Origin of the sequence: uncultured Methanospirillum sp., assembly GCF_963668415.2 — an archaeon.
Taxonomy (GTDB): Archaea; Halobacteriota; Methanomicrobia; order Methanomicrobiales; family Methanospirillaceae; genus Methanospirillum.
This window is the reverse complement of sequence record NZ_CAXXDL010000001.1, coordinates 3,112,729-3,228,071: the sequence shown is the minus strand read 5'-3', so window position 1 is coordinate 3,228,071 and position 115,343 is coordinate 3,112,729. Positions and strand designations below refer to the sequence as shown.

Annotated in this window: 95 protein-coding genes, 2 tRNA genes and 5 pseudogenes (1 of these 102 running past the window's edge); 47 read left to right on the top strand and 55 right to left on the bottom strand. The window is 44.5% G+C overall.

The genetic code is table 11. The annotated features are described in order from the left end of the window. Positions 1-338: the 5' end (the start) of a Cache 3/Cache 2 fusion domain-containing protein gene (locus ACHZA2_RS15215; protein WP_319580408.1), read on the bottom strand. It extends 2,050 nt beyond the left edge of the window; only the first 338 of its 2,388 coding nucleotides appear in the window; the start codon lies at positions 336-338; its stop codon lies beyond the left edge, outside the window. 75 nt (positions 339-413) lie between these two features. Next, positions 414-1,460, bottom strand: coding sequence for a chemotaxis protein CheW (locus ACHZA2_RS15210; RefSeq protein WP_319580407.1), 1,047 nt, complete (start codon positions 1,458-1,460; stop codon positions 414-416). Between the two features lie 131 nt (positions 1,461-1,591). Between ACHZA2_RS15210 and ilvA the strand changes: the two genes are divergently transcribed. Further along, positions 1,592-2,797 carry a threonine ammonia-lyase gene (gene ilvA, locus ACHZA2_RS15205; protein WP_319580406.1) on the top strand — a complete coding sequence of 402 codons (1,206 nt, stop codon included), beginning with the start codon at positions 1,592-1,594 and terminating at the stop codon, positions 2,795-2,797. A 20-nt stretch (positions 2,798-2,817) separates the two neighbouring features. On the opposite strand, the gene ACHZA2_RS15200 is transcribed toward ilvA, so the two are convergent. Next, on the bottom strand, positions 2,818-5,721 hold the full coding sequence (locus ACHZA2_RS15200) for a PAS domain S-box protein (RefSeq protein ID WP_319580405.1): 2,904 nt from the start codon (positions 5,719-5,721) through the stop codon (positions 2,818-2,820). A 115-nt stretch (positions 5,722-5,836) separates the two neighbouring features. Next, positions 5,837-6,511: an MTAP family purine nucleoside phosphorylase gene (locus ACHZA2_RS15195; RefSeq protein WP_319580404.1), complete on the bottom strand. Its 675-nt coding sequence runs from the start codon at positions 6,509-6,511 to the stop codon at positions 5,837-5,839. Positions 6,512-6,667: 156 nt separating this feature from the next. On the opposite strand from ACHZA2_RS15195, the gene ACHZA2_RS15190 reads away from it, so the two are divergent. Then, positions 6,668-6,739 (top strand) — tRNA-Ala (locus ACHZA2_RS15190). Positions 6,740-6,776: 37 nt separating this feature from the next. On the opposite strand, the gene ACHZA2_RS15185 is transcribed toward ACHZA2_RS15190, so the two are convergent. The 4 genes from ACHZA2_RS15185 to pyrH all read right to left on the bottom strand — a co-directional run bounded on the left by ACHZA2_RS15185 (position 6,777) and on the right by pyrH (position 8,992). Then, positions 6,777-7,292: a GNAT family N-acetyltransferase gene (locus tag ACHZA2_RS15185; RefSeq protein WP_319538038.1), complete on the bottom strand. Its 516-nt coding sequence runs from the start codon at positions 7,290-7,292 to the stop codon at positions 6,777-6,779. Between the two features lie 220 nt (positions 7,293-7,512). After that, positions 7,513-8,157 carry an endonuclease III gene (gene nth / locus ACHZA2_RS15180; protein WP_319538039.1) on the bottom strand — a complete coding sequence of 215 codons (645 nt, stop codon included), beginning with the start codon at positions 8,155-8,157 and terminating at the stop codon, positions 7,513-7,515. Between the two features lie 10 nt (positions 8,158-8,167). Further along, a tRNA-Pro gene (locus ACHZA2_RS15175) sits at positions 8,168-8,242 on the bottom strand. A 42-nt stretch (positions 8,243-8,284) separates the two neighbouring features. Then, complete coding sequence (gene pyrH, locus ACHZA2_RS15170) at positions 8,285-8,992, bottom strand: UMP kinase (protein WP_319538040.1); 708 nt, start codon at positions 8,990-8,992, stop codon at positions 8,285-8,287. 122 nt (positions 8,993-9,114) lie between these two features. Between pyrH and amrS the strand changes: the two genes are divergently transcribed. Together amrS and ACHZA2_RS15160 are read left to right on the top strand one after the other, a co-directional pair. Then, positions 9,115-10,146 (top strand): AmmeMemoRadiSam system radical SAM enzyme, encoded by a 1,032-nt coding sequence (gene amrS, locus ACHZA2_RS15165; RefSeq protein WP_319580403.1) that lies wholly within the window; start codon positions 9,115-9,117, stop codon positions 10,144-10,146. Then, positions 10,143-10,673, top strand: coding sequence for a Mut7-C RNAse domain-containing protein (locus tag ACHZA2_RS15160; RefSeq protein WP_319580402.1), 531 nt, complete (start codon positions 10,143-10,145; stop codon positions 10,671-10,673). The genes amrS and ACHZA2_RS15160 overlap by 4 nt, the downstream gene beginning before the upstream one ends. Here the strand turns inward: ACHZA2_RS15160 and ACHZA2_RS15155 are convergent. Further along, positions 10,631-11,098 (bottom strand): winged helix-turn-helix domain-containing protein, encoded by a 468-nt coding sequence (locus tag ACHZA2_RS15155; protein WP_319580401.1) that lies wholly within the window; start codon positions 11,096-11,098, stop codon positions 10,631-10,633. The genes ACHZA2_RS15160 and ACHZA2_RS15155 overlap by 43 nt on opposite strands. 136 nt (positions 11,099-11,234) lie before the next feature. On the opposite strand from ACHZA2_RS15155, the gene groES reads away from it, so the two are divergent. Then, a complete protein-coding gene (groES, locus tag ACHZA2_RS15150; protein ID WP_319580400.1) occupies positions 11,235-11,507 on the top strand; it encodes a co-chaperone GroES in 273 nt (90 codons plus the stop codon). Between the two features lie 12 nt (positions 11,508-11,519). Then, positions 11,520-13,130 carry a chaperonin GroEL gene (gene groL, locus ACHZA2_RS15145; RefSeq protein ID WP_319580399.1) on the top strand — a complete coding sequence of 537 codons (1,611 nt, stop codon included), beginning with the start codon at positions 11,520-11,522 and terminating at the stop codon, positions 13,128-13,130. 7 nt (positions 13,131-13,137) lie between these two features. Here groL and ACHZA2_RS15140 read toward each other — a convergent pair whose 3' ends face one another. The 3 genes from ACHZA2_RS15140 to ACHZA2_RS15130 form a co-directional block, all read right to left on the bottom strand. Then, entirely contained in the window at positions 13,138-13,356 is a 219-nt protein-coding gene (locus tag ACHZA2_RS15140; RefSeq protein ID WP_319580398.1) for a hypothetical protein, read from the bottom strand. A gap of 45 nt (positions 13,357-13,401) precedes the next feature. Next, positions 13,402-15,213, bottom strand: a complete 1,812-nt coding sequence (locus ACHZA2_RS15135) for a S8 family serine peptidase (protein ID WP_319580397.1) — start codon at positions 15,211-15,213, stop codon at positions 13,402-13,404. 67 nt (positions 15,214-15,280) lie between these two features. Next, positions 15,281-18,052 carry a S8 family serine peptidase gene (locus tag ACHZA2_RS15130; RefSeq protein WP_319580396.1) on the bottom strand — a complete coding sequence of 924 codons (2,772 nt, stop codon included), beginning with the start codon at positions 18,050-18,052 and terminating at the stop codon, positions 15,281-15,283. Between the two features lie 109 nt (positions 18,053-18,161). Between ACHZA2_RS15130 and ACHZA2_RS15125 the strand changes: the two genes are divergently transcribed. Then, positions 18,162-19,490 carry an AIR synthase-related protein gene (locus ACHZA2_RS15125; RefSeq protein WP_319580395.1) on the top strand — a complete coding sequence of 443 codons (1,329 nt, stop codon included), beginning with the start codon at positions 18,162-18,164 and terminating at the stop codon, positions 19,488-19,490. A gap of 20 nt (positions 19,491-19,510) precedes the next feature. Here the strand turns inward: ACHZA2_RS15125 and ACHZA2_RS15120 are convergent, their stop codons facing one another. Beyond that, positions 19,511-21,073 carry a tetratricopeptide repeat protein gene (locus ACHZA2_RS15120; protein ID WP_319580394.1) on the bottom strand — a complete coding sequence of 521 codons (1,563 nt, stop codon included), beginning with the start codon at positions 21,071-21,073 and terminating at the stop codon, positions 19,511-19,513. 139 nt (positions 21,074-21,212) lie between these two features. Between ACHZA2_RS15120 and ACHZA2_RS15115 the strand changes: the two genes are divergently transcribed. Further along, positions 21,213-22,706: a helicase HerA-like domain-containing protein gene (locus ACHZA2_RS15115; RefSeq protein ID WP_319580393.1), complete on the top strand. Its 1,494-nt coding sequence runs from the start codon at positions 21,213-21,215 to the stop codon at positions 22,704-22,706. A gap of 31 nt (positions 22,707-22,737) precedes the next feature. On the opposite strand, the gene ACHZA2_RS15110 is transcribed toward ACHZA2_RS15115, so the two are convergent. Further along, positions 22,738-22,875, bottom strand: coding sequence for a hypothetical protein (locus tag ACHZA2_RS15110; RefSeq protein ID WP_319580392.1), 138 nt, complete (start codon positions 22,873-22,875; stop codon positions 22,738-22,740). A gap of 180 nt (positions 22,876-23,055) precedes the next feature. Between ACHZA2_RS15110 and ACHZA2_RS15105 the strand changes: the two genes are divergently transcribed. Further along, a complete protein-coding gene (locus ACHZA2_RS15105; protein ID WP_319580391.1) occupies positions 23,056-23,874 on the top strand; it encodes a hypothetical protein in 819 nt (272 codons plus the stop codon). 68 nt (positions 23,875-23,942) lie between these two features. Here the strand turns inward: ACHZA2_RS15105 and ACHZA2_RS15100 are convergent, their stop codons facing one another. After that, positions 23,943-25,268, bottom strand: coding sequence for a tetratricopeptide repeat protein (locus tag ACHZA2_RS15100; protein ID WP_319580390.1), 1,326 nt, complete (start codon positions 25,266-25,268; stop codon positions 23,943-23,945). A gap of 388 nt (positions 25,269-25,656) precedes the next feature. Between ACHZA2_RS15100 and uvrA the strand changes: the two genes are divergently transcribed. The 3 genes from uvrA to uvrB all read left to right on the top strand — a co-directional run bounded on the left by uvrA (position 25,657) and on the right by uvrB (position 32,054). Beyond that, positions 25,657-28,509 carry an excinuclease ABC subunit UvrA gene (gene uvrA / locus ACHZA2_RS15095; protein ID WP_319580971.1) on the top strand — a complete coding sequence of 951 codons (2,853 nt, stop codon included), beginning with the start codon at positions 25,657-25,659 and terminating at the stop codon, positions 28,507-28,509. Positions 28,510-28,572: 63 nt separating this feature from the next. Then, the gene (uvrC, locus tag ACHZA2_RS15090) at positions 28,573-30,129 is read left to right on the top strand and encodes an excinuclease ABC subunit UvrC (RefSeq protein ID WP_319580389.1); all 1,557 of its coding nucleotides are present in this window, start codon (positions 28,573-28,575) and stop codon (positions 30,127-30,129) included. Next, positions 30,126-32,054: an excinuclease ABC subunit UvrB gene (gene uvrB / locus ACHZA2_RS15085; RefSeq protein ID WP_319580388.1), complete on the top strand. Its 1,929-nt coding sequence runs from the start codon at positions 30,126-30,128 to the stop codon at positions 32,052-32,054. The genes uvrC and uvrB overlap by 4 nt, the downstream gene beginning before the upstream one ends. Before the next feature lie 59 nt (positions 32,055-32,113). Here uvrB and ACHZA2_RS15080 read toward each other — a convergent pair whose 3' ends face one another. Beyond that, positions 32,114-35,752, bottom strand: a complete 3,639-nt coding sequence (locus tag ACHZA2_RS15080) for a PKD domain-containing protein (protein ID WP_319580387.1) — start codon at positions 35,750-35,752, stop codon at positions 32,114-32,116. Between the two features lie 252 nt (positions 35,753-36,004). Further along, a complete protein-coding gene (locus ACHZA2_RS15075; RefSeq protein ID WP_394698601.1) occupies positions 36,005-38,845 on the bottom strand; it encodes a PKD domain-containing protein in 2,841 nt (946 codons plus the stop codon). A gap of 507 nt (positions 38,846-39,352) precedes the next feature. Here ACHZA2_RS15075 and ACHZA2_RS15070 point away from each other — a divergent pair. Next, complete coding sequence (locus tag ACHZA2_RS15070) at positions 39,353-39,826, top strand: peptidylprolyl isomerase (protein ID WP_319538059.1); 474 nt, start codon at positions 39,353-39,355, stop codon at positions 39,824-39,826. A gap of 20 nt (positions 39,827-39,846) precedes the next feature. Here ACHZA2_RS15070 and ACHZA2_RS15065 read toward each other — a convergent pair whose 3' ends face one another. Continuing rightward, positions 39,847-40,539: a peptidylprolyl isomerase gene (locus ACHZA2_RS15065; protein WP_319580385.1), complete on the bottom strand. Its 693-nt coding sequence runs from the start codon at positions 40,537-40,539 to the stop codon at positions 39,847-39,849. 49 nt (positions 40,540-40,588) lie between these two features. Between ACHZA2_RS15065 and cyaB the strand changes: the two genes are divergently transcribed. After that, the gene (gene cyaB / locus ACHZA2_RS15060; RefSeq protein ID WP_319580384.1) at positions 40,589-41,116 is read left to right on the top strand and encodes a class IV adenylate cyclase; all 528 of its coding nucleotides are present in this window, start codon (positions 40,589-40,591) and stop codon (positions 41,114-41,116) included. Here cyaB and ACHZA2_RS15055 read toward each other — a convergent pair. The 5 genes from ACHZA2_RS15055 to ACHZA2_RS15035 all read right to left on the bottom strand — a co-directional run bounded on the left by ACHZA2_RS15055 (position 41,106) and on the right by ACHZA2_RS15035 (position 44,979). Next, a complete protein-coding gene (locus ACHZA2_RS15055; protein WP_319538062.1) occupies positions 41,106-41,747 on the bottom strand; it encodes a metallophosphoesterase in 642 nt (213 codons plus the stop codon). The two genes, cyaB and ACHZA2_RS15055, sit on opposite strands and share 11 nt — an antisense overlap. Before the next feature lie 5 nt (positions 41,748-41,752). Next, complete coding sequence (locus ACHZA2_RS15050) at positions 41,753-42,871, bottom strand: TIGR04013 family B12-binding domain/radical SAM domain-containing protein (RefSeq protein WP_319580383.1); 1,119 nt, start codon at positions 42,869-42,871, stop codon at positions 41,753-41,755. Positions 42,872-42,962: 91 nt separating this feature from the next. Continuing rightward, positions 42,963-43,406 carry a hypothetical protein gene (locus tag ACHZA2_RS15045; protein ID WP_319580382.1) on the bottom strand — a complete coding sequence of 148 codons (444 nt, stop codon included), beginning with the start codon at positions 43,404-43,406 and terminating at the stop codon, positions 42,963-42,965. A gap of 44 nt (positions 43,407-43,450) precedes the next feature. Continuing rightward, on the bottom strand, positions 43,451-44,149 hold the full coding sequence (locus ACHZA2_RS15040) for a KaiC domain-containing protein (RefSeq protein ID WP_319580381.1): 699 nt from the start codon (positions 44,147-44,149) through the stop codon (positions 43,451-43,453). After that, positions 44,146-44,979 carry an RAD55 family ATPase gene (locus ACHZA2_RS15035; RefSeq protein WP_319580380.1) on the bottom strand — a complete coding sequence of 278 codons (834 nt, stop codon included), beginning with the start codon at positions 44,977-44,979 and terminating at the stop codon, positions 44,146-44,148. The genes ACHZA2_RS15040 and ACHZA2_RS15035 overlap by 4 nt, the downstream gene beginning before the upstream one ends. A gap of 165 nt (positions 44,980-45,144) precedes the next feature. Here ACHZA2_RS15035 and ACHZA2_RS15030 point away from each other — a divergent pair, with 165 nt between their 5' ends. Together ACHZA2_RS15030 and ACHZA2_RS15025 are read left to right on the top strand one after the other, a co-directional pair. Continuing rightward, entirely contained in the window at positions 45,145-47,073 is a 1,929-nt protein-coding gene (locus ACHZA2_RS15030) for a type II/IV secretion system ATPase subunit (RefSeq protein ID WP_319580379.1), read from the top strand. After that, positions 47,070-48,995: a type II secretion system F family protein gene (locus tag ACHZA2_RS15025; protein WP_319580378.1), complete on the top strand. Its 1,926-nt coding sequence runs from the start codon at positions 47,070-47,072 to the stop codon at positions 48,993-48,995. The genes ACHZA2_RS15030 and ACHZA2_RS15025 overlap by 4 nt, the downstream gene beginning before the upstream one ends. A gap of 59 nt (positions 48,996-49,054) precedes the next feature. On the opposite strand, the gene ACHZA2_RS15020 is transcribed toward ACHZA2_RS15025, so the two are convergent. Together ACHZA2_RS15020 and ACHZA2_RS15015 are read right to left on the bottom strand one after the other, a co-directional pair. Continuing rightward, a complete protein-coding gene (locus tag ACHZA2_RS15020) occupies positions 49,055-51,268 on the bottom strand; it encodes a hypothetical protein (RefSeq protein WP_319580377.1) in 2,214 nt (737 codons plus the stop codon). 106 nt (positions 51,269-51,374) lie between these two features. After that, complete coding sequence (locus ACHZA2_RS15015) at positions 51,375-52,946, bottom strand: methyl-accepting chemotaxis protein (RefSeq protein WP_319580376.1); 1,572 nt, start codon at positions 52,944-52,946, stop codon at positions 51,375-51,377. Between the two features lie 273 nt (positions 52,947-53,219). Between ACHZA2_RS15015 and ahaH the strand changes: the two genes are divergently transcribed. The 13 genes from ahaH to ACHZA2_RS14950 all read left to right on the top strand — a co-directional run bounded on the left by ahaH (position 53,220) and on the right by ACHZA2_RS14950 (position 63,852). Next, the gene (gene ahaH, locus ACHZA2_RS15010) at positions 53,220-53,549 is read left to right on the top strand and encodes an ATP synthase archaeal subunit H (RefSeq protein WP_319538071.1); all 330 of its coding nucleotides are present in this window, start codon (positions 53,220-53,222) and stop codon (positions 53,547-53,549) included. Continuing rightward, entirely contained in the window at positions 53,536-55,518 is a 1,983-nt protein-coding gene (locus tag ACHZA2_RS15005) for a V-type ATP synthase subunit I (RefSeq protein WP_319580375.1), read from the top strand. Before ahaH ends, ACHZA2_RS15005 begins: the two co-directional genes overlap by 14 nt. Positions 55,519-55,536: 18 nt before the next feature. Next, a complete protein-coding gene (locus ACHZA2_RS15000; protein ID WP_319538073.1) occupies positions 55,537-55,794 on the top strand; it encodes an ATPase in 258 nt (85 codons plus the stop codon). Between the two features lie 13 nt (positions 55,795-55,807). Continuing rightward, positions 55,808-56,383, top strand: coding sequence for a V-type ATP synthase subunit E family protein (locus ACHZA2_RS14995; protein ID WP_319580374.1), 576 nt, complete (start codon positions 55,808-55,810; stop codon positions 56,381-56,383). 17 nt (positions 56,384-56,400) lie between these two features. Beyond that, positions 56,401-57,456, top strand: a complete 1,056-nt coding sequence (locus ACHZA2_RS14990) for a V-type ATP synthase subunit C (protein WP_319580373.1) — start codon at positions 56,401-56,403, stop codon at positions 57,454-57,456. A 1-nt stretch (position 57,457) separates the two neighbouring features. Then, positions 57,458-57,760: a V-type ATP synthase subunit F gene (locus ACHZA2_RS14985; protein WP_319580372.1), complete on the top strand. Its 303-nt coding sequence runs from the start codon at positions 57,458-57,460 to the stop codon at positions 57,758-57,760. Then, a complete protein-coding gene (locus tag ACHZA2_RS14980; protein ID WP_319538077.1) occupies positions 57,751-59,499 on the top strand; it encodes an ATP synthase subunit A in 1,749 nt (582 codons plus the stop codon). Before ACHZA2_RS14985 ends, ACHZA2_RS14980 begins: the two co-directional genes overlap by 10 nt. Next, positions 59,499-60,881, top strand: a complete 1,383-nt coding sequence (locus tag ACHZA2_RS14975) for a V-type ATP synthase subunit B (RefSeq protein WP_319580371.1) — start codon at positions 59,499-59,501, stop codon at positions 60,879-60,881. Before ACHZA2_RS14980 ends, ACHZA2_RS14975 begins: the two co-directional genes overlap by 1 nt. A 6-nt stretch (positions 60,882-60,887) precedes the next feature. Beyond that, positions 60,888-61,511 carry a V-type ATP synthase subunit D gene (locus ACHZA2_RS14970; protein ID WP_319580370.1) on the top strand — a complete coding sequence of 208 codons (624 nt, stop codon included), beginning with the start codon at positions 60,888-60,890 and terminating at the stop codon, positions 61,509-61,511. Between the two features lie 891 nt (positions 61,512-62,402). Further along, positions 62,403-62,753, top strand: coding sequence for a DUF6444 domain-containing protein (locus ACHZA2_RS14965; protein WP_319580369.1), 351 nt, complete (start codon positions 62,403-62,405; stop codon positions 62,751-62,753). Next, on the top strand, positions 62,663-63,067 hold the full coding sequence (locus ACHZA2_RS14960) for an IS66 family transposase zinc-finger binding domain-containing protein (protein WP_394698646.1): 405 nt from the start codon (positions 62,663-62,665) through the stop codon (positions 63,065-63,067). The genes ACHZA2_RS14965 and ACHZA2_RS14960 overlap by 91 nt, the downstream gene beginning before the upstream one ends. 72 nt (positions 63,068-63,139) lie before the next feature. Next, positions 63,140-63,367, top strand: a complete 228-nt coding sequence (locus ACHZA2_RS14955) for a transposase (RefSeq protein WP_394698645.1) — start codon at positions 63,140-63,142, stop codon at positions 63,365-63,367. Between the two features lie 35 nt (positions 63,368-63,402). Continuing rightward, the gene (locus ACHZA2_RS14950) at positions 63,403-63,852 is read left to right on the top strand and encodes a transposase (protein ID WP_319580970.1); all 450 of its coding nucleotides are present in this window, start codon (positions 63,403-63,405) and stop codon (positions 63,850-63,852) included. A gap of 714 nt (positions 63,853-64,566) precedes the next feature. Here the strand turns inward: ACHZA2_RS14950 and yidD are convergent. The 6 genes from yidD to ACHZA2_RS14920 all read right to left on the bottom strand — a co-directional run bounded on the left by yidD (position 64,567) and on the right by ACHZA2_RS14920 (position 72,970). Beyond that, positions 64,567-64,806, bottom strand: coding sequence for a membrane protein insertion efficiency factor YidD (yidD, locus tag ACHZA2_RS14945; protein WP_394698600.1), 240 nt, complete (start codon positions 64,804-64,806; stop codon positions 64,567-64,569). Continuing rightward, on the bottom strand, positions 64,796-66,235 hold the full coding sequence (locus tag ACHZA2_RS14940; RefSeq protein WP_319580368.1) for a hypothetical protein: 1,440 nt from the start codon (positions 66,233-66,235) through the stop codon (positions 64,796-64,798). The genes yidD and ACHZA2_RS14940 overlap by 11 nt, the downstream gene beginning before the upstream one ends. A gap of 70 nt (positions 66,236-66,305) precedes the next feature. After that, positions 66,306-67,634 carry a protein kinase gene (locus ACHZA2_RS14935; protein ID WP_319580367.1) on the bottom strand — a complete coding sequence of 443 codons (1,329 nt, stop codon included), beginning with the start codon at positions 67,632-67,634 and terminating at the stop codon, positions 66,306-66,308. Between the two features lie 250 nt (positions 67,635-67,884). Then, positions 67,885-68,973 (bottom strand): tetratricopeptide repeat protein, encoded by a 1,089-nt coding sequence (locus tag ACHZA2_RS14930; RefSeq protein WP_319580366.1) that lies wholly within the window; start codon positions 68,971-68,973, stop codon positions 67,885-67,887. Between the two features lie 148 nt (positions 68,974-69,121). Next, positions 69,122-71,269 (bottom strand): PKD domain-containing protein, encoded by a 2,148-nt coding sequence (locus tag ACHZA2_RS14925; RefSeq protein ID WP_319580365.1) that lies wholly within the window; start codon positions 71,267-71,269, stop codon positions 69,122-69,124. Between the two features lie 603 nt (positions 71,270-71,872). After that, complete coding sequence (locus tag ACHZA2_RS14920) at positions 71,873-72,970, bottom strand: transposase (RefSeq protein WP_319578208.1); 1,098 nt, start codon at positions 72,968-72,970, stop codon at positions 71,873-71,875. Between the two features lie 336 nt (positions 72,971-73,306). On the opposite strand from ACHZA2_RS14920, the gene ACHZA2_RS14915 reads away from it, so the two are divergent. Further along, the gene (locus tag ACHZA2_RS14915) at positions 73,307-74,704 is read left to right on the top strand and encodes a 6-bladed beta-propeller (RefSeq protein WP_319580364.1); all 1,398 of its coding nucleotides are present in this window, start codon (positions 73,307-73,309) and stop codon (positions 74,702-74,704) included. 636 nt (positions 74,705-75,340) lie between these two features. Here ACHZA2_RS14915 and ACHZA2_RS14910 read toward each other — a convergent pair. From ACHZA2_RS14910 to ACHZA2_RS14900, 3 genes and pseudogenes are all read right to left on the bottom strand, one after another. Then, positions 75,341-76,409, bottom strand: a pseudogene (locus tag ACHZA2_RS14910) (IS630 family transposase). Between the two features lie 600 nt (positions 76,410-77,009). Beyond that, positions 77,010-77,891: a PP2C family serine/threonine-protein phosphatase gene (locus ACHZA2_RS14905; protein WP_319580363.1), complete on the bottom strand. Its 882-nt coding sequence runs from the start codon at positions 77,889-77,891 to the stop codon at positions 77,010-77,012. A gap of 11 nt (positions 77,892-77,902) precedes the next feature. Continuing rightward, entirely contained in the window at positions 77,903-78,727 is an 825-nt protein-coding gene (locus tag ACHZA2_RS14900; RefSeq protein WP_394698599.1) for a hypothetical protein, read from the bottom strand. A 541-nt stretch (positions 78,728-79,268) separates the two neighbouring features. On the opposite strand from ACHZA2_RS14900, the gene ACHZA2_RS14895 reads away from it, so the two are divergent. Then, positions 79,269-80,672: an IS1634 family transposase gene (locus ACHZA2_RS14895; protein WP_319580361.1), complete on the top strand. Its 1,404-nt coding sequence runs from the start codon at positions 79,269-79,271 to the stop codon at positions 80,670-80,672. 243 nt (positions 80,673-80,915) lie between these two features. Here ACHZA2_RS14895 and ACHZA2_RS14890 read toward each other — a convergent pair whose 3' ends face one another. Then, positions 80,916-81,635 (bottom strand): signal peptidase I, encoded by a 720-nt coding sequence (locus ACHZA2_RS14890; protein ID WP_319580360.1) that lies wholly within the window; start codon positions 81,633-81,635, stop codon positions 80,916-80,918. A gap of 418 nt (positions 81,636-82,053) precedes the next feature. Between ACHZA2_RS14890 and ACHZA2_RS14885 the strand changes: the two genes are divergently transcribed. Further along, positions 82,054-82,305, top strand: coding sequence for a hypothetical protein (locus tag ACHZA2_RS14885; protein ID WP_319580359.1), 252 nt, complete (start codon positions 82,054-82,056; stop codon positions 82,303-82,305). A gap of 347 nt (positions 82,306-82,652) precedes the next feature. Here ACHZA2_RS14885 and ACHZA2_RS14880 read toward each other — a convergent pair whose 3' ends face one another. Further along, on the bottom strand, positions 82,653-83,117 hold the full coding sequence (locus ACHZA2_RS14880; protein WP_319580358.1) for a hypothetical protein: 465 nt from the start codon (positions 83,115-83,117) through the stop codon (positions 82,653-82,655). A gap of 630 nt (positions 83,118-83,747) precedes the next feature. Between ACHZA2_RS14880 and ACHZA2_RS14875 the strand changes: the two genes are divergently transcribed. The 3 genes from ACHZA2_RS14875 to ACHZA2_RS14865 are packed head-to-tail and all read left to right on the top strand — an operon-like array spanning position 83,748 to position 84,422. Further along, positions 83,748-83,876 carry a hypothetical protein gene (locus ACHZA2_RS14875; RefSeq protein WP_319580357.1) on the top strand — a complete coding sequence of 43 codons (129 nt, stop codon included), beginning with the start codon at positions 83,748-83,750 and terminating at the stop codon, positions 83,874-83,876. Continuing rightward, on the top strand, positions 83,854-84,042 hold the full coding sequence (locus tag ACHZA2_RS14870; protein ID WP_319580356.1) for a nucleotidyltransferase domain-containing protein: 189 nt from the start codon (positions 83,854-83,856) through the stop codon (positions 84,040-84,042). Before ACHZA2_RS14875 ends, ACHZA2_RS14870 begins: the two co-directional genes overlap by 23 nt. Continuing rightward, positions 84,039-84,422, top strand: a complete 384-nt coding sequence (locus tag ACHZA2_RS14865; protein WP_319580355.1) for a nucleotidyltransferase domain-containing protein — start codon at positions 84,039-84,041, stop codon at positions 84,420-84,422. The genes ACHZA2_RS14870 and ACHZA2_RS14865 overlap by 4 nt, the downstream gene beginning before the upstream one ends. 413 nt (positions 84,423-84,835) lie before the next feature. Here ACHZA2_RS14865 and ACHZA2_RS14860 read toward each other — a convergent pair whose 3' ends face one another. Together ACHZA2_RS14860 and ACHZA2_RS14855 are read right to left on the bottom strand one after the other, a co-directional pair. Further along, positions 84,836-84,976 (bottom strand): hypothetical protein, encoded by a 141-nt coding sequence (locus tag ACHZA2_RS14860; RefSeq protein ID WP_319580354.1) that lies wholly within the window; start codon positions 84,974-84,976, stop codon positions 84,836-84,838. 31 nt (positions 84,977-85,007) lie between these two features. Next, positions 85,008-85,706, bottom strand: a pseudogene (locus ACHZA2_RS14855) (nitroreductase family protein). A gap of 589 nt (positions 85,707-86,295) precedes the next feature. On the opposite strand from ACHZA2_RS14855, the gene ACHZA2_RS14850 reads away from it, so the two are divergent. From ACHZA2_RS14850 to ACHZA2_RS14835, 4 genes are all read left to right on the top strand, one after another. Continuing rightward, positions 86,296-86,532 (top strand): hypothetical protein, encoded by a 237-nt coding sequence (locus tag ACHZA2_RS14850; RefSeq protein WP_319580353.1) that lies wholly within the window; start codon positions 86,296-86,298, stop codon positions 86,530-86,532. Next, positions 86,533-87,618 (top strand): hypothetical protein, encoded by a 1,086-nt coding sequence (locus ACHZA2_RS14845; RefSeq protein ID WP_319580352.1) that lies wholly within the window; start codon positions 86,533-86,535, stop codon positions 87,616-87,618. 175 nt (positions 87,619-87,793) lie between these two features. Further along, positions 87,794-88,717 (top strand): hypothetical protein, encoded by a 924-nt coding sequence (locus ACHZA2_RS14840; protein ID WP_319580351.1) that lies wholly within the window; start codon positions 87,794-87,796, stop codon positions 88,715-88,717. 401 nt (positions 88,718-89,118) lie between these two features. Further along, a complete protein-coding gene (locus tag ACHZA2_RS14835) occupies positions 89,119-89,421 on the top strand; it encodes a nucleotidyltransferase family protein (protein ID WP_319580350.1) in 303 nt (100 codons plus the stop codon). 55 nt (positions 89,422-89,476) lie between these two features. On the opposite strand, the pseudogene ACHZA2_RS14830 reads toward ACHZA2_RS14835, so the two are convergent. Further along, positions 89,477-90,160: pseudogene (locus ACHZA2_RS14830) on the bottom strand (transposase). Continuing rightward, positions 90,096-90,620, bottom strand: a complete 525-nt coding sequence (locus ACHZA2_RS14825) for a helix-turn-helix domain-containing protein (protein ID WP_319580349.1) — start codon at positions 90,618-90,620, stop codon at positions 90,096-90,098. Before ACHZA2_RS14825 ends, ACHZA2_RS14830 begins: the two are co-directional and overlap by 65 nt. Positions 90,621-91,378: 758 nt before the next feature. Between ACHZA2_RS14825 and ACHZA2_RS14820 the strand changes: the two are divergent. Next, positions 91,379-93,476 (top strand): annotated as a pseudogene (locus ACHZA2_RS14820) (restriction endonuclease). A 220-nt stretch (positions 93,477-93,696) separates the two neighbouring features. Here ACHZA2_RS14820 and ACHZA2_RS14815 read toward each other — a convergent pair. The 6 genes from ACHZA2_RS14815 to ACHZA2_RS14790 all read right to left on the bottom strand — a co-directional run bounded on the left by ACHZA2_RS14815 (position 93,697) and on the right by ACHZA2_RS14790 (position 98,695). Then, positions 93,697-95,028, bottom strand: coding sequence for an ATP-binding protein (locus ACHZA2_RS14815; protein WP_319580346.1), 1,332 nt, complete (start codon positions 95,026-95,028; stop codon positions 93,697-93,699). Between the two features lie 59 nt (positions 95,029-95,087). Continuing rightward, positions 95,088-95,420, bottom strand: coding sequence for a hypothetical protein (locus ACHZA2_RS14810; protein ID WP_319580345.1), 333 nt, complete (start codon positions 95,418-95,420; stop codon positions 95,088-95,090). Between the two features lie 6 nt (positions 95,421-95,426). Further along, positions 95,427-96,650 (bottom strand): DUF4297 family anti-phage-associated protein, encoded by a 1,224-nt coding sequence (locus tag ACHZA2_RS14805; RefSeq protein ID WP_319580344.1) that lies wholly within the window; start codon positions 96,648-96,650, stop codon positions 95,427-95,429. 227 nt (positions 96,651-96,877) lie between these two features. Next, the gene (locus ACHZA2_RS14800) at positions 96,878-97,750 is read right to left on the bottom strand and encodes an AAA family ATPase (RefSeq protein ID WP_319580343.1); all 873 of its coding nucleotides are present in this window, start codon (positions 97,748-97,750) and stop codon (positions 96,878-96,880) included. Then, positions 97,737-98,231: a 4Fe-4S dicluster domain-containing protein gene (locus ACHZA2_RS14795; RefSeq protein ID WP_319580342.1), complete on the bottom strand. Its 495-nt coding sequence runs from the start codon at positions 98,229-98,231 to the stop codon at positions 97,737-97,739. The genes ACHZA2_RS14800 and ACHZA2_RS14795 overlap by 14 nt, the downstream gene beginning before the upstream one ends. Positions 98,232-98,356: 125 nt before the next feature. Then, positions 98,357-98,695, bottom strand: coding sequence for a hypothetical protein (locus ACHZA2_RS14790; RefSeq protein WP_319580341.1), 339 nt, complete (start codon positions 98,693-98,695; stop codon positions 98,357-98,359). Between the two features lie 31 nt (positions 98,696-98,726). Here ACHZA2_RS14790 and ACHZA2_RS14785 point away from each other — a divergent pair, with 31 nt between their 5' ends. From ACHZA2_RS14785 to ACHZA2_RS14775, 3 genes are all read left to right on the top strand, one after another. After that, positions 98,727-98,858, top strand: coding sequence for a hypothetical protein (locus tag ACHZA2_RS14785; protein ID WP_319580340.1), 132 nt, complete (start codon positions 98,727-98,729; stop codon positions 98,856-98,858). A 1,549-nt stretch (positions 98,859-100,407) separates the two neighbouring features. Beyond that, a complete protein-coding gene (locus tag ACHZA2_RS14780) occupies positions 100,408-100,833 on the top strand; it encodes a hypothetical protein (RefSeq protein ID WP_319580339.1) in 426 nt (141 codons plus the stop codon). A gap of 243 nt (positions 100,834-101,076) precedes the next feature. Further along, positions 101,077-101,277 carry a hypothetical protein gene (locus ACHZA2_RS14775; protein ID WP_319580338.1) on the top strand — a complete coding sequence of 67 codons (201 nt, stop codon included), beginning with the start codon at positions 101,077-101,079 and terminating at the stop codon, positions 101,275-101,277. A gap of 188 nt (positions 101,278-101,465) precedes the next feature. On the opposite strand, the gene scmC is transcribed toward ACHZA2_RS14775, so the two are convergent. The 8 genes from scmC to ACHZA2_RS14735 form a co-directional block, all read right to left on the bottom strand. Beyond that, the gene (gene scmC, locus ACHZA2_RS14770; protein WP_319580337.1) at positions 101,466-102,317 is read right to left on the bottom strand and encodes a SynChlorMet cassette protein ScmC; all 852 of its coding nucleotides are present in this window, start codon (positions 102,315-102,317) and stop codon (positions 101,466-101,468) included. 25 nt (positions 102,318-102,342) lie between these two features. After that, on the bottom strand, positions 102,343-103,446 hold the full coding sequence (gene scmF / locus ACHZA2_RS14765; RefSeq protein ID WP_319538084.1) for a SynChlorMet cassette radical SAM/SPASM protein ScmF: 1,104 nt from the start codon (positions 103,444-103,446) through the stop codon (positions 102,343-102,345). Positions 103,447-103,560: 114 nt separating this feature from the next. Continuing rightward, positions 103,561-104,670 carry a SynChlorMet cassette radical SAM/SPASM protein ScmE gene (scmE, locus tag ACHZA2_RS14760; RefSeq protein WP_319580336.1) on the bottom strand — a complete coding sequence of 370 codons (1,110 nt, stop codon included), beginning with the start codon at positions 104,668-104,670 and terminating at the stop codon, positions 103,561-103,563. A 9-nt stretch (positions 104,671-104,679) separates the two neighbouring features. Beyond that, positions 104,680-104,958, bottom strand: coding sequence for a PqqD family peptide modification chaperone (locus ACHZA2_RS14755; RefSeq protein ID WP_319538087.1), 279 nt, complete (start codon positions 104,956-104,958; stop codon positions 104,680-104,682). Beyond that, positions 104,951-105,166: a hypothetical protein gene (locus ACHZA2_RS14750; protein WP_319580335.1), complete on the bottom strand. Its 216-nt coding sequence runs from the start codon at positions 105,164-105,166 to the stop codon at positions 104,951-104,953. Before ACHZA2_RS14750 ends, ACHZA2_RS14755 begins: the two co-directional genes overlap by 8 nt. A gap of 519 nt (positions 105,167-105,685) precedes the next feature. Then, complete coding sequence (locus ACHZA2_RS14745; RefSeq protein WP_319538089.1) at positions 105,686-105,967, bottom strand: PqqD family peptide modification chaperone; 282 nt, start codon at positions 105,965-105,967, stop codon at positions 105,686-105,688. Between the two features lie 753 nt (positions 105,968-106,720). Then, positions 106,721-106,999, bottom strand: a complete 279-nt coding sequence (locus ACHZA2_RS14740) for a PqqD family peptide modification chaperone (RefSeq protein ID WP_319538090.1) — start codon at positions 106,997-106,999, stop codon at positions 106,721-106,723. A 1,002-nt stretch (positions 107,000-108,001) separates the two neighbouring features. Further along, on the bottom strand, positions 108,002-108,439 hold the full coding sequence (locus ACHZA2_RS14735; RefSeq protein WP_319538091.1) for a hypothetical protein: 438 nt from the start codon (positions 108,437-108,439) through the stop codon (positions 108,002-108,004). A 2,942-nt stretch (positions 108,440-111,381) separates the two neighbouring features. On the opposite strand from ACHZA2_RS14735, the gene ACHZA2_RS14730 reads away from it, so the two are divergent. Both ACHZA2_RS14730 and tnpC read left to right on the top strand, forming a co-directional pair. After that, positions 111,382-111,801, top strand: a complete 420-nt coding sequence (locus tag ACHZA2_RS14730; protein WP_319538092.1) for a hypothetical protein — start codon at positions 111,382-111,384, stop codon at positions 111,799-111,801. A 373-nt stretch (positions 111,802-112,174) separates the two neighbouring features. Continuing rightward, positions 112,175-113,668, top strand: coding sequence for an IS66 family transposase (tnpC, locus tag ACHZA2_RS14725; RefSeq protein ID WP_319578112.1), 1,494 nt, complete (start codon positions 112,175-112,177; stop codon positions 113,666-113,668). On the opposite strand, the gene ACHZA2_RS14720 is transcribed toward tnpC, so the two are convergent. Continuing rightward, complete coding sequence (locus ACHZA2_RS14720) at positions 113,645-113,788, bottom strand: DUF4277 domain-containing protein (protein WP_394698644.1); 144 nt, start codon at positions 113,786-113,788, stop codon at positions 113,645-113,647. The genes tnpC and ACHZA2_RS14720 overlap by 24 nt on opposite strands. A 454-nt stretch (positions 113,789-114,242) precedes the next feature. Between ACHZA2_RS14720 and ACHZA2_RS14715 the strand changes: the two genes are divergently transcribed. Further along, complete coding sequence (locus ACHZA2_RS14715) at positions 114,243-114,668, top strand: hypothetical protein (protein WP_319538093.1); 426 nt, start codon at positions 114,243-114,245, stop codon at positions 114,666-114,668. Between the two features lie 358 nt (positions 114,669-115,026). Further along, positions 115,027-115,272: pseudogene (locus tag ACHZA2_RS14710) on the top strand (DUF6444 domain-containing protein); the annotation flags it as partial. Positions 115,273-115,343 lie beyond the last annotated feature (71 nt).

Genomic DNA, 115,343 nt, shown 5'->3' with positions numbered 1-115,343 from the left:
ATCTCAAAGTTATTATTGATCACGTACCGGTTTCCGGTCCGATCCGAGAGAGTCATATTTCCATCGACAATGGAGGGAGTACCTTTTGAATAGAAGTTCTGCTTCAGAACATTCAGGTCACTGTTCACCTTGACTCGGGTCAGTTTGTAGACATCGTTTGTCCACCCTTTCATGTCCTGAACCTGTGTCTCAAGCAGGGTCTCGATCTGTTCATTGATAACGCTGCTTGAACTGGAATATGCCACAACACCAAGTAATAACGTTGGAATTATGGCAAGAAAGAGGCAGATAACAAGAATCTTAGTACCTACTTTCAAATCTCTGAAAAACTGAATCATCACAGGACTCCTTATTCTCCACTTCTGATACACAGACTAACTGGCAACCGGAATATTCGCTCACCACTCATTATTTCACCATGCACGCTGCCCGGCCGTCACCGGATGTTCTGACTCCCCGCTCTGATCGACGATCATCTTTGGATCTGATAGAATTGCGGCTGCATTGATCACCATCAGACCAGAACTGACCACACCGAAGATATAATTAGGCTCACCAGGTGCATATTCAGGGCCTGCCTTCTGGATCTCCTCAACAGGAAGAAGACTGATACCCGTGATCTGATCTGCAAGAATGCCAAACGTGATCTGACCATCTGTCAGGACAATAACCTGATTCAGATCTGTCAGACCCTTTTCAGGGATAGAGAGAAGAACCCTGAGATCCACCAGAGGAATGATCTCTCCCCGAACCGGGCAGACACCGACGATGTGATCAGGTGCTGTCGGAACCGGGGTTATCTCGCGGGTGAGAACAACCTCCCTCACAAACCGCATCTCTGCAGCGTAATCGCGATAAACAAGTCTGAATTTTATAACCTCGATAGATGAGGTTTCAGGCGGTCCTTCCTCCGGCCTGGCAAGAACAGTTGCCCGCTCTGAAAGCTGCTGCCTGATCTTTTCAGAATCTCCGAAATCACAAGGCTCATCTCTTGTTGCTATCTGGTGATTCACCATCTCCGGATGTTCTGAAAGGAACGAGAGGATGGCATTCTCTCCGGTCCTGCATGACTCAAGAAAAAAGGGGAGATCATGAATGAGTATGGCATCTTTTGAGATCGATACTCCTTGGTCTGAATAGACTGGTGATTCAGCCAGGATCTCATCACCTGCACTCTCCTGAACCACATATGTTTCATCAACCCAGAGAGCGACTCTGAATGTTCCCGTTTTGGCAATAATCAGGCTGTCATTCAGGCGGGGAGAACGTTCAGGCAGGCCAAAGAGGGTCCGAAGTGAATAAACAGGAATCCTGATGCCATGAAGGTTCAGAGTGCCTGCCACCAGCGACGAACCAGAAGGCGGCGGATCAAGCTCTGCCATCCGTACCAGGTACATACTCTCATCAAGGGGGAGGGCACCCTGCACCCCCTCAACCACAAAATGAAGTATTTGAGCCATGGTTCAGATGAATCAATCCATCTTTGTGGTTATGCAATATAAAAACCGTTGAATGATAGACCCGATCAGGTGATCAAATAGGGGACAGAGATCGCCGTCAGACTCATTACTGGAAAAGAAGATCCTGATATATGCTGACCCTTGCTGCCATCAGGGATGCACAAGTGAGGATCAAACCCCATATCCTGAGAACCCCGCTCATCAGTAGTCCGACCTTTTCTGAGATGACCAACACACAGGTCAGCCTGAAGCTTGAGACTCTCCAGATTGCAGGATCGTTTAAGATCAGGGGGGCCCTGAATGCTATTCTCTGTGCCATAGAGAAGAATCCGGATCTCAAAGGAGTGATAGCAGCTTCAGCAGGAAATCACGCCCAGGGTGTCGCTGTAGCAGCAAAGATAGCCGGAGTTAAGGCAACTATCTTTATGCCCGGATGGGCCTCACTAACCAAACAGGAAGCCACCAGGGGGTACGGTGCAGAAGTTGTCATAACCGGATCAACCATAGATGAATGTGCCGTTGAGGGAATCAGGAGAGCAGGAAACGACCACCTGTTTGTGCACCCATTCAACGATTCAGATGTCATTGCAGGGCAGGGAACAATAGGTCTTGAGATCATCGAGGACCTCCCGGATGTGGATGTGATCATTGTACCGGTAGGAGGAGGTGGACTTATATCAGGTATTGCCTGTGCGGTCAAAACACTCAGACCTTCCTGCATTATCATCGGTGTTCAGGCTGTACACTGTCCCTCGGCATCGCAAGCTCTTCGTGAAGGAGGGCCGGCCTGTGTCTCATCAAAGTGGACTCTTGCTGACGGAATCAGGGTGAACAGAACTGGGGACTTGGCATACCCGGTGATCCGGGACCTTGTCGATTCTCTGATCGAGGTAGATGAAGACCAGATCGCAACTGCAGTACTCGCACTTATGGAACGAAAACGGGTGATCGCTGAGGGAGCAGGTGCTGCTCCGCTGGCAGCACTAATCAGTGGAAAATGCCAGATCAGAAAAGGAAGTAGAGTGGCAGTGATAATAAGCGGTGGAAACATCGATACCCATCAGTTTGGGAGAACCATCAGTCATGGTCTCACACTTGACGGGAGAATATTCAGATTTTTTGTCGAATTGCAGGATCATCCGGGTTCCCTTGTTGATCTTCTTGCAGTTATTGGAAAAGAAGGAGGCAACATCCTACAGATCCATCACACAACAACAGACCCGCAGACTCCCGCCGATTACGCCAGAGTTGAGATAGAACTGGAAACCCGTGGTTCAATTCATCTCAGGATTATTCGTGCTGCCCTGGAAGAGAGAGGATACCGGCTGTTCACCTGAAGATCATACAAGGTGCCCTGTCAGATGTACCTGAACGTATTGGCAGGAAGCTGGACCTCAAACCGTGCCCCAGACCCCGGAGTGCCTGTTTCAGTGATCGAAAGTCCGGTGATCGCCAGGATCTCACGGGAGAGGAAGAGACCGAACCCGGTGTTTTTACCATATCCATGCTCAAATATCTTCTTTTTCTCATTTGCGGGGATACCTATACCGTTGTCTTCGTAGACCAGAACAACCCCGCCGTCCTTCTGAACAACGGAGAAGAAGATTCTGTCTACACGCTCCCCGTGCATCAGCGAGTTTGAGATAAGATTTGAAAAGACCTTTTCAAGCAGAGGGTCAGCAAATATTTCAAACCTATCAAGGCTCTCATCCCATCCGACATACTCGCACTTGCGAAGTTCTTTCGCTGTCCTGATCTTTTCGCCGACATTCTGCCACTGCGGGGCCTTCACCCCGACATCCTGGTACTCTTTGGTGAAGACGATCTGACTCCTTATAGCCTGGGTCGCTTCAGCCTGTTTCTCGATAAAAGGAACCAGGTTCTGATCAGCATTCTTCTTTCTGAGAAGATCCAGATATGCAAGCAGGATGGTGATCTGATTCAGCACATCATGCCTGGTAATACTTGAGAGCAGGTTCAGTTTCTTGTTGCTCTGCACCAGGGCATCCTGTGCTATCTTCCGATCAGTAACATCATTACCAAGGAATAACAGTGCAGGCCCTTCCTTCCAGGTAATGCCAACCATACCGATCTCAAGCCACCTGACCTCACCCGAATTGTCATACACACGGATCACATTCCCTGCATGTATTGCCCCACTCGCGGCCGCCTCTGCGATGAGATTCTGAATGACTCCGGTATCATCAGCATGAACCCAGGATGCCAGGTCATGCCCGGCCAGCTCTTCCCGATTCCGCTTAAAGACAGAAGATGCCTTTGGATTTGAGAAGATGATGGTACCGCTACGCAGAACCAGAACGATCTCGTTTGCATTGTTTACAAGGAGACGATACTGCTCTTCACGCTCTTTGAGTGCCTCTTCAGCCTCTTTACGAAGCGTGATATCGCGGGCAATGGTCATTACGAGGCTCTGATCCTGGATCTTTATCGGATAGGTTACGACCTCGGCATAGACCGTGGATCCATCTTTGCGATGAATCTTCATCTCCTCAGGCCCAGTTGCCTTTCCAAGAGCGTTGCGTGCAAACAGAACGGCAGTCTTGGTGATATGCATCGAGGCGATCAGCCCCATCGTGAAGATATTGCGCCCGTGAAGATCATCTTTGGTAAAACCGGTCAGTTCAGTCACGGCACGGTTAGAGTCAACAAAGGTTCCCTTAATATCAGTGAGGAAGTACGCTTCAGGTGCATGGTCAAAGAGGATCTTCAGGCGCTCTTCTGAGTTACGAATCTCCTGTTCTGCAGCTTTTCGTTCACTGATATCAGTGAGTACAACGGTGATCGCCCTGACCTCTCCATCATCATCATCCCTGACAGGGCTGAACCTCCTGATGTAATCACGACCAAACCAGTGGATCTCGTCCATGAACATCTTTCTGGATGATGAAACACGTTTGACTGCTTCATCAAACCGTTTGTCCTCTCCCGGTGGAAGCATGACCCGCATCCGCTGCTCCAGGTACTTGTCAGCAAGATCACCCAGTTTCTTGCGGTGATATGTATTCATGAAGATGTAACATGAATCGAGATCCACCATGTAGATCGAGTCACCGGTAGACTCGACCACGCTCCGGTAGTTCGCCTGTGTGACCTGCAGGGCAGAGAGGGTGGAACGCTGCTGTGTCACATCGCGGAAACTCCACACCCTCCCGATGATGGTCCCCCCGATGCGCTGGGGAAGGGTAAGCCTCTCAAAGATCCTGCCATCACGAAACTCAAGAACATCGAATGCATCCTTGTCAGGGTTATTCCGGAGCCAGTTTACCCGTTCGATGAACGAATTCCGGTCTTCAAGCTGGTCCTCAAGGTAGGCAAGGATCACCTCCTCATCCTTCTCCTCGATTACGGTCTCAGGGATGTACCACATGTCGAGGAACTTCTGGTTGTAATTGATGACCTTGCCTGCCCGGTCAACCACAAAAATTCCATCAGATGTGGATTCGAGGGTGGCAGTGGTGAGGGATGCACTTCTGGATACCTCGTCCTCAAGCCTGACCCGGTCGGTGATATCTGTAGAGACAACGGTTACTGCAAGTACCTGTGAAGAGGACTGATACTTGATAGGGATGAACTTGCGGTAGTAGTATCGCCCCTCTTTCTCATACTCCTCGAGATAAAAATTACTGTGGGTCAGGACCTGGCTCATCGAGTTGATAAACCGTTTATTCTCCTCTTCTGAGTGGAGATCACGGTACATTTTGGACTCATATTCTTCTCCGAAGATGCCAAGTCGTTTTAAATGAGGTGTATTAATATAGAGATACCGGTAATGCCGGTCTATCATGTATATTGAGTCTTCAGTCGCCTCGACTATGGTATGAAAGTTGGTTTCAGCGTACTGATGTGCCTCTTCGGCCTGTTTCCACTTCACAACCTGTTTGATAAAGGTATTTAACTGAGCCTTCTCAAGATCAGGATCGCCATTTTTCTGAAAGTAGTAATCTATGCCAGCCTTGAGTGCCTCTTTTGCAATAGCCGGACCCTGGTCACCAGTAAATATAGATATCGGGCTTGACTGGATCTGCTTTTTCAGCCGGGTGATAAAGTCAATTCCGTTCTGTGGCCCGAGATCAAAATCAGATATCAGAACATCGATGTGAGTCGTCTGGAGTTTCTTAAAACTCTCCTTGATATCAGTCACTGAGAAGATATCCACCTTAGCGCCATTTTCCGAGAATAAACGTGTTATACTCGAAAATTGTTGTGGATCTCCAATTGTAAGGATCGACGTTAATGCCAATCTCTCTTCCTCCTTCGTGACTGACGGCTAATCATAGGGTCTGTTTCAGAGCGGATAAAACCTATCTTATTCACAATCCGGAATTATTTTCATCATACCACTGCCGGGCATATATTCAGGCACACCGGGAGATAATAGCCTGTAGCATCGAGCCGGTTCGCTCTTTGTATAACCTGGCATTCGCAACGATCTGATCGTAGGTGACCTCTTTACTTGCTATACCGTTTGCATAGTTGTCAACAGTACAGATTGCAGCCAGGGGAATGTCAAGTTCCCGTGCTATTGTTGCTTCTGATGCAACAGTCATACCAACGAGGTCCGCGATCCCAGCCATCCATCTTATCTCAGCCGCGGTCTCTATCCGTGGGCCATCGGTCTGAATATAGGTACCACCAATACGGGCATCGGGCACTGCTTCAGCAAGACGGCTGATCAGATCACGCGAAAACTCAGGACTGACATGTCCTATGGAGTGGTTGAAGATGGTTGAAGATGCGGAGAGGGAGATGTAATCATCAGGAATAACCAGACTACCTGGTGGGATAGAGGACTGGAGTGATCCGGTTGAACCTATGGCAACAATCCGGTCCACTCCAAGAACGGCAAGGGCTGACATATGAGCGCGATACGCGATCTGATGAGGAGCACGCCTGTTCTGGTGTCTGAGGAGAAGCGCAATGCCAGTTCCCAGAAGAACCTCTGACGATCCATACGGAGTATGGACTATTTTTCTATTCAAATCCCCGAATGAGAACTCAAGAAGCGATGTTCCACCAATAATTCCCAGCATGTTTCCCCGTGCAGACTCTGTCAGGAGTTGTAGCTACATTATTTATTGGTGTTCATTACTCATATCAGATGATGCAGACGGGTTCTGAATCTGTGCAACCACCCAATTTAGAGAAATGACAGAATATATATGGAAGTTCATACAACCTAGTAAGGCGGGCCGGTAGATCAGTGGTAGATCGCTACCTTGGCATGGTAGAGGCCGCGGGTTCAATTCCCGCTCGGTCCATACTCGCATCTCTTTTGTTTGTTCAGATTAAAAAAAGTTAAAGGTTCAGCCAATAGGCTATCGAACCTTCTTCAGAACCATTCCCTGTCAGAACGAACCCGCTCTTTTCAAGAACGCGGATTGATCCGATAAGAGAAGGGAATGTACAGGCTTTGATGCCGGCAATATCAGGATTTTTTCGGACCTGACTAATCATCACATGTACAGCTTCTGTTGCATACCCCTGCCTCTGAAATTCTTCAAGGACAGAGTATCCGAGCTCGGGAATACTATCCGGGCCAAGCACAAACCCACCACTCCCGATAAGAACCCGGTCATCCGATATAATCCCGGTTCTTACCCAGTAGTACGCATATAACCTGCTCCCTCCTTCAGCTGTCAGCAGTTCAATAAACTCTTTCAGAGTCTCCGGAGGAAGCAGAGCAGGGGGCCACGAGTCAGGCACCCGGGCACGCAGATGGGAACTGAATTCATTGCGGGAGTGTAGATCGGCATAACAGAGTTCAGCAGTGACGGGAATGAGTTCAAGTCGTTTTGTAGTGAGTGTGATCATCTTCTTCAGTATGTGTTCATATTTTTTAGCGGTACAAAGCATCCGCTCACAGAAGATGAAACAGGGACCTGGAAATTATAATGATAATCTGAAACTGCCAGCTCACCTGATATTCATGTCTGCACACACAGATGCGGATGAATATGAGATTGCCATGGCATCACCACACATAGGTAGAGCAGCAATCAGGAAATACATGCCGTAACAAGATGCAAATTTATTAATGAGATGATGATGCAAACCTGCAGAGCGAAGAGAGAACACACAGGCTGCAGGCTGGTTTCCTGGCCTGACATATCTTTCTGCCGTGGAGAATAAACAAGCCGTTGATATCACCCCAGACCTCTCTTGGGAACAACTTCAGAAGATCCTGCTCAATCTGGTTGGGATCTTGGTGATCAGAGAGGCCAAGCCTTCCAGATAGTCGTCCCACATGAGTATCCACGGCAATCCCGTCTGCCCTGCCAAACCCGTGATGAATCACGATGTTTGCAGTCTTTCGACCAACACCAGGGAGCGTTATCAGCTTATTGATCTCATCAGGAACCTTTCCGCCAAATGAACTCATCAGAGTCCGGGCTGCAGCGATGATGTTGCGGGATTTCGCCCGGTAAAACCCGGTTGGGTGAATGATGGATTCCACATCCTCCTGATGGGCAACAGAAAGTGAAGCAGGATCAGGATATCGTGTAAAGAGTTCTTTTGTTACCAGATTTACAGTCCGATCCGTAGTCTGGGCTGAAAGAATAGTCGCGATGAGGATCTGATAGGGATTTTCAAAATGAAGAAATTCATCACGTGATGAATCAAGATCATACTCATTGGACAGGAGGCGGAAGATCGTGCAATGCACAGAAGAATCCATAAAACAGAAATGGGGTAACGCAGATTTGAACTGCGGTCAAAGCGTCCCAAACGCTCTAGGATGGACCAGGCTACCCTATTACCCCGTGCGCTACTAATGTTAGCACACCACTCATTTAAGCGTTTGGTTATGTGAGCGGAAGCGGGCTCACTCCCTCTCTGCTTACAACAGTTCCCCTGCAGATACCAGCCTCAACAGCATTGAGAAGCGCTACAGGGTCTCTCCCGTCAAGCACGATCAACGGGATACCGCACCGTTCAACCATCTTTACTGCAACGACATCCATGACGGTATTCATTCCAGCCACTGCCTGCTGATGAACCACAATCTCAAGAAGTCTTGCAGGGGTGATCATCTCATACCGTTCCGCCGAAGAATCACTTCTCGGATCTGCAGAGTAGATCCCATCTACCGATGTCAGATTAAAAAACACAGAGGCCCGGGAGCGTTCTGCCAGGACCGCAGCAACTGCATCGGTGGTCTGACCAGGAGTAACACCACCCATGACAACGATCTTTCCTGACTCAGCCGCGGCAAGCGCTTCGGTATGATTCTCAACCACCTTTGGCCAGGCAGAATCTTTCAGTGCCTGAACCAGGAGGGTGGCATTTAGCCGGGTAACGAGAATTCCAAGTTCATCGGCAGATGCATCATCGACACCAAGTGATCGTGCAACAGTAATATAGCGTCGAGCCTCACCGCCGCCGCCCACCACAACAAAAAGACGATGAATTGATGCAATTTTCTCAAGAACAGGGATATAAGGTTTAATATTAGGTGAGTCGAGCCCAGGCATGAGGATCGAACCACCCAGAGACAGAACAATGGTGGACATTCAACCCGATATATTTCATGAAAAGGGGGATATAGGTTGCCGTCAGAACTGATGGCTGGCACACAGGTACTAGGCCATCACCACAATATCAGTTCCACGCCAGAACAGGGGAGAAGTAGCAGATGAGTGGATCATATTTCCAGGAGAAGGAAGCACTTCAATATACAACCGGACCAGATGATTCAGTGAGATGCTCACTCTGCAATCACCGATGTCATATTCCTGATCAGAAGACAGGACGGTGCGGAGTCAGGAGAAACCACAAAGGCAGACTTATCGCAGGCACATATGCCCGTGTCTCGGCAGAGGCAATCGATCCCATCGAAAAGAAACCCCTGAATCACTTTCTACCAGGAACACTCTCATACTCCCTTGGGAGCATCGGTTGTAACTTCTCCTGCACACACTGCCAGAACTGGCATATTTCACAGCCGGACCATATCGACAGACCGCTTCAGATGATTCTTCCTGAAGAAGCAGTCAGAAGAGCACAGACTCATGGCTGTGCATCAATTTCATGGACATATAATGAACCTACCTTGTGGTATGAGTATACAAGGGATATGGGAGTCCTCGCTCACCGCGAAGGCATGAAGACGATCTACGTGACCAACGGGTACATGACCGATGAAGCACTGAGTGAACTGGCCCCGGAACTTGATGCATGGAGGGTGGATTTCAAAGCTTTTTCTGATGAGTTCTACCGATCGGTGTGCAAGGCACGTCTGCAGCCGGTACTTGATACAACAATGCGGGCAAAAGAACTCGGGCTCCATATCGAGACTGTAACCCTGGTAATACCGGGCCTGAATGACAGCATGGAGGAGATGGATGACCTGATTGACTGGGTTATCACAAATCTCGGACCTGACACACCGATGCATTTTACCAGGTTCCACCCAGATTTCCGCATGACTGAAAGGCCGGCTACACCGATAAGAACCCTGGAAAAGATCTACGAACTTGCTAAGGAAAAAGGGCTCAGGTATCCTTACCTTGGAAACGTGGGAGGGCACAGGTATGAGCATACCTACTGCCCGGAATGTGGAGAGATCGTGATCAACCGGGCAGGATATTCTGTACATACTGAGAACCTAAATGGAACCCATTGCGCCCACTGTGGTGAACCAATCGCAGTGAGCATAAAGAGATGACAGAAGGGCCTTCAGAACCGAGGTTTATCTGTGACCGGATGGTTGGATCGCTCTGCAGATTTCCGCGTCTTCTAGGGTATGACACCCTGAACGCAAATGATCTTCCTCCAGGAAACCTGAAAGAAGACACAATTCTGCTCAAGACTGCCAGTTCAGAGAATAGAATTCTGCTCACCAGGGATGCAGATCTTGCACACCGAGATCAGGACCTTGTTCTTTACCTTACAGGAGAACGACTTGAAGATCAGATCAGAGATCTGATCATGGAAGGATTGATCGTACCCGATCTCAGGCTTACCCGCTGCTCGGTATGCAATACCTTCCTTATCCCGGCATCAGAAGCAACCCCCGGCGTGTGCATGAAAGAAGTTCAGGAGATCATACCATGCTCTCCACTTGAAGCTGATAAGATAACCTGGTGTCCGTATTGCAAAAAGGCGTACTGGGAGGGGTCACATACCAGGAAAATGAGAGAACAGATCCATCAGATCTCCTTTTTGAGGGAGGATGGAAGGACCAGTGCATGAGACTCTGCTACACTCCGGACTGATCCAGGCAGCCCCATCATGGTGTCTATCTCTGACGCCACTTTTTCAAGTTCGTCAAATATCCGGTCAGCATCCTTACGCAGTTCCTGAACTGAGTCACGCATACTTCTCCCACGAAGGTGAATGAGCCTACGGTTCCGGTAGATCACCCCTGAACGTGAGAGGTTGCGGATGTGGTGGTTAACCCTCCCGGTTGTGATTCCTAGAAGATCTGCAAGCTGTTCTGAGGCTATTCCTTCCCTTCTTGACGACTCCTCAAGAAGACTCAGCACAATCCGTATTGATAAATCTTCAACATCACGACCTGATGAAAGACCAAGGGTGTCACAGAGCCAATAGGCCTCCTGCTTCAGATCTTTTAGATCCGGTTTTGGCAGGTATTGAAGAACTAAGCGCTGATGCATAAAATGTACTCTCGATCATTCTTTTTTCGATCGATATGATATCAACTTTATTGAGATGATATCAGGAGTGAAACTAAAATATATATAGAAGTAATAATCAACATCTAAATGTAGTATTCATTTGAAGGAGATCAGTATGTCGATTACACCTATCGGACCACGGGTTTTAATCAAGCCCTCTAAACAGGAAGAAAAAACCAAGGGTGGCATCTATATCCCTGAATCAGCAAAGGAAAAGAAGAAACAGGGAGACGTCATTGCAGTCGGTACCTTCGAGGACGGAAAAGACCTCCCACTCAAAGCCGGAGACAAGGTCATCTACGGTGGATACAGCCAGGAAGAGGTTGAGTTTGAGAAGGAAGACTACATAATAGTCGAGTTCAAGAATATCGTCGCTAAGTTTGACTGAGGAGAATAAACTATGGCAACCAAACAGATTATGTTCAGCGAGAACGCCCGTCACGCACTGCTTGAGGGCGTTAACAAGGTCGCAAATACCGTAAAGATCACACTCGGTCCGAAAGGGCGCAACGTTGTTCTTGACAAACCGGCCGGCCCGGTTGTCACCAATGATGGTGTCACCATCGCCAAGGAGATCGAGCTGAAAGACAAGTTCGAGAACATGGGTGCCAAGTTGATCAAGGAGGTCGCCTCCAAGACTCAGGACACCACCGGAGACGGAACTACTACTGCAACCGTTCTTGCCCAGGCAATGATCGCCGAGGGCATCAAGAACATCACAGCAGGTGCAAACCCAATCGAGATCAAGAAGGGTATTGACCGGGCTGTTGAGACCGTTGTAGCAGACCTCAAGAGCAAGACGATCGAGGTCAAGGACAAAGACACAATCAAGCGTATCGCTGTCATCTCTGCAAACAACGACGAGGAGATCGGTGGGCTGATCTCTGACGCGATGGAGAAGGTCGGATACAACGGCGTCATCACCGTCGAGAACTCCAAGACCCTTGACACCAACCTCGAACACGTTGAAGGTATGCAGTTCGACCGCGGGTACATCTCCCCTTACATGGTCACCGATCAGGAACGCCGTGTTGTCGAGTTCGACGAACCACTGATCCTTCTGACTGACAAGAAGATCAGCAGCGTGAAGATGCTCGTCCCTGTTCTTGAGATGGTCGCATCCACCGGAAAGCCACTGCTGATCATCGCAGATGACATTGACGGAGAGGCACAGACCGCACTTATCCTGAACATCATCCGTGGAGCCATCAAGGTCTGTGGAGTCAAGGCACCAGAGTTCGGAGATGTCAGAAAGGACATGCTCGAAGACCTCGCCATCCTCACCGGTGCAACTGTCATCACTGAGACCAGAAACCTGAACCTTGAGGATGTTACCATGGACATGCTCGGACAGGCACGGGCAATCAAGGTTGACCAGGACAAGACAACCGTTGTCGGTGGAAAAGGCAAGAAGAGCGACATCGAGGCACGGAAGAAACTGATCGAGTCCCAGCTCAACGTTGCAGAGAAGAAGTACGACAAAACCACCCTTCAGAACAGGCTCGCCAAGCTCGGAGGCGGTGTTGCTGTCATCAAGGCAGGAGCAGCAACCGAGACTGAGGTCAAAGAGAAAAAGATGCGTATCGATGATGCACTGAATGCAACCAAGGCAGCAGTCGAGGAAGGATACGTTCCTGGCGGTGGTGTCACACTCTTCCGTGCAGCAAAGTCACTCGACACGCTGAAGATCGAAGACGAGCAGATGATTGGTGTAAACATCGTCAGACGTTCACTTGAAGAGCCGCTCCGCCAGATCGCCAGCAACGCAGGCCGCGAAGGTGCAGAGGTTATCTCGACGATCAAGGCAAACAAGAGCGAGTCATTCGGATACAACGCCAAGAAGGATACCTATGAAGACCTTCTCGCAGCAGGTGTCCTCGACCCGACCAAGGTTGTCAGATCAGGTCTCCAGAACGCTGCCTCAATTGCAGGAATGCTCCTGACAACAGAAGCAGTTGTTGCCGAGTTTGATGATGAGAAGGACAAGATGTCCAACGCAATCATCATCTAATCTTTTTTTACGAGATTCTTTTCTTCTGCCGATCTTTCACTGAGTTCATATACATAACCAGAAAGACCAGTGAGAAACTGAAGCAGAGCACAGCCCCGATAATCAGTTTCCATCTCATATCAGCAGCAGTATCGCCACTCAGTGCAGTCCCGATAAAGATGAGCCCGATCACCAGAGATCCTGCAATCTCAGAGCCATACAAAAATCGTTCCCCGAGGGCAACCATTGCTTTTCTGTTCTCCTGCTTCTGCTAATAGCTTTTCTGTTTTCATCAGGGATGATAGACAGCACCTGCATTCATATACACCCAGTAGGCCGAGAAGGGTGAGAGCATCCGCGAGTCTGAGTGAGACCCGTTTGCTCCTGGGATGATAGCAGGATCGTAGTTCTGCATGGTGCTGTTATACTGGAGGAGTGAAACCCAGTTCTTTGAGAGTGATACAAGGGCATCCTTTGCACTCATGGGCGTCAGGTTTGGTGATCCCACCAGATTCCAGCCAGTACTCATATTGAGTACACGGGTCCCGTTCCGATTGTCCAGAACCAGCGGCAGTGATGTCTGCCGATCTGAATAGAGCAGGAACCCTTCAAGAGGAGTGAAGTTGGTCTGCTTTTCTACAGCAACCCAGTCCTGGCTGACTGCATTGAACTTCCAGATGGTATGTCCCTCAGTGTTGATGCCCTGAAAGAGATCGCCACCAGTCTTTCCTGACGCAGGATACGAAGGTACTGATACAAAGTTCCAGCCAGGGTTTAGGTTGATCTCAATACCACCCTTTCCCAACGAGCCACTGCGTTTGATCTGCTCTGATCCCGATGACTGGTTTATTGGTTCTGTGTTTCGGCCTTTCGTATGTTGCTTCTCTGCTTCGGCTGTTGCAGCCCCTGCATTCAGAAGGCCGTACCCATAATAGATATCGCGTCCTGTCCTTCCAAGATCGTGTGAGGTTGATTCAAGGATTGATCTGATCTCTTCATTGCTCAGATCAGGATTGACATCCGTGATCAAGGCAGTGGTACCTGCAACAAGTGCGGCTGCCGGGCTTGTTCCGGTTGCAGTCTTTGTCGTGTTACCAGGCCACGCAGAGATCACACCCTCTCCAGGAGCTACGAGATCGACAAAGATGCCATAATTTGAGAAGTAGGAGAGGCCATCGGTCTTTGCGGTAGAACCTACAGAGATCACATCAGAATAATCTGAGGGGTAATGACCCTCGTTAGATGCTTCATTTCCGGCAGGGGCAATGAGGATACAGCCTTTGCGGATTGCATACGAGATCGCTGCTTCTTCGGCAGGTGACTGACCCGATCCTCCATATCCCATCAGGATGATCCTGGCTCCATTGTCTGCAGCATGCTGAATTGCCACAGCAGAGCGTGAGGCAAAGATACCGGATGTATTTGTTCCGACCCGTTCAGGAATGAGAGAGATTTTTTTTTCGACAGATAAATTCTGCCCGGCCCCTGTGATGGCGCAGACAATACCTGCAAGAAATGTGCCATGCCCGTCGGTATCCTGCATCGCTGAACTGTTATCTACCCAGTCAAATCCTTGTGAACTGATGAACGGTTTCAGCCCTGAATGGGAGACGTCAACGCCGGTATCAAGAACAGCAACCGTAACAGCGGATGATGAACCAGGCTTTACCATACTCCATGCCCGAGGCATATCAGTCCGGTTGAACGCCCACTGGTCAGAGATGTTGACATCTGATGTAGGGGTGCCTGAGAAGGAATCAGGGATGCGGACAGGGTCCTGTTCAACACTGCTCACTCCTGAAATTTTGAGAAGCTCATTCTGGTAGAAAGAAGAGTTGTTGACTGGAATCTGAACAACGAGGAAATTCAGTTGTGGTGCACGAAGGACTACGGTGCAGTTTTCTACAACTGCAGAATTGTTTAGTGATGAGAGATTTATCGGGGATTCCATACCGGATGCAGTATAGAGGATGACCCGCTCGGTCTCCTCCAGTATAGCCTGATCACCAAAAGCCGGAGAGATCAGCCAGCAGATTAGTATTGATATTATCAGAACGATACGGCTTGCGCTATATCGCCTGTAGTATGTTTCATAAGACCCCACTATGAACTACCCAGGTACTCTGATCTCGGCATGGAGACAGATAAGTTCTCCCGTTCAGACCCAGGCATCAGGGAATGATAATACCAGGACAGTTCATATAAATCCAGAAACCTTCTGTGGGATAGAGAAGCCGGGCATCAGAATAGGCACCAGTTCCGCCGTTTACAATCACCTGGCGGAACTGCTGTTCCCTTGAATCATAAACCAGGACATATGACCAGGATGATCCAAGAGGAGCGAGAAGATCTGATGCCGTGAGGGTATTTCTTCCCGGGATACCCAGCGGGTTCCATCCTACAGAAAGGTGACGTGCAGTCATGTTTCTACGGTCATCATCATAGGTAAGGGAGATGTCGGTCCTGTTCGCCGCATGAACCCAGATCACGTCCATCTGGTGAAGGAGATCTCTGGTCCCCACCGGATCCCAGTGCCGGGTATCAGGGGAGTACCGCCAGATGGTATGGCTTGTTGTATTTACACTCGAAAAAATAATCCCGGTATTGTTCCCTTCTTTGAGCGGAAAGGGGATTGAGATCATGTTCCACCCCGCGTACAACGCAAGAGTTTCAGGCTGCTCCATCTCTCTCGGCTTTGACAGGCGGGAGTCATTTACAATAGGGCAGGGGTCTGAAGACCGGTTTACTGTCTGCCCGGCAGGAATAAGGAGGCGGGCATCAGGCACTCCAAACCCGGTGTCCGGGTGCCACCCTGTGGCAGAAGACGGAGTGGCATTAAGGAGTCTGCGTTTCACCTCATCTGCCTTCAGTTCAGTATTTGCCTCCCAGAGCAGGGCACTCATACCTGCAATATGAGGGGCAGAAGCACTTGTCCCGGAGAATGATCCGAGAATTCCCTTTCCCGTGCTCACAAGGATGTTGTCAGGCGCAGAGAGTTCAGGCTTCTGTCTGAGTTCAGGTGCAGGGTACTTTATCGTGATCGGACCACGAGAGGAGTACGGTTCAACTGTAGTTTTATTCAGATCTGGAATCACTGCTCCCACCGATATCGCTTCAGGAACAGCCTGCTGACCGAACATCGAGTCTTCAGGGACGCAGGGATCCATCAAGACCTGGCTTCCCCCAAGAGGCAGAACATACAGTTCGATCGTCCGGTTCTCTCCTCCTGCCTGGACAACCCTGACATAGAAATCTTTTGAGGAGTCGTTCTCGTTTACAAACCGGCAATACTCCATCGGGTCATCATCCCCGTCCTGAATCTTTACACTTCTCCCAATCTCCCTCGTTTCATCGTTGTAGAGGAAGAGATCATAATTGTTTGATGATTCAGAGAACCGGTCATCCCACTGAAGAATTACATGGCCTGCCGAATGTGGTGGAGCAGTAAACTTCAGATCCTTCGAGCCGTTTGCACCCTCGAAATCATGCCAGAGATATCCCTGGTTCATGTATCCGCTGAATGGTGCCTGGTAGTGCTCCCGGGCAAAGTTACCGGCAGACGTGATATACAATATGTCATACGAGAGAATCCGGTCTCTGATATTGCGGGCGATGTACCCGTCTTCAAAGAACGGCTCAACATAGGTGATGTCATCACAGATGATCCTGCACCCGTCACTGATCAGACGATCCATGGCCTGCACAAACTCGATCTGACTTGAACCACGATCAGAGAAGAAGAGTTCTGCATCAGGGGCGATATCATGCACAACCTGGAGCATCGCACTCCCCTCGTCACCCCCAATCTTGTTACTGAGTACATGTATGTTTGAGGGCAGCTCTCCGGCGGCAACCACTGCATCAAGACTGGTTACGCCATCTGAAATGATACCAACCTTCACTCCCTTACCTGAAAGATTCGTTGTGTTCCTAATTTCACAGGTATGAAGAATGTCATCCCCTTCGGTAGTGACATATGACGTAAAGGCAGGGAGTTGTGACATGACGGAGAGGACTGCAGGTTCTCGTGCAAGCCGTGAGAGATTCTGGATACTCAGCCAGCCTGAAACCCTGCCATACCGGCTGTCGGTCCCTGCATTGCTGAAGAAGGACTGGATTGGTTCAACAGATGATCCTAAACTCATACTGGTTGTGATCATCACCTCGCTCTGATTCCCTTTTGAACCCCTTAGTTCTCCGGTTGCCCGCATCAGGTCTGCCGCATTGCCCGACGACTGACCGGGAGAGAGATAGTGATCATCGAGGAGTTGAACCAGATCGGTTGAGAGTTTTCCTTTCCATGCGGTCTCTGATGCAAACGTTCTCATGCCGATATCTGTAGGGTCTGTCGGATCCGACGTCTCCGCTGATAGTACTGATGAATTCTCGGGCGTCTGGTTCAGATGGTTATCAGCACCAGATGTACGTGACAGGTTCGTTGGTAGTATCATTCCTGAACTGACAGGCGAAAGGACGGTATGTATTTCCCTGACTTCAGGGAGGGACGAGAGATTGGAGATCCGATCGGTTCGTACCCATCCGGTCATCAGGCCGAAACCGGGATCTGCTCTCGACTCATTCAGGTACCGGGTGACGTTGATGAGAGAACTGTCCTGAACCAGAGTGAGGGTAACATGAACTTCTGATCGGTTCTGTGAATCAAACCTGATCTGGCCAAGGAGTTCCATCTCCCGGGTCAGGGCTGCAGTGGTACTGCTTGAGGGAGAGGCAGATGGATCGACCAACTGGAGTAGATCACTCGATAGTTTATCTCTCCAGGAGTGAGTGGCAGGCAGATCAGATGCATGAGAACTATCTGAAAAGAAGTCTGCAGATCCTCCAGCGGTATAATTATCGTCAGCAAAAACCTGAACCGGAAAAAGGTATACCAGAAGTACGAGAGAGAAGATCAGCAGAGATCCACAAGTATGAGATTGCATCATCTGTTCGGCCCCACCAGGAGACAGGTTCTGCAAAGAACCTGTACTATAGAGATAGTCAGGAAAGGATATCAAGAAGACTTATTTATCAGCAGTGTGCGAATCTGGATGCATGGATGTTGAAGGCTATGTCCGGCGAAATATGAAATCCGGCCGGGCAGAGGCTGAAATAATCAGGGATCTCTCATCACGAATCCGTGAGATCAAATCTGTATCCCAGGAATATGCAGAGCAATTTGCGCATGCTGTCATCACCGAAGTAAAGAATACTAGCGGTCTTACCAGTGAGCTTCTCAGCTGCACTGAAGCAGGTGTGGCGATGGGAGAATTCGGTGTTGGTTCACGAGGGACCGGAGATTTTTATGCACACCGCAAGATCGCTGAGATCATCGGAAAGACCGGGGCAAATGTCGGAGTCGATGAGATGGATGATGCCGGCGTTGTCGAGGCAGGTGGGAGATATATAATCAGCACCGTGGACGGGATGCACTCACGTCTCAGTGATTTCCCGTTCCTTGCCGGATTTCACGTGACCAGGGCAACACTTCGCGACTGTTATGTGATGGGTGCAAAGCCGGTGATGCTTTTTTCAGATATTCATGTCGCTGACGACGGTGATGTCTCTAAAATATTTGACTACACTGCCGGAATCACAACCGTTGGAGAGGTGATGCAGGTCCCGCTTGTGTCAGGATCGACCCTGCGAATAGGCGGGGACATGGTCATCGGAGAGCGTCTCACCGGTTGTGTCGGGTGCGTCGGGGTTGCTGATCATATCACCGCCCGCAGAGAGGCAAGACCTGGAGACATCCTGCTGATGACTGAAGGGGCAGGAGGAGGAACCATCGCAACCACCGCCCTGTATTACGGATTTCCTGACATCGTGGACAGGACCATCAACCTCCAGTTCCTCAAAGGTGCCGATTCCCTGCTGAAAAGCGATGTGCTTCACCAGATTCACGCGATGACCGATGTGACCAACGGGGGACTCAGAGGAGATATCTTCGAGATGGCAGAGACAGCAGGATGTCGGTTCATCGTCGAGGAAGAACAGGTCCTGGGACTGGTTGATCCGGTTGTCAGAACGATGCTCGAAGAACTGGAGATCGATCCCCTTGGTGTATCGCTCGACGCAATGCTGGTGGTCGCTCCTGAAGAGACTATTCGCGAGGTTAAGGGTGTATTAGAAGGGGCAGGTGTCAGGGCTGCAGAGATCGGTCGGGTTGAGAAGGGTAATGCAGAACCGGTTCTTATCAGAGATGGTAAGGAGACAGAGTTCAGACCACGGTTCAGAGAGGCAGCATACACTCCCCTTAAAAAACTGGTAGACAAGGAGAGCCGTGACTTTGAAGAGATGCGTGCAGGAGTTGACCGGGCAGCTACAGCAGCAATGTCAAAGAAGAACCGGATGATCGAGAGGATCGGAAGACTCCACAAATAAACGAAACAACTTGTCCGGCATTAGTCATGGACAAGTCTGCTCTTGATCTTTCCGGTTACACTTGGATCAAGACGCCGTGCCTTACTCATGGTCTGGAATGCCTCTTGTTTCATCCCTAACTCATCCATCACATGGGCTTTCCAGACAAGGGCTTTTACAAAGTCCGGCTTGATCGCCAGTGCCTGATCAAAACTTGTGAGTGCCTCCCTGAGCCTTACAAGGACCGTATAGATCTGCCCGAGATGATACCAGGCATCTGCACTGTCAGCATGAACGGAAATCGCCTGCTGAAACGATCGTATTGCTTCAGAGTTCTGGTGCAGTGATTTCAGAGCTCTCCCCCGGTTCAGGATGGCTCGGTATTCATGTGGATTGCGGGAGATTACCCGATCATAACACTGGACAGCCTCTTCCAACTTACCTACCCGGTGGAGAAGTACGCCCTTGTTATACCATGCCCTCAGGTCGTCAGGGTTCTCTTCGGTTACATGTGCATAAAACTGGAGCAGATCCCCGTACCGTTTCAGTTTTCGCAGAGCCTGAACACGGTATGAGGTGACCTGTTCATCATGGGGGTTCAGGAGCAGGGATCGATCAAACCGTTTCAAGGCATCCTGATATTTATCGAGTCCCATATAGGCAAGACCCATCAGGGTCCAACCGGTACTCTGCAGTGGCTCTGATGTTGTCATCTCGTGTGCAGAATCGAGACCCTCCTCATACAGGCCCTGTTTGATATATCCCATGCTTCGCACATAGAGAGCGATGTGATTATGAGGAGAGAGCGATAAAAGCCGTCTTGCAGATGTGACTGCCTCTGAGTACCGGCCTTCACTGAGGAGGGCACGGGACTTCATCTCCCATGCAGGAACATGATGTTCATGTTGCTCCAGAAGTTGATCTAGCAGTGATATGGCATCAGCATACCTCTGTGTCCTGATCCTGCAGTATGCCATGAGGAGCAGGGCACGGACATTTCGCGGATTATCAGTGACAAGGATCTCGAGATCATCAAATGCATCATTGTACTGCTGCAGGTACACCTTGCAAAGACCGGAGAGAAACCTCGAGCGGGCATGTGCAGGATTCTTCTGAAGTACTTCAGAAAGTTGTATGAGGGAGTCTGCATAGTTACCAGTCCGGTACCTAAGGTATGCCAGATAGTAATGTGCTGTGTTGCTGGTTTTTTCGTAGGTTGCTGCACGCTGGAGGCTGCGATCTGATTCATCCCCCTGGTTCAGATACAACTCAACAATTCCTTTGTATAACCAGGCTGTGCCATCATCAGCATTCAGGTTGAGACTCATCGTGATGAATGGCGATGCCTTATCCCACTCATGCTCAAGGATGAGTTGTCTCGCAGTTGTAAGATAGGGATTTACATCGGGTACCGGCTTTGCTTCGCCTTCAGAAGGTTCAAGAAAGCCGGCAAGCTCCTCAGGTATTGTACTGGAGATAAAGCGGGTGTCAGTCTCTTCAAGTTCACCGGGTATCTCATGATCAACTGATATTGGTTCAAACAGACGCTGCTCTTCTTCTTTTACTACCTCTATCGGTTCATCCTGAGGAGGAAGCACACCCATATACTGGTATCTAACGACTTCAGGAGACAATAATTATTCGATTGAAAAGGATGCCATAAGCGATCAGGAGGAAAAACAATGACGGAGCAGTCCCTGGCGGCTATAACCTTTATGCAGTTATCATGCTGATACCTCTTCCATGGCAGATCCACTTCTGATTGCAAAGGGAGGGACTGATGTCACAATCCTCCCTGAGATGATCAACCGGCACGGTCTGATAGCAGGGGCAACCGGTACAGGCAAGACCGTGACCCTCCGTGTGATCGTTGAGAGTCTCAGCAGGATCGGTGTGCCGGTCTTTCTTGCCGATATTAAGGGAGACCTGTCCGGCATCGCAATGGAGGGAGGGGGAAATCCAAAGATCGATGAACGGATCAAAAAACTTGGTCTCACCGGCTTTTCATATGCAGGATACCCGGTGATTTTCAGGGACCTGTTCGGCGAGAACGGTCATCCGGTCAGAACCACCATTTCAGAACTGGGTCCGCTGCTGCTCGGCCGCATCCTTGATCTGAATGAGACCCAGGCCGGTGTTCTCTCTATCATCTTCCGGGTTGCTGATGACAACGGGCTCCTCCTTCTTGATCTCAAGGATCTCAGGGCAATGGTAACATATGTATCAGACCATGCTGCCGAGATCAAGGGAACATACGGCAATGTCAGTACCAGTTCGACAGGGGCTATTCAGCGTGCTCTTCTTGCACTCGAGGATCAGGGTGCAGACCAGTTCTTTGGCGAGCCGGCACTTGAGATTGATGATCTGATCAGAACTGCGGATGGGAAAGGGGTGATCAATCTCTTTGCTGCGGAAAAACTGATGCAGTCCCCGAAACTGTACTCTACGTTTTTACTCTGGCTTCTCTCTGAACTCTATGAGCAGCTGCCTGAGGAAGGTGATCTTGAAAAACCGAAGTTTGTCTTCTTCTTTGACGAGGCACATCTGCTCTTCAAGGATGCACCAAAAGCCCTCGAAGAGAAGATCGTTCAGATTGTCAGACTCATCAGATCCAAAGGGGTCGGGATCTATTTCATCACCCAGAGTCCGTCAGATATCCCTGAAGATGTGCTCGGACAACTGGGAAACAAGGTCCAGCATGCACTCAGGGCAACAACCCCGAATGAAGAGAAGGCAGTCAGAACAGCTGCCAGGTCGTTCAGGCAGAACCCGGCATTTGAGACAGAGAAAGCGATATCAGAACTGGGAATAGGGGAGGCACTTGTATCCATCCTCGATAAACAGGGCTCACCAACGCCTGTAGAACGGGCTTTCATTGTACCTCCGACAAGCCGTTTATCACCTCTTTCACCTGAAGAGAGGAAGAAGATCATGGCTGCTTCTCCAGATGCCGGGAAGTACGATACTCCGGTTGACCGGGAATCTGCGTATGAAAAACTGGCTGCACGAACAGAGGCTGTATGCGGGGGGCCGGCTGTGACACAGCGCAAGAACTCTTCAGAAAAATCCAAGAAAGAACCTGTACGAAAAACAACACCACGAAGCAGGAAAGAAGATCAGCCTGCTGAAATCGTAGGGGACATCGCTGTTTCTGTTGCGAGGAGCATAGGTACCCAGGTGGGCAGGGAACTTGTCAGGGGGCTTCTCGGATCGCTTGGTGGGACAAAAAGAAGATGAGAGGATGGGGCACGGCTCCTCATTATTCTGGTTATACACGGAGTCCTGACTTGTAGTCATAACTCTTCTGGAAGATCTTTATTTTTCGGACTATGTATGAGGTATCAATCCAGGTATTCTCAACCGCTGTCTTGTTACGGTTCTCCCGGGAACTATCACGTGCTTCCATGATACTGCCATGTATCGAGGTCCTGACAACCTCTTATTCATAGCCATCGGTAAAATTCCCATCATGAGAAGAACAAGAATTTACCTAATCTCTCGTCAGAACCACGACCCTGGGATCAGATCTGACATAAGACACAACGGTTATCTGCAATAATTGGTGAGTTTATGCAGAGGTGTACAGATGCAGAAGATCCTGTTTCAAATTATCATTTTCACGCTCCTTCTTGTAGTACCGGTTTCAGCAGGGACACTGGTCTCGCTTACCGGTTCCTTCTCCGAAGCATGGAATAACGGAAATATTCCATCCCCTGCTCCGGGAGTTATGGTCATTCCTGGCGGACCGGGAATCCTTACCATTACAACAATCCAGGAACCGTTTTATAAAGCAGGGCTGGAAGACGGGCCGACACAGGTACGATACCAGAACTCACAGACTCCCGGACTGGGTCCTGACATCGGTATGTACCTTGGTGATACTTTTTACCAGAAAGGTGCTGATATCGGTTCGGTCAAACGCGTATCCGAGGAAATCCCGCTCAACAGGGTCACCCGCTACTTCACCTGCCTGGATGGCGGAAAAAGTGTGAGTGTCCAGGTACTTCCGGCAATAGAGGCAAACACAAACCATCAGTTGGCTAATAAAGTCAGTTACTCTGCTGCATGGGAACCGCTACAAGATGGCCGGGCAACCGAACCCGGTTGTGACATATCTGGCGCATGGAAGACAAACAAGGGGAATGTCACCCTGGTAGAGACAGGGTATTCTCTTCGTGATGTCAGCATAGATGGATCTTATACCGGAAAACAGAAGGGATCATTCCAGGGAATTATGTCCGGACCAATCCTCACCGGAACCTGGTCTGAACCTGAAACAACAGGACGATCAAATTCAGGCAGGTTCACATTCTTCTTCAGAAATGACTGTTGTGCATTCACCGGAACCTGGGGAACTGGAGAGAGTGATACCAACGGTGGTGAGTGGTCAGGAGTGAGATACTGATTTTGTGTTTGAAACTCTGACACAGAAGAAATAGATTCAACCCAGGACTTTTTTTCCAGAAAAAGGGGTTATGAGATTACTCCACCTTTGTATGCAGATGAAAGGGCTTTCCTGACCTGGACTGACGGACCGTTATCAGGTTTAATATCGAGGGTAAAGGTGTCTCCTGCACGTGGGCGTGAGTCTTCAGGAATACTCAACGTGATCAGTTGCTGTTCACCAGGGTTGATCGTTCCTGATGCAGGCAGAACCTTGGTGAGCTTTACCGGTGTTCCATCATTAACAGAGAACATGTAGGTGATCCGGTTCATGTCCTGAGGTGATCCGGTAGCCTGTTCACGAAGAGTAAGCGAGAACTCCTGGAGTTCTCCTGAGTAAAACCCGTTTATTGATCCTTCAACAGCAAGATTGGAGGTAGCCTCACCAGACTGAGAGGCGACGGCCGAAGAAGATCCTGAATATCCGGGTGAAGGATTTGCAATAATCCCGCCACGGTAATTATCTGGAAGAGATGTTGTATAGGTTGCAGGCTGCCCTGTGGGTGGCCGGATCTCAAGGGTGAACTTCTCCCCACCACGCGGCTGCTGTTCGGCTGGAATCTGCAACGTGACCTCCTGTTCATCCCCTGGCTTGATGGTACCTGATGCCGGGTTTGCCGGAAGTACAGTCACCGGATCCATGGTACCGGCTGCCCAGAGATAACTGACACGTGGCAGGTACTGGGGCTGACTGCCATCAGTCAGAACAATCGTGAAGGTCAGTTCTGAAAGCCCTTTGGTATATTTTCCATTCAGATCACCGCTGATAACAAGGGTTGGCTGAAGACCACCGGCCGAATTGGAAGGATCAGGTTCATTCCCTGACACAGTCTCATTTGAGATACCGGCCTGTGTTTCATTTTCTGATGGAACTGATGTCTCATCAGGAACAACTGTGGGAACCGGGGTGATCGGATGGGAAGGGGATGGGCTGTGACTGCCGAAGAACGAGGGGATGATGAGCAGATAGACCGCAAGAGCTGCCACAAAGATGAGTACAACAGCCGGGATGAGGAACTTCTGATATGGGATCGTAAGGGCGCTCAGCCCTTCTGGTTGGTGATCCATCTTTCGGTCCTCTTCAGGCGGACTAATCTTTTTGAATGCTTTTGTAACGATCTGATCGCGGTTCTGTTCGTATGAGAGATTACCGGGATCATATTTGAGGGCATTCTCATAGCAGGTAAGGGCCTCTTCCAACTGGCCAAGCTTTGAATACGTAACACCCAGAGCATTCCATGCCTTGTGATTCTGTTCGTTTGTTGCAACAGCTTTCTGCAGTATCTCTATGGCTTCCTGATATCGCCCATCACGAAAGGCTTTCATCCCTTCATGAAATGAATCATCTAATCCCATTATCCCATCCTGAAACGGAGTGATGTACATATTATCCGGAGATGGTTATTAGGTTCCTGTTCATGCATGACTAGCCTGACAAACAGGATTATCCCATCAATACCTAGTAAGTTCAGGCCATCCGGATAAAACGCAGAATCGGATAAAAACACCAGATTCAGGCGATTTAAAATTGCTCAAAAAGTATAATCGTGCCATGCGGCTCATAGTAGGCAGATGATTTCGGAGAGCCATACTACCATCCCCGGAAAAAAATCGGGTAATTCACCAAAACTATCAGGAAACTTCAGAATTATTCCTGCCCAGACTGTAAGGAGGGAGATTAATTCATCCATCTGATGGCGGAGTTGTTTTAAAAAACACTCCGGGACAAACAGGCGGACGACTTCTGATAAAAGGAGCACGAGAGCATAATCTTAAAAATATTACCATTGCAATCCCGCGTGATGAACTGGTTGTCATCACAGGTCTCTCTGGATCAGGAAAATCCACCCTCGCCTTTGATACGATCTATGCTGAAGGTCAGCGCAGATATGTAGAATCTCTCTCATCGTATGCAAGGCAGTTCCTCGGGCTGATGAACAAGCCAGATGTGGACAGTATCGAAGGGCTTTCACCTGCTATCTCAATCGAGCAGAAATCTACCAGCAAAAACCCACGCTCAACCGTTGGTACAGTCACCGAGATTTACGATTACCTTCGTCTGCTTTTCGCCCGTATTGGTATTGCCTACTGCCCAGAACATAACCTCCCCATCATCGCCCAGTCACCGGAGAAGATCGCTGAGAAGATAGAAGAGGATCTCTCCGGGATGATCACCATCCTTGCCCCGTTAGTCAGGAAGAAGAAGGGAACCTACCAGCAACTCTTCAAAGATCTCAACAAAGAGGGATTTGCCAGGGTCAGGGTCAACGGTGAGATCTACCGGACCGAGGACGAGATCGTCCTTGAACGGTACAAGATGCACACCATCGATCTCGTTGTTGACCGGATGGACCTTTCAGACCACTCACGCATTGTCGAGGCTGTGGAGCAGGCGACCGCGAGGTCAGACGGTCTCGTGATCGCGTTCGGAGAAGACGGAGTAGATCACCTCTACTCGGCAAAGATGGCATGTCCGGTCTGTGGCTTGACCTTTGAGGAACTTCAGCCACGAATGTTCTCGTTCAACAGCCCCTTCGGTGCCTGCCCAGAATGCAAAGGGCTCGGGATCAGGATGGACTTCGACTCAGGTCTTATTATTCCTGACAAAGAAAAGTCCATCGCAGACGGGGCCATCGCCACGTACCGGAATTTTCTCGACGGGTACCGTTCACAGCTTGTCGGAGCAGTGGCCGAGCACTTTGGGTTTACTATTCACACACCGATCAAGGATCTGACACCGAAACAGTATGAAGTTCTGATGTTCGGCTCACCCGAACAGATCAACTTCCACATGAGTTACAAGCAGGGGCAGGGAACCTGGTCACACAAAGGAACATGGGAAGGACTGCTCCCTCAGGCAGAACGGCTCTACCAGCAGACCGAATCTGAGTACCGCAAACGCGAACTCGAAAAGTTCATGCGGATCAGTGAGTGCCCGGTATGTCACGGGAAACGGCTGAAGGAGACGGTGCTTGCCGTCCGGATAGCCGGACACTCGATCGTGGATGTGACCGATCTATCGATTACGTCATGTATCAGGTTCTTTGAAACGATCCAGCTTACCGACAAGGAACGTGAGATCGCACAGCAGGTGCTCAAAGAGATCCAGTCACGTCTTCTCTTTCTACAGCGTGTCGGGCTCGGGTATCTTACACTCTCAAGGACTGCAGGAAGCCTTTCGGGAGGAGAGGCACAGCGGATCAGGCTCGCAACACAGATCGGTGCAAATCTCATGGGTGTGCTCTATGTGCTTGATGAGCCGTCGATCGGACTGCACCAGCGTGACAACAACCGGCTGATCGAGACACTCCGCCAGCTCCGTGACCTCGGCAACACGCTCATCGTGGTTGAGCATGACGAGGACACGATCAGGGCTGCAGACTGGGTGATAGACATGGGACCCGGTGCAGGTACCCATGGTGGGGCAGTCGTGGCAGAGGGAACACCTGATGAGATCGAGAAACATCCCGATTCACTCACCGGGGCATACCTGTCAGGGCGGATGATGATAGAGGTTCCGCAGAACCGCAGAACCAGCAAGAGATTTATCACCATAACCGGATGTCGGGCAAACAATCTGAAAGGAGTATCTGCCAGAATTCCGATGGGCACCCTTACTCTCGTGACCGGAGTTTCAGGATCTGGAAAATCTACCCTCATCTATGATACGCTGTATCCTGCCCTTCAGAAGGCGGTATACAACTCACGGGTCGATGTCGGGGCTCACGATGAACTCATCTTTGACGAAGAGGTCGACAAGGTGATCGTCATCGATCAGTCACCTATCGGCAGAACTCCGAGGTCTAATCCTGCAACCTACACCAAGGTCTTTGATGAGATCAGAACCCTGTATGCAGAGACCAAAGAGGCGAAAGTCCGGGGATATAAATCAGGACGTTTCTCGTTCAATGTGAAAGGAGGACGCTGTGAGGCCTGCCAGGGTGACGGGCTGATCAAGATCGAGATGAACTTCCTGCCTGACGTGTACATCGAGTGTGAGGAATGCAAGGGTACCAGGTACAACAGGGAGACTCTCGAGGTTAAATACAAGGGAAAATCCATCGCTGATGCCCTCGCCATGAGTGTCGAAGAGGCCATGGAGATCTTTGGGAATATCCCGAAGATAAGAAACAAACTGCAGACACTGCTCGATGTCGGTCTCGGGTACATCAAGCTCGGCCAGAGTGCAACTACACTCTCCGGCGGTGAAGCACAGCGGATCAAACTGACCCGTGAACTCTCAAAGCGGGCCACCGGTAAAACCGTGTACCTGCTTGATGAACCGACGACCGGGCTTCATTTCCATGATGTACGAAAACTGATTACTGTGCTTGACGGGCTTGTTGAAAAAGGAAACACGGTCCTCGTTATCGAGCACAATCTGGATGTCATCAAATCGGCTGACTACATCATTGATCTCGGTCCTGAGGGAGGGGATGCCGGAGGAGAGATCATCGCAACCGGCACACCTGAAGAGATAGCCCAGGCTACAAAGAGTCATACCGGAATGTTTCTAAAAAAGCTCCTGCCCACCCAGGAGACAACATTAAAACCAAAACCAGTGAAAAAGCGAACCCAGACAAAAAAGAACAAATAACACAACACTCTTTTTCATCTGGATCAGGAAAAATACGACGAGAATATCTGCAGCGGATAAACCATGATCGATCTCAAAATTCTCCCCCATGATCCGGGTTGCTACCTCTTCAAGGATGCAGAAGGGACGATCATCTACATCGGCAAAGCAAAAAACCTGAAGAAACGCGTATCGAGTTACTTCCAGAAGACCGATCACGGAGCCAAGACCAATCGAATGGTCAGTGAGGCTGCAGATCTTGACTTCATCATAACTGCTTCAGAGGTAGAAGCACTCATCCTTGAAAATACGCTGATCAAGCGGCATCAGCCAAAGTTCAACATAGATCTCAAGGATGCCAAAAGTTACGCATTCATCAGGATCAGCGATGATCCCTTTCCCAGAATAGGCATAGCCAGGTACAGGGGAGGAAAAAAGGGTGGATCTCTGTATGGTCCGTTCGTCTCTGCTGCTGAACGTGACCAGGTCCTCGCATTCATCAAACAGACCTTTCACCTGAGAACATGCAGAAAGATGACAAAACGGGCATGCCTTCGCTCACATCTCGAAACCTGCTCTGCCCCATGTCAGGGGAAGGTATCAGAGCCGGAGTACCAGTACCAGGTAAAGAGTGCTGATCTCCTGCTAAAAGGAAAGAACCAGGATCTCATCGCCAGTCTCAAAGAGGAGATGGCAGGGCATGCAGAGCGGGAGGAGTTCGAACAGGCACTTGCAATCAGGGATCAGATCGCTGCCATCGAACGCCTTTCTGAGCGGCAGTATGTTCAGCGGCAGAAGCAGGCAAATGAACACATCATCAACTACCAGATCGTATCAGGGACAGTATACCTGATCCTCTTCACTATCGAAAGGGGGACCCTCACCAGCAAGGAAGAGTTTGTCTTTCCAGAGACTGAGGAGTTTCTTGAGGAATTTATCATCCAGTATTATGCAAATGTGCGGCCACCGAACGAACTGATCCTGCCAGTGATCCCTGATACTGCAATCGAAGAGTATCTGTCAAACATCAGAGAGACCAAAGTGACCCTTACAGTTCCTATACAAGGGGCAAAAAAACACCTTCTGGATCTTGTGATGAAGAACATTGAAGCCTCGTTCTTTGCCGGAAAGATGAGAGTTATCGAACTTGGAGAAGCCCTGAACCTGGCAGGTCCTCCTGAAGTAATCGAGTGCTTTGATATCTCCCACCTTTCAGGTACAGGCACCGTTGGATCCATGGTGAGTTTCAGGGATGGAAGACCTGACAAAAAGAACTACCGGAGGTTCAGGATCAAGACTGTGGAGGGGATCGATGACTTCTCCTCGATAGCCGAGGTTGTGAAACGTAGGTATAGCAGGCTGAAAAAAGAGGAACTGCCACTTCCGGATCTTATCATCATCGACGGTGGCCAGGGGCAACTCCATGCCGCAGAGGCCGAACTGGAAACTCTTCATCTTTCCATACCGCTCATCTCCATCGCCAAGAGAGAAGAGGAGATCTATACCACCAAACGAGCCCTACCGATTCCTCTTTCAAAGAAGAGCCCTGCATCTCTTCTTGTCCAGGAGATCAGGGATGAGGCACACAGGTTTGCGATCACGTACCAGCGTCAGATCAGACGGAAGAAGGCACTATCATGACAGACTTTCAGATCGTATCAGAGTACCAGCCACGGGGGTCACAACCTGAAGCAATCCGGGAACTGGTGGAAGGATACAATAAGGGATTCCCGGCACAGACCCTTCTCGGGGTCACCGGATCAGGGAAGACCTTCACGATGGCAAATGTGATCGCTGAACTGAACATGCCAACGCTGGTGCTGGCCCACAACAAGACGCTTGCAGCCCAACTCTACCATGAGTTCAGGGAGTTCTTTCCGCATAACAGAGTTGAGTACTTTGTCTCGTACTACGATTACTACCAGCCTGAATCCTACATCGCAAAGAAAGACCAGTATATCGAGAAGGACGCACAGATAAACCCGAAGATTGAGATGATGCGGCTCTCGGCTACTGCGTCCCTGCTTGGTAGAAGTGATGTGATCGTCGTCTCTTCAGTCTCATGTATCTATGGTCTCGGTCGCCCTGACACCTACAAGAGCATGGGATTTGATCTCGGAGTAGGTCAGAAGTTCGAACGCAAAGATATCATCTCGCGACTCGTCGACAATCTCTACGAACGAAATGATATCGAACTGATACCAGGCAGGTTCAGAGTAAAAGGGGAGACCATCGATCTTGTCCCGAGTTATTATAACAACATCATCAGGATCGAACTCTTCGGCGATGAGGTAGATCGGATCACCGAGATCAACCGGACAACCGGAGACCCGGTTGAGAAACTCAGGCATATCTACGTGTACCCGGCAAGGCACTACATCATTCCAGAAGAACAGAAAGAGGCGGCCATACAGTCTATCGAGGTCGAACTCCAGGAACGGCTGCCTCATCTCGGGATGCTTGAGGCGCACCGGCTTGAGCAGAGGACAAAGTATGACCTCGAGATGATCAGGGAGACCGGCTCATGCAAAGGGATCGAGAACTACTCACGCCACTTTGACGGCAGGAGTGTCGGAGAGAAACCATACTGTCTGCTCGATTACTTCCCGAAAGATTTTCTCTTCTTCATCGATGAGAGTCACCAGACAGTCCCCCAGGTCAGGGCGATGTTCAACGGTGACCGATCGCGAAAGATCCCACTTGTGGATTACGGGTTCAGACTGCCATCTGCATTTGATAACCGCCCGCTCCGGTTTCATGAATTCGAACGATACCTGAAGCACGTGATCTTTGTCTCTGCTACCCCGGCAGAGTACGAAAAAGAACTCTCGCAGCAGGTTGTCGAGCAGATCATCAGACCTACCGGCCTTATCGATCCGGTGGTTGAAGTCAGGCCGATCAAAGGGCAGATGGAAGATGTTAGATCAGAGATCCAGAAGACGATCGAAAAAGGAGATCGGGTCCTCCTCACCACACTAACCAAAAGGCTAGCTGAAGAGCTCACCGAGTACCTTGAAGCACGGGGCGTGAAGACACGGTACCTTCACTCAGACATTGACACCCTTGAGCGGACCGAGATCATCAGAGAACTCAGACTCGGAATCTTTGACGTACTTGTTGGGATCAACCTTCTCCGTGAGGGTCTTGATATCCCGGAGGTCGGATTCATCGGTATCCTCGATGCTGACAAGGAAGGATTCCTTCGTGATGCCAGGAGTCTGATCCAGATCATCGGGCGTGCAGCCCGCAACGCAGAGGCACATGTTGTACTGTATGCAGACACCATCACCGGCTCAATGCAGACTGCCATGGATGAGACAGAGAGAAGACGCAGTCTGCAGATGGGATACAACAAGGAACACAACATAACACCCCAGACTATCAAAAAACCGGTGAGGGAGCAGGAGATCGAACTTCCGGCTGGAAAGCCGGTACAAAAGTCATCAATTCCGGCGATGATCATAGACCTGGAGGCACAGATGAAGACAGCAGCCCAACTCCTCAATTTTGAGGAGGCCATCATGCTCAGGGACAAGATCGGAGCACTGAAGAAAGAACTGGAATAATTAGATCATAAGACGCGATCAGAACATCTGACCACTTTTTTTAAAAAAACAAAAAAAGGTTAGAGAACGGAGATGTATCCGTCCTTTACCCTCTCTGAAGTTCCTTCATCGCTGAAGACCTTCAGAGTTACCGTGTAGTTGCCAGGTGTGGAGTATACGTGCAGCGGATTCTGATCGTATGACGCTGTGCTGTCACCAAAGTTCCAGAACCACTCAGTCGGGAAGCCCTGTGATTTGTCCTCAAACTGGACACTGAGCGGTGACTTACCAGAGAGTGGGTGTGCCATGAAGTCAGCAACCGGCTGCTGCATGACGGTGATCGTCTCATATGCATAGTCCTTTGCAGTGAACGGTTTGTCAACCTGGTGAGTTACCTGGTAGACACCCGGTGCAGTGTAGGTATGCGTGATGTTCTTTGAGAGTGAACCGGCACTGCTGTCACCAAAGACCCAGCCCCATGAGACATCCTCTGTGTTCAGTGAACAGTCAGTGAACTCGACGGTTAATCCAGGAGGCACAGTTCCTCCCAGTGGTTTTGCCATCATGCATGCAATCGGATCGGTGGTCACCGTGATGTAATCCTTCTTCTCAACTGTAACACCAGTCGGCGCAGCTGCATTGAAGGCCGTGAGTTTGACGGTGTAGTTACCGGTCTTGGCATAGAGGTGAACCGGCTCGCGTACATTGGTCACTTCACCATCACCAAAGTCCCAGAGCCAGTCAGTCGGGTTGTTTATGGTGAGATCTTTGAATGTGACCGGGTACTTTGGTGGAACTCTGACACGATCTGCCTCAAAGTCAGGCACTGGAGGGAGCACGAAGACCGGCTCGATAGTGTGATCTGAACTGATGTTCAGGAAGGTGTATGGATTGATCGGGCCTACAGAGGTGTTGTCCACGATCAGATCGTAGAGTGCATTCCCTGTGTCAGGAGTCATGGTGAAGATCTGGCTTGACCCGCAGTTTACCTGGACGATTCCATTTGTTCCTGCCGGTGAGATGTTACCACCATTGGACTGGTTGACCAGGATGTTGTATGTCTTGATCTGGAATACTGCCTGGATTGTGTGATCAGCATTCACATTCGGGAATGTGTACACATAGGGGCTGACCTGCGGACCGCTGCTTACTCCGTCAACGATGACATCGCCGATGGTGTAGCATGGGTTTGCTGCGATGGTGAAACTGATAGAGTCACCAATGGTTACATTCTGTGGAGTTGATGGTGAGATGGTTCCACCAGTTCCTGCTGATGGTGTTATAGTGTAGGCATACTTGCTGAAACTTGTGTTAATCGAGTGATTTTTTGTCACATTCGGGAAGCAATACGTCATCGGACTGGTATTGTTACCCTGACTAACGCCATCAACCTCCACATTGGAGATGAAGTAGTTACTGAATGCGGTGATGTTAAAGCACTGGGTGTTCCCGAAGGTAACATTAACCGTGCCATTGGGCTCGATTTGACCGCCCTGACCAGCAACCGCCGTGATGGTCAGGACGTCAGGCTGAAAATGTGCAATAATCTCGTGGTTCTCAGTAACATTGACGGTATAGGAACTGATCGGGCCCTTGGAAACTCCGTTGTCAGTGATATCTGCAAGCTGGTATCCAGAGAAGGCTGTCGAGTTGAAGGTCATTATCTGCCCATACGTTGCTGTCGAGTCACCGGCAGGAACGATCATCCCGGCATTTGTAGGGATAGCAGAGGATGTTACATTGAACCACTGCTTCTCAAAGACAGCATGCCAGGTGAGGTTGGTGTGAAGGTTGCAGATCTGGAAGTTGGTCTTGAAGCCTTCGGACTCCATGTATGAATCACCTGATTCAAACTCGGGTCTGAGGTACGAGAGGTAGTATCCAGGATCAGGAACACCGGTGGTATTCTTCGTACATCCGTCATAATCCACCTGATAGGGATCAGATGGATCAATCTTTCCTCCTGCTGAATAATTTGCAAAGACAGTGACTTTTGTCGGTCGGAAGGTGCAGTACAACGTATGGTTGTATGTCATCTTCGAACCCTGAATCACATAGGACGGTGCATATGGAACCGGCTCACCATCCAGATACAACTGCTTGACCTGGTAGTCTGTCTCTGGTGAGAAGTTATAGGCTGCACTGTCATCTCCGTAGTCATAGAAGGTTATTCCTGCGTTGTTGACTGAACCGCCTTTTCCGACAGTTGCATTAACAGCCACCTGCTTTTTGAGGGAATTCAGATAGAGCGTTGCATTGCCAAGTGTCTTCTCATGTGGATATGTGACGTTTTCGAGATTATAGGTGATATTGAATACAGGTTTTCCTTCGCTCGTCCGGTCCACAGTCAGGTTGTGTGCAAGATATGCCGGATGTTCTCCGCTCAGGGTAAACTCTTTAGTCTCTCCTGCAATAACCGGGATCAAACCTGATGGCTGGATCGATGAGTGTTCGTCTGACGCTGCCTGTATGAAGTATGTGGCACGATCAAGGCTGATGATCTGACCCCATTTTGAGGGACGACCAACAAACAGGCTCGTGTCAACCGTGACAGTCTTTGGCAGGTTTAAAGGCATCCGGTCAAAGGTCACATTGACAATCTTCTGGGAAGGCAGACTGATCCAGCACGGAGTCCGGTTCTCCTGCACTTCGCCATCATAGGTGACACTGGCTCCCTTGGGGATACCCAGTTCAGGATGATCATCATCATCGACACTGGTCTCGAAGTAGACCTGAACATAGTTGGTGAATGGCGTTAATTCAACTTCGACCGTGCTCGGGACACTGGCAGTCACGTTGAAGAATTTGTAGCCCCAGTGGTAGCGATCCTTGAAGAAGACTGTGAAGTATTCTCCGGAGTAGAGTTGCTGTGTTGTCGTCGTGTTGCCAATAATTCCTGCTGTGTACTTCAGATACTCAGGAGTAACATCCTCGGTTGAGACAACACCCTGAACTTTTGCTGCAACGTCTTCGTGGGTGCCATTGAAGTTACTCAGAGCAGCATCCATCTTTGATACAAGTGCACTCTGCTGATCAGCATTCATCATGCTGATCTGATAGATAAAGACATCAGCATTTGTCGGTTCACTCTTGAAGGTCACCGGTGCAGTCTCCGGGATCGGATCGAGATTAATCCGAAGTTCAGTCACGTTACCCGCAGTTACCTCAGTGGTCCCGTTCTTTGGATAATATCCGGACCGGGTGATATTATAGATATAAGTCCCAGGAGGCAGTGACTCCACTGACGCAGGAGTCTTACTGTAGATCAGACTGGTGACATTTGGAATCTCACGATGAAGGGTCAGATCCGAATCCGACGGATTGGTGTCAAGATGGATTGCACCATAGACCGGGTTATTCGGGGTAAGTGTCACCGTGCTGAAGTTAAGGTACGTTCCCGGGGTGACAGTGAATGACTCATTCCACCACGTGATAAATCCATACTTCTTTAGAAATAGCCGGTATGTTCCGGGATTCACAAAGAACTCCCGTGGAGTGAGACCCTCCGTATCCGATACAGTCAGATTGTCAGGCGATACCGACACATTGGTGAGGTAGATCTCTGCTCCCTCTGGAACAGAGTTGACAAAGACTACCCCTTTCTGTTGTGGCTCCGCCATACTTCCGGATATCAGGAATGCCAGTATAAGCAGTCCTGCGATGACCGGATATGCAGTTTTGTATGCCATTACTTCACACTTCCCCTGTAAATCATTCATGAATGAAGGAAATCCCCGTGACGCATACCATTATAGGATGCAACTCGCAAGAGGAGTTAATCAGGGTTATATTTCTCATCACATATATAGGTATTGAAATATGCCAAAAAATAAAGGGATTCAAGATATCAAACGAGTATGAGTATCCGTCTGTAAAACAGACACTCAAATAAGGCTAGTAATAAAAGTAAGAAATAAAGTGCTTCAAATCGAAAAATATTGATGGATATTCAGATATTGATTTCTCTGATATCACACCACAACCACATATGCAACACGAGTCTTCTCGTTTACTCCCATATCGTTCTTCACCGAGAGAATGACAGTGTACTCACCTGGATTTACGTAGGTATGTGACGGTGCAACCGGAGTTGTGTTGAACGAGTTGGAACGGTCACCAAAGTCCCAGTACCACTCAGTCACATTTGACTGGTTCGGAGTGTAGTCCTCGAACTGGACGGTGAACGGATGAGTACCGCTGTATCGCTTCCCTGCAGCCCCGAAGTTCACATCTTTTGGTTTTGATTTGTTCTCAATCTGAAGTGTCTTTACTGCTGATCCTGACTGTCCATCCCAGTTCGTGCCAGTCATATTCACCGTATATGATCCTGTTGAAGTATATGTGTGAGTGATTGACGATGTATCGGTAGTCGTTGAGTTACCGTCACCAAAGTTCCAGATCCAGTGAATGGGCTGACCTTTTGATGTGTCAATGAAGGTGATAGGCTGATTAATTACTCCCCATTCCCCGGATGGATCAGTCACAAAGTCAGCATACACCGGACCCTTAATACGGACTGTATTTGATGCAGTTCCATTCCCATACGGGTTGGTAACTGTCAGGTTTACCACATATGTCCCGGCATTCTGATAATAATTTACCACAGGTGTACCAGTTGAGGTATTTCCATCTCCAAACTGCCAGTACCAGCCATTGATCGATTCTCCTTTTGATGTATCAACAAACGTCACTCTCTCAAACCGGTTGGCAACCTCCGGAGTTACGGTGAAACTTGCTTCAGGGGCCTTCTGGACACTAACGTTGATCCTGGCCCGCGAGACATTCCACGCACCATAGTACGGGTTGCTCACATTCAGGGTGACGTTGTGCCAGCCTTCGGAAGTGAACTGATGGTACGGGCTCTTGTTTGTGTCATTGGGTAGAGAATCATCAAAATTCCAGTCCCAGTTGGTGATATCAGACTGTGGAGCGGAGAGGTCACTGAACTTGACAACCATTGATGCATTGACCGGTACTACAGATGTGCCGTTCGGCGTAAAGTTTGCAAACACCGGGCTGCCGACCTCGATGGTTTTGTTTGCGACCCGGGTCATTCCACTAGAAGTGTTTGTGACAGTCAGAGAAACATTGTAAGTACCTTTCTGGTTGAAGGTGTGAATCTCTGATGCCCCGGATCCCGAAGTCTGGTCAGCAAAGTTCCAGGTCCGGGTGTTAACTGATGACTGTGGGGTTGACGTGTCGGTAAAGTTCACTGTGAATGGATAGTATCCCCGGGTCTGGTTAGCGGTAAAGTTAGCCTGGAGACAGTAATCAAGAGTAATATAAAATTCCTTGTCATTCACATTCTCATGCTGGGCATTCATAGCTGTCATTTGCACGAGATAGGTACCTTCTGATGCATACTGGTGAGTAACTGTTCGTCCTTCCCCATCAGGTGCCACACGATTACCGTTTAAGTCATAGAATTTCCAAAGCCAGACAAATGGAGTATCTGTAGAATTATCAGAGAATGTGACATTAAGAGGGAAGGTACCACATTTTGGCGAATAGGTCATATTAGCATTCAAGTGTTCATATACCGTGACCTGTTTTACAGAAGTGTTTGAAACACCACATACTGGATTGGACACAGTAAGGCTGACATTGTAAGTGCCATTCCTAAAGTACTGATAACTTACACCGGTCTTGTGCTCCTTGATACCTGGTTCAAGTTCCCATGTATAAATTGTGTCAAGATCGGTCCCTGTTGAATTATCGCTGAAATTAAAAACAGCAGCATCCCCACGGTTTATTGTCCGAGTCCAAGGATCGGCAGTGAAGTTTGCATATAATCCAGTAATATTTACAAATTGACTAGACTGATTCCAGATCCCAAAGGTGTTATTCCAAGCCCACATTGTGAGATTATATCTACCGGGCTGATAATATGTGTGATTCGTCCAATTTGTCGTTAAATTAACATCTTGTGTTCCATCATCATAAGTCCAAGTGAATTTATCTCTGTTACTGCCAGTTGAGTTATCCCTGAAGGTAACATTGGCAGGGAATGCTGCACATCTATATTGAACTGGTGTAAAATTGGAAGTAATATTGTCGTAAACTAAAAGAACCTTACTTGATAAGTTAGAACCATATTCAGTACTCGTATTCTGTTCTATTGTATAAATTCCAGGATTATTGAATATGTGAGTGAAATTGTCTGAAGAATTTAATTCAAATCCACTACTGTTTGAGATATTCCATCTTGAAATCAGGCCAGATCCAGAATAGGTATCAAAAGTCCAAGACCCAAAATTCAGGTTCGCTTTAACTGGAGCAGGACCCTGGGTTATTACATTACCGGTAAAATTGTCCGTTATCGTGAAATTAGATACCGGTGGGGGGTATACTGTTACGGCAAGAGTTGTATAATTATCAGAGAATATTGAAGGAGTGCTATTTTTTGCGGTTACACTGACAGGATACGTTTTTGTTGTTGTCGGTGAGGAATAAGGGAACCTATGAGGGATTGTAACAGGATAGCCGACACCGTTTGTAACATTCCCATCACCAAAATTCCAGTCCAATGTGTTTGGTAAAGAACTATTATCCGACAGATTATATTTGAATGCAGCCTGCCAATTTACCGTAGGTCCGGTCTGGTTAATCGAACCATTAATGGGGAATAAAGCATTTATGACAACATATTTAGAATTGACACACGGGACATAAGTGTAATTTGTTGCATTATAATATAACCGATATACTTCAGGTGTATCAAAAGTAAATGTAGTATAATTATCTGTTGTTGAGAATTGATCAACATATTTATTAGACCCTTTATACAATAACCAAGTATAATTGTCAGACATCAGATAACCAGACTGAAGAGGTAACACATCGCGGATAGTATACCCTTTTGTAATAGGTGACCAATTAGTAAAATTAAAAGTCAAGTTATCAGAAATTGAAACATTTACCTTACAGTCACTGAAAGCCTCAATACCGACATCTCCTGCAGCAGCTCCAATCAAAACAAAAGATGTAATGGCCACCAATAAACATACAACTAACCCATTAAGGTTTTTCTTTCCCATTTTTTACTCCCCACATCAGTTCAACCCTGATCATGCCCGTTTTTCTCCCTCATATCCCACACCTGACACTTCAGGACAGAGGTTTCACACAGGTACAATCAGAACGCGATATATAGAAGATCATATTCTTCACATAATATAAATATTATTATATCTTTATCACCCGCCGGATTTGCAGAAAACAACATGAGGAGAACATCGGCTCCAGGCTGGTGAAACGCAGATCATTTTCATGCCATCAGGATCAGAGAACCTATCACCACCAAGGGTTAACCAGTATGTATGGCAGAACCTACCAGGGTCCAGTTTTCAACAAACAAGGGCGATATCCTGATAGAACTTTTTGAAAACCGCCCAATAACAACGGGCAATTTTGTAAAACTGGTCTCAGAAGGATTCTATGATGGAATCATCTTCCACCGGGTCATCGACAAGTTCATGGTCCAGGGAGGATGTCCGAAGGGAACCGGAACCGGCGGCCCGGGATACACGATACGCGATGAGTTCACTGCAGACAACCGGAATGACAGGGGAACGATCTCTATGGCAAATGCAGGACCAAACACCGGAGGAAGTCAGTTCTTCATCAACCTGGTGAACAACAACTACCTTGACAAGAATCATCCGGTATTCGGTAAAGTTGTCAGCGGGATGGACATAGTCGATGCAATCTCCAAAGTCAAGACAGACAGAAACGACCGGCCAAAGGAAGACATCGTCATCCAGAAGGCAACGGTAGTCTCGAAAAAAGAGTAATATCGTATCAGGAAAAAGGATTATTCCTTCTTCTCTTCAGTCTTCTTTTCAGGTTTCGGATACTTCTCGATGTACTGAATCTCTTCTACACCGCTTACCAGATCAAAGACAGAGACGGTGATATAGGGCTTGCTGCTAACAAAGCGCCTGCTGTATGAGTAAACACCGGCAGGAAGATCAATCTTTGCAACACCACTCTCAAGAGTGACACTGGTGTCAAGCCCTGAGAAGATACTTATCAGACCCTTGATCTGCTCGGCCGGATCCTCAACAAATCCTTCGATCTTGAATGAATAGCTCAGGGTCTGACCGGCGAGCGGATGATTAAAATCAACCAGCACACGGTTTCCGATCATCTTGACAACAGTCCCTTCACCAGTGTTCGGGATATTGACCCGCATGCCGACAGCAGGCTTCTCCTTGAAGACCTTCTTCTCGTACGAGCGCATCAGTTCCTGCTCCCGCTCCCCGAAAGCCTTCTCCGGTGGGATCTCAATGGTGCCTTCATCCCCTGGCTCTTTCCCTATGACAGCCTCATCAAGACCCAGAAGGATCTGCTGTTTGCCTGTGCATACGATCACCGGCTCGTACTTCTTGTTCTCATCAAAGGTGCCGGATTCACGTGCTTCTGCCTCGCTGGTTGTATCAAAGACCATCCCGAAACTGCGTCCGGTATAGCTGATTTTTATAAAGTCTCCTTCTTTGACAGGCATTCTTGGTTCCTTTATTAAATGGGGAGCCATATAGATAAAAGGTAGGATAATGCTGGAGATCGAGATTAAGGTCCGGGTTCCGGACATCAAAGCGGTCAGAGAAAAGGTAATCGCGTCCGGTGGAGTCCTCACCGAGACCCTTACCGAACATGACTCATACTATAATGCTCCTCACCGGGACTTCGGTGTGACTGATGAAGCATTGCGCCTCAGGGAGACAGGGGTAAAAACAACAGTCACATACAAAGGACCAAAGGACACGATCCTTGGATCAAAAGTCAGGGAAGAGATAAACCTAGACATCGCAGACCCGAAGAGTTTTGATACAATAATCACCCGCCTCAGTTTCGTAATGGTTGCAGTCGTCCGCAAGCGGCGGGAGTATTACAAGTACCAGGACTTCACCATCTCCCTCGATCAGGTGGAGGGGCTTGGAGATTTTGTTGAGATAGAACTTATCAGCGACAATAATGCAGAAAAAGCAGCCGCACGCGTCGACGAGACAGCCAGAAAAATGGGAGTGACCGGAGAGAGGATAACCCTCTCTTATCTAGAACTCCTCCTCTCTACACGTTGAGAAGTTTTATCTCGATATCTTTTGCGTCTTCGCCAAAGTGGATCATGGCACAATTACCCATGGCAGCCGGGCCTGGGTTTACTGCCTTGATACCGTCTGCTTCATAGATGCCCCGCTGCTCATGCACATGAGCACAGCAGATCAGATCAAATTTATCTACATACTTCTTCACGGTTGCAGACCCGACATGATTACCCCCGATCTCATCAAGGATGCCCTGTGGTGGTGCATGAGAGATGAGAACATTATGGGTAGCCTTCTCCATCTTACTAACTGAATTTTTGAGCAGATCGTCTATCTGCTTATCAGTAAGCTCAAAAGGAGTCCCAAAAGGAGTGGGATTAGAGCCGCCGATACCAACAAGGGATATCATACCGAGGTTCATTGTCGAACCATGAAGGTTCACGCTGCTGGAACGCTCAAGGGCATCTAAAACCTCTTTGGGATCGCAGTTCCCCGGGACCGAGAAACTCGGGACATCGATACGTGAAAAACAGGTATCAACATCCTTGGCAGTTCCCATATTGGTGATATCCCCTGCGATGAATACGACATCAGGAGCGAGTTCCATGAAGGACTCGATCATCCCGTATTCACCGTGCAGATCTGCAAGCAGGAGCGCTTTCAACATGAGTACTAATATGGAACCCGTCTAAAAAATCTTAACTCAGGGTCGTTCCACGAACCGGTAACTTTTCCGGCAAGGGCAAGCGATCCCAGGACCGCCTCTGCTTCAGGAATGACAGGGGTGGACTGTGTTCCTGCAAGTGGTGTCCCGGGAAGCGGAATAAACCGGTGTGCGTGAACAAACCCTGATTTACACACTTCACGGACAAGTCGGACGGTCTCTTCCTGCTCTTCTTCGGTCTCATCAGGAAACCCAAGGATAACATCCACCACCGGTACAAGTCCTCCCGCACGTATATGATCGAGTGCAGATAGCGCATCAGCGCAGGAATGACCACGATGGAGCCGGGAGAGGACAGCATCGCTCCCTGACTGCACACCGATGTGGAGTTTTCTGTTATCACAGAAGGTCCGGATCAGTTCCACTGACTCCCCGGTGATCCACTCAGGTCTTATCTCACTGGGAAATGTACCAAAGTAAAGTTCGCGTTCTCTATCTGCCGTAAGGCAGGACATAAGACGTTCCACCTTCTCAAGTCGTGGATGTCTTCCATCAGATCCATATGCCAAGGCATTCGGAGTCACCAGTCTGATCTGTTTGAAATGTTTCGCTAGATCCCTGATCGCATCAAGACTCCGGTGACGCATCCGGTGGCCGAATATACAAGGAGTCTGGCAGTATTGGCAGGCATATGGGCATCCCCTGGAGATCTCGATGTACCCTTTGTACTCACTAAAGCTCGGATATGCATCTGGGATCACCGAGTGATCAACAGGGATGTATCCGTTTCGTGTTGCAACACCCGGTGGCGGAGAGAGATTGTGCTCGATACGATCCAGGAGTCTTGGAACGGTAAACTCTCCCTCGCCCACCACGACATAATCAGCAACATCAACCAGATCCTCATAGCAGGCGGTGGCATGGGGTCCGCCGACGATCGTTACACATGGAGCGTTCGCAATCTCATCAAGATAACCAGGAGCCTGGATCGAGTTGAGACTGTAGAGGGTGATGTCTCCCCCTGCTATGGGAGAGGAGATAAGATGATACCCATGAATCTCACAGGCAGCATAGAGGGCAGCAAAACTGTTCCGCTGGGAGGTAATCTCCCGCCATCGCAGATCCATGCTTACAATATTCTCCTGCCAACCGCATGGGTACCAAAATAATAGGATTGGAGCAGGGAATCACAATAATTTTGTAGCTTCATCAGACCCATCAAAGCCGCTGCCGCATGCGGAGTGACTTGTCAGCGATCTGGTAGATCTGTCCGTCATAATACTCGGCATACACCCTCACCTGGTCCTCCCCATCGGTCCCTTTCAGTACAACCTCGCTCTGTGCCTTTGGAGGGAGCTCAAACCGTTCCACACTTCCATCACCCCGTTGAATCTTGATCCAGGAGCTCCTCACCATCTTCTGACCTTTACCTCCTGAGAAGAACACCTGAATTGTCTTATCAGCCTGATCCTTCTCGTTGATCTGGGCTGTTACCGCGTTATCTTCCGGAGGGGCCGGGTATGATTCAAGAGCCTGCTGGGATCCTACAGCATTTGAGTCTTTCTGTGCCGGGGAGGCTGGAGCCGTACCGGTTTGATGTTGTGTACAGCCGGCGGTAAAAAGGATAAGCACCAGACAAAGGAGTGGAATGAGTAATCGCATACTGAGTAATAATGATAATCAGGTAATAAATATTCACCAGCAGTTCAGAAGACATTCGCCTCGGTATAAACCATCATCGACTCCTTGAGAATCTCATATGGTTTGACCTCACGGGAGTGGGCAGACATCCTCATCTTGATGACTTCTATAGCAAGATGAATATCAGATACTGCATCACCCCGTGCATATCGTAGTAGAATTACGGTATCACTCAGATACTCGATCAGGTTGTACCTGCTTGAGAACTGGTTCTCCTTATCTGCCTCACTTGTGAGAAGAGATGTACAGTTGAGATCGCGAAGACGATCAAGGAAACGCATCATCTCCCGCCTTCTGGTAGCGTCATTGTCAAACAAGTCTTCAAACAGGGATACCGGATCAATGGTAACCCGGTGTGCCCCTTTGCGTCTGATCAGTTCAGGAAGCTCATTTTTTACACTGTTAATTGCGAGATTGAAGTCTGATGGGTCAAGATTTACAATAGTGAGCGATTTTCCCAGGTATGGAGAGATATCCCACCCTTTATCCCTCATATAGTACTCAATCCTGCTCGTTCGTTCTTCAAGAGTAATATGGATAACATTCTCACCATTGAGAAGACCGGCCCAAAGGAAGTAGAGTGCAAAGTTTGTTTTGCCGCACCCATATTGGCCTATTACCGAGGCTACCGTCCCAGGAATGAGCCCTCCGGACAGCATCTCATCCAGACCTTTGATGCCGAAGGAAATCCGATCTGCCCTCATATAATCACCCTGATGTTACTGACCTCAAATCCGCGTCCAGCGGTAATCCGTACAGCAAACTTGACCATCTCACGGTCTTCAAGATGGATCATCACGCCACGGAATTTTTCAAAATAGAGAACACGCTGACGCTTTGCCGTTGATGACTCTTCCCATCTGAAATGAATAACCGCATCAACAGCATCGGCAACCTCTGTCTCCTGCCACTGATTCAGGATGCCTTTTGTCAGGATGAGATAAAAAGTAGTGTTCCATTTTTTTGCAACCCGCTGAAGTCCGCGAAGAAATGCCGTGAGATCAGGCCATGTCCCGGCTGCGATATGCTGGGTAGCAAGTTCAGTAAGAGAGTCGATAGTGACCATGCTCTCCTTCGGAATATCGGAGAGCATATCTGAAAGTGTGGATAGAACACTGTCGTGGATCTTCCGCCTTTTTTCCATCCGCTCGATAATATCTTCATAATCTGAGTACCACCCAATCGGTACAAGACTTGAATCAAAGTAGATATCAGAGAGATCATCAAACTGGACTTTGTCGATATTTGTGAGCAGATCAGGGGAGAATGACTGCTCAATCTCCCTAAGAATATCCTCACGCATCTTGGTGACAGTAATATACCTGATATCAGCAGGAATGAGCACCTTTTTGTCAGAAGAACCCCGCGCCATAATCAGGGAGAGATAGATGAGGGAGGTATATGCAAACTCGATCTTCCCGGACCCAATTTCACCCTTTAACAGGATAACAGAGCCAGGAGGAACACCGCCTCCAAAAACCGGATCGAGCGTGGAAAGACCAGTGGGCATATAGCGATTTATTTCAGTATACATCTGCTCTCCAGAAAAATCCCGTTTATGAGTAGTCTTTCATGATTATACTTATACTCTTTCTTCCTTGTTTACACAGGTAATCCCTCAGCGTTTTTATCTGATGATGACATATCATTCACTCAATATATATGATGTGAATGGGGAGTCACATCAGAAGGCAATATCATGGTGGGGGCTGGAAAAGAGCAGGATAACGGTGGGGTAAGCAAAAACCCGGGCGGGCAGAAGAAGAGAAAGACCATCACCATTAAGGTCCCCCATATCTCACTTGGAAGAAAACCTGCCGAAAAACCCACAGAACCAAAACAGAAGAAGGGGGAGGAAATTGCAAAGGTTGCATCCATCCCACTGAAATTAAAACCCTTAAAGAGCCCTGTTACAGAAAGCCCGCAGTCAGGAAAGGTTACCCGTATCAAGATCGGACCACTTCTTCAGAAGCCGGAAGAGCCGGTTGTAGTAACTCAGAAAGAACTAAAAAAATCCCTGGGTACTGATAAAGAGAGCCGGGATCTCAACTACTCCAATAAACTCCTGAGAAAATTTTCATTAGCCAGAAAATCAGGCATCGAGGAGTATAATTTTGAAAAACACGGATCACTTGTCGACGCTGACGTTCCTGTGGGATATGACCTGATCAGGGAGTATTGGGCAGATCCGGGACGTGCCCTTGTGTATATTGCCCTCAACACAAAGTCACGGATGAAGGAGTATCTGCTTTACGAACCTGCCTTATCCCCGTTCGAGTACGAACTGCTTGAACGGCTTCATGAAGATCTCCGTGATGTCCTGATCCTCACCGATGAAGAGATCGGAATGGACAGGAGATTTCTCCTTCTCACAAAGGTGATGGAACTCCTGAACTATTACGGAGTCTCCATCGATCAGAAGTCACTATTCAAGATAGAGTATTTCCTGGTCAGGAACTATATCGGCTGGGGCCGCATCAACGCCCTGATGATGGATCCATGGATCGAAGATATCTCCTGCGACGGGGATAACATCCCGATCTTTCTGTTCCACCGCAAAGAACAGAACATCAAGACAAATATCCAGTTTGAGACTGAGGCACTGGTATCTCTCGCAATCACGCTTGCACAGAGGTCAGGAAAACATATCTCATCAGCATCCCCGCTCATCGATGCCACCCTCCCTGAGGGATCGCGTCTGCAACTCACCTTCGGGACAGAAGTCACATCACGAGGGACATCGTTCACAATCAGGAAGTTCCGTGAACAGCCGTTCACTCCCATCGACCTGATGGAACTCAAGACGTTCAATACCGATATGCTCGCCTACTTCTGGATGGCTATCGAGAATAACATGAGTCTTGTCTTCATCGGCGGGACGGCTTCAGGAAAGACGACATCACTCAACGCGGTTTCGCTCTTCATTCCACCTCTTGCAAAGGTTATCTCGATAGAGGATACCCGGGAACTGACACTCTTCCATGAGAACTGGATTGCAAGTATCACCCGTGACTCTGTTGCCGAGGGAGGGACATCTGTTGATATGTTCATGCTGCTCAAGGCAGCAATGCGTCAGCGGCCTGAGTACATTCTTGTCGGTGAGGTCCGTGGGCATGAGGCGCAGACCCTCTTCCAGGCGATGAATACGGGGCATACCACGTTCTCCACAATGCATGCAGGAAGTGTGGATGCGGCAATTCACCGGCTGGAGAATGAACCACTGAATGTGCCACGGAACATGCTTCAGGCATTAAATATCCTGAGCATCCAGAAACAGATACAGATCGGACCCGATCGTGTCAGAAGAAGTGAGGAGATCGTCGAGATTGCTGGAATTGATCCGGCGACAGGTAACATCATGGTTAACACCGTGTTTGAGTACGATCCATTGACTGACTCTTTCCGGTATACCGGCAGATCCCAGGTTCTGGGAGACATCTCAACACTTCATGGGTGGAGCAAAGAAGCCCTTCTTGAAGAGATGGAGCGTCGCAAGATAGTCCTGAATGCAATAAAGGATCAGGATCTTCGTGACTATATCAGGTTCACCAAGATTATCCAGGCTTATTACATCGATTCACAGCGGGTCCTGGATAACATCAAAGATCTGGACAGGATCGCCTCATGAGAACAGATCTTATCGTAAGACGATGGATCGCACGAAACCCCGATAGTTTCATCCCGGTCAGAAAAGATCTCAACTCGATAAGAGCTGGAGTTACAGTTGAACAGTATGTACGTCAGGCCCTGTTTATCGGCCTGATGACCGGGATTGTCGCAGGCCTCATTGGTTTTTTTCTTGCATCCCTTCTTTTTATTTCAAATTTCGGACTTAAGCCTGAGTTATACAATGTTTTAAATCTGGACCTTAACGCGAGCAACCCGAATCTTCCGATTATGCTGGCTGTCCAGCTCATCATTGCGTTTGCAGTCTTTTTTGTCGGTGGAATTATCGGGTACAAGGCTGTCCTTGCCTATCCTTCTCTTGAGAAGATGACGAGGACGACCAAGATCAATGTCGGCCTGCATAATGCGGTTGCATACATGTATGCAATGCGCAGGGGAGGGGCTGAATTGCTCGAGATCCTTAAGTCTCTTTCAGAGATGGCTGCCATATATGGCGAGGTTTCATACGAGTTCAGGCAGGTTGTCCGTGATGCAGAGTTCTTTGGCTATGATGTCGTGAGTGCTGTCAGGCACCTGAGTGAGACCACCCCCTCGCAGAAGATGCGTGATTTTCTGCAGGATATGCTCTCAACAGTGGAGAGCGGTGGAGATCTTTCGCAGTTCCTGCAGGACCGGGTGCATATACTTCAGGAAGAGGCCAAGTTCGAACAGAAGGAGTTTCTTCAGTTCCTAGGCCTTGTCGGCGAGATTTATGTAACGGTATTCATCGCAGGGCCGCTCTTTCTGATCACCATCATGGTTGTAATGGGCATGATGGGCTCTTCATCGGTCTTTGAACTCTCGCTGATCGGGTACATCGTGCTTCCGATAGGATCGCTGATCTTCATCCTGATGATTGACACCATCTCGATCAAGGATGAGAACGCGGTAAGATATGTCAAAGCCAAATGGCTGAACCAGTACACAGATGTGCGGGTCCGGGAGATGACTGGCGAAGAGAGACTCTTTGCAGCAATTGCCAGGTTTGACCAGTTCAGGTACGTTAAAAAATGGCTCGCCCATCCCATGAAGGGATTTATTGAGAAACCTGAGTACTCATTTGTCTTTTCAGTCCCGATTGCAGTGATCTTCCTGGTTTGGGTATTCCTGCATGTCCCGCCAGGGACATTCGATGACACGATCATGGCAGTGGACGACATGTGCATGGTTGCCCTGCTCATCATCATGATACCGTATGCTGTCTTCTTTACAATATGGAGCAACCGGATCAGGGGGATGGAGGCACTTATCCCTGACTTTCTTGACCGGATGGCAGGCATCAACGAGGTCGGGCTTACCCTGACCCAGTCGATCACCATCATGGCCAGGGCAAACCTCGGGCTCCTTGCATACGAGATCCAGCACATTCAGCGTGATATTCTCTGGGGAGCAAACTTCAGTGATGCCCTGATCAGGTTTGAGCTCAGAGTAAGAACAGCTCTGATTGCCAGGACAGTCACCCTCATCACCAAGGCATCAACGATGAGCAGCTCCATTGCAGATCTGCTCAGGATTGCTGCTGCAGATGCACGGATGAGCGAGATCCTGAAACGTGACCGGCTTTCTGAGATGTTCATCTATACCGCAATCGTATACCTCTCATTTTTTGTCTTCATCTTCGTAATAGGAGTCATTACCACCCAGTTCCTGACTGTGCTGGCAAACCAGAGCAAAGAAGGACTCTCAATGGCAGGGCCACTCGCCAACGTAGGAACTCTCTCAATGGTTACTATAGATCGACTTCTGTATCACACCTGTCTGGTGCAGGGTTTTTTTTCAGGCCTTATCGCAGGCATGATGGGAGAATCATCGATAAAGGCAGGTGTCAAGCATAGTTGTATCCTGATCATCGCTGCACTTCTTGCATTCAACTTCGCGTTTTAAACAGGATAAGAAGGTTCATACGAGAACGCGAGAGAAAAGGAAAAATACAGAGAGAAGAATCAGAACCCGGGTCCCATAAGACCCTGACGCACGACTGGTTCTCCAGGTGCCGCCCCGGAACGTATTCTGGTGCGGTACTGGTTCTTCGCTTCCCAGATGAGTTCCCTGAAATGCACTTTTGGTGTTTCAAGGAGTCTCATCAGGGGCAGGGTTGCCCGGTTATCATTGATCTCGTAGAGAACCACCGCTATCCAGACCCGCCGCTGGATCGAGCCGGTGTGAAGCAGCGGGATCAGGTGATCAACAATGCCGTGCCCCATTGCAGCAAGTTTGGCTGCCGCATCTGGTGCCATGGCAGGATCCTCCAGTTCAGTGGCAAGAGTAAGAACCTCCTTTCTTCTTGGATCACCGGGATCAGGAGCAGTTTCAGTAACCTGGGGGGATACAGGTTCTGATGCAACAACTGGAGAAGGTAAAGCAGCAACAGGTGGTTCAGGTGAGACCTGCTGAATCAACCTTGTATTCTCCGCATCGAGGCGGAGATTATTCTCAGACAGGGTAGCAATTTCACGATCGCGGCCTGCCAGCTTTCCTTCGAGTGTTGTGATCTCACGGTAGAGAGCGTGAACAGACTCATCCTTCTCGGCCCTGATCGTCTCCTGGAGCTTGATGTACTGATGTCTCACCCGGTCGATCTCGGCACGTAATGCCTCATTATTGGTGAATAAATCCAGAATCTGACGTTCACGAAGTGCGATATCATTTCGGAGAGCCTCTTCCTGTGCTCTGGAGGTTGCCTGGAGATCTGCAAGTTCCTGATGAAGTCCGCTGATCTCATCGCGGAAATAATCGTCCCGGACCCGGCTCTCAGATAACAGGTGATCCCGCTCAGCGCCAAGCTCTTCCAGCTCATTCCTGGCACAGGCGATCTCATTCAGATATGTCAGTTCAGTCTCTGCAGATCTCTTCTTCTCCTCTGCTATCTCCCTGACAAGGTGTTCATTCTCCTGTCTGAGGGATCTCTCCAGATCACCAATGCGGCTCTGGAGGTGTGCCACTTCTGACTCGGCAGAACTTACTGCCTGCTCAAGCCGGGCCTTTACGTCCCCATGCTGCAGGATTGTTTTCGCAAGTTCATCCTGCACCTGTTGGTTCTCTTCTGCAGTAGTCCGGAGTGAATCCTGCAGTTCGTTCCTTAGTTTGATGAGAGAAGAGATCTCTTCGTCCCTGGCTCTGATACCCAGGGTATGAGAATCAGCTACTGACTGTAGTTCTTCGTGCAGCCTGTTGACCTGATCAAGGAGACTCTCCTTCTCTAGTAAAAACTCGGATCTAAACCCGGCCAGCTTCTCATCATACTCTTTCTCCAAAGCAGTGAGACGATCAGAAAGAATCAGGTTCTCTTGTTCAAACCGCCGCCGCGCCACGCTCTCATCTGAAAAAATGTTCTGAAGTCGTTCGATCTCCTGGGCAGCACTGCCGGTATCCTCTTTGTACCGGTTTTCAAGATCGGTCAGAGCCTGCCGACTCGATCTCAACTGCTCTTCAAGACCTTTCTCAAGGAGATCCCGCTCCTTGAGCTCACGGGTCCTGATCTGACGTTCGGTGTTGATCAAACGGTGCAGATGCTCAACAGTCTCACGTGACTGCTCTTCAAGAGCCTTCTCCCGGTCTGCATACTCATGGAGACGCTGGTCCATTGCCCTGAGGGCTTCTCCGGCGGTATGAAGATCTTCTTCCTTCTTCTTCACCAGAGAGGTGAACCGGTCGCGATCCTGTTTCAGGGTCTCTGCAAGTGCCCGTGACTGGGATGAGAGAAGATCCTGCTCATGCCGGGCAGCTGCAGCCTGATCTGCCAAACTGATCTGCAGGGAGGTGATCTTCTCATCATATACCGCTGCCAGATTGTCTTTCTCTTCGAGAAGAGCGGCAGATTCCTTCTCTTTTTCATCGAGGTCGATGACCTGTAACTGGATCTTCTCCTCAAGACCATGCACTCTGGTCTGGAAGGTATTCCTGACTTCGCTGATCTCATTGATCAGCGCGTCTCGCGCCTCCTCCAGCGTATGAATTTCTGCGTCATATCTCCTGGCAGCTCGTGATTTATCATCCTGCTCGTGTTTGAGACTCTTCTGCAGTTCCTCTATCTTTGTCTCAAACTGCCTGATGATAATATCAGATTCATGCTCGAGTTTGGTGATTATTCTGGCGAGTTCTTCGTTTTTACTCTGAAGCGTGATCAGTTCTTTCAGTATTGACTGCGCGAGATCCATCCCCACCCCCAGCAAAGACGTGTACCGTACTAACAGAATCGTGTATCAGCATTTATAGCCTGTGATCACACACAGGCATGCTCCAAAAAAGAAGAAAAAAGAGAGATTACAGCCTGAATCGTGCCATTGAGACCGAGACCTGCTCAGCAATGCCTGCTACCTGGTCGACGATAACCCTGAGTTGGTTTGCTGAAGCAGATGTCTCACCGGTTGCATGAGCAGACTCGACAGCCTCTCTGGCGGTATCCTTGAGCATGGCAGAGACCTCGTGCATGCTGCTCGTGATCTCCTGGACAGCAGCGGCCTGCTCCTCGTTCATACTGGCAACCTGCTCGATGTTAGATGAGATATCCTCAACCGAAGTGACAAGGCGTCCGAAGATACGCAGGGTATCTGAGAGCATCACATTCCCATCTTTCACTGCGGTCGAAGTTGCAGAAACCGCATCGGTTGCGATCTGTGACTTCTTCTGAAGGTTACCGATCATGTCGGTGATCTTCTCAGCAGACTGTCGTGACTCAAGGGCAAGGGCTTTCACCTCTGACGCAACCACAGCAAATCCACGCCCCATCTCACCGGCCCGGGCTGCCTCGATGGCTGCATTGAGGGCAAGCAGGTTGGTCTGGTTCGCGATATCGGTGATCAGCCTGACGATCTCATTGATCTTCTTCATCTCCTGCTGGATCTCGCTGATGACCCTGTCAACCTCTTCTGCATTCCGGGTAATAACTCCCATCCCCTCATCGGCCTTTCGTGCGAACTCTGATCCTTCCCTCGAGAGAACAGTTGATTCCTGGGCGATCCGTGAGACAGACTCTGCCTTTTGTGAGACCTCACCAACAGTGACAGAGAGATCCTCCATCGCTCTGAGTACCTGCCTGACCCCTGCGTCACTCTGCTCTGTATTCTGAGATACTGCGTCAGAGTTTTTGGCAACCTGCTCAGAGTTGTTCGCTACCTCCTGGACACTGGCATTAGCCTGCTCCGCATTTGCAGAGAGTTCCATGACCTGACGGTTGATCATGTTGAAGGCATTACCGATCTGTTCACCTATAGTATCAAACGCAGTCTTTACTTCAAGCCAGTCACCGGCAACATGAAGAGAGGGATCAATCCGGGCTGAAAAATCGTAGGCTGAATACTGCCTGGCAACCCGGAGTGCTTCGCGGAACGGTGTATCAACAGAGGTCAGAGTCATATTTATATGAGTGGCGATCTGCTGATAACAGCCCGAATATTTTCTGATATCTATTGTATTCTTCAGGTCTCCATTCGCAACCTGGCGGGAGATAGCAGAAGAGTCATGTTCAAGCGATACGAGTGACTCTCTGATCTTCCCGAGGGATCTGCCTACTGCAACACACTGATCATGCGCATCCCTGATTCTGGGATCCGGTGAGGGTTCATGAATGGCAGTCTCGATCTCACCCTCTGCAAGCCTTGAGACCTCATTAATAATAGTGCGAATCTCCCGGTCATAGTATGCAGCCAGATACCGGTTCTCATCCGCTTCCCTCATCTTTCCGGCGCACTGTTGTTCAACGGAGTCAAGCAGACGGTTTACCAGGTCTGCAACTCGTATCAGATCAGGATCCTGATCATCAGCATGAACTCTCGATGAATATACCCCGGATGAAAAATCCCTGATCGCTGAGTCAAGTGAAGATATAAGGTTCAACCCGATCCCTCCGCAGGAGCATGAGATTACATTGTGCAGGGTTTGGTTTAATGATGTCCGTCCGGGGCCGGGAAAGAAGAAGGGACACAAGCAGATAAAAGTCAGGATGGGCAGAAGGTTGGATCTGCGAACAATAGCGGCTTTGAAACCGGATTGTGATAACAGGTTTATAACAGTATATTACTGACAACAGCCTCTGAAATCCACAAATAAAAACACATATACTGATCTCTGTCCACTTTATAGTTGTACCATCAATGAGAGGAGGGTTGGATGAAAATTGAGGTCCTGAAGGATATCAAGAACGCAGAAGAAGACTACAAAAAGATGATTTTGCAGGCACAGGAGAGGCGCAAGTCTCTGATCACCAGTGCCGAGCTGGAAGCTGACAACCTGATCCAGAAGGCTCAGGAAGATGCAGAAGAGTTTAAGAAACAGCAGATTGCTGATGCCCGGAAAGAAGCTGAAATGCGGCATGCCAGAATTGTCAGCGACGGAAAGGCAGAAGCAGTAGCTCTCGAAAGCAGGGGACGGCAGAACCTCGCGAAGGCCGTGGATCTGCTAGTTACACGCTTCAAGGAGCAACTTAATGTTTCAGCCTAAACCGATGAGCAAGTTGCTCATCGTCGCATCTAAACAGCAACTAGAGCCGGTCATAACCGAACTGTACCGCATGAACATCTTCCACATCGACGACTTTGTCGAGAAAGGGGATGAGCAGTGGGAAGGGTTCAAGATCGGTATGCCATTGAAAGGAGCCGACACAACCTCATCGAGTCTTGTCAAGATCAGATCGATTGCCAGTGCATTCGGAATCGGATCAGACCAGCTTGATGATGTGGCAAAGGCCAAGGTTCAGGCACTCAAGCAGAGCATTGAGAAGGATCTTCCAGTAATTGCAGACGAAGTCGAACAGCTTCTCTCCCAACGATCCAGGCTCGAAACATCCATCAAGGAGTTCGAGCAGAAGATCGAGGCACTCAGGCCATTTACTGATGCACCATTCCCTATGGAACTTCTGACCGGGTACGACTCGATTAGTTGCATCGCTGGAACGGTAAAGAGTAAACCAGCGATCAGTGTTTCACATGAGATCTGGGAGAAGTCGCAGAAAAGCGGGCTGTTCATCACTGTTGCCGTGAGGAATGAAGACCTCGCCGCAGTGGAGAGAAGCCTTCTTGATCTGCAACTGCAGAAAGTCACGATTCCTGCTGAAACCGGATCTGCATCTGCCCTGATCGCTGATTATGAGCAGAAGATTGCCGGCGTTCACAAGGAGATCGAACAGATTTCTGCAAAGATGGCAGAGATCAGGGAGAAGCATCATTACTTCCTGATGTCATCTGAAGAACTCCTAACTGCTGATGTCGAGCAGGCAGAGGCACCACTCAGGTTTGCAACCACTGACCTCGCATTTGCGGTGGTCGGCTGGGTCCCGACCGAACAGGTGACCAAAGTCTACGAGACCCTGGACCGTGTCTGTGCCGGAAAGGTATACACTACTGAACTTGAGATCGAGGACTATAACGAAGGTCCGCCGGTCGAGTATAACAATCCGGACTTTTCACACCCGACAGAACTCTTCATGGATATCTATTCACGTCCGAAGTATACCGAGGTAGATCCGACATTATTAATGTCAATTGTCTACCCGATCATGTTCGGACTGATCCTCGGAGATGTAGGGTATGGTCTTATCCTGCTCGCGATGAGCTTCGGGCTTCGATCAATGGTAAAAGGCAGTGAAGCAGGCAATCAGCTCATGAATGTCCTGCGTAACTGCAGTATCAGCAGCATCATCTTTGGTGTAATTTTCTCTGAGTTCTTAGGGTTTTCCCTACCTTGGGGGCCGTTATGGTTCTCACGTCATATCCCGATCGGGGCAACGGCCGAAGGGGCACACCATGCATCTGCCATTCCGCAGCTGCTTGTGGTCTCGATCTGGATAGGTATCCTGCATATTACCCTGGGCAGGATCTGGGGAGCCCTGAACGCTTCAAGGATGGAGCACGGACACCACAAATCCCTGAAGATGTTTGCAAACATCGGGTGGATCCTGGTCATGTGGGGTATTATCGTTTTGATCTGGTCCAAATTCCCAATTCTCCTGATGCCTGACCTTACCAAAATGCCTGAACTTGCAGGCGGCCTGAACGTGGCCACCATTGCAGGGGCAGTTATGCTGGTTGTCGGTCTTGCATGCATCGCCCGGGAAAATGCACTGGATCTGATGGAAGTCCCGACGATCATCAGTCACGTGCTCTCATATACACGTCTTATCGCGGTCGGTCTCTCCTCGGTTGCTATCGCACTGGTCACAAATTTCATTGCGATCGGTCTGATCATCAACCCACAGCTGGCGAACCTGACCCCGGTAGGTGTCGTTCTTATCCTCGTAGGGGTTGTTGTCTTCCTCTTCGGTCATGCACTCAATACCGCACTTGGTATTCTGGGTGGCGGACTGCATCCCCTTCGTCTTCACTACGTGGAGTTCTTTACCAAGTTCTACCGTGGTGGAGGAAAGAAATACAATCCATTTGGAATGATTAGAAAACTAACTGAACAGAACTAGATTATTGGAGATTAAAATATGGCAGCAGAAGCAATAGCAGTAGAAGTTGCAGCAGCAACAGCATCGGCAGCAGGACTCAAGGCAGTAGGTGCAGGTCTCGCAGTAGGCCTTGCAGGTGTCGGTTCAGGCCTTGGTGAGATGGGTATCGGAGCAGCAGCAATGGGAGCAGTCGCAGAGAACAAGGATATGTTCGGTCTGGCCCTCCTGTTTACCGTGCTTCCTGAAACCATCGTCATCTTTGGTCTTGTCGTGGCACTCCTGCTCATGTTCCAGTGAGTGAGGAGTGATCATGGGACTGGATGCAGTCATTGCAGAAATAAAAGAGAAAGGACGGGTAGAGTCTGAGGCAATCAACAGAGAAGCCGATGTTAAGAAGGTCGATCTTCTGAACGTTGCCCAGCAGAAAGCAGAGACGGTCAAAGCTGCAGCACGGGATGAGGCGGGTAAAACCACCATTCATATCATCTCACAGGAAGAGGCTGCAGGACACCTTGTCGTAAAGCGCCAGATCCTCAATGCTCAGAAGGAGCTGATGGACGAGGTGTACAGACAGGCACTTGACAAGATCGAAGCCATGCCTGATTCTTTCCACAAAGGTGCCATCTCATCACTGCTCCGCAAGGCAAAGACAGAGATTCCGAAAGGAACTGTCAGCTGCTGCGGCCGGGATGAGAAAGCCCTGAAAGATGTTCTGAGCGAGTCAGAATTCAGTGTTTTCACCTTTGGAAAAGTGGTAGGTATCGATGGTGGTGTCATCGTCGAGAGTACCGACGGTCAATTTCAGGTAGACTTCAGTTACCATACCTTCATGAGCCAGGTATGGGAGTCAGGACTTAAAGACGCGTCAGACATTCTCTTCGCATAAACTCAGGGGGATAAAAAATGGTTCAGAACACGGGCGGTCCGGCACCATACATCTACGTCAGCACCAGGCTGCGTGTACGGAAAGCCAAACTGCTCGCCCCTGAGGAATACCAGCGTATGCTCAACATGAGCCTTCCTGAGATCATCCGCCTGATCGGGGAGACCGAGTACCAGAAAGAAGTGGACGAACTGGGAACTTCCTTTGAAGGGATCGATCTCATTGAGGTCGCTCTCTCATGGAACCTGGCCAAGGAGTACCAGCGGGTCATCGACCTTGCTCCCGGTGCTCTCAAGGAGTTCACGATGGCATACCTCCGTCGCTGGGACATCTACAATGTCCTGACCATCCTCCGCGGTAAGATGCAGGGGATGAAGGAAGGTAAGATCAAAGAGGTGCTCATCCCTGCCGGCAGTCTTGACAAAGTTGTTCTCGATCGTGTTCTTGGCGAAGAGTCATGTGAGCGGGTCGCTGACGCCCTGAAAGGGTGGAAGATGTACCCGACCGTTGCTGCAGGAATCCAGGAAGGATGTTCAGCAGGATCCTTTGCCAAACTTGAGAATGATCTCTACAAGCAGTTATATGCTGATCTTCTCACCATCGCACGTCGCGGAGTGAAAGGAGGAAGCCAGTTCCTCAAGTTTGTCCAGCTGGAGATTGATATCAAGAATATCAAGACGCTCTTCAGGATGCGGGGAGACGGCTACGAGGAGGATGCAAGAGAGTTCTTCATCCCCGGATCGACCTTCACACCTGAGGAACTTCAGCAGATGAACCAGATGGGGAGCAGAAACGAGGTCATCGATGCCATTGTCGGCAGGATAAAATCGGTCGCACTGCTCAATGCCCTTGAAGAGCTGAGAACAGAAAAGTCCGAGCAGGAGGTCGATGCAGAACTGACAAAGACCCAGCTCGACCATATGGAGCAGCTCTCCAAGATCAACCCGTTCTCCATTCACCCGATTCTGGTGTACCTCGAGAAGAAGAAGTATGAAGTCTTCAATCTGCGGGCAATAGCCCGTGGCAAGGAGTCCAAACTTGCGGGTGATACGATCGCGAAGTACCTGGTGATCTGATATGGAGATCGCGGTAATCGGGAATAGTGAGTTCATCCTCGGATTCAGACTTGCAGGGATCACAAAGACCTATGCTGTTGAGTCAGAGGAGAAGGTTGTTGAGCAGGTAAACCGGGTGTTAGACGATAACAACGTGGGAATCCTGGTTCTCAACAGCGGCGACATGGCAAAGATACCACCAAGACTCCGGACAACTCTGGAAAATTCTGTTCATCCAACGGTCATCACCCTTGGCGAACAGGAAGGAGGGTTGTCAATGCGGGAGAGAATTAAACGATCAGTGGGTGTAGATCTGTGGAAGTAAAACGCAACAAGGGTGTTTTAAAGAGGATTGCAGGACCTGTGGTCACTGCAATCAATCTCGACGCCCACATGTATGATGTGGTAAAGGTCGGGAACGAGCAGCTGATGGGGGAGGTCATCAAGATCAAGGGTGATAACGTTATCATCCAGGTCTACGAGGATACTTCAGGCATCAGACCCGGAGAGCCGGTTGAGAATACAAACCTTCCACTCTCCGTTGAACTCGGACCCGGTCTTCTAACCAGTATTTACGATGGTATCCAGCGTCCTCTCGAATTCCTCTTCGAGAAGATGGGCAGTTTCATCGAGCGTGGTGTGAATGCACCAGGACTTTCCCATGACAAGAAGTGGGAGTTCAAGCCAACTGTAAAAGCTGGCGACGCTGTGAAAGCCGGAACCATCATCGGAACCGTGCAGGAGACCAACATCGTTCACAAGATCATGGTTCCCCCACGCTCCGAGGGTGGAAAGATCAAGGAGATCAAGAGCGGCTCGTTCACTATCGACGAAGTCGTCTGTGTCCTTGAGAACGGTGAAGAGATCACGATGCTCCAGAAGTGGCCGGTTCGTGTTCCACGTCCGGTTACTGAGAAACTGAATCCAGACATTCCGCTGATCACCGGTCTGCGTATTCTCGATGGTCTCTTCCCGGTTGCAAAGGGAGGAACCGCAGCAATTCCGGGTCCGTTCGGATCAGGAAAGACGGTTACCCAGCAGTCACTTGCCAAGTGGTCTGACGCCGAGATCGTGGTTTATATCGGTTGCGGAGAGCGTGGTAACGAGATGACTGAGGTTCTTACCGAGTTCCCGGAGCTCGAAGACCCGAAGACCGGCAGACCACTCATGGAGAGGACTGTCCTTATCGCAAACACCTCAAACATGCCAGTGGCTGCCCGTGAAGCATCTGTGTACACCGGTATTACCATCGCGGAATACTTCCGTGACATGGGATACGACGTCTCCCTGATGGCAGACTCAACCTCACGGTGGGCAGAAGCAATGCGTGAAATTTCTTCGCGTCTTGAAGAGATGCCTGGTGAGGAAGGATATCCTGCATACCTTGCAGCACGTCTTTCAGAGTTCTACGAGCGTGCAGGCCGTGTCAACACCCTGAACAAGGATATGGGATCTATCACCGTTATCGGTGCTGTATCCCCGCCTGGTGGAGACTTTTCAGAGCCGGTTACCCAGAACACCCTGCGTATCGTCAAGTGTTTCTGGGCACTGGATGCCAAGCTCTCCCAGCGTCGTCACTTCCCTGCCATCAACTGGCTGCAGTCATACTCCCTCTACCTTGACACCCTCGGCCCGTACTACGACGAGAAGGTCTCACCAGAGTGGAACCCGCTCCGTACCTGGGCAATGGAAGTTCTCCAGAAGGAAGCAGAACTGCAGGAGATTGTGCAGCTCGTCGGTTCAGATGCACTGCCTGATGAGCAGCAGGTCACCATCGAAGTTGCACGTATGCTTCGTGAGATCTTCCTCCAGCAGAATGCGTACGACCCGGTGGATACCTACTGTGACATGACCAAGCAGTTCGATATGCTGAAGGCAATCCGCTTCTACTCAGACCAGGCAAACACTGCTCTGAAGGCAGGCGTTGTGATCACCCAGATCACCGGACTGAAGTCAAAGTCAGATCTTCCACAGATCAAGTACATCAAGGAATACAAACCTGAGATTGAGAAGATCCTCAAGGGTATGGAAACTGAATTTACCAAACTCAGGGAGGCAGCCTGATGAAGGAATACCGAACGATCTCCCAGATTGCCGGTCCACTGGTCTTTGTCGAGAAGACAGAGCCTATCGGATACCAGGAACTGGTCAACATCGTTCTCTCTGATGGAACCGAGAAGCGTGGTCAGGTTCTTGATACCTCTGACGATATCGTCGTTGTGCAGGTCTTCGAGTCCACGACCGGTATCGGAAAGGACAGTGGTGTCAGGTTCACCGGCGAGACTATCAAGATGCCGGTGGGCAAGGATATGCTCGGCCGTATCCTCTCCGGTGCAGGTAAACCAAAGGACGGCGGTCCTGAGATTGTCCCTGAGAAGCGGCTTGAGATCACTGGTGCTGCAATCAACCCATGGGCACGTGCATCACCACGTCAGTTCATCCAGACCGGAATCTCAACCATCGATCTGACAAACACCCTTGTCCGTGGTCAGAAACTTCCGATCTTCTCGGGAGCAGGTCTGCCACACAACGAGATTGCACTGCAGATTGCACGTCAGGCAAAGGTTCCGGGATCTGATGAAGAGTTCGCAGTCGTGTTCGCTGCAATGGGTATCACCAAGGAAGAAGAGAACCAGTTCATGGCTGAGTTCGAGCGGACCGGTGCTCTTGAGCACGCCGTAGTTTTCCTGAACCTTGCAGATGATCCTGCTGTCGAGCGTATCATCACACCACGTCTCGCACTGACCACCGCAGAGTATCTGGCATTCGAGCTCGGATACCATGTGCTGGTTATCCTGACCGATATGACCAACTACTGTGAAGCACTGCGTCAGATCGGTGCAGCACGTGAAGAGGTTCCAGGCCGTCGTGGATATCCGGGATACATGTACACCGATCTTGCATCTCTGTACGAGCGTGCCGGTATCATCAAGGGCAAGAAGGGTTCAGTGACCCAGCTCTCGATCCTGACGATGCCTGGTGACGATATCACCCACCCGATCCCTGATCTCTCCGGGTACATTACCGAAGGGCAGATCGTGGTCAACCGTGATCTCCACCGCAAGGGTATCTACCCACCGATCAACGTGCTTCCGTCCCTTTCCCGTCTGATGAACCTCGGTATCGGAAAAGGATTCACCCGTGAAGACCACAAGAAGGTTTCAGACCAGCTGTATGCAGGATATGCAGAAGGTATGGATCTTCGTGGCCTTGTGGCAATCGTCGGAAAGGACGCACTCTCTGAGAGAGACCGTGGATTCCTTGACTTCGCTGACAACTTCGAGAAGCGGTTTGTCAGACAGGGCAAGGATGAAGACCGGACGATCGAGGATTCACTCGACCTCGGCTGGGATCTCCTCAAGGATATGGCAGAAGAGCAGCTCGGCCGTATCGACCGTGAGACGATCCAGAAGTATCACCCCAAGTACCGCAAAAAGGCGGAGTGAGCCTCCATGGCAGACATCAAGCCGACCAGATCTGAGTTCATTGACACCAAACGGAAGATCAAACTCTCCCAGAATGGGTACAAGATCCTCAAGATGAAGCGTGATGGGCTGATCATGGAGTTCTTCAAGATTCTGGAACAGGCACGGGATACCCGTGGTACATTGATGATCAACTATCAGCGTGCCCAGCAGATGATGGCTGTCGCAAACACAATTGAGGGTTCAATCGGTGTGAAGGCAGCTGCATTCTCAGTCAGGGAAACCCCTGACATCACGCTGAAGAGCAAGAACATCATGGGTGTTGTGGTTCCGGAGATCGAATCCAGTAAGGTCCGCAAGGGCATTGCAGAACGTGGATATGGTGTAATCGGAACCACCCCGGTCATCGATGATACCGCAAAAGCCTTTGAGGAACTCGTTGAGGCGATCATCAAGAGCGCTGAGGTCGAAACGACGATGAAGAGGCTCCTTGATGAGATTGAGAGTACCAAACGCAGGGTTAATGCTCTGGAGTTTAAGGTTATTCCTCAGCTCATCTCTACAAGGGATTTCATCAAGATGCGTCTTGACGAGATGGAGAGGGAAGAACTCTTCAGGCTCAAAAAGATCAAAGCCAGAACCCAGGCTTAATTTCCATTTTTGGTAAAAAAAATCAGGAACCGGATATTGATCCGGAATTATGGATTTCCGGTACTGATCATAGCTCTTTGTTATCCAGATTACGATAGGGTCGTATTTTCAGGAATCAACCCTAAAACAGTGCTGGTTTGGAGCGATAATTATGATTTTTTAAATTAGGCCCGACATAGGCTCTTATTTTGATTTGGAGCCGGATTTTTAAGGATATATCACAACGCTATTCCATTAAAATATAAATTATGACTTGTAGTATGGATTACCCTGTTATCGTGGAATAAAAGGGGGTTATAAAAACGATATTTGGGCTCCATTTAGAGGATAGGAGTAATATCCTATTAACTGAATTTATTCAGTTGTCTTCAATCATCATCATCCGGTTACAAAGAACCATTCAGCCCCGATATCCCTCTTTGGGAATCATAATCTCGAAGATTGCTCCAGTTCCCGGAATACCGGTTTCCCCGATATTTATTCCGGTGATCGCAAGGATTTCACTGGAGAGAAATAATCCAAACCCAGTATTTTTTCCAAATCCACGCTCAAAAATATTACTTTTTCTTCGCTCGAAATCCCGATCCCATTATCTGCTATCGTGGTGATGAGAACAGAATCAGAGATAGAGTCTGAAATTTTTATATGACTGACGGTTTCACCGTGTTGTCCGGAATTTTCAAACAGGTTGTGAAGGACCTCAATAAGAGGCGGGTCAGTAAATATCTCGACTGGTCTGGTTGTTACATCAATGGTGGTAACTATTCAGCCTCTCTCAGCGCTTTCCAACCAATCTGCTCCTAATCTCATCAAATATAGCCCCTCTCACTCAAATTTTCCACTATAATCGAAAGATCTTTTTATCTTGAATTTAAACCTGTTTTTATCGGAATGGAAATACCTGAAGAGATCAAATCCCAATTTCCCGATTGCCCCCCAGAAATCGTCGCATATATTTATTATCTGCACGAAAAAATCGATAAATTAGAAGTCAGAGTAACTGAACTCGAATCCCGGCTAAATCTTAACAGTTACAATAGCGGTAAACCCCCCTCCTCGGATGGATACACCCATAAGAACCGTACAACCTCACTTCGTAAAAGAAAACCCAGAAAAAACCAGGAGGTCAACCCGGTCACAAAGGAAAAACTCTGGAACAGAGTTCTAATCCTGATCACATCGAAACTCATTCTCCTGAAGTTTGTTCCTGTTGTGGAAGAAGTCTTCAAAATGGAGCAATAATTGGAATTGAAAAAAGACAATTTTTCGACCTTCCTCCTCCCCCATCAATTGAGATCATTGAGCACCAATCCCTCACAAAGGATTGTACCCATTGTGGAGGAAAATCATCAGGACCCTTTCCCCAGGGGGTCACACAACCCATTCAATATGGATCAAAAATCAAGGCCAATTTGAGTTATCTCGTTCCTTATCAGTTTATCCCATACGATCGGACAACCGAGGCCTGTTATGATCCTTTTTGGTATCTCCATCAGTCCTGGAACAATTATCAATATTACTCGCACATTGTCAGAGAAACTCATATTGTATCATGAATCGGTTAAGAACGCTCTTAAATGCGAACCTGTAATCCACAACGATTAAACAGGGGTCAGAGTTGAAGGAAAATCTATTGGCTTCATGTCACCAGTGCATCTCAACTAACCTCTTACTCAACTCAGACGAAAAGAGAAACTCAAGGGATTAATAACATCGGAATTCTTCCAAATTACACGGGAATAAGTGTTCACGATTTTTGGAATCCATATCTTTCATTCTCCTGCAAACACAGTTTCTGCTGTGCTTATATTCTTCGAGAACTTAAACGGGTAGAAGAGGAAACAGAACAAAAATGACCAAATATATTAAGTGAATTACAGATACAGGCTAAATATCTCAAGGAACTGTTTCATTTGGACGATATTCCCATACCATAGATTATGGTAACAGCATTAAAAGTTCATATGATGAACTAATTCAAGCAGGACTCGATGAGAATCCGCTACCCATCCATATCCCCGGAAAGAGAGGAAGGAAGAAAAAGAGTTTTGCCAGAAACCTGCTCCAAAGGTTTGACATCCATAAAGACAGTATCCTGCGATTTATTGAACATATTCGTGTTCCATTTGATAATAATCTCGCGGAGCGGGATATCCGGATGATGAAGGTAAAAAGGAAAATCTCTGGAGGGTTTAGGGACAGAGCAACCGCTGAAGCGGTAGTTTTGATCAGAAATTACATCTCAACAATCAGGAAGAATGGTGAAAGGGTCATTGAGGCGATTAATGCTGCGTTTAACAATAATCCATGGATGCCAAAGACTCATACGATCAGATCTTAATGACTTGATGTACCTTCTTTTCCTGTTTGGCGATATGAACCCTGAATAGTTACAATAATTCATTGAAATTTTCCCAAGGATGCGAAGTCGACATAAGATTACTTTGCATAACCCTTACATTTTTTGAAGAAATTTTATCCGCCATGGTCAAAATGTTATGACAGTGTTCTTATTTCCCTTATTGGAGGAAATACTATGTAAATAAAAGTAATGTTTGTATAACTATATAATCCCCAAGATGATAGGGATCATAATAATAATGATTATCTTATATAACTCATGATTTTTTAAAAATTGTGTATAATTGAAGAGTATGTTCCCTACAACGACCGGAGTTCAGGTTAGAGAACATAGTTGATTATTTTCATGGCTCGTTGAAATCTTAAGACTCCATAAAAGAGTGAATATCAACTTAAGCCGATTATTTCTGGTTTCCCTATGGTTGAATTGATATTCGTCAACAATGTTTGACTACTTCTATCACTTGATTTTCAGACTGAGCCAAATATACTCAAGTGACGGATTAGAGAAAAAATTTTGTTCTATTGCGTACAAACTCCCAGCGAGCGGAGGCTAACAGCCGGAGCGAAGTAGTAGAAGTTTTTTAGCCCCCCAGCGGGGGAGGCTGGTGGGGAATGATAGATGCCCCGGAGATTTTAGATATAAAACCCTTATATCCTAAAGTACTGATTCAATAAAACAAATTTATGACTATTATGGGAAGTCGATGCATGAATCAGTATTGCGGGGATTGCACCTGCTAAGTCTATTAATTGTAAGAGCCCATCCTTTAAAAAATCCATATTTTTCTAATGCCATTATTGCGTAATTTGAACATGATGGATAAAATCGACAAATAATAAACCTTTTCTTATTATAAGTTCTTCCAATCTTTCCATGCCATATCCTGCGAATTCCAATTATTGAAAGGATTACGAGAGGGTTATTTTTCATGAGACAGTATCTCTTCAGTATAAACAGCTGAGCCACACTTTGGACATGTTTTTAATCTCACTAACTCATTATTATTAGCTCTTCCTCGACTGTTATCTAAACGCCCACCAAAATACATACAACAATTTACACAGGGTATACTGGCTTTTAAAGTAATTCCTAATCCTTCAACTGTATTTTCTATAAGAATTCGGGTTTCTCGTGATTTCAATGAATGCCATACTGTTCCACAGTTTTTACAAGTTCTTCGATATTCTTCAATCGTATTAGAATTATGGGAATTTACATAATCTTTGACAGTGGATAGTTGGAACGTTTTTTGACCCGGTTTTCTGCATGATAACGAGTAATAATATCCACCCGCTAAAACTAATGCAGAACCTAAGAATGCAGTATAAAACCCTATAGCAGGAGTAGAAGGAGAGAAGTAATGGAATAATCCCAAATATACTGTTAGAAGAACGAGGGCAGCCCCGATAAGAGTATATAATCCATGAAATATCTCAGAATATTTATGGTAAAATCCGGAGTAAATCCAAATAATTAAAAATAAGTAAAGCAAAAATATGAAAAAATCGCTATATAAAGTAGTTGTTAAAAACAGATTCGATTCAAAAGGCAAAAATACTAATGAATATAAGCAAATTACACTTCCCAATAATATAACTAGGGTAGGAATATCAGAAGTAAAATTGGATAATCTGATATTATCATAAATTTTTTCATCTTCCTTTTTTATACCGTTATCCCTCGCATTTTCATTCGTATTATCAATAAAACCTTTTTGATATCCATAGACTAAATTTGGCTCTACCTCGTTATCGCGTTTTATCTGATAACTACAAAAAGGGCAAAAATTCGCATTCTCAGGAAATGTTTTCCCACATCCAGGACAATATTTATTTTTTTCTTGGTCATCAACCATGATAGGTGGGCTGGTATTATTGGGTTGGTTAATATATTCACCATATTGATATGACTGCTGCGGGTTATTCCAGATATTCGGAGTCGACACTCCTTGTACACCAGGAGGAGCATTAACAGGTGGTTGATATGACTGTTGCTGGTTATTGAAATTACTTGGATTCGGCGTTTCTTGCTGAACCAAAGGCTGACATGAAGCAACATTCAACCCCATCGATTTTGCCCAGGTTTTTACGATCCATTCGGCTGCATGGCTATTTATCCGTTGATTAACGATAAGTTCCTGAACTAGTTGATCAATAATTTGAGGATTTTCTTTTTGTGCATACAGGCGGGTAGGAATCTTCTGATCAATTGAGAGTTCTAGTAGCCCGGCTTCACGAGGATCATTTGCAAGGGTACGTTTTAATACTGAACTATACATTTGGGAATTTGAGTCACTAGGGGGTCCATAATGAGCTAAAAGATCCCGTAATGTCTCTTGAATCTCCGAAGCGGTAATCATTTCAATTAATTCTTTAATCTCTTTGAATTTGAATTCATCGATCTGATCATAATGGACTTATTTTTTATTTTCATACTCTGATTTCACCTTTTATGGTCCCAAAATCTATAGTTATTCCATCTTTCAGAGGAACATTTTTCATGGGAGGAACTTCTGCATTATTTCCATTAAAAGAAGTTACAATCCATGAGGTTGTACCTAGATTTTGCAATCCGTACATATTCAATGTTGGATGCTTGGAAACCTGAGCAACCGGATTGGTGAAATCAAATGATAGGGGATTCAGATGATGTTGATAAATCCTCGTATTAGAGTTTAGCATCACGATCCCATTATTTCCAATATTGATACGGGGTGGAATAAAAATTTGATTTTTACAATTCCAGCAGATATTCAATGGTGCTTCAGAATTATTGATTATACTAGAATCATAAAACCCCTGATATCCACACTGATAACAATATAATATTGAATCCCGGAGTTGAATTAATGCTAATTTCCATTCATTTTCTCTCACTCTGCCATGATGAGGATCAAAAAGTCCTTTAGTAAAGGCTTTGATGAAAAAATTCTTAATAAAATTCGGGTAAATATTCCAAAATAATAATGCATTCTGATGAAAATCAGGATCCGGATGATTGGAAGAATCTACAGGATCGAAGATGAAAAGCGCTTGAGAGCCATGGATTCTTTTTTCTGCTTCAAAATCCCAACATTCGGTTTGAGTTTCCCGAACTCCATCAAGGGGGTGAGAAATGAACAACAAATGAAAGAGTAATACAGATAATGAATATAGATCAGTATTTCTATTAGGATGATCCTTTCCCATTACAATTTCTGGTGCAACAAATCCAGGAGTTCCACCAATACCAGATGTGGAAGTATCATTATTATAACAGACATTATCATTGTCACAGATGAGTACATCCCCATTATCAGGATTAAAAAAGACATTCCCTAAAGATATATCCCGATAACAAAGACCCTGGGCGTGCAATTTTGAAAAACTTTCAGCAAGATTGTATGCTGCAGTTATTACCGAAAAGAAGGTTGGATTGATCCTTCGTTTCATATAATGATTGAGATCATAATATCCATCCGGGCGAAGAGGCATGATATACCCGAAAAACGGTTGCTTTTCCGTGATAACCAGATCAACCGGCCAGAGAAAACTCGGACTCGGGGATCCAATTTCAATAAGGTTTTTCAAATTATTAAAATTTTTTTCTGTGGCAAATGATTCCTTGGTATAGTATTTAAGGGCCCATTGATGAGAACCGGAAACAATATGATACACCTGTCCCTGCCCTCCTTCTCCTAATAACTTTACAACCTGAAATTCTACTCCAGATTGTGAGATAACCCGATCCCCCGGATTGAAAAGAGTGATAATACTCATGTATATTCTTAAAGAAAGTTAGCTACTTATTACCCATAAGTACTCGGTTTTTTATTAAATGTAATTATTCAGATGGTCTCTGCGATCCCCTATCTTCACTTCACAAAATCTACAATTTCTATCTTTTTACAAAAAATACATTATCAGAACTACTCTTGTAGATTATATTTTACTTCAATTCAAAAATTTGTAAGTTGGCTAGAATTAATCTATCACCAGTTTTTAATCAGATCTCCAATTAAAACGAATATCAGTTTACAATTACCTGATCGCTATCATATTTCACATTATTCTCTTTATCAGATTCAGTTATGTCATTTCCTGCGTCAATAAAAGCTCCAGTCCAATAAGGTCCCGTAGGGACATCGGGATTGATTGTGAACATTTTGAAATCAGATGAATCTCGTGTCTGTCCCGCTCCGAGGCCACTAACTAAATCACTGCCCAGGATATAGATTCCCTGATTTCCAAATACTGGATGGTATGTCACCGTATCAGTTAGAAAATAGGTGATATTGAATTTCCCTGCATCACCAGATCCTTTATTCTCGATAGTCATGGTACCTGCTATCACATTTGACTTCTGTTTCATGGAGAGTTTGGTGATTGTGAGATCAGGTAGACCATTTGAGCTTGAATTCACCGATCCTATATCTGAATCAGGAGACAAATTATTGGTAGATGAAGATTGTTGGTTTTGGTATAAACCGGTTGTAGAAACTGGGACTTGGGTAGATTTTGAACCAGATATATATGAATTATTTTCAAAAATATTCTTAAATTGTTGAATATCTATATCATTAAGTCCCATATATTCATACCCTGCTATAGTGATCATCCTTGAACTAACAAAATTTTGAACTGAATCATTTTGGGACCCACGTGATACTTGATGGTTTATTGCATCCTTAACTTCTTCATACCTGCCAAGTTTACTAAGAACAAGTGCTTTGCCTACCCAGGCCATTGGTTGATCGGTAAATTGTATTGACTGGTTAAAAGCATCAAGCGCTTCATTGTACATTCCTAAGTGACTTAAAGCATAACCTTTACCAAGCCATCCACTGCCCTTACTTATTTTTATTTCCTGGTTATATGCATCAATTGCTTCATCATACCGACCCAAATATAAAAGCATATTACCCCTATCATCCCACAACCTGACGTATCCTGGATCTATATCAATTGCCTGGTTAAAATATTCAAGAGCTTGAGCATAATTTCCCTCTTGATATTGAGCTAACCCTTTATTATCCAAATCTATTGCTGCGTTATTCGCTTGAACTCCTATCACTAATACCATTGGAAGTAATATCAATATTATATATCCACTTTTCATCTAACAAATTCGGAGTTTAAATAGGTTAAATGTTTTGAAATAAGTCCTGTAATGAATCAAGTCCTCTCATTTTTATCATAGTGAAGATTAAATTCGTATCTATTTTAGAAAAAAAATTCCCATGCAATAGTGATCTTTACAAAAATAATTAAAACGTATCTCCGCCACCGGAACTACTACTTGACGAGTCAAAATCGCTTGCTGATATAACAGGAGTGGGCATAGGTTTTGCCCCAATAATAATCCCCCCGGTTTTTGCATACACAGTCTTTCCAATCGTAGAGAGATCTTCAGGAGAATTTACTGCATACACAAAGCAGGAAATCCGTTGTAGTTCATCAGATGAGGTGTTCCACGAGTATGTCCATGAATGATCTGAAGAACTTACAGGGACAGTGGTATATGATGCAGGAACCTGTGGACTAACCAATTCAGGTGGATTCCTTAGGTTAAACAGTGAAGTGGGGGTGGAGGAGTACTTTCCATTTTCCTTTATGAAAAAGAGGTACACGGTATCACCTACAGTATTTTTCCCAGATAGATTGATCTCATCCCCCCATGAATATGGACTATTTCCCTGAACCTTAATGCTGATATCTCCGTTAGACATTGAGTTTGATGATGCATTAGAAATAGATATGGGAGTTGAAGTTGATTCAGGAATAGTTGTTGGGATCGGTAATAGATTGCATGCTTCTTTGGAAATATGAGAAAAACCTCCCATAAAAACTGCTATTACTCCAAGTACTACCAGGATTGCAAAAATTAAAATAATCGTGATTCCAAGTTTCGTTTTGATTGGTTGCTGGGCTGAAATTTTATTTTTATCTGAACTATCCTTTTTATTATGAGAACTAACCTCACTTATATCATCTAATATTTTTTTTTGTGGTCTGATTATTGTCTCTTTACTACCTTTATCGGTTTTAATTTTTTGCGAGGATTGATCTGACTCATATCGATTCGGTTCCACATGAGTTGTGGTGAGTTCTCCGATCTGTACATTTTGAATACTTTTAGAAAATTCCACACCATCTGAAACAATGAGATGAACAGAATATTTTCCCGGTTTCTTATACGAATGAACAGGGTTTTCTTCAACAGATGTGGAACCATCGCCTAAGTTCCATTGATAGGAAGTCACATATCCTTTCGAAGTATTAGTAAATGAGGCAGATAAAGGTGAAATCTCTTCAGATATGGTATGAGAGAAACTGGCATTAAGGGGAGGTAATTTAATCAAAATTTCTTTATCAATTGAATCTTTTACTCCGTACTCCTCATTAATGACTGTCAATGTAACGTGATATCGACCAGGAGAAGTGTACTCATGCAAGGGACTGCTTTCTTCTGAAACCGATCCATCACCGAAGTTCCACATCCAACTACTCTTATTTCCATGGGATAAATCAGTAAACTGAATAAACAATGGATTATCCATTTTAAATATGGAAAAGGAAAAGTCAGCATGAGGTTTCTGTGGAGTAATAATAACAGGCTTTAATAGTTCCGCTTGAAACGTTGAATTTCCATCACCAACAGTAAGTGAAACATGATATTCACCAGGTTTTTGATATACGTGAATTGGATTTGGATCAGATGAATGCTCATTATCACCAAAATCCCAGTCAAAGGAGTTTATCAGACCCTGGCACCTGCTCATAAACTGTATCGGTAAGAAAATTTCTCCTCCCTCTAAATTGCTGCTTATCTCTGCTCCCAACTCAGGATACATAACTGTCACAGCATAAGCAAGATTTTTTTCAGAGAGAAACGAATCATGGTGTGCACGAAGGACAATGGTATAAATCCCCGGTGTACGGAATACATGAACCGGATCTATTTCAATCGAAGATTCACCATCGCCAAAATCCCATTCAAATCGGGAAACATCACCTTTACAGTTATTTGAAAATTGAACAGAAAGAGGAGCAGTTCCCTGAACCGGCTGTAAAGAAAAATCAGCAATACACGTGTAGATAAAATGAATTCCAAGAGCTTCAGCCCAGACTTCTATAGACCATTGTGCTGCTTTTTTATCGATTCCAAAATTCGAGTGTAAATATGTGACTATTTGGGGAAGGAGAATCTCAAAAGGAACCTGCTGACTCTCCTTGATCAATTTAAATACTTGACCTTGTTCTAAAGATATTTTTAATAAATTTAATTCCCTGACATGATCTACAAGAAGATCATGCATCAGACCCCTGTATTTACGGATATTTAATTCAGTAGGAGGGCCATAATTGGATATAATATCCTGGAGAATTTGTATGCTCTGTATTGTAGGATCCATAATATCAGCTTTTCTTGCGGTAAATTACTCATATTGATGTTTAATCATATATTGTACGAATTCTAATGTTAGCATAGTATTTTTTTTTATTCTTTATAAAACAATGACATCAAAGGCAGCTTAAGCCTAACTACTGATATCATACAGAAACGCGATGTTACTGAGGATAGACGCATTTTCCAGCACAAAACAAAACCATTACATATTTTCGCACGACCCTCCGGTGAACCATCGGGTTAATAGGTTTACAAAAATTCAGAGGGCAATCAATTCTTTTGAGGATTTCAACAGAGCCGGTTTAGATACTTAAATCACTATAAAGTCTTTAATTTGGAGATATTATTCCCTAATGGTAAAATAGTTTGGGTTTAATGAGGAAGATAGTGAGAGGCTGTCCAATGAGAAGATGTAGATTGGACAGATTGTCAATCAAATGATTCGCTTTTTGTCGAACTACCAATTTTTACAATAGAATGAAAGATACACGCACTGCAAAGGATGGGAATCAACATCCAAACTACCCAAAATTACAGTTGAAAGACGAAAAATAACTAAAAACTCGATAGCATTCGCTACTTAATGGGATATCTGTATTTTATTTTTTCAGTAATATTTTGATAGATCCTGACCCTTTCCTTGGTTTTTTACTAAATTTGCAAGTAATACAAACTGATATGAAATGAGATTCAATGTCATGTAAAATTCTTTAGATCTTTTCTGAATCCATTTTACACTGAAATTAAACATTCGTTTCATGTGTGAATGAGTTCTTTCACAATCTGCCCTTGATTTGTATTCAACTCTGAAATTTGGATTAAGTAAGTTCTGATTGCGAAGATACATCCCAACCTGTTTCTCCCTTCCGTTATTCGTGAGAAATAGTAGTTTTTTCTCAATAGAATCTCGAATGTCTCCCCCTTTCTTCCACATTTTATTTACCCAATGATCAATTCTCTCAATTGTCCCCTCTATGTTCAAAATTGCGTTCTTGCTTGGATCGATTAGTGGCTGAATTCTGAAAATTTTCCAGTATCTCGCATAAATCATGAAGGAATCATAGCCACCATCAAGTTGAACTTTGATCATGCTTGGATTCATTGTACCAACAATTTCAGCTAATGGGATTGCATATGGGGAATCATGAGCATTACCTTCAGAAAATATTCCATACAGTGGAAAGTTGTTTAAATGAAATATGTGATATTTGTGCATCCTGCAAGCGTAATGGGGATTATATTCAGCATATTTATCATATCTTGAGGCTTCAATAGGGGTTGAATCAACCATTCCGTGACCATTCTGAATAGATTGACATGCAATGGCTCCGTTTAGGTACATGATCTTCTTAAAGCCGTCTAATCGCAAACGATTGTAAGCAAAATCATGTAAATTACTTGCAGAGGGAATATGATATCTTCCGGGCTCTATTTCAGGAATTCCAAGAGCAATGCAATCTTCAAGTGTTAGTGATTTGATGAATTTTCGATAGGATTGTTTTCGAAAGGAATGGACAATCAAGAGTTTGAATAATAATATTGGTGAATATAACCATTTTCGAGTTTGGCTGTAATTGAGATGGTTGTGCAATTCAATTTCAATCTGGGTAAGATCCATTTTTCCAAGTAATGTACTGATTGAAACACTATTTGTTGGATTTACAGTCCCATGTAATGTCCTTTTTTCGTTTGAGCCAACGAGCATAGAGGCCAGTTTCAATAGTATATAATGGTGCCGAAATCGGTCCCACGGCAATTAACGAAATGAAAAAAGAGTGGAGAGTCGAGAAATTTTATGAACTATTTATATAATAGGACCTTCGTTGGACGGCCTCAGTGATATTAATCATAGTATTAATGAATATAATATTAGAAACAGTAATTCTTCAACAACCTGATAATTATAGAGATGAGAAAGATTAATTCTACAAATGCTCATTGAACCTAATCGAATCAGGAATTTAATTAAATAACATGAACAAAAAATGGATAAAATTGTTCAAAATTGACGTATTTGATATTTATTCACCGGTGAAATTCAATGAATGATAAAACGTTAAAAATCATTACGATACTGAAAGAAATAATTTCTCAATACGGACCTCCGAATGAGCAGAATATAACTAAATACCGTGGAATTCTTCATGATCTCCTTGTTGATTATGAACGGGAACTTAATTTGTTACGCATTACTCTAGAACAAGGACTGGTCTTTATAATCATAAAGGATAAGAATTCAAAACCATTTGAGATTCAAGTCCGACAAATCGTAGGACAACTTCATAATACCTGTGGGATGGATATATCAGCTGCTGAATGGGCTATCAGAACCTGGACTGAAGCTCTTGAAATTTATCGGATAGACACTTGTGATACAGATATTTCCGCGGAGAAAACTGAACCAGACGCAATTAATGCTATTATTACCCAAACCCAACTGAAACACCATCCGGAACTGAACACTACTCACAAGAACAGTGAAAATTTTCAATGTAATTATGGTCGGTCTATCTTCTCCCCAAAAAAACATATACTCGGATTAGTTGCAATAATCATTATTGCACTCTTTGTAATTGGTCTAATCTATGGACATTCAATACCTTCTGCTACTGGAACATTTATCACAAAGTGGGGAACAGAAGGATCAGAAAACGGCCAGTTTATAGACCCTGATGGAATCGCAGTAGCCCCTGATGGACGAATTTATGTAGTAGACTCGGGAAATAACCGAATCCAGGTCTTCGATGTGAATGGGAATTTTATCACAAAGCTAAACGGGCAGTATAATCATCCTAATGACGTTGCGATTTCTCCTAATGGGAATGTTTATATAACAGATCCAGGAAAAAGCCCAATCCAGGTCTTCGATGTGAATGGGAATTTTATCACAAAGTGGGGAACAGAAGGATCAGAAAACGGCCAGTTTTCATATCCGAGTGGCGTCGTGGTAGCTCCTAATGGACAAATTTATGTTGTGGACTCAGGAAATAACCGAATCCAGGTCTTCGATGCAAATGGTACTTTTATCACAAAATGGGGAACATTAGGATCAGGAAACGGGCAGTTTAGATTACCTAAGGGCATCGAAGTTGTTTCAAATGGACGAGTATTTGTGGCGGATTGGGAAAATAGCAGAATTCAGGTCTTCGATACGAATGGTAACTATATCACACAGTGGGGAACAGAAGGATCAGAAAACGGCCAGTTTTCATTGCCTAGTGACGTCATGGTAGCTCCTAATGGACAAATTTATGTTGTGGACTCGGGAAATAACCGAATCCAGGTCTTCGATGCGAACGGTAATTTTATAACAAAGTGGGGAACAGGAGGATCAGAAAACTCGCAATTTAATTTAGCTCTGTCCATCGCAGTAACCCCTAATGGAAATGTTTATATTACAGACTCGCAAAATGAACGAATACAGGAATTTAGTGCGTGAGTCTTCAGTTTTATGAAGTGGGAGATTTAATCACGCCCTCTTACAACAAAGGCTGAACCATTCATTCGACATGTTTGAATTGCAGTAACAAGGACGTCAATATTTTTTTGTCCCTTTGGAGGATTCTGATCCTCCAATAACCTTTCTAAGAGAATAGCTAAAAATCCCCTGTTTTCTCAGCCGAGTACAAATAAATATTTAAACTCGAATTTCATGAAGGGGGGTTTTTCGCTATCCTCTTCTCAATAATATTTCTAATATTTGGACCCAATCATCGTATGATTACTCATCAGTATAATTAAGAATTGGCAAACAATTTTCAAATAAACATTTTTCTAAATTGTCGAACTCTCCTAAACGTAAAAACCACCATTTTACCGAATGTTTTTGGGTTGAGTTGCATTTTTGGCGATAGTGTAAGAAAAGTGTTGTAAATTCATGGTTCTGCTCTCCTTTGGTCAGTAGATATAGGGCTGTCTAAATTTACAGCACTTTTCTTACACTATCATTGAATTATCATAGAGATTTCAGAAATTAAAAGCCTCTAGTACCATTCGTCACTTAAATTTAAGAATTATTCCTGTGGGATATGGTTATAGAAATAAAGATAAGAAAGATACTAGTGTCCCTCGCCACTTAAATTTGTGGATAGAGATGAAGCAGTTTAATTCTTGCATCTTCTGATTTGAATTGCCAGTTTACTGCCTTTTGATTTTCATTTCTGTTCTTCTGCCAAACTTTAATTTCACTGTTTAAAGAAATCGGATCCCCAATTCTTCTGTTTAAACATTGCGTAGTCATTACACTCAACTCAATTTCTGCAATGTTTACCCATGAACCATGTTTTGGTGTGTGATGAATCTCTAATCGTTTGGAAAGTTTCAATGCTTCTTTAGGGATAAATGTTGCATATAATGCCCCTATTGTATGGGTATTCAAATTATCGCAGATCAAAATAATTTTTGATGCAGATGGGTAATCCTGAACTAATAACGTTCGGATTTCTTCAGCCCAATCCTGCTTTGTTTTCCTTTCCTTTACAACCGCTTTTCGCCAACCTTTCAATAGTTCAGTGAAAATAAAGATATTTGACGTTCCATTTCTCTGATATTCATAGTCAAATCGTTCAGGATGAGATGGTGATGGAGGAATTGAAGGTCTGGTATCAGAAATAAATTGAATCGGTTTCTCATCCATGCAAATAACAGGGATATTTGGATTATATGGAAGATGATATATTTCAAGGACATCTTCCATATGAGTAACAAATTCAGCGTTCTGTTTGGGTGGGATTACCCAACACTTTTTCAGGTGGGGTTTGAGTTCGTTTTTTTAGGGCTCTTTCAACTGTTTTTGGAGAAATTGTCTCAACTATCTCCAATTCAACCATACGCTCGGATAGTAGTTTAAACGTCCATCAAGAATAACCAGTGGGAGGTTGACTACAAGCAATTGCAATCAATTGAGCTTCCTTATGTCCATCTAAAATTGGTTCTATTGGTGGCTCTTCACGGAATTTCCGATCCAATGCAGATTTAAGACCCTGTTCATGATATCTTTTTCTTACGTTAAAAACGGTTTGAGGATGACATTTAATAAAATCAGCAACTCTCCAATCAGGTAAATTAGGGCCGTTCTTATCAGCATTTAATAGAATTTGGGCATGTTTTATACGATATGCTGGGGCTATGCCTTTCTTTACGATGGATAGTAATTCTTCACGTTCAAAATCTGGAAGATAAACTGAATATTTTCACAATATTAACTTTTATAGTACGTACTTTTATAAATTACTTTTGACACATTTATTTACAGAATAAAGTGGCGAGGGGTACTACTAATATTTGTTGTACCTGGGTGACCGGATATAGATGATTGAAGAGTTGAACAAGTTGAATTATCTGATGTCAGGATTGGGATAGATAAATTAATAGTTTCATTAATTGGTACTGAAGGAATTATGTTTCCTGAATTTGGTGAATAGTTGTATGGATCATAACCTTTTGAGGATTGAGAGAATACAAAAAGCGCTAATACAGCGATGATCACGATAATTATTCCTATGATGGCAATATTACGGATCAATTTTTTTCCCACGGCTTTTTTCCTCTTTTAGTTTGAGGAGGCACAATTTTCCTTTCAGAATGATTAATAGGAACCAGTTCAGGAGGAAGAGTTATTACAGGATCTATTGGTTTCTCAATCTTATTCTCTATCTTTTCTGGCTCTGGTTGGGTGCGAAGAAATGAGTAACTTTTAGGAGGATCTACCTGATTATCAGTGGATGAGATAATTTTTTTTTTTTTTATTCCTTTCCGGATCGAATGCTATCACTTGTATCCCTGACAATCATGCATACCGTTATATCATCACCACTCCCTTTCTGACTAGTGATAGTTAACCATTCCTTCAGATTTGACTGGACTGATGTAACTCCGATATCAAAATCTTCTGCTTTGTAGAAAAAAGAATGTAAATCCCTTGCTGCAGTAATGAATCCGGACTCATCTACGAAGGAATTTGCATATCCATCAGTACTGAGCATTATAAATTCAGGAACTGGTTCTAACCGCTTTACTTTAAAATCCCTCCATGATTCCGGCATGCACAATGAATAAGTCTCATTTCCGATCATGTTATCATCCGCTGGAATAACCTTGGAAAATATGTGGTCCTGACTTCCATACGAGATAATGTCTCCATCACCGAGCTGGAAGAAAACAGCGTATGATTTAGTAATGATCACAGCAAGAACAGTAGACCCATAGGGTCTGATCTGTTCATAGTCAGGATCCATAGGGAGATTAAATTTACGTGATGATTTGCCCCCCTCTATGATCTCAGATTCTTCCCCGCTGAAAGGATATTTTCTGATATCTTCAAGAATATAAGTTTTCCACTCTTTGAGTATCTCTTTGCAGATTGCATCGCACATATGAGGAGTTGAGAATGTTGGATCCTGATAATAGTAATTTGAAAGAGATGCAATAGCTGCATCACAGGCAAAACGGGACCCCCGATCACTCCTGAAATAATCTTTCCCTCCATGTCCATCTGCAATAGAAGAGATAATTGGATATTCACCATTATCTCCGCTGTATGTATAGGCATCCTGATTAGGGAGATTTTTCCGGACATGTGAATGGCCTATGATAGATTCAGCAATAATCTTCCACTTATCACTCATATCTGTTGTCCTTACCACACTAGGTCATTATAATTATTTGCATCACTATTTGGAACAGGTACTGGATTAAATACCGGTGCAGCATCAGGATGACCGATTTGTGGGGCAATCCGGGAGTCAGCCTGAAGTTCAGCTTCCTTTTCTGCATATGCATAATATTCACGGGATGCATACTGGAGTACTTCAGTTGATGCCCACTTGATATAATTGATAAGTTGCTGTGGATTACTTGCGTTCAGAAGATCAACCTCATCATTTCCGATAAACCTTCTTAACACATCTGAATCGGCATCAGCACCAATCGAAATGGCGATCCTTATTGCACGTTTTCCCCATTCCTGGGACATTAAAGCTTGGAGACCTTTGTCAAAATCATCAGTGGGGTGGCCATCAGATATCAGCACTATAACCGGAGGAAGTGCCCTTTTGGGCATTGGAGGAACTTTAAGTTCTTCAGCTATCAACCTTAATGCCTCACCCATGTCAGTTACTCCGTTTGCAACTAAATCAGTCCAGAAATATTGATCGATGGGGATTATATTGGCGTTTATCCATTTTGCTCCGCAACCGAAAGCAAGTGTTCTCACAAAAACCTGTGCATTGGGGTTTTGATTTGCAACTTCTCTCATCTGCGGGAGGGATTCACGGATGGCATAATTTAATTGCTCAATCTTTCCTCTGCCTCTCATGGAAGCTGAAACATCACAAACCCAGAAAAAATGGAGTGGTCTTGATGCTAATTGCCCCCCAGGCATATGAAGTGGCTCAGACATATATAAAAATTCAATGAGTGAGAAGAAAACTGTTTTGTTTAATTTTCTACTTCCTGATAGCATAAGAAAAGTGCTGTAAATTCAGATGGCCCTGTATGTACTGACCAAAGGAGAACAGGACCATGGATTTATTGGGCTTTATACAAGAATATCTTGCTGACCATGTTCGTTCCGCACCCTCTGTCAAAAGTCGAAATTTTTTATAAAACTTTTATTTTATCTTAAATAAATATTTAAGAAAGAGATATTAATAATGCAGAATGATTCGGCGTCGTCTTTCTCCCAATCCATCTACTCGGCTGAGAAAATTAAAAGCCGATATATCTCAGTGTATCCATTCATCGCAGCAACATTCTGACCGGACCCCTGTCCAACTTCTGATAATAGCATCATACTTAAACCGGTTGAATTTCATTGAAACTGTAATTCGTCATGTTCGGTGGGATGAAAATCAATGGAAGTTCAGCCCCGGAGTTCTTGCACAGTTGATGGTCTTACTGCCCTTCCTGGCTTAGTTCAGCAAAGTTCCCCTTTCAAGAATTCATGAAAGATATAGTGGAATTGACCTTGAACTTCTTGTTGGTGAACCAATTGATCCAATGAATTGAATGATGATCTTTTTGCCCGACTACTTGATCGGATCTATGAATCTGATTGTTCAAGATTACTGCTAAAAGTCGCTCTTTCCGTAAGATTAACCTTTAATTTACCAGAAGATCTTATTCTCCATTCAGACACTACCTCTCATGTCCTTTATGGGGATTATCTTCCAGAAGACGGTGTCATCCCGCCAATAGACATCACCTATGAGAATAGTAAACAAAAGCGAAACGACCTGAAACAGGTTGAAACCGGAATGGTCACTGACGGAGATGGACTAATCCTCTATAGTTACACCATGGATGGGAATAAAGCGGATTGCACCTACAACGATGAAGTTATTCTGAAACTAAAGGATATTTATGGGCATGAGTTTTCGAAATATATCTACATTGCTGACTCAAAATTGTTGACAGGACCTAACTTTAGATCTCTTACTGAAGGGAACAAGCCGATTAGGTTTATTTCAAGGATACCTGAGAATTTCAGCAAAAAGATTGCAGAAAAGATCAGGATGCGGGCACTTGAAGAGGATAACTGGGTCACTCTAGGACATTGTTGCAACTATCCAAATGAATCAGAATCTTCAAAATACTCAGTCTTTACAACAGAAGCAAGCGTTTATGGGCATCCTTGTTATATCCATCTCTATCAAACATCAGATGGAGAAAAGAAGACTATAAAGGCGATAGAAAAATCTGAATCTTCTTTAAAGAAGTCCATTGAAACGCTTCTGAAAAGAAAATTCGCCAGTGAGCCTGATGCAATCGCAGAAATCAATCGTTTCACCAAAGAGCACTCTACGGACTTGGTTTATGCAGTTCTCACTGTGCAAAAAGTGGAGACTTGGAAAAGAGGAAGAGCTGGGAAAAATTCGAAACCTTCAGTCCTCACCATCTCATGGAAGATAATTTGTGATGAGATTCGAAGAAATGAGCAGATAATTGAAGGGAAAAGAAGAAAATCATCGACATTTGCACTTTTGACAAATATTTGCCCGGATGATGTCTCATCCCGTGATATTCTCCTGCACTATAAAGGCCAGATTAAGGTTGAAAACAATTTCATGCTTCTGAAAAAACCACTTTTGGCTGCTACAATATTCCTGGAGAAGCCAGAGAGGATCATGGCACTTATGACCATGCTCTATTTCAGTGTCCTGCTACATGGCATCTTGAGAGTCATTACTCATATTGAACTCAGTAAGTTTGGAACACCACCGAAAATTAACTCAAATAATCGTCCGTTGATTAGACCGAGTTCAGATACCATGATTTGGATATTGTCCCAGTTCACTCTGGTATCAGAAGATGATCGATTTTACATCGAGAGTGTCATGCCTGATAGGAATAAACAAACTCCAATACTATTTCAACTAACACGGTTTGATTTGGAATATATTCAATAATTGTGAAATAAAGGGGAGAGATATAGGATACTTCATACTGGAATCGATGGTTCGAAATTCAGTGGTAGCTTATGCGGATTTCAGATTTTAATTCTTGATTGATGCTACACTCGGATGTTCGGCAAAAGATATTGGGGATTAATAGTGGGTGCGAAATGGGCGATATATAATAGATGAATAATTTAAGCTCCCTAATATCTCTCATAAATAGATGAATTCAATGCATCTGGATCACACCGAGATTCAATCATCAGATTTATTTCTATTTGATGCCACGCTCTCTTCAAGTGCCTCCCTGATTACCTCTCCATACGCAGGCAGTTTATTAGGATCAATAAACATCCGAAATGGAGCCCTGATACTCCACGGTTGCTCAGCTCCTTTCCGCATCCCCACATAATGATTATTCAAAAACAACCTGATCTCCGTCTTCCCATCTTTAATCAGGACAACCTGCCTGATATCCAGAAATGGAGCAAACACTCTTCCGAGGATAGCTCCCCGGACAAGAAGTTCGTACAGAGGCTTTCCAACTTTAATTGATTCCCGAATCCTTCGGTGGATAGAGACCTGGTATCTGAAGGACATCCTTCCCCAGAATCCGCCTCTGACTGATGAAGTTACATCAAACCGCCGCTTCCAGATAACCTTTCCGATAATTGATTGACGAGCAATCGAATACGAATCAGGACTTCGGTTATTATCACCAGCAGTCTGAACCTGGTCTCCCTGGATTGCAATCACCCGATGGATAATATACCTATGTCCCCCAGGTTCAGGATAGACGATCACATCCCCTCGCTGTATATGAGTAAAACGGTCAAATATTACCCAATCACCATCGATGAAGGTTGGGTACATACTCATCCCCAGATATACGATCTCATCTCCGTTGATCTCTGGCAGACCATTCTGATAATATCCGACATTGAACTGGGTGATTTGGGGTGGATTGTATTTCATCGTTTCTCACTTTATGCATGAAGACCGGATGAGGAGGGGATGAGAATTTCCCAGATGGAATCCGGCAGAATAATGGAAGCAGAAATCTGTACACTACGCTCTCTTCCCGATTTTAATGTGTTTTGATTGCTAATAAATTAATTTTTATTGGTCTCGGTAATGAGTTACTGTTGTTATAAGAAGATCTCCTGCTCAATCACATCCCAGAATCTGCCGGTCAGCGTAGCATTGAGGAGATAGACCGGGATCTCCCTGACCAGAGAACATGCATTCCCAAAACTGAGGGTTCTCATCTCGTCTGATGTTCCTTATCCATGAGGCAGAACTGATTCCAGGTCGCCTGAATGAATTGGTCATTCAAACTGCTGTCTGCGATTGAGGAAATGATTCTATGGTATCCTCATCAGCCTGTTTGAGAATGCAGATCGTTTTCAGTGGATACGCGAGGGGCGGATTCCAAAAAAGTCCTTCTGCTCCGGCTGCGATTTTACTTGCGGTTGGCAGCACCGATACAAGATATCCTCCGGAGCCATCAGGAATTATAAGCCTATTCTCATCACCGAGAGTTGACCAGGGTGGAAGAACCCGCCTGACTGATGTTTATTTTCCTCTTCCGCTTGAAGCAGCTAACAGAACTGCCTACCCATCGCGGACCAGGGTTGCAGCATGAAGAAGAAGGCAATGCTCAGAAAGAAGAATGGCACTACTAAAACCATCAGTAATTTTACCCCAGATGAAAGATGTTCGGGGTAATCTGCGGCAGAATTAGGAATACCTATCTCAATCAGTTTTTATTTCTGATTGAGAGCTATCTTCCCATACACACTGGCCGATACAGACATTATTCACAAGGCACCGGAAAAAGATCTATTTCAGATCCTCGGACAGATGCTCTCAGATCTGTTTTATTGCATCTGCCTTTTTTCAGATATATTCGGTGGTGTCGTATATGATGGAGATCCAGGAGTGTGAGATTTGGAGAGTAACCGGTTATGTCATTGTTCACAGTAGAAGAGTTTACGAGAAACTCCTCACGTCGTTATTACCGTTTACACAATAATTCGGAGTTGGACCATCGGTGCAATCAAAAGATACGGTACCAGTTACTCCAGTCCCACACATGGCATTTTGTCCAGATACAGTATCTCCAACCAAACATGTTCTTCCCGTTGCATTCGATCCAAAATTCCAGCATATACTCCCTCTATCGACTGGGAGTTGTCCGGCAGGATTGCATCCGGCTGATGCAGATGTACCCCCTATACATGAAGAATTTGCCCCGTTTCCACCATTACATGCAGAGGGTAAAAAAACATCGCCACTGGTACAACCTTTAGATAATACGTCGTAACCAAATCCGGGCATTCCTTCCATTGACAGATCAACAATTGTTGGTTTGATGTATTTTTTCTTCACAAAAACAATCCCCACGAAAGATTGCTCTGAAACGGTACAGAGAACCCTTCGATATAATCTCTTCAAGCATTTCTTCTTCTCGGGTTGCAATTTAAAGGATTCTACATGTTGAAGTAATATTTCCTTCCTTGTTTGTACATCCTATCGAACAACCAGAGCAGCCTCAATCTGGATATAATGAGCAAAAAATTGACCCTCTTTGTGGCGTGAATGTATGCCTGCATGAAGTGATAAATGTGTCCTTTTCTCCCATATGGCAAAGAATAAAATTGTTCTTCTGGCTGTTGATTGTGAATTTCCGGCACGTTAATCCTGGAGAGAAGCGGGATACCGTAATGATCCTGGCGTTTTCGTCAGGCGATGCTCCGAATCCCAATACCTAAACTATCCATTTTTAGAAAGACCAGAAGTCATACCTACGGTCTTCCTAATGATATGACTCACAACAAATTGCAATTATCTCTTATGATCTTCAGACTTCCTGTAATGCATATGCTCCTCTATAGAAGGCAGATGGACTCATTCAGAATGAACTATCAAGGATTACCAGAGAGTTCAAGATGAAAGCCATATTGCAACAGGATTCATCCATGTGATATTATGAGAAGAAGGAGTATAGAGAGTAATACAATTAATTAATTGCATAAATACGATTGAAATTGCATAAACATATCATCGGATAGTAGGGTGGGAACCATGAAAAAGAAGGAAGAGATCATCTCGGTATTAAAAGAAAGACGATCTGATCTCATGCAGAAGTACCATATCACCAGGATTGGTATATTCGGGTCGGTTATACGGGATGAAGCAGGTCTGGGGGAGTGACATCGACATTCTGGTTGATTTTAGTGATGATGCCAGCCTTCTTGACCACTCAGGACTGAAGATATATCTTGAACGAGTTTTTGGCGAATCGGTTGATGTCGTTCCTAAGCGTGCTATCCGTGCAGACCTTAGGATTCCCATTCTCTCTGATGTTGTGTATATATGAGGGACCCCCGCCTTTTTCTTCAGGATATTCTCGATTCATGGGACCGAGTTGAACGGTTTATCGGGTCAATATCACTCGAAGATTTCACTGATGATGAAAAGACCCTGAGTGCGATTCGCGAGCACGAACCGGAACTACAGAAACGATTCGGTGTAGTGAAGATCGGCATCTTCGGCTCATTCGCACATGGAGAGGGACGGAAGGACAGCGATGAAGATGTCCTTGTTATATTCCAACAAGGGAAAAAGACATTTGATAATTTTATGGGGACAAAATTCTATCTCGAAGACCTCTTCATGCGGAAGGTTGATCTCGTTACCGATGTTGCACTCAAACCACTCATTCGCAATTCTGTCTTCCGTGACGTTGTCTATGTGTAGACTTCCCCATTTTTCTTCCAGTATTATAGAGCACCATGTGGGTTTTTCAGGTTGATACCTGTCTTCGATGATCTCCCTAATTTCTGATTGCTCAGGTTGGGATCTCATGAGAAGAATCCAAAACCATGATGGAAACCTATGGAGTCCGATCCCCTCCTCATCACCTGCAAACGGGAGAGCGGGAAGATACCTCGTTAGGGCGGGAGCACCCCGCTCTGTTTAATAGCCCCGATTCGTGATTGGGCGGACATCCTTGTGTTGTTACACTTCCGGGCGGGAGAGCGGGATCTATACACACACACAGTAACTTCAGGTACACGTGGGAGGTGGTGCTCTGTACCCCAATTCTCCCGCCCTATTTTTTTTAAAATTAATTATTACTTAGATATATCTATTTCAGTTATGATTTGGGGTTAAAAGTCGGGCGGGAGGCCCCGCCCAAACCTCAATTCTCCCGCCTTTCTCCCGCTCTCCCGCCCGGGGAGATCAGCATCAGAGAGAACACGGGTAATATTCTGTATTGGATTATGATCCCCTGGCAAGACCCGGACCATGGACACCGGAATGCAGAAATCTATTTCACCGCTACTCAACTTTCAGGGTCTTGGTTTCAGGAATTTTCCCGGGTTTGTATTTTGGGTACCCGGCTATCAGGGCATAAGCGAGTTTACGACCTACAGGAAGATTAAGAAATCGTTGAAGCGGCTGATATTCTTCGGCAGCCATGGCTAATAGTCCAGACCAGCATGTTCCGACCCCAAAGGCCTGGGCAGTAATATCCGCGTGAGAGAGAGCGATAATCGCATCAATGAAGGCCATCGGTTTTCCTTTTGAAAGTGAAAATCCCCGGGAATGTGAGCCATGATGAGATGAGGGGCATTCCGACAGATCCCATCAATTCCCCGGTCCCATTGAGAAAGATACTTTTGGGATGAAGGCACTGATGGGATGATCAGGACTCTGAATACTTCTCATCCACTCGATAGTAAGTCTTGAGACGTTCCTGATTTCATCCGGATCACTTATGATCAGCCACTCTACCGGCTGGCCGTTTCCTCCGGTTGGAGCGTGCCGGGTAATCTCAAGGATCTTTAGAAGAATATCCTTGTCAACCGGTTCAGAGCGATACTTCCGGATCGAACGGCGATTCATGAAGTACAGAGTTAAGGATTCAGGAGTGATAGATTCTCCATTTGGAGAGTAACATGGGCAATTCTTATGATTACGGGTGAGGGCTTTTGTAGGACAGAATACCTCACAGTGACCACAATAGATGCACCAGATCAGTTTATCGGGAGAGAACTCCGGAAAAATCGAGGACTCGGGATGTGAAACTCTGGGGGGGTTGAACCAGATTGAATATGAAAATTATTGAGAGACAAAGCCCAAATTGTCGACTTCGCACCCTTGGGAAAACCTAAATGAATTATTTGACTTTAAATTTTGGATTTTGCTTATTGTCTGGTCCTCATATATACTTGTGAGAAATTCATTGGCTTCGGAGACAAGGGTGCGAAGTCAACACAAATCTACTTAAAGGAATTAATAAATTATATTCTCTCTTTTTTCCAGAGCGCATATTCTTTATAGATTTTCTCTCAATACTCTTTTATTATTAATTTTTTTAAACCTAATTAAAAAAAGGCTGATAAGACGAGATGTTTATTCTTCTCTTCTAAAGTTAGGGGATAATGTGGTTATCACATAAATTTCTGTGATTTCGGGTAATATCAATAATGAGAAGGCATTCAAATATGCAGCACTTATCATATACTGTCCCTGAATACTTTCGATGGATTTATAAACATACAGATGGTAATTGAAAATAAGTGAAATTCGATGGCATTATCTCTCACTCAATGGAATTGATTTTATGACTCTATCTGTTATGCGTAAAACTACTGAAGAAAATTTACTTCAGAAAGAACTCAGAATTTTAGAAGAATATCAACAGGGTAAGATCATTGAGCCTAATGATTCTCAAATTCTTGAAGATCTCTGTGTTGTGGGATTTCTTCGACGAGGAATTAGTTTAAAAGAAAAAAAACCAACAGCCATCACTACTACTTCAGGGTTATCTTTTTTAAAAGGGATGAAAAAGGTAAAATAAATGAATAATAATCCTTCTGAATCATGTTTCGGATGGATTGAAAATATATTAGGTAATATTTTAATAGATAATCCCTTTAAAAATTGTAAACAAGTCAATCACCATTTTGAGAAAGATTCTAACCCATATATTGATCCTAATAAATTTGACCCCCAATATAAAGAATTAATTAATTCTCATCTTTCTTTTTTTAGAATAAAGAAAACCTCGGATATTAAAGAAGAATCAGATCTGGCTATCTTTATCTATTTTTTTGATACCTCAAATGACCAAACTCCTAAAAAAATAATCATATTTCACCAAGATCCAGAGCAAGATAATTTTTTTGTTTTTATGATTGAAATCCTAATAAAAACATTTGATGAAAAAGGGTTTATTACTTTAGAATGTGTGGACTATAATAGTGATTATTTCGATATTAAAAAATATTTACTTCGAGAGGCTTTTATTAATATTAACGAGATTTATGGGCAACATTTCAATGCTTTCATAGGTAAATATGGGGGTTATGGATGGAATTGGGAACATGAACCAATTGAGCCCATTTATCCAGATTATATAAACCCAGTATTTTATTCAAACTGTGAAATGACTGACGATGAGGCCTATGAAAAATTGGCAATACAACATATTAAAAGAATATTTACACACCTAAATAGGCATAATTTAATCATCTCTAAATTTGGGATTCTGAAAGATGGATTTGAGATAGCAATATTATTTCGCAGGCAAACAAATGGGTGCCTAATTTTTACTAGAACATTTATACAGTCTTATATTAATATTCCGCAAAAATTACTTCAATACCAACAAGGCTTAGAAAATAGTTCAAATATCATAAATGCCTTTTCGGAAGAAATGCAAACAATAATTACTGTCAATTTAGAGCATTTTATTAAAGATATGATTGATTTAATAATCTCAAATGAAAACTTATCAAAGAAAAAATTAGAGAATTTAACAAAAATTTTTGATCTGTGTGATAAAAATTTAAAAGAATTTCAACAAATCACTTATTATCTAAATTTTTTTTATTCTGAAAGAGAGGAAAAAAATGATCAACTCAAAAATAAACATAGATCGTAGTATGAAAATTTTACGAAAATATCATGTTGGACAAGTGATACAAGAGTATGATGAATCTATAATTGAAGAACTAGCAAATCTGGGAATGATTCACATTGGAATTAGTCTAAATCAACGAAAAATAACGGCAAAAACTACATATCTAGGTAGACTTTTTAATGAAGGATAGGATCCAATGAATTGTATTGGATGGATTTCACCTCAAGATATAATTCACCCGAAGGATATAAATTTCGATGAAAAGCTAGACAAATGGATTTATAAAAAAGAGATCTCGATTTCCACTGATGATAACGAAAAATCTTACATTACGTATAGTTTTCAAGAATTAAAATTCCCTCTTCTTACCAATATTAAAATTTACGACGCTGCAAATTCTGTTGATGAAATTATTACTCTTACTTTAAAAAAATATGATAAAAACGGATGTTTTTGTTTTTTTATAGACAAAATACGTGATGATTTCAAAGCTTCTGAAAATATTACAATATTAATCAATACAATTTTTCGAGATTTTGAATTATCTTTTTCCACTATAATAAGGCCTACAAAAATTAAACCTTTAATCCTTGATAATGAACTAATTGGATCCCCTTTTCCGAATCAAACAATAATTAAAAGCATTTTTTCTATATATCAACAAGAATTAGATGTTTTATTTAAATTTATCAGTGCAGCAGATTCTTTTGAAATATCTAATTCCCCTTTGAATGAACAATATTTAAAATTGACAATGAACAAGCGAAGAGACTTCATTTGTACTGGAAATTCTGCTTTTGTTTTTTTAGATCTATATCGAGGTTTCTTTTCGCAAGAAGATTATATAAGGTTTAATAGTGTATTAAAAAATAAGATCCAGTACGTAAATAGTATATGTGAATCTCTCGATTTTGCCTATAATGTAGATCTTGCAGAAAATATTAAATCAATTTTACTTCACACCCATCAATTAGAACTATTTATTGTTTTACTTGGAATAGTAACTATTTTGGCTGATCTTTTAAAAGAGATTTCAATTGGTCTTTCCTTCTTGATACTTATTGAATATATTTTAATTGTTATTTACCTTAGAAAAGACAATACCAAGTCTTTTCTTTAGAGAAAGGGTAAATGATGAAAATTTAGGCTCATCGTGGAAATTTGTGGGTAAGATACTTTTTACCCGATATTCCGCAGAATTTTCATCCCGAGTAATATTTTTCACAATGCGACCTTAACAACCGAATAATTTTTATGAGAAGAACATTGAGATTCACCACCTTTCCGATGATCATTATCTGGAATCCCTTTCGCCGGGAGTATGTTAGATCCGGGTTTTTTCAGTAGAATAGTCAATGATGAGCAAATCACTGGAATCCCCCAATTGATCTCGCCTTCCGTAATGACTCTTCCCGTCGGGTTAAGAATAATCTCTGTTTTATTTCGGTTATTCTAATACAGTATATCGTGCACTCTCATGTACCCAAATACCCTGATTACCCAGAACGTTCAATATATGGTATGCACCGGGTTGATACCTTTGATGAGGTGAAAGAGGTTATCAATCTCCATCGATCTTTACTTCAGGAAAAATACCATATCTCGAAGATTGCAATCTTTGGCTCTGCGGTAAAAAATAAGTTAGATGAACAGAGTGATATAGATATTCTTGTCGAATTTGACGTTCCTGTCGGATTTTTTACTTTGGTACACCTCCAGAACGAATTACGTTCACTGCTCGGGAGAGATGTAGACCTCACTTCATCCGGAGCTCTTCACCCACTCCTTCGTAGTTCCATCATGCAGGATCTTGTCTATGTGTAGACTTCCCCATTTTTCTACTATACTAAACGACATAATTAATTTTGCATAATGATCTTTATGAGTCATTAGGCATACTCCAATTTTCAAATACCCCGGTGATGGATCCTGACAATGATTGTAGGGATGGAAAATAGCGATTATGTGTTTCAGAATACCGAGTTTCCTTCCAAACTAATTCTACGGGATTCAACTCCGGACTGTATGGCGGTAAAAAGAAGAGTTCTATTTTCCGTTTATTTTCTTCAAGCCAGGGTTTCAGTAATATCGCATGATGGTATCTTGCGTTATCGATAATGAGTAAAATTTTCTTTTTCTTGGCCCGAAATTGAATTATAGTGTGCTGCAAAAAGAATTAGAATAATGATTCTTATATTGCCATATATTGAGCGTGTTCTGACCCAATATCGGCATTGAACAAGTTTGAATAATTGATTATTATAAAAGCAAATGCAGGATACTATACTTGCTTTAAGTGTTCAAGAAAAGTTTGGGCATTAAAAACCGGATTGATGCTATACACAAATCTTCCATCGTTATTATTGACAGTGCCGAAAACGCTTATTTTATGTCGGGTCGGTTCTTGTTTTACAGTGGGATTTTTGATCTCTTTAGGAATCCACATCCTGCATCTCGTTCCATTTTGCTGGAAGTGACATTCATCTGTGCTCCATACTTCATATTTCCTGCTTTGAATCTTCTGACGTAGTTTTTTTAAAACATTCTTGTTTCTTTTTATCAACTTTAGAACTGATAGGTCGTGGTTTTCTCTGTCTAACTTCCATTTTATGAAAGAGTCTTTGACATTGTCTTACGCTTAAAGTGATACCATATTGGAGTAATATGTGATGACTTAGAAGTTTTCCATCCCAGAGATTTTGATCATACCCTAAATTTTTAGGATCCTGAACAATATCTTTACGAATATCATTCAATTGAGGTTCAGAGAGAGAAGGAGGACGTCCAGTATGGATTTCATCCCTTAATGAATTGAATCCCCCTTTATTGAAGCGATTTACCCAGTTTTCTATTGTAGTGACAGTATGGCCTAACATTTTGGCTGATTCAGAGCAAGAGTATCCCAAAGCAACGAGCAAGACTCCGTGCAAACGGTGATCATATCTTGACTCGTCATTTCTATGAATTTCATTTTGAAGCAAATTTACCATTGATTGGGCATTAATTACGGTTAACCTACGCATAGGGTATTATTCATCCGGCATTATTAATAAAGTATTCCGTCGCTTAGTATAGTATTATAGAGCACCATGTGGGTTTTTTCAGGTTGATTCCCGTACTTCGATGATCTCCCTGATTTCTGATTGCTCAGTTGGGATCTCAAGAGAAGATTCCAAACCATGATGGAACCTATGGGAGATCGATCCCCTCCTCATCACTCTGGTGGGCGGGAAGATACATTGTTAGGGTGGGAGCATCCCGCTCTGTTTAATCACTCCGATCCGTGATTGGACGGACACCCTTGTGCTGTTACACTTCCGGGCGGGAGAGCGGGATCTATACACACACAGTAACTTCAGGTACACGTGGGAGGTGGTCTCTGTACCCCAATTCTCCCGCCCTATTATTATTAAAATTAATTATTTTTTAGATATAGGTATTTCAGTCCTGATTTGGGGTTAAAAGTTAGGCGGGAGGTCCCGCTCTAACCTCAATTCTCCCGCCTTAAGGTAATTATGTTCCTCATCAAATTTTAAACGATAATTTCTATAAATAATTTAAATTGATTCATTATGTTTAAGGATATAAACTCATGCATATATGCTCAATTTTTTAGTTGATGGGAATTCTCGCTTTTTTTAGAGTAATTATTTTATTTATTATATCTTTACAATTAATCCAGATATTTATACTTACCCTTAACGAATTATATAAATTTGGTCAATAAAACAAATTAAGTACTTGTATAAATGTTCAATCCGATTCTCTATATGGATCTATAATGGCAGAATATGATCTTAAATCCCTTTCACCAAGGGAATTTGAATCTCTGGCACAAAGAATTCTACAAGAAGAATTAAAAATATCTTTAAAAAAATATAAACAAGGTCCAGATTTAGGAGTTGATGCATGGGGTGTTTTATCTGATGAAGAAGGAGAGATCATAGTTCAATGTAAACACTATCTTAAATCAGGTTATAGTAAATTAAGAAAAATACTTCAAAAAGAAGAAACAGTGAAAATTAAGATTCACAAACCTAAGAGGTATATTGTTTTTACTTCATGCCCATTAAGTTTTGGAAATGCTGAAGAATTGGTTGAAATATTATCACCGTTTTGTATTGGCAAGCAGGACATATATGGTTTTGATGATATTCAAAGTTTACTTCAAAAATATGAAGATATCGTTAAAGATTTTCCAAGTTTGTGGTATATTAGTGAACAAATATTCCAACAAATTCTAAACCAAAATATCTATTTTTTTACTGAATCTGGAATCGATCAAATTAATTCATTCATAAAACGATTTGTTCGAACAAATAATTATGTTGAAATAAAAAATGCAATAGGAAAAAATAATGTATGCATAGTGAGTGGAGAACCTGGAGTAGGTAAAACAACCATCGCAAAAATATTATCTTTGCATTATCGGTATTTAAATTATGAAGTAATTCAAGTTTCAAAAGATATTGAAGAAGGATTTAGAACATTAAATAAAAATCCACAGTTTTTTTTGTGTGATGATTTTTTGGGCCAATGTTCGATAATAGAAAAGTTATCTAAAAATGAAGAGGATCGATTACTCAACTTTATAGACATAGTACAAAAAAGGGAAAAAAAAATTTCTTTTAACCACTCGGGAACATATTTACAACCAAGCAAATGAGCAATATGAAAAGTTAACCCTTATCAATAGAAAAAATGTGAAAATTATCATTTCATCCTCTGATCTTTCAATTGAAGAAAAAGCAGAAATACTGTATAAACATATTCTTCACTCAAACATAATTTTATCTAAATTTAAAAATTTTATTCTCCGCAAAGAATATTTCCAAATAATTAATCATCAAAATTTTAATCCAAGAATTATTGAACAGGTTATCCTATTAATCAACCTAGAAAATAACATTGGCAGCCAATTTGTAAAATTACTTGATAATCCTATAATCATTTGGGAAAATTCTTTCAGAAACTTACCAAACCCATCAAAATGGTTGTTACTAATATTGGGTACTCTGCCTCATAATATAAAAAGTGAAGAATTGGAAAAAGCATTTTATTTTTACGCTAAATATCAAAAGAAAACCTATCTGCATTCATATTCCAGCGATGATTATTATATTCAATTGAGAGAATTAGAAAATTCATTTATTAAAATATCAAAAATTTGGGATGATAACAATATATCATTCATAAATCCCTCTGTCAAAGATTATGTAATTATATATATCACCTCTCAAAAAAATATAATAAACGATTTAATAAACTCATTATGCTATTTTGAACAATTAACTTACATATGGCAATATCTTTTAAAAATTTTTGAATCTTCTAACAAAATTGAACAAAAAATTATTGAAAATTTTACTAAAGCTGTTGATCAAACAATTAATCAGTTTGATTTAATCACTCCATTATATTTTACTCCCTTTATTTCTTCTAAAACTATGGAAGATAGATTATTATTTTTAATAGAAATTTCCAAAGAAATAAATTCCAAAAAACTAAACAATATTATTCAAAGAGAAATTTATACTATTTGTAATAAATTAGATAAAATTAAACTGAATAAAAAAATTCTTATTCAAATTTCTAGAGAATTAATTGAAAACCAGATTCCCAATATAGATATTTTGAACTTTCAAAAGCAAATAATTACATATCTATTTGATTCTATCTACAATTTAGATGATTATTTACTCTTTTTTTCTATGAGGACAGTTTTTCCTAATTTAATAATGGGAGAATATTATCAAGAATTAGAAGAAAAATTCATTGGAACCTATAAAGGGATTCTTATCCGGAAGAGTGACTATCTAAAAGAATACACTCCTCCTTCTTCATTAGCGTATTTATATGAAAGTTCATCGGTGAAGTAGAAGAGATCCGAGATAATTTAAAAAAGGTATCAAAAGAGCTAAAAATAGATATTACGGATGAATTAGAACATATAGAATCAGAATTAGAGAATTTATATAGATCAGATGTTTCTGAAGATGAAGAAGAAAATGAGATAATTTCTGAATCAACCGATGAGAAATCAGTTACTAAACGGATTATCGAAATGTTTGAAAATTTAGGTTAATTTTCTCATTCAATTTACCATTTATTCATCAATTTATCAAAAGGAATTTCAGCCCATGGCATTTTCCATTTTTCATAGAATGGAATATCATTTGAAAAGGGTTCTGGTTCGGGTTTAGGAATGTATACATATGAAGGCATAATGATTGAATCACCAATCAATAATGCTTCCCCACATTCCAATGATGGTAAGGAAGATACTATATTTCCTAAATTTTCAGGAAGTAAATTCTTGACATAATTTTGATCATCGGGATTACTTATTCTCATCACTATGAAATTATTACATTGTGAAAATATCGTTTCAGAAATTTCAGAGGGCCTTTGGCTTGAGATTAATAAGGTCACTCCATATTTTCGACCTTCTTTGGCAATGCGTTCAATTGATAACCGCGAAGCACGGTATTTTACTAATTCACTTTTGGGTACATATCTATGAGCCTCCTCATAAATAAGCAAGAAAGGATTATTTAATTCAGCGTTTAATTTACGGTAATTATATCCATAATCAAAAATTAATCGAGTAATTAATGAGACGGTAATACTTAAGACTTCAAAAGGAATACCACTTAAATCAAAAATTGTGACATTAGATAAGTGTAATTTGTCATACCCCATTAATTTTCGAATAACATCCTCAAAACATGTTATGCGTGATTTTTCTCCGAAAATAAAATCTAAACGAGGATTCGCGATTTTAGATTGAATTCTCGATACGAATTTATCAATAGTCCCATCAGAATAGGACCCTTTTTTAAATTCGTCTCTCTTTTGTGGCGCAAATTCATATGATTTTTCAGAATATTTTAGATATTTTTCTTCATCTGACAAAAATCTATCATCGACACCATCGATTTTTACACGTGTAGGATCTTTGGCACAGATCGTTTCAATTTGTAAATTTCTAAAACATTGCATTACTTTTTTTATATCGTAATAACAAGGACTATCATAAAATACCCTTTTTGTAGGATTACTCTCTTTTTTATTTACAGTAATTATCGATTGCAAAAGAGAAGCTTGATTGTAATTATTTCGATCACCAACCTCCAAAAAAAGTTCATCCATTTCTTCATCATTCATTAACCAATAAGGCAAAATAAGATCAGATGAAGTGATTATATTAGCCGAAGGAAAAGCAGTTAGATACTCCCCATGAATGTCAAAAATTATTACATGTGTATTATTTAATCCTGAAAAATTACTATCTTTTAAAGAGCAGGCAGTTTGGATGATTTTTGCAATTGCACATGATTTTCCAGATCCTGTTGCACCAACAACGGCGATATGTTTATTGAATAAACGATTTCCGTTAACAGGAACTTCTATGGTTTTTTCTCGGTTCAAGGAACAAAATGTAAATTTTTCTTTATCTTTCCAAGATTCATCATATATCTTTTGGATAATTAATTTAGATGCGGGTATAACGGTTTTTGGGGGATTGCAAGATCATCTCCCCCTCGGATAAATTGACCACTTTCATACAAAATTCCTATCGGAAATGCCTCTACGATATATCTTCGTCGTGGAGTTTGAGATTCAAAAAAAATTTCAATTTGATAATTCTGAATTATTGCAATAATTGAAGCATTATTATTATCAAAGATTTGAAGATAAGAGCCTATTTTGAGAGATGTTTCAGCTAAAGAAAAATCCTCGATTTTATAAATTGAGATTTTTATGTTATCAGGATTTATCGCAATAACTTCTGCATTGATGGTGTCACTATCACAATTCATAAAACCTTAAACAATTAATTTTATCATTTCTAAGTTCTCAATGTATATTTGAATGTGTTTTCCGCATCCTATTTTCTCCAAAGGATTTATCCTATAAAATTCATAAATAATTTTTGTTAAGGAAATTTCTTCTATACATTTTTGAAAAATATCACAATTGTCGATAATTCGTATATGTTTTTTATTAATATTTTTAGGACACTCCATAAATTTTTTTATTTGGAAGTCTGATTGTTTGTGAGGATATCCATCATTAATATGTATATCATCGTCAATTAATTGGTTTTTTATCCGCTGTAAATCATTTAATCTTATATCTTTTAAATATATCACTGGTGTTTTTCGCTCGGATTCAGGCTTATTCTGGCTTATTTTTCCACCCCATTTGTCGATTATTAAAGTAATTACTTGTATTAGATCAATAAAGTCATATTTCGGTAACAATTCAAAAATAAAGAAAAATAAAAAATTGGGCCTATTTGTATATGAGAAATGACTTTTACGCAAATGAGAACAATATTGCTGAGTATTCTTTTCTTTTAAGTACCAAATATTGAATAAAATATGAGTTTTATTTAATGAATTTACAAATTCATCCTTTTTTATAGTTCTCTCATTTACTGTCTTTTTTGTCGCATATTTAAAAATTAAAGAAAAGGCTGTTGGATAGTAGTATTGTTGCGATTCCATTATTGAACAATTAAATTCTTTAGATAAAAAAAATATTACTTCTTGCTTATGTTGCTCATATTGAGAAGTAATTGTTATTTTAAAGTTTTTCAAAAATTGATCCAATTCATCATCTGATAAATCAAGTTTTAATTTGTGATTAATTATTTCAAAATTATTTGTGCTTTTATTTTTTTTCTTTTCAATCAATATCTTATTTAAAAAATTTAAGGAAATTTGGTTTGAATCTTGTTTAGAATCTGAAAAGTGACAATAGAGATTGTAGGTTACATTATCTTTTCTATATTGCGTTCGAGCCTTGAAATCCTGTAACATGTATAATAGTGGTTCACGAACAATTGAAGGAGTAAGAGATTTTGATTCGTAATATTTACATTGATGATAACTTTCAATATCAAAATAGAAAATGTCTATATCTTCAATTCCCTCGATTGTAAGAAAAGAATCTTTTTCCAATCCTAGAATTTTTAAAATTGTTGCATCAAATTGAAAGGCGAAACCCTTAATTGTTGCTGATGCGTTGCGACTTTTTTCAATCATAAAAATTCTATACTATCACTTTCAATACACCTCATATAATCATCAGTAACCATATAAATAATTTGGATAAATATTTTAAAACTTTTAATAATACTAGAAATTTGTATTAAATTTAATTATTTAAAGAGGAAATAAGATTGGATATGATAAGGGAGACTTATTGCCTGATCATTAAAAAAAAATACTGATGAATAAAAATCCTCACTTCGAATTTTTACTCACTCTTTTTAATCCCCCCCATATCTCTCCAACACCTCCTGGATCTCCTCCACACCTTCAGCAAACCCGGACCCGGTCCCGATGATGCCCCTGACATCAGGCTCACATTCCAGCATCTCGGCCTCGTACGGAAGGTAAAACATCCCGGAAAAAAGATCCTTCGTCTCCCCTAAAATCTCATGCACTTTTTCGATATCTTTCTCTGATCTCACTCCGTTCACCACGAGATGAACATATGTGATATCAAGATCCTTTGCCAGTTGCACTGATTTTTTCACGACCTGGACCGCGTTGAACGTCGGATCCGTAACCAGCAATGCCTGACTGAACCCCCGGGCAAGAACCCGGCCGAAATGCTCTACCCCGGCCTGGGTGTCCAGTAAAATAACTTCATTTTTCCGGAGATTGATGTACCGGATCACCGCATCAAGCAGGGTATTCTCCGGACACAGACAGCCGGTGGCAGCCTGAATCACGGTTCCCATCACGAGGATGTTCACCCCGCCGGGCCCTTTCATCCCGAAACGCTCGACCACGTCGGAGACACCCGGATTGAGGGACATCATCAGTCCCCATCCGGCACCGAGACGAGCACCCGTCTTCTCCTCGATATAATTCAGATTCCGGGTGATTGGAATGATCTCATCGGTGACCGGGACACCGATAGCATAGGGCAGATTCATCTGGGGATCCTCGTCCACTGCCAGCGTATTAAATCCGTTTCTGGCAAAAAGATGAGAAAGAATCGCCGTGATCGTGGTCTTCCCGACACCACCCTTTCCGGTGATCACCACCCTGAATCCCTGATCCCGGGATTGAGTCTGCTTCTGCAGTTCATGAACGGTTTCATAGATCCGGGTCTTTCGATCAGGATCTGGCATGATGCGAAAGTCCACCGGTTTTTGCCCGGATTTCGTCCACTGCGATTCGCTTGCTTCTACAGGCAGGACAGAGAAGTCTGAGTTCTTCAGCAATCCCGGGATCCAGGTGTGTCAGGGATTTCTCAAGCAGCTTACGGGGACCGAAATATATTCCACATCCGGTGCACTGCTGGAGTTTTATCCTTGTTCCGGACCATGATTTCATAATACGGGTATCACCCAGATCCTCGATCACGATAGCCCCGGTGGGACAGACCTTTGCACAGGTCCTGCAGCCCTGACAATCCGGATTCTCCTCAAAGAACAGAATATTTGCCACCGTGCTCGGTCCCCGGTTGATGAAGTTGATCGCACTCGCACCCATGATCTCATCGCAGACCCGGACACAGAGCCCGTAGAGGATACATTTTCCCCCGAGCGGATCATCGTGGACGATCGTTTTCAGGAACGGTGTCCTGGTTACGCCGTACCGGGCAGCCATCGTCTTAATTACTTCAGACTTCGGAACCTCCGAAAGATAAAGTTCAAACAGGGTACATCCTTACCTGATAATCTCGGGTGCATCGGTCATGATCTCAAGACCCTCTTCAGCCCGGAGATTGCCTATTATGAGAAGATCTCCTGTTCAATCACATCCCAGAATCTGCTGGTCAGCGTAGCACTGAGGAGATAGACCGGGATCTTCTTGACCAGAGAACATGCATTCCCAAAACTGAGGGTTCTCATCTCGTTCTGAAGTTCCTTATCCATGAAGCAAAACGGGTTCCAGGTCGCCTGACTGAACGAATTGGTCATACAGACTGCTGCCTGCGATTGAGGAAATGATTCTATGGTATCCTCATCAGCCTGTTTGAGAATGCAGATCGCTTTCAGTGGATATGCGAGGGTCGGATTCCAAAAAAGTCCCTCTTCTCCGGCTGCAATTTTACTTGCGGTTGGCAGCACCGATACAAGATATCCTCCGGAGCCATCAGGAATGACAAGACAATTCTCATCACCGGGGGCTGACCAGGGTGGAAGAACCCGCCTGACTGATGTTTATTTTCCTCTTCCGCTTGAACCAGCTAACAGAACTGCCTGCCCATCGTGGACAAGGGTTGCAGCATGAAGAAGAAGGCAATGCTCAGAAAGAAGAATGGTACTGATCCCTACAAACAGCAATTTTACCCCAGATGAGAGGAGTTTAGGATTATCTATTGGTATATCAGGAATTCCTATCCCAATCAGTTTTTGTTTCTGATTAAATACTGTTATCCCAGATACACTGGCTGATACAGGGATTTTTCACAAGGCACCGGTAAAAGATCTCTTTCAGATCCTCGGACAGATGCTCTCAGATCTGTTTTATTGCATCTGCCTTTTCTCAGATATATTCGGTGGTGTCGTAAAGGATAGAGATCCGGGAGTGTAAGATTTGGAGAGTACCCGGTTATCTCACTGTTCACAGTAGAAGAGTCTACGAGAAACTCCCCACGTCGTTATTACCGTTTACACAATAATTCGGATTTGGACCATCGGTGCAATCAAAAGATAGGGTGCCAGTTACTCCATTGCCACACATCGCATTTTGTCCAGACACGGTAGTACCATTCAAACATGTTCTTCCAGTTGCAGTAGATCCATTCCAACACATACTGCCTTTATCGTTTGGGAGTTGTCCAGTATTGCATGCGGTTGATGCAGATTCACCTCCTATACATGAAGAATTTACCCCGTTCCCACCAGAACAATTAGAAGAGAGAAAATTAAGGCCACTAGTACAATCTTTAGATAGAATATCGTCACCAAATCCGGACATTCCTTGAATTGACAGATCAAAAATCGTTGGTTTGATATATTTTTTTCACAACAATAATCTCCCACGAAAGATTGCTCTGAAATGGTACAGAGAACCATTCGCATATTGTGTCTTCATATGTTTCTTCTTCTCGGGTTATAATTTAGGGGATTCTGCGTGTTGCAATATTATTACCTTGCTTATGCATCTATCGGACTACTAGAGCAATCTCATTATGGAGATATAAAGCCGAAAATTGATCCTCTGTGTGACAGGAATGTATGCCTGAATAAAGTGATATATGTGTCCTTTTCTTCCAGATGGAAACGAATGAGGTTGCCCAGTGAGATTCTTCTCACTGGACAACTTCAACACCAATCTCTGTATCAATTCGGCAATTATAAAATCCATCTCTCCAGATAGTATGAAAGAATTCGAACATGACTGCTGATACCATCAAGCGGTGAACACAAATTGACTCAGTACATATCACAGTTATGTTTCTTCTGGTCGTTGCATTCCTGCATAGTACCCACACCAGATTATCACCCCAGTACCCGGTATCACACCGTGATCCGTAAGAGAGTCGTTTCTCAACTCTCAAAACCTGAATAGGAAAGATTCTCATTTGAGATGGGAAATCAGTTCCCGGGGGCTGTCCGCCCTCTCGATCATCCTTCTCGCTTGGGGCCTTTTTCTATCGAAACGGGTCTGGAATGGAATCTTCCCTGATAAAAGAATTTTATCATTATGAGCTTCACCGTCTCTGTCCTGGTCGGATTATCCTTCAGGGAAAACAAGCGGGGAAGGTATTGGTACAGGCATGAAGACGGGAGAGACGACCCCTTACCTAATGAAAAATAATTGAGATGAGTTACAGATGGGAAAGAAACAGTACATTGCACCAAAAATTATCGATCTCTCGATTGAGACAATAACCGGGGTCGGGGCGGGAAATTGCCTTACAGGGGGACAATATACTACCTCTTATTGTCATCATGGTCATGGTACAACCGGCAAATGTGAGTATGGAAATGGTGCTTCAGCAGGCTGTACCTCTGGAGACCTCCCCTATCAGTCGGTAGTATTATGTAAGGTTGGGGGAGGAGCGGGAACAATCTGTGATGATGGGGGATCTGCCAGTGGGGCATTTGGAAAGTGTTCCAATGGAAGTTCTGTTACTGGGTACTGTCTCTTTGTCGGGTCTGCTCCTCTTTCACCAACACCAAGCAACATTTGTGCTCCAGGATCTACCGCTCTTATTTGCTCTTCTGGAAATGATCAGGCTCCCCACGGGAGTTCATAATCACTCATGGTTCACCCCCCTTTTTGTGACATTCATTGACAAGCCGAGAAAGTAACCCAGTTCACCGATTTTTCTTTTTTTCATACATCAATTAACATTACGCGGTTCTTTAAGAAAAATAAGTAGGCATTCAGTGAAGTGAAGGAACACGTTACTGGTGATTGTATGTTAAATCGTCCATTTCTTCTGTTCCTGCCCCCCGAGGTGTATGTGCTTCCGGAAACATAACAGAGAAGGATCCTGATGAGTCAGTTTCCAAAGGTTATGGAGGTCACAGGTTTTCCTCCTCTCCCGATTCCTCCGATACCTTTTTTACTTGATGCGGGAACTCTCTCCTACCGGATGACACAGGACCAGAGTATGACAGATATTGTCCCTGAATTACGGAGAGAGGGTACACTACTACCGACCCATTTTTACTACTTTTTTGTCAATGACACATGAGTAATCGCTTTTATCAAACATTTTCATTTTACAATATGCACAGGCATATTCATCAACTCATTCTGAATCGTTTCCAAAGATTTTAGCGAAAAATATGTGCAAAATTGATGCAGACTCAAAGCGAGAAAACCAGTCTGGAGACCATCATTTCAGAGATTCGTATTACAATTAAGATACAGGTATCCCTTTTATCTGAATAGCTTCTGTTCAATCACTTCCCAGAACCTGCCTGTCAGCGTAGCACTGAGGAGATAGACCGGGATCTCCTTGACCAGAGAGCATGCATTCCCAAAACTGAGGGTTCTCATCTCGTTCTGAAGTTCCTTATCCATGAAGCAAAACTGGTTCCAGGTCGCCTGACTGAACGAATTGGTCATACAGACTGCTGCCTGCGATTGAGGAAATGATTCTATGGTATCCTCATCAGCCTGTTTGAGAATGCAGATCGCTTTCAGTGGATATGCGAGGGTCGGATTCCAAAAAAGTCCCTCTTCTCCGGCTGCAATTTTACTTGCGGTTGGCAGCACCGAGACGAGATATCCTCCGAAGCCATCAGGAATGACAAGACAATTCTCATCGCCGGGGGCTGACCAGGGTGGAGGAACCCGTCGGGCTGATGTTGATTTTCCTCCTCCGCTTGAAGCAGCTAACAGAACTGCCTGCCCATCGTGGACAAGGGTTGCAGCATGAAGAAGAAGGCAATGCTCAGAAAGAAGAATGGCACTAATACCAACCATCAGTAATTTTATCCCAGATGAAAGATGTTCGGGGTAATCTGCGGCAGAATTCGGGATTCCAATCTCAATCAGTTTTTGTTTCTGATTGAGAGCGATCTTCCCATACACACTGCCAAATACCTGCCAGTCTTCAGAACGGATGGGATCTTCAGGTAAGAGCGGAGCAACCGATATCAGTCCGGAGTTGAGAATCTCTCCCGGGGAGAGGGTGAGGAGAGGAGCAATGGCTTCCAGCCACCAGAACCGGTCAGGATCAGCAGTGATCGTCCAGTGATGTTCCCGTGGCAATGAAAGGGTATACATGAAAGATGGTCTTTTTTCCAAACGATCAGTGTACTTGTCCTTCAGCCAGCCTGGTCATCGGGAATACTCCGGCTTTCAGTGCATCTTCACAGAATTTATGGCCGGCCAGAAGATCCTTCTCTACATAGTAATTATTAGCAACACACTGGCCGATACAGACATTCTTCACAAGGCACCGGGAACAGATCCCTTTCAGATCCTTTGGAAGATGCTCACGGATCTCGTTTAATGCGTCTGCTTTCTCCCAGATATCTTTGATCTGATCCCTGGATGCATGACCGAAACAGAGTTCAGGCACACTGGTTCCGATACCACAGAGGGCATAGGTTCCGTCTGAAAGGACTCCGAGTATGGAGAAGATACCACATCGTCCGCAGTTCCCCTGTGGACCATAGAGCGATGAGAGCGATCTGAATGCGAATGGCAGATTCGTCATCAACTGAATCTTCAGTTCCTTTTGGAGCTCGTTCTGCACCCACCGGGAGAGTTCAATCTGTTCCTGCACCGTGACCGTCGCTCCTTCAGCTTCCATCGCTTCGCCTCGTGCAGTCGGGGTGACAAAATTGTATTTAACAGAGCCGGCTCCCATCTCCTGTGCATATTTTGCCAAATCTGCCATTTCACCTTTGTTTCTGCCGGCAACAGCCATGATCACCTGAGGATGGATTCCGGTCTCTACGAGGGTTTTCACTCCCTGGCTTACCCGATCAAAGGATCCCTTCACTCCCCGCATCCACTCATGAGATTCACGGTTCCCGTCGATACTAATGGAAATAAACGAACCAGGACAGGATTTTATCAGGTCTGCGATATGTGGAGTAACTGCTACTCCGTTTGACTCGATGGTCAGATGGAGATGCTGATCCCTGATGAACCGGAGCATCGGGATGATGTCAGGGTGAATGAGGGGTTCTCCTCCGGTGAGTTTCACTCCCGAGAGGCCGATTTCTTTTGCTTCAGTTACGATCTTTTTGAAGAGATCGAACGGGAGAGCTTTCTGAGACCGGTCAGAGTGTTCAAAGGTCGGTGCGATCCAGCAGTGACGGCAGGCCATGTTGCAGTCACCGGTGAGATAAAAGTACAACATCCCAAGAGGAGGGACGGTTTTTGTTATTGTCTCTTCAGTCATAGGAATCGGGTATCATCGGCATTCAAAGGTCGAAATAACTCATAACGATGAAAATTATTATTTTATGTAATAATTTTGCAATTTTTTATATGATGGGGGGATTTTGAAGAGAGATCACGGAATACTGACGATTCGTCCTCCCTCTGCAAGGAACTTCTTTAGACATCCGCCCGGACTGGGGACATAGACATCACCGGTTCGTGAATACCCGTCTGCAGGACAGTTTCCGGTGCAGGCCATCCGGTACCCGCAATCTGCACAATCCGGAAATGTCGAAAGAGGGATGGTATACCGTTGCCGGAGACGGTTGAATTCTGGATGGTTCTGCCAGACATCGAGGAGTTTATGCTGATTGATCTTCCCAAGTTCAATCTGGGAAAGCATCCCGCAGGGAACATAGGTCCCGTCCGGTCTGACTGCCATCTTACTCCACATGCATCCGCAACCAGTAAGGTACCCCCGGCCAGGGATGGGTCGGTCCTCAATCCGTGCCTGCTCCATCTCCTGGTAGTTTCTTCCTTGTGCAAGTGGTCCGGCAGCTGCGGTAATCCGGTTGTTGTACCGTTTCGCAAGCTGGAGGATCTTCTCCATTGCAATACAGGTCTCTGCCGGAGTAAGGCTCACTTCTTCCTCGTTTTCCCGGGCAAGTCCCTGATAACTGGCACTATTGGTTGAAATGGATCCCATTCCGATCTCATCCAGGAGCAGATGAGCAATGTTTTCGAGATCATCCAGGTTGTACCGGTGAATAGTAACCCGTGAGGTTACCTGCACTCCGGCATCCTGCAGGGTTTTAATTCCCTGGATTGCCCCATCAAATGCCCCGGTACCCCGAAGACGATCATGCACGGCTGCACAGGATCCATCAACCGATACCTGGACATAGTTACATCGTCCGGTCGATGCGATGAACGTTGCAATATCAGGGGTGATCAGACCACCATTGGAGAGGACAGCAAACCGCATCTTGTTTGCAACAATCCCCTCAATCATCTCCCTCAGATCTTCCTTGATAAACGGTTCTCCTCCGCCGATGGTGATCTCCATGATCCCCACATTCCCGCATTCTTCAAAGAAAATTCTCCATCCGGATGCAGGAATTTCTCCCCCGGTATCTGCAGGACTGGTCCGGTGAAAGCAGTACTTGCATTTCAGGTTGCAACGGGAGGTGATATCGATGTCAATGGACTTGGGAGTTTTCATGACCCTGCGGTTTTCGGTCATAATCCTCCGTCATCCGGCCTGAGCGTATCCGAGCCGTACAATCTGATCACAGAAGTTTTTAATATCTTCAGTCAGATCGTCAGGGAGGTTCTCGTATTCATCCTGAATCGCTGCAATGATTCCATTCAGATCTTTGCCTTCGCTCAGGGATTTCCAAATGGTAACCCCGGTAGGTGTCAGGCCGACGGCCTTTCCGGTATCAGGGTTGAACAGGAGTGCCCAGTCATCAAACTCTTCGCGGAGTGAGATCTGAGATCCTGGTGTTGGGATTGAAATCTGGTTAGTCATGATGAAAAAAGTCCGGGTTGTCCATTGCCAGAACTGCATACATTAGAATTTTCATTACCATTACGACAATAACTGGTGGTTCGCCCTCCTCCGGAGTAACATACTGAAGGTGAAACCCCAGTACTGCACACACTCCGGTTCGTAGTTCCCTCACGAGCACACATGGTGGCGGTATGGTTGGGCATATTACCAGCAGGATTGCATGCATCAGTTACAGCACCACCAAAACTAGTACAACCGGTATGTGCTCCACTTCCGGTACTACACCAGGAACTCCTAAACATATACTCCATCATTGCATTCTTTCGCCCCGATCCCGGTAACACCTTCTATACTCAGATCGATTACCAGTGGCTTTTCATATGATTTCTTTACCATGTTAAACCCTGATTATAAACCTATATTTAGGACCGCTTTCAAAATCAGTCAGAACTGATATACTCTAAGTAATAATTATCCGAATAAGGAGGAATAATAATATCGATTTGATTTTCGATATAGTAGATATGATAATCGCGTATGATTACTTATGGGGTTTCTATTTACAGATCTCCCATCTTCGTAAATACATTATGCATTATCTGATTCGACCTCCATGTACCAAAAATCATGCCCGAATTGTCTGGTGAAAGCAGTACTTGAATTTCAGGTTGCACCGGGAGGTGATATCGATATCAATGGACTTTGGGGTCTTCATGACCCTGCGGTTCTCGGTCATGATCTTGTATTATCCGGCCTGGGCGTATCCGAGCCGTACAATCTGATCACAGAAATTTTTGATATCTTCAGTCAGATCATCAGGGAGGTTCTCGTATTCATCCTGAATCGCTGCAATGATTCCATTCAGATCTTTGCCTTCGCTCAGGGATTTCCAGATGGTAACCCCGGTCGGGGTCAGGCCAACGGCCTTTCCGGTATCAGGGTTAAAGAGGAGTGCCCAGTCATCAAACTCTTCGCGGAGTGAGATCTGAGATTCTGGTGTTGGGATTGAAATCTGGTTAGTCATCATGAAAAATGTTGGAGTTGTCCATAGCCACTACGGCATAAAAGAGAATTTGTATTACCATAAGGTTCACACATAGGTTTTTGTTGGTCAAATCCGGCGTAACATATTGAGGGTGTACCCCCATCACCACAGAAATTCCGGTTCGCAGAGTTCCCAATCATATTACAAACTCCCTGTTTATTTGAAAGCCCAGGAGTACACATGGTGCCGGTATAGTTGGGCGTCCAACCTTCATCGCATGCACTCGTTACAGTATCACCAATATTACAACTGGTTTGTGCTCCTAATCCGGCATTACACCCGGAACTACTAACATGTAATCCATGATTGCATTCTTTCGCCCCGATCCCGGTAGCGCCTTCTATACTCAGATCGATCACAATGGGCTTTCCATATGATTTTTTTGCCATGTTAACCCTGATTATAAACTTATATTAAGGACCTTTTTCAAGATCAGTCAGAACTGATATACTCAAGTTATAGTTATTTAGGCACGTAGGAATAACGATATCGATTTGATTTTCGATACCATAGTTTGATAATCGGGTATGATTACTCATGGGGTTCCGATTTGCAGATCTCCCATCCTCGGAAATAGATTATGCATTATCTGATTCGACCTCCAGGTTCCAAAAATCATGCCCGATTTGTCAGGTGAAAGCAGTAATTGCATTTCAGGTTGCACCGGAAGGTGATATCGAAATCAATGGACTTTGGGGGTTTCATGACCCTGCGGTTTTAGGTCATGATCTTGGATTATCCAGCCTGGGCGTATCCGAGCCGTACAATCTGATCACAGAAATTTTTGACATCTTCAGTCAGATCTTCAGGGAGGTTCTCGTATTCATCCTGAATCGTTGCAATGATTCCATTCAGATCTTTGCCTTCATTCAGAGATTTCCAAATGGTAACCCCGGTCGGGGTCAGGCCGACGGCCTTTCCGGTATCAGGGTTGAACAGGAGTGCCCAGTCATCAAACTCTTCGCGGAGTGAGATCTGAGATCCTGGTGTTGGGATTGAAATCTGGTTAGTCATCAAGAAAAACTTCCGAGTTGTACATTGCCAGAAGTGCAAAAATGAGAATCTGTATCACCAGTAGTACACGAACTGGTGGTTCGCCCTACTCCGTTAGTATAACATACTGAGGGTGAACCCCCATTATTATGGCAGATACTATGGATCGCAGAGCCCCCATCTGTACAAGTTCCCTGTAGATTTGATTCCCCATGCCAACACAAGCCGCTGTTATTGTTGGGAAAATTACCAACAGAACATGCACCTGTTGCACCATATCCAGTAGGATTACAACTGGTTTGTGCTCCAATCCCCGCATTACACGCAGAATATTTAACAGTTCCTCCATCATCGCAATTTGTCGCCCCGATCCCGGTAGCGCCTTCTATACTCAGATCGATCACAAGTGGCTTTCCATACGTTTTCTTTACCATAATAAACTCTAAATAAACATATAATGAAGGGACCGGTTTCAAAATCAATCTAAACGGATTTATTCTAAGTTATAATTATTTAGGCACGTAGAAATAATGATATCTATTTGATTTTCGATATAGTAGTTATGATAATCGGGTATGATTACGAATGGATTCCGATTGGAAAAGTATCGGATCTAAATTTGTAGTGTTCCCTTCTTACACGAATCGCAAAAGCGGTGAAAATTGCATGTTCCGTCCCTGGAAGATGGGGAAGGAATAATCTCTCCTTGTTATTTGACGATCTGATGCCAGCGGAACTGTGGGCACGGATATTATTCGTGTTATTACCAGATATGGATCTTTTGATTCTGAAAGGTAACTGCAGAACTCATATCTCTATTGCCACCTGAAATAACACATTTAGCTGTATTGACCGCCTGAAGAGGTACAATAACAATGTACGTACCAAGGAAAGGAAATGTGACAGAAATCGATTTCATTCTCGCTGGACAGGAAAGGGAGTAATAGAAAAGCGGATAGAAAAAAAGGTACCGCTTGGACCCTCATTGAATCAATCGTATTAATCTGATTCACAATGCCTTTGTCAGCTTGATGATATGAAGGGCTGCTGAGTGCTACCATTATTGTTACAGAACCCGGCACCAGAACCATCAATACATGTGCCATTAGTTTGAGAATATTTTGCAGAGGAACCTGATCCACAGTAGAGGGATGGAGAATTTCCTGAAAAACATTCACTAAAAGCCCCAGATGCATTAGCACCATTAACCCAACATGCTCCTGCTGCATCTGATCCAGTAGCATTACACACTACTGCATTGTAATTAGGACTCGTTCCATCATTACATGATGATGATGCCCATCCTCCGACGTGGCATGTATTCACATACCCACTCCCAGGACCGCAGTCTGAATCGCTAAAACTGGGTCCAGTATCGCATAAAGAACCACCAATTCCAGTCACACCCTCTATACTTAAATCGATCACTGTTGGGAGGACATACACCTTTTTTTTAACCATGATTTTCTTCCATTCGCTTGGAAATTGCACCGAACAAACTGCTTTACTTGTGAGAAAATTATTATAGATATACTTTTTTCATAGATGGGTAAATTTCTTTCTTTTTTATCCTGATATTTCATAGAGGTTGTCCAGTGTAGAGAATCGAAGGCCGAATCATCTTCCGTTTTGGCTAATTTCAAGAAAGATCTATAAGAGAAATCCTTCATTGGACAACCTCTCTTCAATCCCCGTATCTAACCGGTAATTTTAAAATCCGTTCCACCATATATTTTGAAAGAATCAACATGACTGCTGATAGCATCAAGAGCGTGAACACAAATTGAATCGGTGCATATCGCAGTTATGTTTCTCCTAGTCGTCGCATTCCTGCATATTAGCGACAGTAGATAACCTCCCCACCGGTACCCGGTATCTCACCGTGATCCTTGAGAGAGCAGTTCCGCAACTCTCAAAATCTGTACGGGAAAGAATCTCATTTGAGATGGAAAACCAACACCCGGGGGCTGTTCACCCTCTCGATCATCCTTCTCGCTGGGAGCAGCCTTTCTATCGTATCGGATCTAGAATGGAACCCTCCCTGATAAAAGAAATTTTTATCATTATGAACAGAACTTTCTCTGTCCTGGTCGGATTTTCCTTCCGGGAAAACGAGTGAGGAAGGTAGTGGTACAGGCACGAAGACAGGAGAGACGACTCCTTAAAGCAATGATAAATAATTGAGATGACTGACAGATGGGAAAAAAACAATACATTGCACCAAAAATTATCGATCTCTCTCTAGAGACAATAACTGGGGTCGGGGCGGGAAATTGTCTGGATGGGACAGATTTTTATACCTCTTATTGTCATCCTCAAGGGGCTGGTGCATCCAGTGGATGCAATCAAGGGTATGGTGCTTCAGCAAGTTGTGCAGGTGGAGTGTTACCCCGTCAAACGGGAGTATATTGTAATCAAGGGGGTACAGCGAGACAATGTTGGAATGGGGATTCTGCCAGTCGTGCAGATGGAGAGTGTAGGAGTGGAAGTACTGCTACTGGGGTGTGTACGAACAATGGAGGTTCCCCGAACCCGTCGAATTTTTGTCTAAGTGGACCAGATCATGCGAATTGCTACTCAGGAGGCTATCAGGTTCCCCACGGGAGTTCATAATCTCTCATAGTTCCCCCTATTTCCGACTGTAGTATACCACCCTCCTTTTTGCATGAACAATCCTGGATCGATTCAACATTTGTTTAGGATCCCCACTTGGGGGCATTCATTGACGAGTAGTAAAAGCATTCCGGTTCACTATTTTTTTACATTTTCAAGCATCAACCCAGATTCCATGATCCTTTAAGAAAAAATAAATTTTTCATACTCTTGCCGAGGAAATCCAACCATTTTCTGAAACATTTCCTCTAAATTAAAGAAATATTATTTACTACTTTTCCTTCAATCCTCAACGACCACTCCCGTACTCTTCGGACAGAAAGAATACCCAATCCATCATCTGTTTTTGAGTCGGTTTACCGGTCTGACTTGGTACAGTTTCATTAGACTCTTCCAGGTTTTTTCGGAACTTGTACTCGGTCACTGTGTATATATACGGGTAGATAACCATGATCATCGCTAAGGCCTGGATGCGGGAAAAATTTTTTAAGAAGACTTCAGATACTCGGAATGTTTAATCTTTTAGGAATCTGAATCCTTTTCGACCTGGTACTGACCCTTATCGTATGACAAAGCAGATTCAAGATCCAGATCCATATGTCATCGGTTAAGGAATAATGAAGATTACACCTCATTCGTCTATTAATCTCAAGCAGTTTCAAAAAATTCCATGTATAAATTCGTCTGGTATAAATACAACCCCCCCAGGTTCAGTCCACCTAATGTGAGTATAGAACATTTTTTGAGTGTTAAATTCGTGTAACACCGTACCTTAACCGATGGCATATGAATAAGTATCTCGCTATCGCTACAGATAATGGAGTGAAGGGGAGGGACTTTGTGCCCCGACTTTCCTTCTATGTAGTTTTTCGGACGAGAATTAGACATAAACAGCGTCTAATGGATCACCAATCGTAATTACTGTAATGGCTCATTTCCAGAGTTAATTTGTCAAAAAATAAGTGAGGTAAAGGATAGAAGATATTCGAATCGCAAACGAGTGATCAAAGCTTCTCTGTTTAGGATTCGAGTATATACGTGGATGATATCCTATGCCTTATGGCTGGTCAGAATTGAAGTAGCAGTCCGGGTCAATTTCGAAGCAGCAAATACAACAGATTCTGGTTACTTGCATGTACCACATTCTCCCATAGGATTCACACTATTCCATTACCAGAATTGCATGCTATAAGAGGAATATTTCGAACGATGAAATCGCGTCAGGCAATCCAAATTACCATTTCTTGGTGCACCAACACTTTTCTTACACTATCTGCCTGAAAAATCAAAACAACAACAATCCCCTTTCTTAACTTCAACAATCCCCGTATCTAACCGGTAATGTTAAAATCCACCCCTCCATATACTTTGAAAGGATTTGAACATGACTGCTGATAGCATCAAGAGCGTGAACTCAAAGTGAATCGGTGCATATCACAGTTATGTTTCTCCTGGTCGTCGCATTCCTGCATATTACCCACACCAGATAACCACCTCACTGGTACCCGGTATCTCACCATGATCCTTGAGAGAGCAGTTCCGCTACTCTCAAAACCTGAACGGAAAAGATTCTCATCGAGATGGAAAACCGACACACGGGGGCTGTTCGCCCTCCCGATCATCCTTCTCGCTGGGAGCAGCCTTTTCTACCTTATCGGGTCAGGAATGGAACCGTCTCTATCCTGGTCGGATTCTCCTTCGGAAAAACGAGTGGGGAGGTATTGGTACAGTCACGAAGAGAGGAGAGACGACTCCTTAAAGCAATGAAAAATAATTGAGATGAGTAACAGATGGGAAAGAAACAGTATATTACACCAAAAATTATCGATCTCTCTCTGGAGGCAATTACCGGGGTCGGGGCGAGAAGTTGTCAGGCTGGGGATAATGTAGGTTACTCTTCTTGTACTGATGGCCTAGGTGCAACCAGCGGATGCACTGATGGGGCTTTTGTTTCAGCAGGCTGTACAGGGGGAGACATCCCCCATCAATCGGGAGGATATTGTGGTGGTGGGAGTGCAGCTGGAACAATATGTGATCCGCAAGGGGGATCTGCCAGTGGGGCATATGGAAAGTGTTATTTTGGAAATGCTGCTACTGGGATGTGTTTTTCCCATGGAGCTTCCGGTTCCTATTCCTTTTGTGATACGGGACCAACTGAAGCGTCTTATTGCTCTAATGGACCCACTCAGGTTCCCCACGGGAGTTCATAATCACTTATGGTTCTCCCTCATTTCCGACTGTAGCAGACCTAACCTCCTTTTTGCATGAACAATCCTGGATCGATTCAACATGGGTTTAGGTCTTCCCTTTTGGGGGCATTCATTGACGAGTAGTGAAAGCAATCAGGTTCACCGGTTTTTCAGTATTGTTTTCAGAATCATAATCGCTGTAGACACTGAAATTAGTTGTATCATTATTTACATGATTGATAGCAAATTGATCTCTTTTCGTAACTATTCAGCCATCCTGAGCGCCCCCAACTCACGTACCCAATATTTTCCTCAAATATCGCTTATTTTTCTGAACAATTAAAGAATTACCGAAAGATCTTAGTATAATGAGGGTAAATGTTCTTTTACCGCAATGGAAATACCTGAAGAGATAAAATCAAAATTTCCAGAATGCCCTCCTGAAATCGTTGCATATATTTACTATTTGCATGAAAAAATCGATAAGTTAGAAACCAGAGTGACAGAACTCGAATCACGGCTAAATCTCAACAGTACCAATAGCGGCAAACCTCCTTCGTCGGATGGTTACACCCGAAAAAACCGTGCAACCTCCCTTCGTAAGAAAACCCAAAAGCAACCTGGCGGTCAGCCTGGTCACAAAGGAAAAACTCTGGAGCAGAGTCCTAATCCGGATCATATTGAAACTCATTCTCCGGACATCTGTTCTTGTTGTGGAAGGAGTCTTCAGGGTGGGACAATAATTTCCCTTGAAAAACGCCAGGTATTTGACCTTCCTCCTCCTCCGGCAATTGAAATTACAGAACATCGATCTCAAACCTTGGTTTGTAACCATTGTGGATGCAAAACATCTGGAATTTTCCCTCCGAATGTAACTCAACCGGTTCAATATGGATCAAGAATCAAGGCGTATATGAGTTATCTTGTTCATTATCAATTCATTCCGTATGAACGGGCAGTTGAAGCATGTTATGGCCTATTTGGCGTTTCCATCAGTCCTGGAACGATTGTAAACCTGACTCATAACCTTTCAGAAAAACTTACCCCATTTGAGGATACTGTCACGAATGCTCTAAAATTCGAACCGATTATTCATAATGATGAAACCGGAGTCAGAGTTGAAGGAAAACTACATTGGCTTCATGTAACCTGCACATCACAGTGGACCCATTACTCAATCCAGAATAAGAGGGGGATGGAAGGAATAAACGAAATAGGAATTCTTCCGGATTTCAAGGGTATTAGCGTTCATGATTTTTGGAAACCCTATCTCTCCTATCCCTGTACACATAGTTTCTGTGGTGCCCATATTCTTCGGGAACTCAAACGAGTAGAAGAAGAAACGAAGCAACAGTGGCCAGGAAACCTGATTGAATTACTGATACAGGCAAAGGAAATCAAGGAGGAATATCATTCGAATGGGGTTCCTATACCTCCAGTCATGATGAACAGTCTCAATACTTCATATGATGAACTGATTCAAATAGGATTAGATGAGAATCCACCGCCGATACAAATTCTAGGAAAAAAGGGAAGGACGAAAAAGACTTTTACTCGTAACTTACTGGAAAGGTTGGAGTTGTATAAAGACGGAGTTTTACTGTTTATTCAAAATCTGATTGTTCCATTCGACAACAATCTGGCAGAAAGGGATATCCGCATGATGAAGGTTAAGATGAAAATTTCTGGAGGATTCAGGGACAAATCTACTGCGGAAGCCGTCACTCTGATCAGAAGTTATATCTCAACAATAAGAAAAAATGGAATCAGAGTTATTGAGGCTATTTACTCCGCTTTTAAGAACAATCCATGGATTCCAGGGCAGGATAAAATGAGAACATATGCACAAGAGAGTATGGTAGTGTCAACCTGTTCTCAGCATGCCTGAATAGTTACCTCTTTTCATACAGTCGGATACCATATGATTGAACAATTCGGTAGGCTCAAAGACGGCAATAGCATCAAGAGTCCGGCCCAGGACTTCATCATTCAACTGCTCTGATGTGATATCTTAATGAAGAGACGTTTGAGTGAAATATCAGCGAAAAATGCAGGAAGAGATCCAGGCGATGTTCAATATAACCAAGCCCGTTGATAGTCATAGCTTTGACAATATCACCATGTGGAAGAGTGTATGGACCATTTTAGGGGATCAAGCGATCGATAATGGTACCGATTTGTAACTCATCGTAACTCCCGGCTACTAAACCAAGTTGCCCATTGTCTTATCGGAGTTCTGAATAAAGAGAACATCGAAATCCGGGGACAATAAATAGAGAACAACATTATAAAGTCTATAGTTAAGCTTTTCTTAATTTTTTTCTGAACATCTACGGATGATTGGTTTATAATAGATCAGATTATTGTTTCACAGCCCTTAGGTCCTGGTTGCATAATTTTTTCAATAGCAATATTGAATATAATTAGTAATGTCGATGCAGAAAAAGAAATATCTACAACCAATGATCATAGATTTGAGCATCGAGGCGGTTACTGGAATCGGAGCATCAGAATTTTATTGTGGTAACGGAGACAGTGCAGCAACAGCCTGTAGTTCTACCGGCAACAGTCCAGGGACCCCTCCTGCTCTCACCTGTTATTCCAATGGAAATGGGGCAACGGGAACTAATAGTAACTCTTGTCAAAGGGGAGTTGGTGTAAGCGGAGGCTGTTTAGATGGAGGCTTACCTCATACCGTTACTGGTTACTGTAACTACGGGGGTTCTGCCACCGGAGCAAACAGTACCTGTGCCGCAGGAAATACTGCTTTGGGGCAATGTCTAACAGGAGACAGTGCATCAGCAAAAGACACTGCAGCATGCGGGGGAGGAAGCACCCCCTCATACTGTGTGGCTGGGAATAACCAGGCGTTCTCTTGGTCTTCCTGATACCCAGGCAGTACAGAAAGAATCTGAGTTGGTATTCAGTGAAGTGAAGAAATACAAAAATGGCGATGTAACCCAAAATCAGCCATTTTTCTGATCCTGCCCCCGGAGGTGAATATGTGTCCGGAGACATAACAGAGAAGGATCTCGATGAGTCTGTAAACGAAGGATGAGGAGGTCATAGGTATTCCCCTGTCTCCCGACTCCTCTCAATACCAATAATTTTTTGTAACTATTCAGTCGTTCTCATCGTCCCCAATTTATTCATCATTTTTCCTCATCAAATGTAGCTTATTTAATTGAAAAATCAGAAAACTGCCGAAAGATCTGAGTATAATGAGATAAAACGTTCTTTTACCGAATGGAAATACCTGAAGCGATTAAATCGAAATTTCCAGAGTGTCCTCCGGAAATCGTAGCGTATATGTACTATCTGCATGAAAAATTCGATAAATTAGAAGTTAGGGTAACAGAACTCGAATCTCGACTAAATGTAAACAGCAACAACAGTGGGAAACCGCATTCCTCGGATGTTTATACTCGTAAAAACCGTACAACCTCTCTTCGTAAGAAATCTCTAAAGAAACCCGGGGGTCAACCCGGGCACAAAGGAAAAACCCTGTCACAGAGTTCTAATGTTGATCACATCAAAACACAGTCTCCAGAATTTTGTTCCTA

Excerpts from the sequence above, each read along its gene's own strand:
- ACHZA2_RS15210 (WP_319580407.1), bottom strand. The coding sequence starts at position 1,460 with ATGGCTCAAATACTTCATTTTGTGGTTGAGGGGGTGCAGGGTGCCCTC.
- ilvA (WP_319580406.1), top strand. The coding sequence starts at position 1,592 with ATGCTGACCCTTGCTGCCATCAGGGATGCACAAGTGAGGATCAAACCC.
- ACHZA2_RS15195 (WP_319580404.1), bottom strand. The coding sequence starts at position 6,511 with ATGCTGGGAATTATTGGTGGAACATCGCTTCTTGAGTTCTCATTCGGG.
- ACHZA2_RS15185 (WP_319538038.1), bottom strand. The coding sequence starts at position 7,292 with ATGATCACACTCACTACAAAACGACTTGAACTCATTCCCGTCACTGCT.
- nth (WP_319538039.1), bottom strand. The coding sequence starts at position 8,157 with ATGGATTCTTCTGTGCATTGCACGATCTTCCGCCTCCTGTCCAATGAG.
- pyrH (WP_319538040.1), bottom strand. The coding sequence starts at position 8,992 with ATGTCCACCATTGTTCTGTCTCTGGGTGGTTCGATCCTCATGCCTGGG.
- amrS (WP_319580403.1), top strand. The coding sequence starts at position 9,115 with ATGAGTGGATCATATTTCCAGGAGAAGGAAGCACTTCAATATACAACC.
- ACHZA2_RS15160 (WP_319580402.1), top strand. The coding sequence starts at position 10,143 with ATGACAGAAGGGCCTTCAGAACCGAGGTTTATCTGTGACCGGATGGTT.
- ACHZA2_RS15155 (WP_319580401.1), bottom strand. The coding sequence starts at position 11,098 with ATGCATCAGCGCTTAGTTCTTCAATACCTGCCAAAACCGGATCTAAAA.
- groES (WP_319580400.1), top strand. The coding sequence starts at position 11,235 with ATGTCGATTACACCTATCGGACCACGGGTTTTAATCAAGCCCTCTAAA.
- groL (WP_319580399.1), top strand. The coding sequence starts at position 11,520 with ATGGCAACCAAACAGATTATGTTCAGCGAGAACGCCCGTCACGCACTG.
- ACHZA2_RS15140 (WP_319580398.1), bottom strand. The coding sequence starts at position 13,356 with ATGGTTGCCCTCGGGGAACGATTTTTGTATGGCTCTGAGATTGCAGGA.
- ACHZA2_RS15130 (WP_319580396.1), bottom strand. The coding sequence starts at position 18,052 with ATGATGCAATCTCATACTTGTGGATCTCTGCTGATCTTCTCTCTCGTA.
- ACHZA2_RS15125 (WP_319580395.1), top strand. The coding sequence starts at position 18,162 with ATGGATGTTGAAGGCTATGTCCGGCGAAATATGAAATCCGGCCGGGCA.
- ACHZA2_RS15120 (WP_319580394.1), bottom strand. The coding sequence starts at position 21,073 with ATGGGTGTGCTTCCTCCTCAGGATGAACCGATAGAGGTAGTAAAAGAA.
- ACHZA2_RS15115 (WP_319580393.1), top strand. The coding sequence starts at position 21,213 with ATGGCAGATCCACTTCTGATTGCAAAGGGAGGGACTGATGTCACAATC.
- ACHZA2_RS15110 (WP_319580392.1), bottom strand. The coding sequence starts at position 22,875 with ATGGAAGCACGTGATAGTTCCCGGGAGAACCGTAACAAGACAGCGGTT.
- ACHZA2_RS15105 (WP_319580391.1), top strand. The coding sequence starts at position 23,056 with ATGCAGAAGATCCTGTTTCAAATTATCATTTTCACGCTCCTTCTTGTA.
- ACHZA2_RS15100 (WP_319580390.1), bottom strand. The coding sequence starts at position 25,268 with ATGGGATTAGATGATTCATTTCATGAAGGGATGAAAGCCTTTCGTGAT.
- uvrC (WP_319580389.1), top strand. The coding sequence starts at position 28,573 with ATGATCGATCTCAAAATTCTCCCCCATGATCCGGGTTGCTACCTCTTC.
- uvrB (WP_319580388.1), top strand. The coding sequence starts at position 30,126 with ATGACAGACTTTCAGATCGTATCAGAGTACCAGCCACGGGGGTCACAA.
- ACHZA2_RS15080 (WP_319580387.1), bottom strand. The coding sequence starts at position 35,752 with ATGAATGATTTACAGGGGAAGTGTGAAGTAATGGCATACAAAACTGCA.
- ACHZA2_RS15075 (WP_394698601.1), bottom strand. The coding sequence starts at position 38,845 with ATGTCTGACAATTATACTTGGTTATTGTATAAAGGGTCTAATAAATAT.
- ACHZA2_RS15070 (WP_319538059.1), top strand. The coding sequence starts at position 39,353 with ATGGCAGAACCTACCAGGGTCCAGTTTTCAACAAACAAGGGCGATATC.
- ACHZA2_RS15065 (WP_319580385.1), bottom strand. The coding sequence starts at position 40,539 with ATGCCTGTCAAAGAAGGAGACTTTATAAAAATCAGCTATACCGGACGC.
- cyaB (WP_319580384.1), top strand. The coding sequence starts at position 40,589 with ATGCTGGAGATCGAGATTAAGGTCCGGGTTCCGGACATCAAAGCGGTC.
- ACHZA2_RS15055 (WP_319538062.1), bottom strand. The coding sequence starts at position 41,747 with ATGTTGAAAGCGCTCCTGCTTGCAGATCTGCACGGTGAATACGGGATG.
- ACHZA2_RS15050 (WP_319580383.1), bottom strand. The coding sequence starts at position 42,871 with ATGGATCTGCGATGGCGGGAGATTACCTCCCAGCGGAACAGTTTTGCT.
- ACHZA2_RS15045 (WP_319580382.1), bottom strand. The coding sequence starts at position 43,406 with ATGCGATTACTCATTCCACTCCTTTGTCTGGTGCTTATCCTTTTTACC.
- ACHZA2_RS15040 (WP_319580381.1), bottom strand. The coding sequence starts at position 44,149 with ATGAGGGCAGATCGGATTTCCTTCGGCATCAAAGGTCTGGATGAGATG.
- ACHZA2_RS15035 (WP_319580380.1), bottom strand. The coding sequence starts at position 44,979 with ATGTATACTGAAATAAATCGCTATATGCCCACTGGTCTTTCCACGCTC.
- ACHZA2_RS15030 (WP_319580379.1), top strand. The coding sequence starts at position 45,145 with ATGGTGGGGGCTGGAAAAGAGCAGGATAACGGTGGGGTAAGCAAAAAC.
- ACHZA2_RS15025 (WP_319580378.1), top strand. The coding sequence starts at position 47,070 with ATGAGAACAGATCTTATCGTAAGACGATGGATCGCACGAAACCCCGAT.
- ACHZA2_RS15020 (WP_319580377.1), bottom strand. The coding sequence starts at position 51,268 with ATGGATCTCGCGCAGTCAATACTGAAAGAACTGATCACGCTTCAGAGT.
- ahaH (WP_319538071.1), top strand. The coding sequence starts at position 53,220 with ATGAAAATTGAGGTCCTGAAGGATATCAAGAACGCAGAAGAAGACTAC.
- ACHZA2_RS15005 (WP_319580375.1), top strand. The coding sequence starts at position 53,536 with ATGTTTCAGCCTAAACCGATGAGCAAGTTGCTCATCGTCGCATCTAAA.
- ACHZA2_RS15000 (WP_319538073.1), top strand. The coding sequence starts at position 55,537 with ATGGCAGCAGAAGCAATAGCAGTAGAAGTTGCAGCAGCAACAGCATCG.
- ACHZA2_RS14995 (WP_319580374.1), top strand. The coding sequence starts at position 55,808 with ATGGGACTGGATGCAGTCATTGCAGAAATAAAAGAGAAAGGACGGGTA.
- ACHZA2_RS14990 (WP_319580373.1), top strand. The coding sequence starts at position 56,401 with ATGGTTCAGAACACGGGCGGTCCGGCACCATACATCTACGTCAGCACC.
- ACHZA2_RS14985 (WP_319580372.1), top strand. The coding sequence starts at position 57,458 with ATGGAGATCGCGGTAATCGGGAATAGTGAGTTCATCCTCGGATTCAGA.
- ACHZA2_RS14975 (WP_319580371.1), top strand. The coding sequence starts at position 59,499 with ATGAAGGAATACCGAACGATCTCCCAGATTGCCGGTCCACTGGTCTTT.
- ACHZA2_RS14970 (WP_319580370.1), top strand. The coding sequence starts at position 60,888 with ATGGCAGACATCAAGCCGACCAGATCTGAGTTCATTGACACCAAACGG.
- ACHZA2_RS14965 (WP_319580369.1), top strand. The coding sequence starts at position 62,403 with ATGGAAATACCTGAAGAGATCAAATCCCAATTTCCCGATTGCCCCCCA.
- yidD (WP_394698600.1), bottom strand. The coding sequence starts at position 64,806 with ATGAAAAATAACCCTCTCGTAATCCTTTCAATAATTGGAATTCGCAGG.
- ACHZA2_RS14940 (WP_319580368.1), bottom strand. The coding sequence starts at position 66,235 with ATGATTACCGCTTCGGAGATTCAAGAGACATTACGGGATCTTTTAGCT.
- ACHZA2_RS14935 (WP_319580367.1), bottom strand. The coding sequence starts at position 67,634 with ATGAGTATTATCACTCTTTTCAATCCGGGGGATCGGGTTATCTCACAA.
- ACHZA2_RS14930 (WP_319580366.1), bottom strand. The coding sequence starts at position 68,973 with ATGAAAAGTGGATATATAATATTGATATTACTTCCAATGGTATTAGTG.
- ACHZA2_RS14925 (WP_319580365.1), bottom strand. The coding sequence starts at position 71,269 with ATGGATCCTACAATACAGAGCATACAAATTCTCCAGGATATTATATCC.
- ACHZA2_RS14920 (WP_319578208.1), bottom strand. The coding sequence starts at position 72,970 with ATGCTCGTTGGCTCAAACGAAAAAAGGACATTACATGGGACTGTAAAT.
- ACHZA2_RS14915 (WP_319580364.1), top strand. The coding sequence starts at position 73,307 with ATGAATGATAAAACGTTAAAAATCATTACGATACTGAAAGAAATAATT.
- ACHZA2_RS14905 (WP_319580363.1), bottom strand. The coding sequence starts at position 77,891 with ATGAGTGATAAGTGGAAGATTATTGCTGAATCTATCATAGGCCATTCA.
- ACHZA2_RS14900 (WP_394698599.1), bottom strand. The coding sequence starts at position 78,727 with ATGCTATCAGGAAGTAGAAAATTAAACAAAACAGTTTTCTTCTCACTC.
- ACHZA2_RS14890 (WP_319580360.1), bottom strand. The coding sequence starts at position 81,635 with ATGAAATACAATCCACCCCAAATCACCCAGTTCAATGTCGGATATTAT.
- ACHZA2_RS14885 (WP_319580359.1), top strand. The coding sequence starts at position 82,054 with ATGCAGATCGTTTTCAGTGGATACGCGAGGGGCGGATTCCAAAAAAGT.
- ACHZA2_RS14875 (WP_319580357.1), top strand. The coding sequence starts at position 83,748 with ATGAAAAAGAAGGAAGAGATCATCTCGGTATTAAAAGAAAGACGATCT.
- ACHZA2_RS14870 (WP_319580356.1), top strand. The coding sequence starts at position 83,854 with ATGAAGCAGGTCTGGGGGAGTGACATCGACATTCTGGTTGATTTTAGT.
- ACHZA2_RS14865 (WP_319580355.1), top strand. The coding sequence starts at position 84,039 with ATGAGGGACCCCCGCCTTTTTCTTCAGGATATTCTCGATTCATGGGAC.
- ACHZA2_RS14860 (WP_319580354.1), bottom strand. The coding sequence starts at position 84,976 with ATGGTCCGGGTCTTGCCAGGGGATCATAATCCAATACAGAATATTACC.
- ACHZA2_RS14850 (WP_319580353.1), top strand. The coding sequence starts at position 86,296 with ATGACTCTATCTGTTATGCGTAAAACTACTGAAGAAAATTTACTTCAG.
- ACHZA2_RS14845 (WP_319580352.1), top strand. The coding sequence starts at position 86,533 with ATGAATAATAATCCTTCTGAATCATGTTTCGGATGGATTGAAAATATA.
- ACHZA2_RS14840 (WP_319580351.1), top strand. The coding sequence starts at position 87,794 with ATGAATTGTATTGGATGGATTTCACCTCAAGATATAATTCACCCGAAG.
- ACHZA2_RS14835 (WP_319580350.1), top strand. The coding sequence starts at position 89,119 with ATGCACCGGGTTGATACCTTTGATGAGGTGAAAGAGGTTATCAATCTC.
- ACHZA2_RS14825 (WP_319580349.1), bottom strand. The coding sequence starts at position 90,620 with ATGCGTAGGTTAACCGTAATTAATGCCCAATCAATGGTAAATTTGCTT.
- ACHZA2_RS14810 (WP_319580345.1), bottom strand. The coding sequence starts at position 95,420 with ATGAATTGTGATAGTGACACCATCAATGCAGAAGTTATTGCGATAAAT.
- ACHZA2_RS14805 (WP_319580344.1), bottom strand. The coding sequence starts at position 96,650 with ATGATTGAAAAAAGTCGCAACGCATCAGCAACAATTAAGGGTTTCGCC.
- ACHZA2_RS14800 (WP_319580343.1), bottom strand. The coding sequence starts at position 97,750 with ATGCCAGATCCTGATCGAAAGACCCGGATCTATGAAACCGTTCATGAA.
- ACHZA2_RS14795 (WP_319580342.1), bottom strand. The coding sequence starts at position 98,231 with ATGGCTGCCCGGTACGGCGTAACCAGGACACCGTTCCTGAAAACGATC.
- ACHZA2_RS14785 (WP_319580340.1), top strand. The coding sequence starts at position 98,727 with ATGACAAGACAATTCTCATCACCGGGGGCTGACCAGGGTGGAAGAACC.
- ACHZA2_RS14780 (WP_319580339.1), top strand. The coding sequence starts at position 100,408 with ATGGGAAAGAAACAGTACATTGCACCAAAAATTATCGATCTCTCGATT.
- ACHZA2_RS14775 (WP_319580338.1), top strand. The coding sequence starts at position 101,077 with ATGAGTCAGTTTCCAAAGGTTATGGAGGTCACAGGTTTTCCTCCTCTC.
- scmC (WP_319580337.1), bottom strand. The coding sequence starts at position 102,317 with ATGTATACCCTTTCATTGCCACGGGAACATCACTGGACGATCACTGCT.
- scmF (WP_319538084.1), bottom strand. The coding sequence starts at position 103,446 with ATGACTGAAGAGACAATAACAAAAACCGTCCCTCCTCTTGGGATGTTG.
- scmE (WP_319580336.1), bottom strand. The coding sequence starts at position 104,670 with ATGACCGAAAACCGCAGGGTCATGAAAACTCCCAAGTCCATTGACATC.
- ACHZA2_RS14755 (WP_319538087.1), bottom strand. The coding sequence starts at position 104,958 with ATGACTAACCAGATTTCAATCCCAACACCAGGATCTCAGATCTCACTC.
- ACHZA2_RS14750 (WP_319580335.1), bottom strand. The coding sequence starts at position 105,166 with ATGCATGCAATCCTGCTGGTAATATGCCCAACCATACCGCCACCATGT.
- ACHZA2_RS14745 (WP_319538089.1), bottom strand. The coding sequence starts at position 105,967 with ATGATGACTAACCAGATTTCAATCCCAACACCAGAATCTCAGATCTCA.
- ACHZA2_RS14740 (WP_319538090.1), bottom strand. The coding sequence starts at position 106,999 with ATGACTAACCAGATTTCAATCCCAACACCAGGATCTCAGATCTCACTC.
- ACHZA2_RS14735 (WP_319538091.1), bottom strand. The coding sequence starts at position 108,439 with ATGGTTAAAAAAAAGGTGTATGTCCTCCCAACAGTGATCGATTTAAGT.
- ACHZA2_RS14730 (WP_319538092.1), top strand. The coding sequence starts at position 111,382 with ATGGGAAAGAAACAGTATATTACACCAAAAATTATCGATCTCTCTCTG.
- tnpC (WP_319578112.1), top strand. The coding sequence starts at position 112,175 with ATGGAAATACCTGAAGAGATAAAATCAAAATTTCCAGAATGCCCTCCT.
- ACHZA2_RS14715 (WP_319538093.1), top strand. The coding sequence starts at position 114,243 with ATGATCATAGATTTGAGCATCGAGGCGGTTACTGGAATCGGAGCATCA.